Raw genomic sequence first — 115343 nt, 5'->3', positions numbered from 1 at the left:
GACAAGTTAACAAAAAATACGCAACCATTAGCTTCCGCTTCGCCTCACCTAAATCCTCTCCAAAGGAGAGGACTTAAGCTGCGCTATCGATTAATCTTGCGCCAAACCCTCTCCTTTGGAGAGCGGTTTGGCGCAAGGCGTCCCCAATATCTTATTTTACCAGCCCGGATTTTGTTTATACAATCCCTTGCTGAAATTGATCTGTGCCTGCGATATTGGTAAATATTCATCACGGTTTTTGGTAAAGTGTGCGCCAACCAAATGCGGCGTACGTTTCACCTCGGCCTGGAAATAGTTGTTCAAATAATCAGCCGCTATGCCCCAGCGTACCAGGTCAAAGAAACGGTAGCCTTCCATCGCAAACTCCAGGCGGCGTTCAAACATAAGGGCATTCCACGCATAATCATTCGTCCAGGTACAGTTAACGCCCGGCCTGTAAATATCCATTTTATAGTTTGATGTCGGTGTGCCATCAGCCTTTTTCAGCAGAGCCGTGCTGTTCATGGCGCGCTGCCGTACCTGGTTTATTAATGGCAGGGCGTCATTCTCGCGCCCAAGCTTTATCAGTGCTTCGGCTTTCATCAGCAGTACATCAGCATAGCGGATAATTTCCCAGTTCTTCGAGCTTGACATAAACGGCGGGAAACGGGTAAACGAAGGGTCGGTGTAAGCTACCACTTCTTTCAGGCTCAGCAAAGGGCCGTATGACTGCTGATCGCGTGCCCAGGCGGCCTGGTAAGGCAGATTAGTCTGATATTTATAGGGGTGACCGGGAATGGCAACAGTATGGTCAAGCCGTGGGTCGAACGTGTTGGTGTTAAAATCGTTCGACGGCACTACGTCGTTATCGTTAAAGGTATTGAACATTGGCAGGCCGGTAGCACCGGTTTTAAATGCATTCACCATGTTATCGCTCGGCACGTGGAAACCGCAGCAGCCATATTCGGCATCCATCGGGTAATCCAGGCAATGCCCGGCATCAACCCTTCCAAGCGGCGTCTGGTCATTTTTGGAATACTGAATAGAAAACACCGATTCGGGCGAGTTATTAAACTGCGGCAAAAAGTTGTCGGCAAAGTCCGCATCCAACTGGTATTTTCCTGAATTGATCACGGCATCGCAATTGGCAACAACAGCCTGCAACTTGGTGTTGTCGATACCCGTTACATTATTTTTGTCATCCTGGGTGTATGCCTGGTATAACAGGGTCTTTGCCAGGTAAGCTTCTGCTGCGCCTTTGGTTGCCCGGCCTGCGTCAGTTTGAGTTACTGGCAGATTGGCGGCTGCGAAAGTAAAATCGTCTGCGATCTTAGTCCAGAGTTGGTCGCTGGTGAGTGCGACATTGGATACTGCACCATAATTTGCGGCTGACTTTTGTATGGTTTCATCAATATACGGGATATGCTTAAACAAAATCTTCAGCAGGAAATAAAAGTGCCCGCGTAAAAATTTCAGCTCAGCCTCCCGCTGTGTTTTCAGGGGATAGTTAGCAACATCCTGACCCTCAACCAAAGTTAGTGCCGTGTTGCAACGGGCTATCCCCACATACAACTGGTAAAAAACATTATCGCCGGAGCCGTTGGTGATCGTGTTATTGGAGAATACCTCGAACTGGTTATACTCGGCAATGTCGCCCGGGCCACCGCCGCCTTTATAGGCATCGCCGCTCCGGATGCTGCCGTAAGCCCACATGCTGCTGAACGGATAGAAATAATAATCATTACCGAGGTACGAATAGGCTGCAATCACCATTGCATCCGTATTGGCCGGTGTTGTCAGGTCTTCTTTGGAGACAACACCCTGCGGCGTTTCGTCCAGGTATTTTTTACAGGATGCAGCGCTCATCGCTAAAACAATTGCTGCTATATATTTAAGCTTTTTCATTTTTTCCAGTTAATAGTTAGTATGACAGATTGAGACCGATGGTAGTAATTACCGGGATTGGATAACCATTGCCGGGGTTTTCAGGGTCAGGGCCCGTGTACGACGAATTTTTAACCCTGAACAGGTTGCTGGCCTGCACATAAAATGTGGCGCGCTGCAGCTTAACAGTCTTGAACAGGTTTTTGAAATCATACGCCAGTTGGATATTCCTGAGCTTGAGATACGAGCCGCTTTCAAGGAAGTAAGTTGAATACCGGCCTTCGTCGTTGTTGTTAACCAGCGTAAGGGCCGGAATGGTTGAGCCGGTGTTTTTTGGCGTCCATGCGGTGAGTGCTCTTGTGCCCCAGTTAGAGCCTGGCGCCAGCGAGCTGAAATCTGTCAGGTATTTGTAGGAATTGTAAACCGTTCCCCCCTTTACACCTTGCAGGAAGATGCTTAGCGAAAAGCCCTTATAGCCCAGCGAAGTATTTAAGCCGTAAGTAAAATCAGGGTCGGAGTTGCCGATATAGGTTTCGTCGGTTGGGTTAATCACATTATCACCATTAAGGTCTTTATAACGTAAACGCCCTACGCCTTTGCCGGGTTGTGCAGCGGCAGCGTCCACTTCAGCCTGGTTTTGGAAAATGCCCTGTACCACATAACCGAACTGCGAGTTTGGCGAACGGCCGATAATAGTTTGGGTTGTACCATTGCCGGGGTAGCCATTAATAGCAGCTGCCGGAAGTTTGGTAATTTTAGCACGGTATGCGGCGATATTCCCGGTAAGGCCCACGGTGAAATCGCTGCCTATTTTTCCCCGGTAGTTAAGCAGTGTTTCGAAGCCTTTCACATTTTCGGATGCCCCGTTGTACCACTCGTTACCGCCCTCGCCCAATACAGCCAGATATGGCGGGTTGATCAAAATGTCGGTGGTATTTTTGTTAAATACATCAAATGAACCTGTCAGGATGTTATTGAACAAGCCAAAGTCGACACCGATATTGGTTTGGGTGGTAGTTTCCCATTTCAGATCAGGATTGCCGGTTTGTGTTGAGGTAAAACCAGACGGCAAAGTGCCCGAACCTTTACCTGTGATATCATAAGCGCTGCCAGCGTCGCCATTAAAAGCGCCGCGATTTCCGTAAATGGACTGGTAAAGCGAATAAGTAGCATTGTTCGCGATATTCTGGTTGCCGGTTTGTCCCCAGCCAGCCCGCAGCTTTAAGTCAGAAATTATGCGGTTATCCTTCAGAAAATCTTCCTGACTTATTCTCCAACCGGCTGATACGGCCGGGAAATAGGCGTAGCGGTTATCAGCCCCAAATTTCGACGATCCATCACGGCGTAACGTTACCGATGCCAGGTATTTGTTGGCAAAGGAGTAATTAATCTTTCCAAAAAATGAGACCAATGCATCACCAGCGCCGCCGCCATTGGCTACAATATTACTGGTGCCTTCGCTCAGGTAGGCGTAATCGATGTTAGCCAGTGTAAGGCCCTGCACATTGCCGTTAAAATTTTGATACTTGTCCTTTATATTCTCCTCGCCCAGTAAAAAGTTGAACTGATGCTTTTTCCAGGTCAGATCATAGGTCAGCTGATTTTGCCAGGTTTCAGTAACGGCATAATCGGTTGACTGGCCTGCAATAGTCCTATTGTCTGATAAGAAGCCTGCAGTATAAGGTATTTGCAGCCAGCGGTAATAGTTACCGGCAAAGTCAGCCGCAAAGGTGGTCTTAAAATGCAGATTTTTAACTATCTCCAGGTCGGCGAAAACATTGCCGAACACACGGCCAAAGTTGTTAAAGTTCTGTTTATTATCTTCTATCAGCCTAACAGGGTTGTCCCTGTCGTCCATACCGGCGATGGGCCCGCCCCAGCCAATTCCATCAACCGTATGTATCGGGATGATCGGATTTTCAATCAGCGAAAGAATGGTGATGCTTCCAACCGGCAATTGAGGGTCCTTCATATATGTTGCCGACAGGGTCTCTCCTATCTTTAACTTGCCGCCAAACAGGTTGTACTGGCTGTTCAGCCTGATATTATACTTGGTATCGCCCGTTTCTTTGATGATGCCTTTATTATTATAATACCCAACGGAAAAAAGATAGCTGCCCTTGTCGCTACCGTTTGACAGAGAGAGATTATACGACTGCAATAACGACGGCTGGGATATTTCATCGAACCAGCTGGTATTGGCTGAGCGCATGGTCTTGTTATTTGGATCGATGTAGGGAGCAATATTTACCTGATTAAGTATGGGGTTATTATAATCGTGGTTCCAGTCGAACGTATAAACGCCACCAAATTCAACCGGGTCTACCAGTTGGTTATTAACATGGTTCACGCCAAACTGATCGTCGTTTACCTGCGCCTGCCAGTAAGCCTGCCCATGCTGTAAAGCACTTAAGGTGCTCAGCTTGCTATTGTAATATTGTACTGAAGTCGACGCGTCAAAATCTATGCGCTGTACGCCATTTTTACCGCGCTTGGTAGTTACGATAATAACACCTGCCGCAGCACGCGATCCATAAATACTTGCCGCCGATGCATCGCGCAATACCTGGATAGATTCGATGTCGTTCTGGTTAAGCTCTTGTAAACCGCGCTGAGTCGGGATGCCATCGATGATATACAATGGGTCGTTATCATTCAGCGTAGTTGTACCGCGCACCCTTACTGCCACCGCGCCGTTTGGCGAACCGTCGGAGTAGATGCTTAGTCCCGGGACGCGCCCTTGCAAAGCCCTCATCGGGTTACCTTCGGGAATGTCCTTAATTTCGTTTACATTAATTACAGATACCGCGCCGGTCAGGTCCTTTTTCTTTTCAGACGTATAGCCTGTTACCACCACTTCATTTAAATCCGTAGCGCCGGACTTAAAGGCTACCACAAGATTATCGGTAATTGTACTCAGCTTAATGTCGACAGGCTGATAGCCTACAAATGTGATGTGCAGGGTTTGCCCTACTGACGCCTGGATGCTGAACTTGCCGTTTACGTTGGTAATGGTAACCTGTTTTTCGCCTGCAACCTGAACCGTTGCCCCCGGCAAAGGCTGGCCCTGCGGATCGTTTACCGTGCCGGTCACCGTCCCGCTCTGGGCATACGCCCCGCTTGCCAGCAGGACAAGCAGGGAACAAAAAAGTAATAGTTTTCTCATCTGATAGTCGTTGTTAATTGGTTGTTGATTGTTATACTTGGTTTGATTTTTTTCGTTAATGACTCATCACAATATTATTTTCAATCTGCTCAAGCGATTTACCCTTGGTTTCGGGCATAAAGCGCCAAACAAACACCAGTTGCAGCACCATCATCACCCCAAAAAATGAAAAGGTAACCGCGCCGCCAAGATTCTCGGCGAGGTAAGGAAACCCGAATGCGATGATGGCTGCCATAATCCAATGTGTAGAGCTGCCCAGTGTCTGGCCTTTTGCGCGCACCTGGTTCGGAAATATTTCTGAGATAAACACCCAGATAACCGCCCCCTGCGAGAAGGCGAAAAAGGCGATGAATAACATCATGTAAACCGGTATGGCCACGCCGCTCATGTGGCCTGAATAAAAGGTGAAAGCCACCAGGAATAACGAACAGATAAGCCCCACGGAGCCTATCAGCATCAGTACTCTGCGGCCAACCTTATCGATAAAATTGATAGCGATGAGTGTGAACAGGAAGTTGATCAACCCGATGCCCACCGTTGACAAGAGCGATGAATGTGCTCCCAATCCGGCCATTTCAAAAATGCGCGGCGCATAATAAATGATGGCGTTGATGCCCGATACCTGGTTAAAAAACGCAAACAGCATAGCCAGCACAATCGGCGTTTTATATTTGCCGGAGAAGAGATCATCGCTATGGCTAATTTTATTGTGCAGATCTGATTCCTGTATGGCCCGGAGCTCCTTTTCGCAATTGAGCGGATTGATAATGCGCAGAATTTCCAGCGCCTTAGCCGATTCGCCCTTTTTAAGCACCAGCCAGCGGGGGCTTTCGGGAATAAAATAAATCAACACCAGGAACAGCAGTGATGGAAAGGCCTGCACGCCCAGCATCCATCGCCATGACGTGTCGCCGCCCTGGCTGAGCAGGTAGTTGCTCAGGTATGAAATAAGGATACCCAGCACCACGTTAAACTGGAACAAGCCAACCAGCCGGCCGCGTCGTTCTGCCGGCGATACTTCTGAGATGTAAATAGGCGCAGTAACCGATGATATGCCTACACCCAGCCCCCCCAAAAAGCGGAAGCCGAGAAACAAATACCAGTCGCCGGCCACCGCGGTACCAACCGAGGATAGCAGATAGGCTGCGGCCACAAAATACAGCGTATTTTTACGGCCGAAACGATCAGACGGGCGGGCGCCTAATAACGACCCAACCACGGTACCAATCAAAGCAATGGAAATAGTAAGCCCGTGTGCAAATACCGAAAGGCCCCAATATTGCTGAATAGACTTTTCGGCGCCCGAAATAACAGCAGTGTCGAACCCGAATAGGAAGCCGCCGAGGGCCACGACCATGGACCACGCCATGACGGAGTATTTGTTCATAATAAGCCTTGTGTTTTTAGATTATAATTAGCGGTGGCAAGGTAGGCCTGGCATGAGAGCGGCAGTTATCAATTTTGTTCCAAAAAAATTCAAAAAAATACTATTGAATCAACAATCTGATTTTCAATGCTATATTTTTTAATGGATGTAACTCATTTATATTAATGTTTGATTTTGTTACCTGCTACTTACAGTTTTGTTTCGGGTTAGTTCAATACACGAAGGCGTCGATTTGGACGCTTGGTTTTTTTATACATACATTTACCAATGAAAACCGTCGGGAAGACGGTTAACCAATAAAACCAACGCTATTAATATCTATTTAAGGTTCGGGAGATTAATGAAGGCTTTTTGCAAACTCATTATCCTTCTTATTTGCTGCTCTGCGTTTTTCGGCTGCAAAAAGAAAGACAAGACATCTTTATACAATATCGGCTTTTCGCAATGCGTAGGCTCCGATCTCTGGCGGCGCACTATGCTGGATGAGATGAAGATGGAGCTGTCGCTGCATCCCGGCGCGCGTTTTATTTATGCAGACGCCAATGGCAACAGTCAAAAGCAAATTCAACAGGTAAAAAATATGGTCGATCAGGGGATTGACCTGCTTATAATTTCTCCTAACGAAGCCCAACCCCTTACCGGCATAGTTGAACAAACCTATAATAAAGGCACACCTGTAATTGTAATCGACCGCAAGACATCATCATCACAATATACCGCCTATGTAGGCGCTGACAATTTCGAAATTGGCCGTATGGCAGGCGAATACATGGGCAACCTGCTGAAAAGGAAGGGAAACGTGATTGAGGTAATGGGCCTGCCGGGTTCCTCTCCGGCGATAGAACGTGAGCGGGGCTTCGCCGATGGATTAAGGAAATTCCCGAATGTGCACATTGTAACCCAGCTTTACGGCGACTGGCTGAAAGACCACGCTGAAAAACAGCTGTCGCAGATTGTGCCGCAATTAAATAGTGCCGATGCCATTTTTGCGCACAACGATGTGATGGCCTCTGGCGCGCGGGCGGTATTGAGAGCACAGCATATCCATAAGCCGATCAGGCTAATAGGCGTTGATGCCCTGCCTGTGCCGGGTGGCGGCCTGCAAATGATTGATTCAAAGGTAATAGACGCAAGCCTGCTGTACCCTACCGGCGGAAAGGAAGCAATTGTTACCGCATTTAAAATTTTAAACAAGGAATCGTTCCTGAAAGAAAACATTCTCCAATCGCAGGTTATCGATTCCACGAACGCGCAACTGATGAAGCTGCAATGGAATCGTATCGCCAGTCAGCATAACGATATTCTGCGCCAGCAAAATCTGCTTACCGAGCAGGAGAATGTTTACAACAGCCAGCAAACCGTATTGAACATCATCGTTATTACATTGGTATTGGCCGTGGTTTTCGGCGGTTTGGCTTTTTATTCGCTGATGGAGAACCGCAAAATCAACAAAGCGCTGGAGAAGAAGAACCTGGAAATACTGGAGCAGCGTAACCAGCTGGTGGAGATGTCGGCAAAGGCCGAGGCAGCGACCGAGGCTAAGCTGAACTTTTTCACGAACATGTCGCATGAGTTCCGTACGCCACTTACGCTCATCCTATCGCCGGTTGAGGATATGATGGCCAATGAAAAGCTGAACCTGGTGGCCGGAAAAAGCCTGAAAATTATCCAGAAAAATGCTTTCCGCCTGCTTAAGCTGGTAAACCAGCTGATAGACTATCGTAAAATTGAGTATGACCGCCAGCGGTTGAATGCATCGCCCAACAATATTGTTTCATTTACCAGGGAAATCACTGACAGTTTCAGGCAAAGCGCAGGAAAAAAAGGCATTGCCATAAAGTTTACTGCCAAAGAACCTAAAATTAACCTGTGGTTCGATAGCAACTTGCTGGATAAGGTATTTTTTAACCTCCTGTCGAACGCTATAAAATTTACGCCTGATAATGGAGTAATCAGCATTTCAATTTCGGCTATTGAAGATGACCTGGTGGAGATAACAGTAAAAGACACCGGCATTGGCATGGACGAAGATGAGTTGAAACATGTATTTGAGCAGTTTTACCAGGGCGATGCCGCATCGGGAAAAGGCTCAGGGCTGGGCTTATCGTTATCAAAAGAAATCGTGAACCTGCATAAAGGCGCCATGGAAGTAAGCAGCAAAAAATGGCAGGGCACCATGTTTACCATCAGGCTTAAAACCGGTAACGAACACCTGCTGCTGACTGAAGAGTCGTTTACAGACAAGCCGGCCGCCGTCAACACCGAAAAATTAAAACTATACATAGCTGACCTTGATAAAAACGAGCGCGAACCCGGCGGAGGACTTACCGGGATGCCCAAAGAACATTCGCTATTGATCATTGAAGACAATCCTGACCTGTTAGACTACCTGACAGAAAAACTAAACGGACATTATGATATTTACACAGCCGGTAATGGTAACACCGGTATCTCCATGGCTTTTGAGCAAGTGCCTGACCTTATCATTTCTGACGTGGTATTACCGGGTGCATCTGGCAAAGCCATCACTGAGCTACTAAAAACCGATATGCGTACATCGCACATCCCCATTATCCTGCTAACAGCCCAAAGCAGCGTAGAGCAACAGATTGATGGCATGCGCCGTATGGCCGACGCGTACATTACCAAGCCGTTTAATTACGATTACCTTTTGGCTACCGTCGAAAATTTGATTAAAAACCGGGTATTGCTAAAAGAACATTTCATCAGCGACGCTCCGGTAAGCGGCAAGCAAACCGTAGCTAAAAGCCTTGATAAAAAATTCCTGAACGACTTTGCAGGCATAGTAGAGCAAAACCTCGGCAACGAAAACTTCAGCGTGGATGACATCTGCCGGGCCATAGGCATATCGCGCGTGCAGCTTTACCGTAAAGTAAAAGCGCTGCTGGACTGCAGCATTACCGACTACATACTTGCCCGCAGGCTAAAAAAAGCCAAATACCTGCTTGGCAACGAAGGTTATTCCATAGCAGAAATTACTTATATGGTGGGTTTTTCTACGCCAAACTACTTTTCTACCGTTTTTAAGAATAAATACGGCTGTACGCCGAGCGAGTTTAAAAGAACAGTCAGCGCCGGCTAATGCCACTGTTAATTTCAGCTCAGGTAAAAGAGACGCCGCAGCAATCCTTACGCCCGTACTTTTTTATTACTAAGTAAGGCCGCTAATCCGAGCATAGGCCCTACGGCGAGCAAAGCATAAATGTTATTTTCGTTACCTGCTGTTCGTATGGCGTTAATTAATTGAATACTAACTATAGTAATGGCAAACCCGATACAATTGACAATGGTTAGTGAAGTTCCCCTCCATTCCTGCGGCGCATTTTGGGCTACCATGGTAGAGAACAGCGGCGAATCGGCAATTACAGCCATTCCCCAGATAAAAAGGAATACCGGCAAAACCACCATTGACGCATTACCCAAAATCAATGGCGAAAGCAGGCAGCATAAACAGGATAAAGCTAATGCGACGGCTGCCATCCTTTTAACACCAAATTTTTGTGACAGCAGCCCGCTTAAAACGCAGGCAAAGGAACCCGAGGCTATTACCAGGAAGGAAAGAAAAGGAATGTTTAGTGATATACCGGGATGATTGTTTTTATATGCTGCAAGCATAACCGGCACAAATACCCAAAAAGCGTATAACTCCCACATATGGCCAAAATACCCAAACGCCGCCGAACGGAATTTGCTGTCCCGAAAACTTTTAATAAATCCGCCAAGATTTAACTTTTGCCCGGCTTTGCGGTAGGGGCCATCGGGCACGAATAAAATCATTGCAACCCCTCCAAGTGCAGCCAGGACTGACGTAGAAAAGATAACATACCGCCAGGGAAGATTAGCCGTAAGGCTTTTTAACAAATGAGGGAATGCCGTACCGAGCACCAATGCGCCAACCAAAAACCCCAGTGATTTGCCAAGGCCCTGCTGATAATGGTCGGACGCTATCTTCATACCCACCGGATAAATTCCCGCCAGGAAAAAACCGGTTAAAAAGCGGACACTGATCAATAGGGACGTAGTCAGCCCGTCAAAGCTAATAGCGAGGTTAATCGCCGCTGCAATAATAGCGCAAGTAAAGAAAACGCGTGACGGCGAAAACCTGTCCGCTACACTCAGGACGGCAAAAATTAATGTTCCGGCAATAAACCCGGATTGTACCGCACTGGTTAAATAGGCTAAATAAGCCGGTTCGAGGTGGAGTTGTTTTGCCATATCGGCCATAATTGCATTACCAGCAAACCACAGTGAGGTACAAAAAAATTGAGAGATGACGATTACAGGAAGGATTCTTTTCACGTTACGGCAGCAAAGATTATCAGCAATAAATCTAATAGCAAATATTCACAATTGCATACACTTTTGCACCACATAGGGTACACCAGCTCACCATACCACAACTTTGCCTTTTTTGCCTGCCGCGATAATCAAATTTATAACTACCTGAAAGCCTTTAACTTTTATCTGCAACCGGCTTTTTGGCATATTCCTTATATACATAATAGCAATTAATTGATTTAATAAACCATAAAATTTAAAATCATGGCCACAAATCAAAAAAGCCAAATGAGCGACTCAAAGCGGTCAAATCAGCACAGCACCAATCGCTCACATAGCAACAGCGGTAACTTCGCCAATATGGACGAAGCCAAACACCGCGAAATTTCAGCAAAGGGTGGCAGAACTTCCCACTCTTCAAATTCATCAAGCAGGCATTAACATTTGCCTGGTAACAAACAGGATGCATTACGGCGTCCTGTTTGTTAATTGTTATTTCCAATTTTTCCACCGCATTGCTTAAGTGTTTATAACTATTCAAACACAAATAGCCATTTAACCCGTTGTCACCATATTAAATGAGCGACATGGAAAAGTTTGAGATTTCGATTACCAGCAATAACCAGACCTATCACCTCGAAGTTCGAGATTACATGCACCATAAAGATGACGAATGCAAGTTTGAAGTTTTTAAAGATGGCACATTTGCAGGCAGTTTCGAGCCTGATGGTCACCGCGGCTTGCATATCTGCAAAAATCCGGGCTTAATAGATGAGGAAGTGCTGCACCTGGTAGCGGCGCAGCTGCAATCGTATAATTTGTTGTAAATGCTATTTACTTCAGCGTATAGGATATAAGTATCCCTAAAAGTGCAGAAGCTGCGAAACTTAAAAGTGTACCTACCAATATATATTCCGTTTTCTTCTCGGCTTGTTTATCCTTATCGCCAAATCTAAGGATAGATTTTGCTGTGATCAGAAAACCAATCGCCGTAAATTGATTGGTCAGTACAAATGTCAATATCAGCACCCTTTCGCAAATGCCGATCCATTTTCCAGCGTTTTCAAGCCCGTCTTTGGCCTCTTTCGTCGCTGCCAGATCGTTCCTCCATCTGGCTGTGGCCATACCTATTATAATTCCCAATGGCCAGGTAACCACGATATAGCCCAATACCAATATCCAGAAACGCGTGCTTCCGGCTATCCCATTGAAATCAGAAATGATGGCCTGCCATTGGTTATTTATGATCAACCAAATTATAAAAATCACCGCCAGGTGCATCAGCTGGTCTGCCGCAAAATAGACAAATTTGTCAGGCAGGTACGATTTAGCAAGATCAATGAGGTAATGCGAAATTAATATGATCAGCGGCATCCACCAGCAAGTATAGATCCCGGAAAGAGCATAGGCAACCACTGCGGTGGCAATTGCGTGCCAAACCAATTTCACCGACCTGATTTTTTTCACCTTCCTGTCCGTTATCCATGACGATGGCTGAAAAACAAAGTCTGTAAGCAGATGTGAGATAATAAGGCGCAACAATAAATTGACAGCCATTAGTTATTGTGTTACTATTTGAATAATGTAATTAATACCTTTTTCAACTTCCTTCCACCTGGCAACCTTTAACCTGTTATTTACGGCGCCCTGGTTAATCTTTAATACCGCGGCCATGCTGGTTTGCGTGTAGCCTTCGCAAGCCAGGTAAATCGCTTCGGCCTGCTTTACATTCCATTGGCTTATGAAAAGATTTATAAAACTAAGAATTATTTCGATCTGCTGGTTTAACTCCTGGTTTGTTGTTGTTATCGCCAGTAGCTCCCCGCGCGTCATTTTGTCAAAATGCCGTCCGGAATGATGAAACGCTTCGCCATCTGAATCCAAAACAGATTTACCCTTATAAGCTATTTCTCCGATGCCCACAGATATGCGCGAACCCAGATCAATGCCCCCGGCGGAATGTTTCTTGAACCAGCAGATTAACTGAACACTCCTTTTTATGGCCGCAGCTATATCGCCCGTTAGGAACTGGTAGCTGTCACCCCTGAAAACTTCGGCATACTGAGGTTTATCGACCCAGGATTTTAAAAGTTTCTCAGTTTCAGCAATCAGGTGCTGCCTTTTTTCGGCAGCCAGGCCGGTAAAGTTAATAATGTCACCGGTAACAACAGCGTAACGTTTCATAAATATCAACTATTTTATTGATAATTCAAATATATCAATAATTTAATTGATAGTATATAATTATTAAATAAATGATTGATAATATCATCGTTTCAATTACAAATAGCATGGGCTTGAAACTTAATCTGACCAGAATGAGATTAATCGTTAGGAAAATAAAATAAATTCATAGGCAACCGCGTTTCATGTAACAAACGTATTACAATAAACAAAAACATTACACCGGCTATGAAAAAAACTAATCTAATTAAAGGCATTTCAATTATTGCCATTGCGCTCTTTTTCAGCGCATGTAAAAAGGACAATTCGCAGCGTTCTGCGTCAGGAACCCAGGTAAACTTTGCGCTAAGTGCAGATAATTCAGCAAATTCACTTTCCTCATCTGTAAACGGGGTAGTTACAGCCTCAACCGGCAGTGCTACGGTTAATTGGACCTCAGCCGTCGCCAACATCGCTTATTTTAAGCTTGAAGCCAAAACCAGGAATACGGAAATTGAAATTAAAACCAGGAGTTTGCTTAACATCGATCTTTTTGCAATTACGCCTTCCGACATTAGCGCCGCTATAGATACCGGTACTTACCGTGAAATAGAAATCAAAGCGATACTTGCCAAAACCAACACCTCAGCTATACCGCTTACTTTAAAAGGTACTTTTACCACACCAGGAGGCGCTACAGTACCTGTAGAATTTGATTTTAATGATAATGCGGAGATAAAGGCAGAAGCGGAGAATGTAACCGTGGATGGCAAGACAGATTTGGCGACAACGCTAAAGCTGCATCTTAACCGGTTGTTGTTTGGTGTGTCGCCTGTGGAACTTGATGCAGCTACACGCACAGGAGGAAGTACCATTATCAGCAATACCAGCAACGTAACAATCTATAATAAAATCAAAGACAACTTCGCGTCAAGTTGCGATGACGATGGGTTTCATCATCACAATAGAGACCATTAATTAACAATTGAGCCCCGAAAGGGGCTTTTTGTTAATTTAGCCGCCATGCAACAAAATCTACAGCAGCAATTTGGCAACATCGATATATATCTTTTCGACCAGCTATTAAAAGGCCGTTTTGATGATTGCCGCAAAATACTGGATGCAGGTTGCGGCGGCGGGCGCAACCTTATATATTTTCTGCAAAATGGCTTTGACGTTTATGGCATTGATCCGAATGCGGATGCCGTCGAAGCCGTCAGGGTGTTGGCCGGGCACCTGTCGCCTGGTCTACCTCCCGGAAATTTTAAAATAGCTGCAGCTGAAAGTTTGCCATTTGAAGACAACTATTTCGATTTGGTTATCAGCAGTGCCGTATTACATTTTGCGGCTAATGAACACCATTTTGAAGCAATGCTAACTTCTATGTGGCGGGTGTTAAAGCCAGGCGGTTATCTGTTTGCAAGGCTGGCGTCGGATATTGGCATCGAAGAGCTTGTTGAGCCACTCGGTAACGGGCGTTACCTGCTGCCTGATGGTTCTGAGCGGTTTCTGGTGAATGAAAAAATGCTGCTGGATTACACCGAAAAGCTAAACGGCAATTTATTTGAGCCGATAAAGACCACCAATGTACAGGATTTACGCTGCATGACTACCTGGTGCCTGCAAAAGATGTGAGTATGTTCATAATTTACAATAAGCCATATATAGCGTCGTTTTTATATTTACACGATTACATCTGTTAAATTATGAAAATAAAAACTTCGCTGCTCGCCGCTATAACAATGTTTGGCGTCGCTGTTTTGCCAGCCTGTAAAGCTAAAAAAGCCATTGTAGAACATCCTGCGGTTACCTATCCGTCCGACCCTGCACCTGAAAAGAAAGAAACGCCGCCTGTACAACAGCCGGCGCAGCAAGCGCCTCCTGCTACGGATCCTGCTCCGGTTGCCAAACCCAATTATAATTTTAAAAACATTCAGTTTGAATTTAATTCCGGAATATTAAAAACCGAATCATATCCTGTACTCGACCATGTTGCCGCCGAAATGAAAAAAGACCCGTCGGTAAAGTTTGTGCTGAACGGTAATTCATCCGCCGAAGGTACATACGACCATAATATGGCTTTATCACTGGAACGCGCGAATGCTGTAAAACTTTACCTGGTAAATACAGGGGTTCCGGGCGATAATCTTTCTATAAAAGGTTATGGTGAAAGCAAACCTATTGCAGATAATAGTACAGAAGAAGGCAGAAAGCTGAACAGAAGGGTAGAGATAAAGAAACTATAGTATTCAGACCCATTATTTCATTTAAAATGGCCAGCTTTTTCAAGGCGGCCATTTTTTATATCTTTTCAGTTAAATGTTTCCAATATCTTTTAGGAATATGCCGCAAGTGCAGTTTGGTATTTTTACGCGAAGCGATATTGACGCTTTTGAAATAGTTTTTCCATAGGTGCCGGTAAACTTCTTCGTCCCCGTTAAATGATGCGGCAACATTTACCGCAGAGTCCACGTCCGAAAACTCCATCGAAATAAATTCGGTATCGTGCAAATCATAGTAAAGGCCATAATTACGCTTTATGTCGTAGATCATCCACTTCTGATCAGCGTAGCGGTTCCTGAAGTGGCGAATGAGTAAGGGCAGCACGTTAAAATCAGGTTCGATAACAGCATAGTAGGTTTCATCCTGTAATTTTTGAAACCGGATAAATGCTTCCATGCGATGCTTTTCACGGCGCATCATTTTCACAATTTCCGACACGCGCTGCACATAGCGGTTACCATAGTTTTCTTCGATGTTTTGTTTAGCGTCAAATGCATAGCGTATAAATCCGATGATGTTGTTCTCTTCGTTTACTATACCTGCCAAATGTGCTATGTAAACCCGCTGCACGCCATTGGCTGATAACCTGTCGCGCAGCCCGTTCAGTACACGGGTTGCCCGGTACTCATCGGTAGTTACATTCAGTACCTCTTCAAACATGGCGATGTTTGTGTCGCCCGATTTTTGAATGTTTACCGCGCCAAGTTTCCGGTCATATATTTCAAATACCGCCGTCAACAGGCCTTCAAAAGTACCATCGTAAACCAGCCTGGTCATAATTAAAATATACTAAGCTGTGTTTGCGTATTCTTTAAGTATTTGCTGTGCGATTCGGCCAGGATGAATTGTTTGATCCGGGTGCCGGTAAGATCGCGTTTCTCAAATTCGCTGCTTTTGCAGACGATAAAATATTTAGCGCGGTTAACCGACACGCCGATAGCTTTAAGATTTTCCCAATTCAATTGCGCGAACTTACGCGCACTCACTATTTTTTGTGCTGATAACAAGCCAATACCGGGAACACGTAAGATCAATTTTAAATCCGCTTTATTGATATCTATGGGGAACACATGCATATTGCGGATAGCCCAACCCAGCTTGGGATCGATATCGAGGTCAAGCAGCGGCTGTTGCTGGTTTACAATCTCATTTACATTGAAGCCATAAAACCGCATGAGCCAGTCGGCCTGGTACAAGCGGTTTTCGCGAACCATGGGCACCTGTGTATTTAATCCCGGCAGCCGGGTATCGGCCAGTACGGGTACGTAGCCCGAATAATAAACCCGCTTAAGATTAAAATTTTTATAAAAATGGTTAGCTGTTTGTAATATCTGTTGGTCATTTTCAGGCGTGGCGCCAATAATCACCTGCGTGCTCTGACCTGCAGGCGCAAACATTGGTGCTTTTTTGAACAGCTTTTTTTCTTCCGTGCGCTGGATAATCTCTTTCTTCAAAAAATCCATCGGGTCTATCATATCCTGACGATTTTTATCGGGCGCCAATAATTTCAAACCCGCCTCAGTAGGCATTTCTAAATTTACGCTTAGCCTGTCAGCATATAAACCCGCTTCGCGCATTAATTCGTCACTTGCGCCTGGAATTGATTTTAAATGAATATAACCATTAAAGTTATGCTCCGTACGTAGCTTTTTGGCAACCTGCACCAGCCGCTCCATCGTATAATCGGCATCCTTAAAAATGCCGGAGCTTAAAAACAGGCCCTCGATATAATTGCGCCGGTAAAAATTGATGGTAAGATCGATTACCTCCTGAACGGTAAAGGCCGCGCGTTTAATATCGTTGCTCTTTCGCGATACGCAATAAGCGCAATCATAAATGCAGTGGTTGGTAAGCAGTATTTTGAGCAGCGAAACACATCTTCCGTCTTCGGTATAGCTGTGGCAAATGCCGTTGCTGGCATTACCGAGGCCTTTATTTTCGTTTTTACGCTTGCTTCCGCTCGATGCGCATGATACATCATATTTGGCGGCATCTGCCAATATATTCAATTTCTCCGTTATCCTGTCCACGTTCATACAGATCAAAATTACTAAAATTATTAGCAATTTTAATCCTGGAAAGGCAGAACTTTTAGGAATAATTTATTCCTGAAGGCAGGTAAGCGATCTGTAGATTAAATACAAGATTGTGCCTCAAAATATTCAGATTTTAAGGTCAGTGTTTTAGCCACTCTGCCGGAATCTCTTTGGGCTCTGAACCATTCACGCTGTATCTTAGTTTCAATGTAAAACCACCTCCGCCTTCAATAAAATCAAGCGCAAAGGGGTGTGTCCCCATTTTTAAAGCTATTTGCCCGCTGCGTTCCTGCGCAGAGTGGTTGCCATCGTTATTTACGGTAACCGAGTTGCCTATTTTTAAAACAGCGCCATCATCGGCATTAAGATAAAAGCTATAAATACCATCAGCCGGCACATCTATATACCCACGGTAGGCAATCCCAAAGGACGGTGCTTTTACGGTTGCCGGTACGGCTATTTTATCAGAAACAAATGTGCTGTCGATTTTGGCATCCTTCATAAAAGTGGTTGCTTTAAAATAGGCTTTGTAGTAGCTGCATACCAGTCCCGGTTTTGGCGGTGCGATTTTTACCGCGCCGAGCATGTGCTGCTGTGTATAATTGAGTGTATAAATATCGCCGCGTGTTCCGGATGATGTGAAAGCGGCAACTTTTATTTGCTGCGGTTTTGTTATAATTAATGGTGATGGTAACACGGGTGAATTCACCTCCGGAACAGAGCCGTCATTTGTATAACGAATGATTAGGCCGGGCAAAGGTTTGGAGATGCTTAATTTCCCTTCGTCAGTAAAAACATATTCATTTAGCAAACCGGGGAGATCTGGCAGGCGGTAGTGTATCTTCATGGCGTCCATCCTTGCATATTGCTTTACAAGACGTTTGGTGTACGAGTCGTATTTATCCGGGCTGCTTGTCCACAGGTTCTCGGCGAGAGCCGTCATGCGCGGCATATACATATAATCAGCACGCTTTTCGGAAGGGATCATCTCCGTCCATATCTCTGCCTGAGCGCCGATGATTGATTTTGCCTCCTCCTGGTTCAATGCTTTTGGTATGGGGTTAAAATGATAAACTTTCGAAATAGTGTATTGGTCGGGTTGATTGTCGAAATACAGCGGTTCACCCGGGGCCATAATTACCGTGTTACCATTTTTTACCGCCTTTACCGGCGCATCAGGCACCCAGGTGCGCCAGTACATTACAATTGCCGATTTGGTTACGCCGCCTTCAATAACTTCGTCCCAGCCGATCATTTTCCGGCCATTGGCAATAAAAAATTTCTCCATACGGTTAATGAAATAGCTTTGCAGCGCGGGTAAATCTTTTATTCCTTCCCTCTGCATCAATGCTTTACAGGCTTCGGATTTTGCCCAGTCGGATCTGTCGACCTCATCGCCTCCTATATGAATATATTTCGACGGGAAAATATCCATTATCTCCTTAAACACATTTTCAGCAAACTCAAACGTACTTTCGTTACATGGACAAATCGGTTTTGAAAACAGTTCGCCGAACTTATTTTCGCCGTTGCAAGTAAGGAATGGGTACGAATTAATAGCCGCCATCATGTGCCCTGGCATGTCTATTTCCGGGATGATATCAATATGTCTTGCAGCCGCATAAGCCACTACGCCCCGCATCTCGTCCTGTGTATAAAAACCGCCGTACAGCGTTTTGCCATCGCGCTGTATGATGTGTTCTTTATCAATAGTAAAATCAGGATTATCAGCCGCCTTTTTCATACAAGCTGTGTCCTGGTTATTAAAGGTTCGCCAGGCACCCTGTTCGGTAAGCAGCGGGTATTTTTTTATTTCTATGCGCCAGCCCTGGTCGTCGGTTAAATGCAGGTGAAGTTTATTCATTTTGTAAAGAGCCAGCCGGTCGATGAACTTCTTCAAATAGTCCACCGAAAAAAAATGACGGGAAACGTCCAAATGCATTCCGCGCCATTCGTAGGCAGGATGATCTTCGATTGTAACGGCCGGCAATGATAATTGCTTACGGACTATACCTTCTTCAATAGAAACAGGCAACAGTTGCCGGATGGTTTCTATAGCGTGAAATATGCCTGCCGGGTATTTGGCAGCAATGATAAGCTGTTGCCGGGTTATAATTAGTTTATATCCTTCAGGCTGGCTAATTTCTTCGCGATAAACCAGTTTTATCGGCGCTGCACCTTTACTGACCGCCAGCTTTGTTCCAAGCGCCTTGCTCATCAACTCGTTTAGTTGTTCAGCCTCGCCTTTAAATTGACTGGCGGCGGTAATTTTTGTCTTCGCCGTAATAATAAATGCACCTTTTCCGGCTTTTAATTTAGACGGATATGGAACAAGCGGATACCGGCTGACATCTTGCGCGTTTACGTTAAAAAAACTAAAGATTAAAAATGCGCAAAGCAGGTGTTTCAAATAAAAAAGTTTCATCCCGGGCAGTTAATAGAGGTCAGAAAGGTAACAATTTTATTCACCGCGTTTGCAAATTATTCGCCGCAAATTTGCGGCGAATAAAAAGATTAATCACCGCAAAATGTATTTTGGAAAAAAAATCCCCAGCCACAAAATGACTGAGGATTTCATTTGCCGTGTATAAGTTAATTAACTCAACACATTTATTACTACTTCTGTTGCTGCTGCCAGCGCCCAGAATGCCAGGGTAACTTGCCATTCTTTTATCGAACAATACAATAGTTTACTCCTGGTTATCAAAGTGTCTTCCATAGGTTTTATTTTTTTTATTTCCATCCGCCGCCCAGCGACCTGTACAACTCCGATACTGCACTTAGCTCATCCCTTTTTATCGACGCTAGCTCAAGCTCTCCCTGCAATACATTGCCCTGGGCGGTAATTACTTCAAGGTATGTTGCCATACCGTTTTTAAACAGCAGGTTTGCATTTTTGGTAGCCTGCTGCAGGGTGTTTACCCTGTTGGCTGCAATGGCCTGCTGCGATTTCAATTTTTCAATTTTAACCAGCGCATCAGATACTTCGCCAACTGCATTTAATACAGACTGGCGGAATTGCAATACAGTTTTCTCTCTGTCAACCTTGGCTACTTCATAATCAGTTTTCAGCCGTTTATGGTCTAATAACGGCTGTACAACACTGCCTGCAACCACACCAAATAATGATGCCGGTACATTAAACCAGTTACTGGCTTTAAACGAGTTTACACCGCCCTGGGCAGTTATGCGTAAGGCAGGATACATTTCGGCTTTAGTGATGCCTACCCTGCTATTAGCAATCTGCAGTTCCAGTTCGGCGCTTTTAACATCCGGCCTGCGGCTCACAACGGCTGATGGTACACCGGTTGCAACATTTGCCGGTATAACCATTGCGTCCAGATTCGAACTACGTTCGATTCTGTCGGGCAGCTGACCTGTCAAAATCCGCAGTGCATTTTCCTGTATGGCGATATTCTGCTCAAACTGTGGCACCAATTGTTCGGCCGCCTGCCGTTGTGCTTCGGCTTGCTGAACAGCCAGCGAGGTAACCTGGCCGGCATCATATTGTAATTTAATGATGCGAAGGGTACTGTCGTTAAGCTTTACATTTTTTTGTGCGATTTGCAGCTGTGCGTCCAGCATCAGCAGGTTATAATAACCCTGTGATACGGTAGCTACCAGGTTGGTTTGGATAGCTTTCCTGGCTTCTTCTGTTTGCAGGTAGGCTGCCAATGCGCTGCGCTGCTGGTTATGTATCTTGCCCCAAATATCGGCCTCCCATGATACCGCTAAGTTTGCCGAGTAATCCTCGATATGCTTGGTACCGATATCGGCCTGGCTTAATGTTAACCCGTTGATGCTGTTGTCAGACGGACGGCTCGAGCTGGCAGTAACATTCAAATCTACCTGCGGAACGTTGTTCCATTTTACCTGCTTAAACAACAGCTGCGATGCCTCGATATTTTTAACGGCGATCTGCATATCGTAATTCTTTGCGATTGCGCTGTCAATCAGTTTCTGCAGGGTCGCTTCGGTAAAAAACTGTCTCCACTGTATATCGGCAATGCTGCTGGTATCAGCGGTTGTGGCTGCATTCCTGAATGTTTCAGGCAAAGCAGGCTTGGGTGTTTCTACATCCTTTGATACTTTACAGGCGCTCAGCACCGACAATACGAGTATCAAAAAGGACATGTTTATATAGTTTTTCATTTTATTTTATGATTGAAGGCCCCACCCAGGTCCTGCCCTTTGGACAGGACCTAAACTTAGCTTTGAGCAGGGTTAACATTGCTTTATTTATACTATTAGTTCACCTTCCAATTCGGTAACGTGACGATCTTCGCCGTTCTCGCGATTTAACACTGCCATTGGAACGCCGCTGAATCTTTCCTGCAAGGCCTGGAAGATGACGAACAGCACCGGGATGATGAACAAGCCCAGCACAACGCCCGAAATCATACCCCCTGCCGCCGCAACACTTATGGAGTGGTTACCCTGAGCCGACGGACCGGTTGCTATACTCATCGGGAACAAGCCGAACACAAATGCAAGCGAGGTCATGATAATTGGCCTCAGCCTTAACTTGGCTGCCTCAATAGCTGCACTTATAAGCGATAAACCAGCCTTTCGCCGCTGCACCGCAAACTCCACGATAAGGATAGCGTTTTTGGCAAGCAGGCCGATAAGCATAATGAGTGCTACCTGTACATAAATGTTGTTCTCGATACCTTTCAGACCAATTGCTATAAACACACCTAGCACGCCGGTTGGGATAGAGAAGATTACCGCCAATGGCAGGATATAGCTCTCATATTGTGCCGATAACAGGAAGTAAACGAATATCAAACACAACAGGAATACCGCTGTTGATTGACCGTTTGAGGAAATCTCTTCGCGGGTTTGGCCGGTAAAATCATAAGTGTAGCCCAATGGCAATTGCTCCTTAGCGGTTTCTTCTATCGCTTTAATAGCCTCGCCTGAGCTAAATCCAGGTTTTGGGATTGCGTTTATCTCGATAGAGTTAAACAGGTTGTAACGCGATGCCGTTTCCGAACCATAAACACGAGTTAATTTCACCAGTGAATTGATGGGCACCATTTCCCCTGTCTTGTTTTTCACAAATACACGGTCGATAGATGAAGGGTCGGCACGGTCGGCAATATCAGCCTGAACCAGCACGCGGTAGTATTTACCGAAGCGGTTAAAGTCTGAAACCTGGGCACTGCCAAAATACACCTGCATAGTTTGCAGGATGTCTTTTACACTCACGCCGAGCTGGTTCGCCTTATCATCGTCAACATCCAGCTGCAACTGCGGATAATCAGCTTTAAATGAAGTAAATGCATAAGCCACAGCCGGTTTCTTCATCAGCTCGCCGATGAATTTGTTTGACACTTCGCTGAATTTATCCAGTTTACCGCTGGTTTTATCCTGCAATACAAAGTCGAGCGCCTCAACGTTACTGAAACCAGGTACGGTTGGGAAACTGAATACAAAGAAGCTGCCCCCGTGCACTGCACTCAAGTCGCCGCGGATCTGGTTCATAATATCATTGATATCTTTAACCTTGCCGCGTTCCTCGGGCTTCTTTAACAATACAAAGAAGATAGCCGACGATGGACTGTTTGACTTGGTCAGCAGGTTAAAACCCGGTACCGACGTTACAAACCTGGCAGCCGGATTTTTACCTACGGTGCTTTCAGCCTCGGCCATAACTTTTGAGGTACGGTCGAGCGAAGTACCCGATGGCGTATTTACCGCTATAGCGATGAAGCCCTGGTCTTCTGTCGGGATAAAACCGGTTTTGGTGTTGCGCACCATCAGCACTACAGCAAAAGTTATAATGGCGAGGCCCGTAATACCAACCCATTTGTTTTTGGTTAGAAATTTAAGGCCGCCCACATATTTGTTGGTAAGCGCATTAAAGTTGGTATTGAAGCCATTGAAGAAACGCTGCTTAAAGGTAGTTTTAACAGGTTCGCCATTGTTATCGTGGTGCAACGGTTTTAAAAACAATGCTGCCAACGCCGGGCTCAAAGTTAATGCATTGAGTGCAGAGATAACGATAGCAATCGCCATGGTAAAGGCAAACTGGCGATAGAACACACCGGTTGAGCCTTCAAGGAAACCTACCGGCAGGAACACCGCGGCCATTACCAGCGTGATAGATATCAGCGCACCTGTAATCTCATGCATCGCCTCCAATGTTGCTTCTTTAGGGCCAAGGCCTTTGTGCTCCATTTTGGCGTGAACGGCTTCCACTACCACTATCGCGTCGTCCACAACAATACCAATCGCTAATACCAATGCAAACAGGGTTAACAAGTTGATGGAGAAACCGAATATCGACATAAAGAAAAACGTGCCGACAATAGCTACCGGTACCGCAATGGCCGGTATCAGCGTCGATCTGAAATCCTGCAGGAAGATAAACACCACCAGGAACACCAGCACGAAAGCTTCAATAAGGGTATGTTTTACCTGGGTGATTGATTCATCCAGCGCAATTTTAGTACTGTAGAAGATATTATACTTAACGCCGTCAGGAAAGTCTTTTGCAGCCTTTGCCATCAGGTCGTTAATTTCTATCTGTATCTTATTGGCGTTTGAGCCTGATAACTGGATCACGCCGATACCGATACCTTTTTTACCATTTAAACGGGTGATGCTGGTATATGAATAAGCGCCGAGCTCAACACGGGCAACGTCTTTTAAACGCAACACCGAACCATCAGCGTTTGACCGGATAGGAATATTTTCATATTCTTCGGGTTTTGAGAGCTTACCTTTGTATTTAATTACATATTCAAAGGCCTCTTTGCTGCGTTCGCCAAAACGGCCGGGAGCAGCCTCCAAGCTTTTATCCTGTATAGCGGCAAAAACCTCGTTAGGCGTAACATGGTAGGTTTCCATCTGCGAGGGATTTAGCCAAACACGCATAGAATAGTCTTTTAAACCACCGAATATGCTCGCAGAACCCACGCCAGGGATACGCTTAATTTCTGGTATAATATTTATCTGTGCATAGTTGGCAATAAAGGTCTGGTCGTATTTTTTTTCATCCTCGGTATACATACCGATAGCCATAATGAAGCTATTCTCTTGTTTGGCTGTGGTAACGCCCTGTTGCACCACTTCAGCAGGCAACTGGCTGGTAGCTTGTGCCACACGGTTTTGAACGTTAACCGCAGCCTGATCGGCATCGGTACCCAATTTAAAATATACGGTGATAGCTAAAGTACCATCATTACTGGCAGTTGAGCTCATGTAGGTCATATTCTCAACACCGTTAATGGATTCTTCGAGCGATGGCGCTACCGAACGCAGCACCGTTTCGGCATTAGCACCCGGGTAAATGGCTGTTACCAGTACCGATGGCGGTGCAATATCCGGAAATTGCTGCAGAGGCAGCCTTGTTAAACCAAGCACGCCTAATATCACCAGTAAGGTAGATATTACTGTGGCAAGTACCGGCCTTTCTATAAATTTCTTTAACATGATTGTGATTTTTGAAGAATCAAGAGACAAAGAACTGGTAACCAGGACACCATCCAGGGCGTCTTGCAAATGTTCTTAATCCTTTTATCCCGATTCTTTATTCCTGATTCCTGACTCTGATAATTAATTTTTAGCAATTGCAGAGCCTTTGTCTGCAGTTTTTTGCTGAGGCTGGATAACTGTACCGTCCTGCAGGTGGTCAAAACCTGAGAGAACTATCTTATCTCCGGGTTTTACACCGTCTTTAACCAAATAATTGTCGCCGCTTTTACCCACAACGGTTATCGCCTGCTTTTTAACTTTGTTGTTGTCGGCCACGGCAAAAACAAACACTTTGTCCTGCATATCAATGGTAGCAGATTGGGGTACCATCAGCACATCCTTATGTTGTAAACCCAAACGAATTTTACCGGTATTGCCTGAGCGTAACAGGCCCTGCGGATTGGTAAAGCTTGCCCTTAGGGTGATAGCGCCGGTTGTTTTGTCGAACTGGCCGTCAATCATATCAACTTTGCCTTGTTTCGCGTAGATGCTGTTATCAGCCAATACCAATGACACGGTTGGCAATTGTTTCAGCTTGTCGGTTAATGTTGCTCCGGCGTACTGCTCCTTAAAGTTTACAAAGTCCTTTTCGCTCAATGAAAAGTAAACGTGTACGTCGTGAACGTCCGATAGCTGAGTTAGCGCTGCCGGGTCGGCCGGACCAACCAAACTGCCTTGTTTCTTTTCCAACCGGCCGATGTAGCCGCTAACCGGAGCTTTAATCAAAGTATACCCCAGGTTGATCTGAGCGGTCGCCACATTTGCCTTCGCCGATTCGATATTTGCTTTGGCAACCTGCAAGGCAGCTTTTGCAGTCTTCAGCTGGTAATCAGATACTACCTTATTTTCAACCAGCGGCGTTAACTTGTTAACCTCAAGTTCAGCATTGCCGGCTGCTGCTTCAGCAGCATGCTGGCTGGCCAGCGCGTTGTTCAATGCTGCGCGGAAAGGCTGTTCATTTATTTTAAATAAAGGCTGACCGGCGCTTACAAAAGAACCTTCGTCAACAAATACTTTATCTAAAGTGCCGCTTACCTGCGGGCGAACTTCTACATTCACGGTACCTTCTACCGATGCAGGATATTCCTGGTAAGTAGTGTCATTACCTGTTGCTATGGTGGCAACGGGCAATGACGGCGCCGGAGGCGCTGCAGCCGTTTGCGGCTTGGTAGAGCAACTGTATAGGGAGATTGCGAGTATCGCTAAAATTAAATTTTTCATGATTATTTTATTATCGTATTGATGCATTGTTGTGTTTTGTATTAATATCGGTAAGTGTTTAACGTCATTAAATAATTTAACATCGTTAATATGTTGGGGTGGAAGTGGTTTGTTGTTTTCATGGCTTGCTAAGTTTTAGTTGTTAATAATTAATTTATATTTAGTTAACGCCATTAAATAATTTAACAGCGTTTGAGAAAGTTGAAAAAAATTACGCGGTCATCGTCCGTATTATACCGCCTATCGCATCTTTCAATACCTGGCGGTTAATCTCGTCCGACCAGCCCCGACTTAAAAGGTTAATAGATACCAGCCCGTGCACTACCGACCAAAAGGTGTAATATTTGGTACAAATTACATCGCCTTCCAGGTCCTCAATATGCATTAACTCGCCGATCACCGCACTGAATAATTCGTAAGGTTTTCCTGCCTCAGGCAATTTATTTACCAGTTCGCAACTGCAGCTGGTAGCTACGCCAAACATCCCCTGGTAAAGCTCTTTATTTGCAAAAGCGAAATTCCAGTATGTCAGCCACATGTCTTCCAGCTGTTTAGCCGGCAACCGGTGCCTGTCGCGGGCCTCCACCAGTTCTCTTGATAGTTTCAAATAACCCTGGCGGGTAAGCTCCAATAAAATCGCGTCTTTGTTATCAAAGTATTCGTATATAATAGGGGCGGTATATTCAATTACGTCGGCTATCTTGCGCATGCTCAAAGCTTGCCATCCCTCTTCCTTAACAATCTGTAAGGCGGCCTCCAGTATATTACACCGGGTCTCTTCCTTCAGTCGTTGTATTCTGTCTTTACTTGCCATTTTACTACGGCATTAAATTATTTAACACCGTTAAGCAAATGTACAGCGATAAATTATTATGTGTGTTCATTTGATTGTCATTTAATTATCGGCGGAATGTCAGGAGGTTCAAAGTAACTTATCATGTATACCTAAGTTAATAGATAGTGTTACGGTTTATCTGTTTAATCTTCAAATGTAAAGAACAGCTAAACAGAAAGATGTTGACTGGCATCGTTATCTCAAATCCGGTATCTTTGCACTATAAACCTGCTTATAATGAAATATGCTAAGCGGTTTAACCACCGGTGACCAAACCTTCCAATATTTATATCATTTATAAAACCTGTAAATAAAATGAGAAAATCGATCGCCATCGATATGGACGGCGTCATTGCCGATGAGGAAACGCAGTTGTTAACCTGGTATGAGCGTCATTATGGATTGAAGATCCATCCGCATGAACTGATTGGCCGCACTGAATATGATGTTGTTCCCGAATTGGGTGCTTATGATAAATTTTCAGCAACACCGGGTTATTTCCGTACCACCCCGGTAATGCCGGGCGCTGTTGAAGCTGTAAAAAAACTATCAGAAGACTTTGATATTTACATCGTTTCGGCTGCTATGCAATATCCGTTGAGCCTGTCGCAAAAACTGGAATGGCTGGGAGAGCATTTCCCCTTCATCAGTTGGCGCAACATTATTTTTTGTGGCGATAAAAGTATCATCGGAACAGATTATATGATTGACGACCACATCAAAAACCTCGACAATTTTAAGGGAAAGACCGTTATGTTTAACGCCTTCCACAATGTTAACCACCATCACCACCAGCGGGTAAACAACTGGGACGAGGTTTTGGAGTTGATGAAGAAAGAAATTTGATTTATAAACTACGATTTAGGATAATGACATTCGCATTATCTCAAAATAGCTACTTTTAGCCATGAAAAAATCTATAGCCATAGATATGGACGGCGTAATTGCCGATACCGAAACACATTTTATTAACTGGTACGAGCGCGAGTATGGTGTAAGGGTTACCAAAGAGTCGATACAAGGACTGGAGGAAAACCAGATGTTTCCGAACAAGGAAGCTGCACGCAGGTATGCCTTTACGCCAGGATTTTTCCGCACCCTGCCTGTAATGGAAGGCGCCATTGAAGCGGTTAAGAAACTGATGGAAGAATACGAGGTTTACATTGTTTCGGCGGCAATGGAATTTCCGCAATGCTTACCTGAAAAGCTGGAATGGCTGAATGAACATTTCCCGTTTATCGACTGGCGGCATATTGTTTTCTGTGGCGATAAAAGCATAATCGGCACCGATTATATGATTGACGACCATATTAAAAACCTGGATTATTTTAAGGGAACGACCATCATGTTCCATGCTTTTCATAACGTTAATCATAATCATCACCAAAGGGCCAATAATTGGGAACATGTTCTGGAGCTTATGCAAGATTTAAGCAAAACCTAAGCGGTTTTACCATTAAATCATGACCTAAAGCAATCTCAACCAGGAAAAACATTGTAATAAACGGCGGCGTGATTTTGTTTAATTTTTGGCAACTGACATCAGCTCATCCAAAAGAGCAGGCAAATTCACGCTGGCGCAGGCGATCAATTCGTCGGCTGCACCATAATAAATATACAAGGTATCACCAAACTGTGCGGTGCCTGTAGGGAAACAAACATCGTCCACATCGCCGGTTAATTCATAATCCAGATCGGGTTTAAAAAGCGGGTAAGGCAAACGGGCGATCTCTTTCTGCGGGTTGTCTATATCCATTAGCGCCGCACAGCCGGCGTACTCATAATGCTTATTAATTACCCGTACGCCGTGGTAAATAATCAGCCAGCCCTTTTCTGTTTCTATCGGCGGGCAACCGGCGCCTATATAACATATCTCATGGTCATATTTTGGTTCAAGAAAAATATGGTCGCCAAAATTTGTAAAATAACATTTCCAGAAATCTTCGGTAAGTTCGTCGAGACTGCTTACCGATGCGATTTGTATATCAGGCTTTATACGATGCAGAAAGGTAAGCTTACCGTTTACCCTGCGTGGAAAAAAAACAAAGTCCTTATCAGCTAAAATGTTGGCGCCGGGGTTATAATCCAGGTATTTTTTGTTGAGCAGGGCATTATTCTGCGTTGCCAGGTCAAAGTCGGTATAGGTAATAATTGGTGCTATGATGCCTTTGCGGTCAAAGTTTACCAGGTCCGTTGACGTAGCCAGCGCGCCGAGCGCATTTTTGCCGTCGAAAGCCACATAGCTTAAATAATATAAGCCATCAATTTTTACCATCCGCGGGTCTTCCATGCCCTGTTGCTCGTAGGGGAATTTAGGGCTTAAAACAGGCCCGTTATGCTTCTCTACTATTTTCAGAGGGCCATCCAGCTTACAATAGCCTATGCACGATCTGTTTTGTTTATGTACAGCGCGATAAAAAAGATGTACGGTATTGCCTTCCTGAACTACTGCCGGGTTAAGCACCGCTTCATCTTCAAACGGAGTTTCCGAACAGTTCAGCACAACACCTTCTTTTTTAACGTCAACCATAAATTAAAACCCGTCTTTAAATTTTCCCTTATCCAAGCAGCCTATAATTCCTTCTATCACGCGTTTGGCTTCGTTAGAGTCCTTTACACAGACAGCATATGCGCCGGATTGTTTTGCCGGGTAGTCATTTCCGCCAGGAAATATGGCATCGCCTATAAAAATCATTTCGCTTATTTTAATATCCAGCACCTGGTGCAGCTTATGCATGCCATATTCTTTGTCGATGCCTTTTTTGGTAACGTCAATGGAGGTTGAGCCGCCAAGGTTCACATCAAATTCAGGTATCAGCTTATCCAGATGAGCCTTTATTTTCTTCCGTTTTTTAAAGTCAGGATCGTACTTCTTTTTTTCGTCAAGCGGAGCTGACTGCCCCAGGGCTGAATAAGTGATCTGGCTGCCACGGTCTTCTATAGCTTCGCCCCAAGTTTTTTTAACCCTGTAGCCCGAAGCATCAACCGATTTATTTATTGAATCTATTATCTTGTGTTTCTGGTCATCCGTAAAGTTCTCGGCATATAGCTGCTTCCAGCCCCGTTTGTATTGATAATACTTGGTTCCGCAGGTAGGTAAAATTGACAAGTTTCTCAGTTTTGCCCCTTTCGGCAAGTGGCCTAATACCTGTTTTTCGAATTGCGGCCAGTCGCCGCCAGACATTACGGCCACTTTGGCTACCGTCAACAACGCGGCTAAACGTTCAGCCATTTCCTTATCAATAGCTGCTTTGCTTTCAGCAAGTGTGCCGTCAAGATCGAAAACGATGAGTTTCTTCATTAGCTTATGGTTAATAATTGATGGTTCATAGCCGAATGTTCACAGTTGATAACGGGGAATAATTTGCGGTTTTACGCCATGATCCATCAACTATGCAAGCTTTTCCTCCATCTCTGGTTTATACTCTCCCCTTCGCGCTGCGTTGTTTAAACTTGCGCGTTTATAAAGGAGCTTTTGAGCGGCTTTAACATTTTTGTCGTCGCCCCTCCAAATGTCCATTGCAGGCTGTTGAATAGCGCGGGCAAACGAAAAGGTTAATGGCCATGGCAGCTTGCCTTTATATTTTACATGCATCTCGTTTAAATGAGCGCTGGCTTCTGCGGGCGATTGCCCGCCGGATAAAAATGCCACACCTGCCAATGTAGCAGGTACACTTTTGAGTAAAACCTCTACCGTTGCTTTGGATGCCTTTTGCACGCTAACTGGTTTGGAATTTCTTGTACCGGGCAGCACCATGTTAGGCTTAAGAATGGTAGCCTGAAGGTTCACCCTTTGTTTCTCCAGCTGTTTAAATAGTGTGGCAAGTACCTTCCCGGTAACTTTCGCGCATTTTTTCAGGCCGTGGTCGCCGTCCATCAATACTTCAGGCTCAACAATGGGCACCAGGTTATTTTCCTGGCATAGGGCAGCATAGCGGGCCAGCAGGTGCATATTGGCTTCAATATTCGCTTTGGTTGGTGTATCATCGCTGATGGTAATTACAGCACGCCATTTGGCAAAACGTGCACCCAGTTCATAATATTTTACTAACCGTTGGCGAAGGCCATCTATTCCTTCAGTGATTTTCTCGCCCGGAAAGTTTGCCATATCTGCCGTGCCCTCATCAACCTTAATACCGGGGATAATACCCGCTTTCTTCAAGATATCGATAAAAAGCACTCCTTCCTTAGTCGCCTGGTAAATGGTTTCATCAAATAAAATAGCGCCGCTTAAGCACCGGCCCAGGTTTGGGGTGGTTACAATCAGTTCGCGGTATGCACGGCGATATTCAATAGTTTGCGGAATACCTGCCTCTTCAAAACGCTTGTTGCAGGTACCAACGCTTTCGTCCATAGCCAGCAACCCCTTATCACCCGCCATAAGGGCAGTTGCTGTTGCTATTAGTTCTTCTGTTCTCATTGTGTAAATGTTTAATGTATCGGCTTATACAAGTTTAACACCTCAGTACTACAATTGTTGCTGGTAATAGGCATTGTTACAATTCTATGGTAAACGAGTTATCAGGTTACACCGATTTTGGGCCGGTTTCACCCATTAACAGAACTGAATAAATAGCCGGTAGCCCTACCCTCTCAATTTAGCGGTATCAGCAATGCACTTTTGGCATAAGCTATACAATATCAACTATGAACTAATTTTGTTGCTGCATCTTCATCGAGCATAACATAGCCGTGCGGCAATGTTTGGAAGATGGACGCAGGCACCTGGTTAGTTACTTCGCCCTGCAGCGCTTTGCCGATGATATCAGCTTTTTTTGCACCAGAGGCGAGGAGCATAGGAATGCCCGCCTCCTGCAGATGCCTCAGACCCAAGGTAATACCTTCCGTAAGTTTAGTTTCGCTTTGAAAATATTTTTGGCCTACCTCAACGGTGATGGGATCGAGCGGAGAGTGATGGGCATATGCGTTAAAATCGGCGCCAGGCTCGTTCAGGCCGATGTGACCATTCATGCCAACACCAACCAGCATAATGGCCAGCGGGCCATGTTCCTTAATAAAGTTATTCATTGCGGTACATGAGGCGTCTAAATCGGCGGTCTTGGCGTCAAACACCATCATCTGCGACGGGTGGATATTAGCCGGGGTAAAAAACGTTTCGTACAAAAAATTGGTGCAGCTGCCCGCATCGTTTTTATCCATCCCCACCCACTCATCCAGGCCCACAAACCATGTCCGACTAAAATCGACCTTGCCTTCCTTCGCATATTGCACCAACAACCTGTAAATGCCGGCTGGCGTGTCGCCCGAAGTGAGACAGATCAGGGAGTCCGGCTTTTGCTTTATTTGATTTACAATAATATCCGCTGCCGCGTGGCACATTTCGTCGTAGTTTTTATGTATGAACGTTTTCATTGATGTAGATTGAATTAATCAAGCAAAGTAAATTTATCCTGCAAACGGATATCGTCGGAAGCGCTGCCGATCATCAGCATAAAATCTCCGGGCTGGGTTATACGCTCCAGTTTGTCATTATAAAATGCCAGCTTGTCTTTGTTTATGATGAATGTTACGGTCTTCTTTTCCCCGGGCTGCAGCATTAGCTTTTTAAAGTCCTTCAGTTCTTTTACCGGCCTCACAGGCTGCGATACCAGGTCGCGCAGGTAAAGCTGGGCAACTTCCCCGCCTGCATACTTACCGGTGTTTTCAATATCGAATGAAACAGTTATGCTCCCGGTTTTCAACATCGATTTTTTGCTGAGTTTAATATTATCGTACTTAAATGTGGTATAGCTCAGGCCATGCCCGAAAGCAAATTTGGGGCTATTCAGCAAATCGATATAAGATGAAGTATAATTTACATCATTATCGGCATGTGGCGGGCGGCCGGTATTGTAATGATTGTAATAGATAGGGATCTGCCCCTCGGTACGCGGGAAAGTAACAGGCAACTTTGCAGATGGATTATAATTTCCGTAAAGTACGTCGGCTATGGCATTACCCGCCTGGTTGCCCAGCCACCAGGTATAAACAATCGCGGGTGCATGATCGGCGGTCCAGTCAAAAACCATGGGGCGACCGGCATAAAGCAACACCACTACTGGTTTGCCTGTTGCTATAACTGCCTTTATCAGTTCTTCCTGTATGCCCGGCAAATGAATATCCGAGCGGCTTTTAGCCTCGCCAGTCATGTCGAAACGTTCGCCCATAGCCATTACCACTACATCGGCCTGCATGGCAGTTTTAACGGCATCAGCGAAACCAATTTTACTGGTATCGGTTATGTCGCAACCCTGCGCATAAAGCAGTTTGGTAATTCCGGCCTGCTGCTGCATTCCCTCATAAAGCGATACTACCTGGCTTTCATCTCCTACATCCAGCGACCAGAAGCCTTTGTTCTCTTTTTTTAGCTTCACCATCGGACCAATCAAGGCTATCGAGCCGGTGTTTTTAGACAACGGCAACACCCGCTTGTCATTCTTCAGCAATACAATGCTTTTACGGGCTACATCTCTTGCGGCGGCAATAAACTCCGGCTTGTTCAGCACACGTTTTTCGCGCTCTTCGCTGCTGAAGCGATAGGGGTCGTCAAATAATCCAAGCTCAAATTTTTTTGTTAAGATCCTTCGCACCGCTTCATCAATTGTTCTTACAGATACCTTTTTATCGGCTACCAGCTTCGCCAGGTTATTAATATAGCTGCGGCTTTCCATATCCATATCGTTGCCTGCATTGATGGCAGCTTCAGCAGCTTCATAGTTATCCTTTACATAACCATGATTGATCATCTCACCTATAGAGCCCCAATCGCTCACTACGAATCCCTTAAAGCCCCATTTATCTTTCAGGATCTCACGCTGTAAATAGTGACTGGCGGATGCCGGCGTACCATTCAGATCATTAAACGAATTCATGAATGTGGCCACGCCAGCATCGAGCGCGGCCTTAAAGGGCGGCAGATAAACTTCCCAAAGTGTACGAAGGCTCATATCAACACTATTATAATCGCGCCCGCCGATTGCTGCACCATAAGCAGTAAAGTGTTTGGCACATGCCATTACAGCGTCAAGGTTACCAAGGCCCTTACCCTGGAAGCCTTTTACGCGGGCTGTTGCGATCAGCGAACCTAAGTACGGGTCTTCTCCGGCGCCTTCCATTACGCGGCCCCAGCGCGGGTCGCGGGCTATGTCAACCATGGGGGCAAACGTCCAGTGCACACCACCGGCGGCGGCCTCAGTAGCCGCAATACGGGCAGATTTTTCAATGGCATCCATATCCCAGCTTGCGGCCTCAGCTAATGGTATCGGGAAAGTAACGCTGTAACCATGGATAACATCCTGACCAAACAGCAGCGGAATTTTCAGCCGCGACTTCATAGCCGCTTCCTGGAAGACACGGGTATGCTGTACCCCCGTTATGTTAAGTATGGATCCTACCTCGCCCCGCTTTATAGCGTCCAGTTTATTGCCAACGTCGGTAGTTACCGGGCCGGTAGCGGCCCAGTCGCCATTATATTGGTTTAGCTGGCCAATTTTTTCGGCCAGGGTCATCTTTTTTAACAGGGCCTCTACTCTTTGCGGAATGCCTGCAGGCTGGGCATTGACTACTACAGCAGAGACACTAATAAAAAAGCAGGAAAGCAAAATACATTTAGCCTTGTTCATCCGGGAACGCTTGCGTGTTTAACGTATCAAGATTAGTGATTTAAATTTTAAAGCCGAAATTATGCCAGATGGGATAATGCTTAATTTCTATCCCGTTTACTTAAAAAACTTGCCCGATAGGCCGTTATCGAATAAAAAGCAGTCGTAAAATTAAAAAGCCGCTAAACAGGTTTGTCAGCGGCTGGTAGCGGATGCTATTTTACATCGCTTTTAATTTTGTCATGCCTTATCTCTTCTAAAAAGCCATGCTCATTTATGGCGTAGTTGGCTTCAGATGTGTCCGGGTAATCTTTAGGAAATCTAACAGCGTTAGTTTTTCTTTTATACGGAAAACAAACAGGCAAGACTAATACCGCAAGCAACGCGGCTATTTCAAGTAACTCGGTAAACATATAATTATTACTAAAATAAATAATGAGCAATTACACCTATAATTGGTTTGTGCAGAGGATTTTGCCCTCTTAAAATGAACTTAGGCGAAGTGCATATTGCTTAGCAAAGCTAAATCAATGCCAAATATTTTCATAGCGGTTTTGCATTACTTTCAAATTATCAAAAAAGCACAAATCAGGCTACATTGTTTAATGGCGAAACCCTGGTACACTATCATTTTGGTAATGTTTTTACCATTTTGATAGAATTTTTATTTGGACTTTTTTTTAAGAAAACAATTCCTCTAAACCTGACTGTACTATTTTCCGCCCTGTGTTAATTCATTATTTATACACTTTACAATTTCTTAACAATATCATAATGACAACGTTAACATTAAACGTTCTCTTTGTTTTTTGAAAACCAAACACATCAATATGAAATTATTGAAAATAAGTCAACTGGCCTTTGCAGCCATACTGCTGGCCGAAACAGCTTTAGTAAGCTGTGGTGGAAACAATAACAAATCGGGCGGTGATTCGTCATCTGCAACAAAGCCGGCAACGGCCGCTGCTGCACCTGCAGATGCCAATACCTTGCTTGGCGCAGGCAGCACTTTTGTATACCCGCTATTTTCAAAGCTGTTTGCTGAATATGACAAATCAGCCGGTGTGAAAGTAAACTATCAGTCTATTGGTTCAGGCGGCGGCATTTTACAGCTCACCAACAAAACCATCGATTTCGGCGACTCCGATGCGCCGTTGACCGACGAACAAGCAAAGAAAATCGGCGTTGACGTGCTGCATATCCCGATGTGCTCAGGCGCCGTAGTTATCGCATACAACCTGCCCGAATTAAAAAGCCCGTTAAAGCTTGATCCGGAAGTTTTAGCCGGTATATTCCTCGGTAAGATCACCAAATGGAACGATCCTGCAATTGCTAAAATCAACCCTGGTGTAACCCTACCATCCACGGGTGTATTTATTGCACACAGAAGCGACGGCAGCGGTACCACCAACATATTCACCACCTATCTTGCAAAAGTTAGTGCAGACTGGGCTAAGAGTCCGGGCAAGGGTTCAGCCATTAACTGGCCGGTTGGCCTGGGCGGCAAAGGTAACGAAGGTGTTGCCGGTTTAATCAAACAAACCCCTGGCGCAATCGGCTACATCGAGCTTGCTTATGCCATTCAAAATAAAATGACGTTTGCCGATCTAAAGAATAAAAGCGGCAATTATATTACCCCAACCGTTGCTTCAACAAGCGCTGCCGGTAATATCGATATCCCAGCCGATGCAAAGGTGTCATTAAGCAATACTGACGCTAAGGACGGTTACCCCATCAGCGGATTAACCTGGGCCCTTATATACAAAGAACAAAATTATAACGGCCGCGCAAAAGACCGTGCCGAAAAAGTGGTTAAACTGCTTTGGTGGAATACCCACGAAGGCCAGAAATACTGCAATGATTTAAATTACGCACCGCTGTCGCCGGCCGCTGTCAAAGTTGCAGAAAACCTGTTGAAATCGGCGACCTATGATGGTAAACCTGTGCTTCAATAATATTACTTATACGATTTAATTTACAGCCCGGCAAATTGTTATGCCGGGCTTTTTTATTGGATAAAATTGGATACAAATTGGATTTATCCATTAAATTTTATCAATTAGCATTTTTACCATTTACCGCATGACCTTTGCCGAAAAAGTTATTCAATTCAATAAACAGGTTGACTTTAGAGGAACGCTGCCCGCTGGCATCAGCATAATGAACCCATTTAAGGAGAGTCCGCAGGCGTTACGCATTACCGGGGAGTTTTACACCAAATATTACAGCGACAATAATCAGCGGCACCTGGTTTTAGGCATTAATCCCGGAAGATTTGGCGGCGGGGTAACCGGTGTGCCGTTTACAGATTCCAAGCGGTTAAAAACGGCCTGCGGAATTGATTATGATGGTAAGGAAACGCACGAGCCATCGTCTGTTTTTATATATGAGATGATTGATGCCTTCGGCGGCCCGGAAGAATTCTACAGTCATATCTATATAAATTCCATGTTTCCTCTTGGTTTTACGGCGACCAATTTGGCAGGCAAAGAAGTGAATTATAATTATTATGACAGCAAGGAACTGACCGCCACAGTTTACGATGCCATCATCGAAAACATTAAAAAGCAAATTGATATTGGATGCCATACTGATACCTGTTTTTGCTTCGGCACCGGCACTAATGAGAAATTTTTAAACAATATTAACCGGGAGCATGGCTTCTTTAAAAATATTATAGCGCTCGAACATCCGCGGTTTATTATGCAATATAAGGCGAAAACGAAGCAGCAATACATCGATAAGTATATTGCTGCGTTTAGGGGTGTTATTTGAGATTGCAGCAGGGCATGATGGGCTAGGTGCCGCACCTCCGGAGCGGAAAAACACGTATCGATTTTTTCTACCAATATTTGGCCCCCGATGGGGCTGGAATGCAAATTGCCATTGGCACTCTATGTATATTATGCATCCCTATCCAACAGGAATAAAAAATGCTCCGTTAGGAGAAAATATCGGCAGAGGTAAATGAGGAAAAACACGGATTGATTTTTTCTACCAATATTTGGCCCCGTCAGGGTCCGAAATGCAAATTGGTGTTACAGCACTGAATATATATTATGCATCCCTATCTAACAGGATAAAAAATGATCCGTTAGGAGAAAATATCGGCAGAGGTAAATTGAAAAACACATATCGATTTTTTCTACCAATATTTGGCCCCAATGGAGGCCGGAATGCAAATTGCCATTACGGCACTGTATTTATACTATACATTCCTATCTAACAGAATAAAAAATGATCCGTTGGGAGCAAATATTGGTAATAAACACATATTGCTTTTTTCTATCAATATTTGGCCCCCATGGGGCCGGAATGCAAATTGCCATTACGGTAGTGTATTTATGCTAATCATTCTTATCTGGCAGAATATAAAAAATGCTCCGTCAGGAGCAAAATATTGGTGGAAAAACACGCATTGATTGTTTCTACCAATATTTGCCACGATGGGGCTGAGATGCAAATTGGTGTTGCGGCATTGTATTGATACTGTACATCCCTATCCAACAGGAATAAAAAATGCTCCGTTAGGAGCAAAATATTGGTAGAAAAAACAATTAAGAAGCTAAGCGCTCCGTAGGTGCGCAACATAATAAGTTATGTATTGTAAGCAACCAGTGTTTGCCTTGCCACTCCCAATCCATCAACACCAAGCTCAACCACATCGCCGGGTTTTAAATATAAATTTGGTTTCATGCCCAGACCCACACCGGCTGGTGTTCCGGTTGATATAATATCACCGGGCAGCAGGGTCATAAATTGGCTGGTGTACGAAATTAAGTGTGGTATATTGAAAATAAAATTCGACGTATTGCCATCCTGCATTACCGTACCATTCAATTTCAGCCATAGACGCAGGTTATGCGGGTCGGCAATTTCATCTTTGGTAGCAAAAAAAGGACCTATCGGCGCAAAAGTATCGCAACCCTTGCCCTTGTCCCATGTGCCGCCGCGCTCAATCTGAAACTCACGCTCCGATACATCGTTATGCAGTACATAACCCGCCACATAGTCCATGGCATCAGCCTCGCTCACATAGCTTGCCTTTTTACCGATAACAACAGCCAGTTCAACCTCCCAATCGGTTTTTACCGAGTTTTTCGGGATAACAATGTTATCGTACGGACCAACAATCGCCGTTGTTGATTTCATAAAAATAACTGGCTCGCTCGGCGGCGTAGCATTGGTTTCTTTAGCATGGTCAATATAATTCAGACCGATGCACACAATTTTCGACGGGCGCATCAGCGGACAACCCAAACGCACGTCTTCTGTAATTTCGGGTAACAGGCTGTCTTCTAAAAAATGGCTTAAACGCGTTAAACCGTCATTTTCAAAAAAAACTTCACCATAATCTTCCCCAAAGGCTGAGGTATCATATTTTTTATCATTGATAATTACACCGGTTTTTTCTTTACCGGCTTCGCCAAATCGTATCAGCTTCATGTTATTTAGTTGGTAGTTTGCTATACCTGCAAACCTATCGATAATAAATGGCAAATTGATAGGCAACACACTAATCAACAGCGTTATTTCACCACCTCTGCCAGAAAATCATTCCCAAAACGATGGCTTGCGGGTGTTGCGGCGTACCATTATACCTCTTTCCAGGCTGGATGCCCGGGCGGGCGGAGAAGAAATATTTACCGGCTAACAGGAAAGTACTTCGATTTCAGGGTTATAAAAAACATGGTTGCAGAAGGTTTACACTTTTCTACTGTAAACCTCACTTAATTATTTGATAATAAGAATCTTAAATGGTTTCAGGACGGTTTCACCTGAAACCATGGTATACCTTGTCGCGGCTGTATAGTAATTTACACAACATGCTGACTATCAAATAATTATTTTATTGTTAATTATTCAGCGTGATAAATCCGCCATCAATCGGGTAATCAGTTCCTGTGATGAAACCCGCCTCGTCAGAACAAAGGTATAATGCCAGCGCTGCAATTTCATCCGGCTGGGCCATGCGTCCAATGGGCTGCGATTTGGATAGTTTCTCAAATATTTCTGCTTCTTTTCCAGCGTAATTTTTGGCAATAAAGCCATCAACAAATGGCGTATGCACCCGCGCAGGCGATATACTGTTACATCGGATATTATCGGACAGGTAGTCACGTGCCACCGATAAAGTCATAGCATGGATAGCACCCTTGCTGGTGGAATAAGCAAACCTGTCGGTTATACCCACATGAGCCGCTACCGACGAAGTATTAAGGATTACTCCGCCGCCGTTAGCTTTCATGACTGGGATGGCTGCAAACAGGCAGTTATAGGCCCCCTTAACATTCACGTTGTATACTCTGTCGAAATCTGCTTCGGGGGTATTGTCGGCGCGACCGATATGAGCAATACCTGCATTATTTATCAGGATGTCAATTTTACCTATAGCCCCAAAAACATCCAGCACTTGCTGCTGGTTGCTTACATCGCATTTATGAACAACAGCACTTCCGCCTGATGCTACTATTTCGTTAACAGTATCGTTTGCGGCATCCTCGTTTAGCTCGATGATATGCACGCTTGCGCCTTGCTTGGCAAACAATACAGATATTGCCTTACCAATGCCGCTGCCGCCACCTGTTATAATTACTGATTTATTGGTTAGTTTGAACATTATTTTTTATTTCGGAATTCGGGTTTACGTTTCGGAATTATTTTTTGATTTAGGATTTACGATTTCAGAGTTATTGAATTTGCAAAAATCCGAAATCATAAATCCGAAATCACAACGATATTCCCCTCTTCCACGGTATCCAGTCATCCTGACCCAGGCGTACAGAGGCCGGTTCGGCCTCGCCGCTGGCTACCTGGATCACATAGTCAAGTATTCGCTCCCCGGCCTGCTGAATGGTTTCCTCGCCTTCTATAATGGTGCCGCAATTAATGTCGATGATATCCGGCATCTTTTGCGCAGTTGCTGTATTGGTTGACAGCTTGATCACCGGCGTAACAGGATTGCCCGTGGGCGTACCGAGCCCGGTAGTGAACAATACAATATTAGCTCCCGCACCTACCTCAGCCGTGGTGCTTTCTACATCGCTGCCAGGGGTGCATAAAAGATTGAGACCGGATTTTGACACCTTGGCCGGGTAATCCAGCACATCGGCAACCGGCGATGTACCACCTTTTTTAGCGGCCCCGGCAGATTTTATGGCGTCGGTTATCAGCCCGTCACGAATGTTACCCGGCGAAGGGTTGGCGTAAAAACCGGATCCGTCAGCTTCAGCGCGCTGGTTGTAGCTCGTCATCAGCTTCATGAAATAGTTAGCCTTATCCTCATCAACACAGCGGTCGCTCAATTCCTGTTCTACGCCGCAAAGCTCAGGGAACTCCGACAGTATTACCGAACCGCCCATCGATACGAGTAAATCAGAAACATAACCTAACGCCGGATTAGCGGATATGCCCGAAAAACCGTCTGATCCGCCACACTCCAATCCGATACATAATTTCGATAGCGGAGCCGGTGTCCGGGCCGTTTGATTGGCCTGCATCAGGCCGGCAAAGGTTTGTTTAAGGGCCTCCTTCAATAAATCCCTTTCGGTACCCACTTTTTGTTGTTCCAGAATCACCAGCGGCTTACTGAAGTTAGCGTCGCGCACTTTTATTTCCTGCTCCAGTATACTCACCTGTGCGTTCTGGCACCCCAGGCTTAGCACGGTAGCGCCCGCCACATTAGGATGGGTGATATACCCGGCTATCAGCCCGCATAGCGTTTGCGCATCACTGCGTGTGCAGCCGCAGCCCATCTCATGCGTCAGGAATTTTATGCCGTCTATGTTTTTAAAAAACTTTTTTGAGCTGTTTTTATCTGCGGAGTCCTGTATATCGGTCCCCAGTATCTCTTCAACCGATTTACCGGCATTATACAGACTGATCAGCTGGTCCACATCCCCCTCATAATTTTTCGCTTTCTTATAACCAAGCTTGTCAACCAATGCTTCTTTCAGCACATCGATATTGCGGTTTTCGCAGAATACCAGCGGCACTACAATCCAGTAATTACCTGTACCCACAGACCCGTCAGCGCGATGGTAGCCATTGAAAGTCCGGCCGGCAAAACGGCTGGTATCAGGCTGGCGCCAGTCCAGCTTGCGTTTGCCTAGGTGAAACTCGCCAGAAGCATGGTGAACATTGCTTGTAGTTATTAGCCCCCCCTGCGGGATAATCTGCGTGGCTTTACCTACCAGCACGCCATACATAAATATTTCGTCCTGTGGCTGTAGCGCATTAAGAGTAAACTTGTGCTTCGCCGCTATTTTATCAGCCAGCTTGAATGTTTGGCCCTCAAAATTTATCTCCGTACCCTGTTCCAGGTTTTGCAAGGCCACCAGCACATTATCTTTCGGGTGAATGCGGATGTAGCTATGTTTTTGTGTCGGCATTATTTATCAAAATCGTTATTGCAGTGTAAGTTCTATTACCGGTATCTCGTACCCGGGCTTTTTGGCCGGCAGCGTAAGCACAAGGTCCTGCGGGTTTGTGTCCGACGGCTTGGAGATCAGCTCTGAAGCATCATTCAGCATGGCTGCATACCTTACCTTTCCGGCGTACCCCGGCAGCGTTAATGTGCCGCTGATTGGATAATAGTACAAATGTACATATAGCCGCCCGGTTTTCGGATTGTAGGTAAGCTTATCTCCTTCAGGTGCTTTAAACTTATCAGGCGCAAAGGTGCAGTCGTAAATAGATCGGCTATTGGCGTGCATCCAGGTAGCAAGGCTGTCCAGTGCGTTATTGGCGCGGTAATCAAATTCGCCGCGGGCTGTAGGGCCAACATTCAATATCAGGTTGCCTCCATTGCTTACCGAGGTAATCAGCAGATCGAGCAGCTGGCGATGGGTTTTCCAGGTATTTTCGTCGCGGTAATATCCCCAGGAGCCGGAAAACGTCTGGCAGGTTTCCCAGGTTTTGCCGCGGTACTTGGCTAACTCCGCAGTACTTACCTGCTCGGGTGTTTCAAAGTCGGCGCCGTCTTTATATTCTTCCAAATTAAGGCGGTTATCTACAATAATACCCGGCTGCAGCTTGCGTATCAGCTTCAATAGTTCAACAGAACCCCAGTCATCTTTGCCTTTGCCATGTCCATCCTTGCGGGGGAATGAAAAATCGAGCCAAAGAATATCTATTTTACCGTATTTAGTTAACAGTTCTGTTATCTGGTTGCGCATGTACTGGCGGTATTTCGCCATATCGCGGCCCTTGTTCAGCTTTGCATACGAGGCGTCACTCTTATCAGCAGGTGATTGCGGATGAATCTCGTCAATGGTGTAATCAGGATGATGCCAGTCAAGCAACGAGTAATAAAAACCCACCTTGAGCCCTTCGGCGCGAAAAGCGTTTACGTATTCGCGGATCAGGTCGCGGTGCGCTTTGGTATTGGTAGCTTTATAATCAGTATATTTCGAGTCGAACAGGCAAAAGCCTTCATGGTGTTTACTGGTAAGCACGGCATATTTCATGCCGGCCGCTTTGGCCGTCCTGGCCCATTTGTGGGGGTCGAACAGATCCGGGTTGAACTGGTCAAAATATTTCTGGTAGCCTGCATTATCTATTTTCTCATTGTGCTTTACCCACTCATGCCGTGCCGCGCCGCTATATAGTCCCCAGTGAATGAACATGCCGAAGCGGGCGTCGGTCCACCATTCCATGCGTTTCTTTTTTTGCGCGTCAGTCTCGTTTCCGATACGTTTTTGAGCCATAGCGTTGTAGCTGATAATAAGCAATAACAGTGGAAGGATTTTTTTCATGGTTAGTAGCGGTTTATAATTGAGTAAAACTTAAAAACTTTGTCATTGCGAGGAACGAAGCAACCTCGTCGTCAATCATCGCCGGACTATGTATAGCGACGAGGTTGCTTCGTCGTTCCTCCTCGCAATGACAAAAAAATTATAATTCAAATATCTTCTTCATCAGCACCCACTTTTCTCCCTTCATTGCGCCTTTAACAGGTTGCTGGTAATTCCACATCAGGTTTTCCCATTCCTGCACTTTTGGGTTCGATGCATCCATCGCCCCCTTGCGTTCAAAGCTAAAGCTGTCATCGGTTTCCATAATCATAAACAGCCGGGTATCAAACCGGTAAATTTCCATACCGGTAATACCAGAGTCTATAATGCTGGTCCGTATTTCGGGCCAAATCGATTCATGATAACGCTCATATTCAGCTATTAATGCAGGATCGTCCTTTAAATCAAGGGTTAAGCAATACTTAGGCATAATCGGCAGATTGTACAACTGTCAATTCTACAAAAATTATTTCGGTTTAAGAAGAGGCGAAAGGTTTTTGAGGTAGGGAAAGTCCGAAAAATCAGTAAAGCGCGGAAGGCGCAGCGCTATAAACCGAAAACTTATTGACCTAATCCCCTAAATGAATATATTTACTTTAACTAACCTCTTATTTAACAATGAAAACGATTAACTTTCTGTTAGCTGTACTGCTATGTACCGTCAGCGCCACGGCCCAAAACATGTTTAAGTATTTTACACCTGATGATTTTGCCGCCCGCCGCGCAAAATTGATGGAGCAAATTGGCGATGGTGTTGCCGTTTTGCAGGGCGCCGATTTAACTGAAGCCTACATTAAATTCAGGCAGGATAATAATTTTTATTATTTAACCGGCGTGGAAATGCCGTGGTGCGCACTAATCATCAATGGCAAAACCAAAACCACAACCTTGTTCGTTCCCGAAGGCCGCTTTGCCGATATTAAAGATGAAGCTCTTATCACCCCCGGCCCTGATGCGGCCAAAATGTACAAGGTAAACAACGTATTGCCAAAATCAGCCATGACCAATATGCTGGCGGGCCTGGCCGGCCGCGGACAGACATTTTATGTATTGACCTCGCCCGAAGAGACCGCCGAAATGAGCCGCGACCGCTGCACCGGCCTGCGGAACACCCGTTTAAGCGATCCATGGGATGGCCGTATATCCAAGGAACTAACTTTCATCAATAAATTGAAAGAGCGCTTCCCGATGATCACCATAAAAGATTTAACGCCGGTTATGGACGAAATGCGGTGGGTAAAAGACGCCAAAGAGATTGCCGTTATACGCGAGTGCGGAAAGATTGGTGCGCATGGTTTCGACGAGGCAATGCGGGTAACCCGTCCCGGTATTTATGAATACCAGGTTGCGGCAGCAGCAGATTTTGTGTTTGAAAACGAGGGCGCCATGGGGCCATCCTACTTCCCTATCGCCGCATCGGCGGAACGCGGTTTAAGCTGGCATTATAACGCCAACAACCACACCATAAAGGCTGGCGATGTAATGATGATGGACTATGCCCCCGAATTACAATATTACTCCACCGACATTACCCGTACATGGCCTGTCGAAGGTAAATTTACCGGCATTCAGTTAAAATATTATAACTGCGTTAAAGAGGCCTCTGAAGCAGTAATCGCAGCGATGAAACCGGGCATCACGGTAAAGCAGATGAATGACATTGCCAAAGGCGTTTATGCCAAATATGGGTACGAAAAAATGTATCCCGGCGGCATTGGCCACTATGTGGGCATGGCAGTGCATGATGTGGGCCCCTACGACAAACCTTTTGTACCGGGCGTGGTATTTAATGTGGAGCCGATCCTGGAAGATAAAAACATGAAGCTGCATATCCGGTTGGAAGATACCATCATCATTACTGCCGACGGCCATGAAAATGTAACCGCATCCACCACAACGGATCCGGAAGCTATGTATAAACTGGTAAAGGAAAAAGGAATTGGGGAGAAGTAGCGCAGGCGAAAGCTGAAAGGTTTTTATATGAAAGCCATGCGTAGCATACTGCGTATGGCTTTTTAAATGCCTGTTATTTAAGTGAATTGCTTACTCCGCCGCCAAGCAATAAACAACTCCTTCCGAACTGCTGAACACCAGCAAATTATCCTTTTTGGCAGGCTGCGAAAATATGCCGCCCACTTTGTGAAAAATTTGCACTTGTGCGCCGAGGTCCTTGCCAAGCAACGCGAAAGATGTATCATTAAACTGCTCATCTTTAGTGAAATATTGGTCAAAGAACTTCTGCCGGGCATCTGTTTGATAATTCCACAGTATATTGCCGCTATTCAAGTCTATTGCCAGCAGGTTGCCGTTAAGCGTGCCTGCATAGCCAGTTGAGTCGGACACAAGGCATGCTCCGAACATATCAAACTGAAGGGGTGTGCGCCAGGCGATTGCTCCATTTCCGGTATCTATCGCCGCCACTACGCGCTCATCCATCGTTGTATTTATAACCAGGTTTTTATAGAATTGTGGCTTAGCTACCGACCACCCGTGTGTAAAATAGTGATTCCAATTACAGGCGCCTGTTTTTATGTTGATAGCGTATAAATTAAAATCGCGGCTGCCAACATACACAGTGTTACCCCTCATGGCCGGCTGACCCGAAAATTCGCCTTTTGGAAAATACCGCTGCCCAACTGATTTAAATTTCCATATTAATTTACCGCTGTGTTTATCCAGGTTATAAAAATAACCGTCGAATGAACCAACCAGCAGGTTATTATTTTTAATAACGGGCGTAGCATGCACCACATCGCCCGTTTTAAACGACCATAACGCCTGCCCTGTTTTGGCATTCAATGCATAGATGTTGTTATCGCCCGAGCCAAAATACAGCACATCGCCATCCAGCACCGGCGAAGAATGGATATGATCGGCGAATGCAAAGAGCTCATATTTGCGTTCGCCACCGGTTTTAAATGTCCAGTTTACCTTAGCGGTATTTTTATCGAGACAATACACGTTGCCATCGCCACTTAAAAAATATAGTTGCTGCCCTGCTATCAGCGGCGCTGAACGGTTTTCACCCATGGTGGCAAATTTCCATAGCTGCTTACCGGTTTGCAGGTTTACAGCATACAGGTTTTTATCAAGCGAGCTGAAATAAACCACTTCGCCATCAATCACCGGCGATGCGATCACTGCGCCCGGCACCAGGAACTTCCATTTTAATACGGGAGCTTTGCGTTGTGCATCAGCGGTTATACTGACAATCAGGAATAGAACTAAAACTGATAATACTTTTTTCATGCGGCTATCTATTGGCTTACTTAGTAAAAATACACAATTAAGACCCGCAGCAAATAACCCTTTCCGGGTGATTTTGAGGTGAGATATTTCGGCTTAATTTACGCAATCCCCTACCTTTGCCGTATAAAATCCAGGTCTAATAATTGATAGATATAGCCGACATACAAGCCGACATCATAAAAATCGAAAATGCCCCGCACATTTTTGATAGCCTGGATTTTAGCCGCCGTGCAAACGCAATCGATTTTATTGACTTTCATATAGTCGGGCGACTCGACAGCTTACGGCAAAGCTCTTGTAATATTCCGCAACTCGGGCAGTTAGAGCGACGGGCACAAAAGCTAAAGCAGAAACTTGAAAATATCGATAACATTCTTTTTAAGGAACTCCGCGAAAATATCCTTCCGGGGATTGCTTTCAAAGATGTTGTTCAAAAATACGTGGGCCAAACCACGGCCGATAATCTACTGAACGAACCGGGTTATGATGTTCTGGACAATTTTATCAATTGCCTGCTGTGCTGCGATGCTTTACCCGAAGCAACGAAGAACCGGGAGAACGAAATGGTATTTTACCAGCAAACACCCGCCCGGATAATTTTCCAATTGGCTGAAATGACACAGCTAAAAGCAGACGATGTATTTTTTGATATTGGATCCGGCCTGGGCCAGGTGGGCATGCTGGTGAATTTGCTTACCGGCGCTAAAACCATCGGCATTGAATACGAGCCTGCCTATTGTGACTATGCAAAAAAATGTGCAGCACAATTCAACTTAACTGACGTTAAATTCCTTAATACAGACGCCCGTAGAGCAAATTATTCCGGCGGAACAGTATTTTTTATGTACACGCCTTTTGGAGGCGATATGCTGCAGCAAATGCTGGATATATTGCGCCACCAGGCGAAAAAAAAGGCTATCCGGATTTTCACTTATGGTCCATGCTCACCCGTTATAGCCAGACAATGCTGGCTTAAATGTACTAACGGTGATGGAAATGATATCTATAAGCTGTACGAGTTCAGAAGCACAATGCCTGCTATTTAAACTTCCATTCACTTTCGGGCTTTATTACTCGCCGTCACCTCAGGGGCTTAATATCAATCAGCGGCGTGCCATCCAACACCTCCAGATTTGTAATTTTTATCTTTCCGTCGCTGGTTATTTCCATTATTTCGGTTTCGTGAAGGCCAATTGGATTTGGCCTGTTAAGGCGAGCGGGTAGCAAATACGCCGCGTGTTGGCGCGTTGGGATTATTTCTTGGTTTGGTGGTCAACGTATCCCGGTCGCCCTTGTCGAGCCAGGTAAGCAGGACAATTTTTCCGCCCGCCACGAGCCCCGAAATCGCCGGTAAAAATTCCTTTTCAATATGTATAATAACCTCCGGTGCGCCTTCATCTTCCTGCAGCGGACAATCCTTTATTTCTTTTATCGGCGATTGTATGTAGCCAATGAACTTGATTGTTTCCATTAAAACGGTTAAATTTTGATAATAACGAACGGCATAAATTTAAATGGACAAAATTCAATCCTGCAAAACAGTGATCATTTAAACTCTTAAAAATCGCTTAATCCCGGTTCCCTTATTACATTCCCAAAACCATCTCCGCCCCTGCCTGTTACTATTATCACATCAACATTAACTGCAATGAAAAACAAAATCATCATAACCGCCCTCGCCTGCAGCGTTTGTATTTTAAGTGCATGCAGTGGCGATCGTTACCCCAAACACGGCGATACCGACAGCATAAACAGGCGGTATCCCGTAACTGTTGATTCCAGTAAGTTCGACAAGGACACCGGCAGAAACATACCCGGCATGCACGGTGATAGCATGCGGGCGAAAAAGGATTCTGTTAAGAAATAAATCATCCTGCAATTTTCTGTCATTTTGTTGGCCGGTAATCCGCCGGATGGCTTTTGGGGGCGCTAATATTCCCTTACATTTGTAATAAATTATTAATTTGCCGCCACACGCCTATTGCCCATGGAAAAGCCTATCATATTTACTATAGACGACGACCCGCAGGTGCTTCGTGCCATTAGCCGCGATCTAAAATCGATGTATGGCAAGGACTACCGGGTTATCAATACCACGTCGGCGAATGAAGCCCTCGAAGCGCTTATTGATTACAAAAACAGCTCGGAGGTAGTAGCCATGTTTGTATGCGACCAGCGCATGCCCGAAATGGAGGGCGTTGATTTCCTGGAAAAAGCCATAAAGATATTCCCGAAAGCAAAGCGGGTTTTACTTACCGCATATTCCGATACAGAAGCCGCTATAAAGGCTATTAACGATGTGCAGCTGGATTATTACCTGATGAAGCCGTGGGATCCGCCGTCAGAGAGGCTTTACCCCATCATCGATGATTTGCTGGACGACTGGCAAAGCGATTACGTACCAGATTTTAAGGGGATTAAGGTAGTTGGCTACCAGTTCTCGCCGCAGTCGCATACCGTTAAGGATTATCTGGCAAGTAATCTCATCCCGTATAAATGGCTTGACGTCGAGAAAAACCCTGATGCTAAACAGTTGCTGGAGCTGAATAAAGTTACCCTGGATCAACTGCCGGTTGTGGTGTTTGATGATGGTTCTTATTCCTGTCAGCCCTCTATAAGGTCGATTTCAGAAAAAATCGGCGCAAGCCCGCAAATAACGCATGACATTTATGACGTCGCAATTATAGGCGCCGGGCCGGCAGGATTGGCAGCCGCTGTTTACGGCGCGTCCGAAGGGTTAAAGACCTTATTGATTGAGCGTAAGGCCCCCGGCGGCCAGGCTGGCACCAGCTCGCGTATTGAAAACTATCTGGGTTTCCCGGCAGGCTTAAGCGGCGCCGATCTGACACGCAGGGCCATCAGCCAGGCGATGCGACTGGGCGCAGAATTTTTATCGCCGCAATCTGTAAATGATATCCGCCAGAAAGATGGCTACAAGACCATCATCCTCGACGACGGGCCAGAGATTGTGAGCCGTACCGTTGTAATTACTACCGGCGTTGATTACCGCAAACTGGATGTTAAAGGCGTAGAAAACTATACAGGCGCGGGCATATATTACGGTGCAGCAACTACCGAAGCCTCGGCATGCAAAGGCAAAGAGGTTTATGTTATAGGCGGCGGAAATTCGGCCGGGCAGGCAGCCGTATACCTGAGCAAATTTGCCGAGAATGTATATATCATCATCCGCAGGGATAGCTTGAGCTACACCATGTCGGCTTACCTGATACAGCAAATTGAAAACCTGCCCAACATACACGTGCTGCCCGATACGGAAGTTATTGAGGCTGCCGGCCATAACTGCCTCGAAAGGCTGACACTTATAAACGTAAAGACAAAAGAAACAGAAACCCGTCCGGCAGCTGCGCTGTATATTTTTATCGGCGCAAAACCTTATACCGACTGGTTAAAGCTCGATATTTTAAAGGATGAAAAGGGATTTATAGAAACCGGTCGTGAACTGCGGCGTTATGATGAGTTCCCAAAGATCTGGAAGCAAAAACGCGATCCCTTCTTGCTGGAAACCAGCTGCAGCGGCATTTTTGCCGCGGGCGATGTGCGTGCCGGAGCCATGAACCGCGTTGCATCTGCCGTAGGCGAAGGCTCCATGGCGATCAGCTTTGTGCATAAATATCTGGCAGAAGTGTAGGGTTTAGCAGCTTGAATATAATCAAGGTTGAGAGGCTACCCCACACCGCTGGCTGTGTCTCCACAGCCAATATTAGGTTACAAAAGTCATACTCCCCTGGCTGTGAAGACACAGCCGGCAGAAAAATAAAATATCATCACCATGGAAAACGAAGTTTGCCAGCACCTGGCCGCTATTAAAAGCTTAAAAAAACCGAAGGACTACGTTTGCGAGGAATGTATAAAAACGCATAGCTCCTGGATGCACCTGCGCACCTGTCAGACTTGCGGTGTTACGCTTTGCTGCGACAGCTCTCCGAATAAACATGCCAGTAAACACGCGGCTGAACACAATCACCCTGTGGTAATTTCTGCCGAGCCGGGCGAACGCTGGCTGTGGTGCTATGTGGATGAAGAAATGGCGGAGTATTAAGAAGCCGGCAGTTGACGGTTTACAGTTGGCACAGGTTTACATTTACAAGCTTGCTACTTCTGCAAACTGCCCACTGAGACGGCAAACTATTTAGAGGTTATTCCTCCTAAGTACCTATCCAGCGACCACGGTCCCGAACCCAGTATTAAAAATATAACCAGCGCAATTAATGCTGCAACGGACGGCCAAACCATATAATTAACTGCATCTTCAAAAATGCCGCTCAAAAATATAGCGCCTACTACAATCGGTATTTGTATGATACAGCCAAACCGGGTTAAAATTCCAACCCCGATTAAAACACCACCTACCATGTGTGCAAATGCTACATAGTAAACCAGCGCCATTAAAATACCGTTCGAAAGATTGATAACATTCTGGTCGACGATAATTGCCTTCAGATACTCGGTGTTTTGCATAAACGCTATGCCTTTCAAAAGCAAAAAAGCTCCGAGCGCTATACGCACTATATCAAGCACCCTGGGGTGGTGACTGTCGCCCCAGGTTTCAATACGATGAACCACGTTCATAATTACCTCCGGTTTTAAATAATTGGTTATTATAAATTTAGGCAATTATTTTACTAAGAAGCAATTATTCGTCCGAAAAGTCAGTAAAGAGCGGAAGAAGCTGCAAAACCACCTTATATTAAGCATACTCCCGACTTTACTGACTCCCGCCCTACCTTAACCCCTTCCCTTCCAAATATTTAATTAACCCCGGCGGATTATCTGTTTGCATGCCTTTTAACCCAACCCCGATTGCCTTATCCCAAACCTGCGGACCTTCAGCAGGGCCTTGCACATCAGGCCAGACCGGAATGCCCAGCGATGCGGCGTATTGAATCATTTCCTTTGTATACGTATTGTAATTACCGTCGAGGATATCAGGATGCCATTTGTTGATAAATTGCTTCATCCCTTCAATGGTCTTTACACTGTCGGGCATGCTTAGCATCAGCGGCATAGCCGGGTAGGCTGTACGCCAGTCGGTAATTTGTGATGGTTTGTTGATATATACTAACACCTGCTTTTCCATGTGGTATTGTTTAAGCAGGTTCAATGTCGCACTGGCATCGGCTTCTTTAAAATCTATATAGATATAAATTCTATCCCTGCAGAGCTTCAGTATCTGTTCAAACGTGGGGATGCGGTAAATCATCGTATCAGCGGCACTTTTTGCGTTTACTTTTAATCCGGATAACTGTTGCAGGGTAAAATCTTTTACCAGGCCTTTGGCCTCTGTCATCCGGTTAACAGTAGCATCGTGCATACTAACCAGTTTGCCATCGCTGGTGGTGCGCAGGTCTATTTCTATATAGTCTGCGCCGTCCTTTATGGCCATGGCATAACCTTCCAGCGTGTTTTCGGGGTAAATGGTGTGGTCGCCTCGGTGGGCGGCTACAATAAATTTATGCCGGGCCCGGGGCGCAGGGTTAGGCTGTGCAATGGCTGCCGCGTTCAATGTCAGCAAAAAAACTGCTGCTAAAAATGTGTGCTTCATTCGTAAATTAAACTTGTAAGTTAAAAATAGCCGGCTTAGTCTTTTTCCCCTTTATCCAGGCGGCGCCGTTCATTTCGTTCGTTTTCTTCATCATCCATATCGGGGCCTTTTTCAATCTTGCGCCAATCTATTGTTTTGTTATACCGTTTCATGGCGTTTTGCGGGTTGAATATCCGCGTATCACTTTTAACCAGCGTGTAAGGAGTAAAGTCTGGTTTAGCAGTAAAGAAGTCCTGCAATAAGGTACCGGTCGCATCGTACTGATTTACATAGGGAACATCCAGTATATTATAAATGGTTTTAAGTATCGCACCAAAGTTGGCGTGCGTGTGGCTTATATAGCCTTTCTTTACATACGGCCCGGCAAGCATCAATATGGAGCGGTGGGCGTCCACATGGTCAACGCCACCTTGAGGGTCATCCTCCGTAATGATCACCAGCATATTTTTCCAGTATTTTGTGCGCGACAGAAAATGCAGTATGCGGCCCACCGCGAGGTCATTATCAGCCACATACGAATTTCTATAAGGATAGCCATCCGCAGGCCTTGGGTCCGCCGTATGGTCATTAGGAACCTGCATGGTGATCAAACGTGGCATTGGTTTATTGCCCTTGATCCACATTTTGGTAAACTCACCCTCAAACTGGTCCATCCTGAACTGGTCGGGGATATTGGTATTAAAGCCTGCGTAATTATGACTGGTACGGCTAAACAACGCTTTTTGCATAGGCACCATCACCACGTGGCCAGATCCGGTTGCCGTATCCTGCCATTGTTCGCGGTTGTGGGCGGTTTCGTTACCCTCTCCGAAGTTATAGAACTCAATATGTTTCCGTTCCAGGGCTTCCCACAGGCCGCCGCGCTCAGCGTAATCTTCCGGGTCCATACTGCCGGTTGATCCGGGGAAACGCCGGCCTGGGGCTTTTGAGAATATCTTTGCCGTTTTGCTGACATTCGAATTCGCCTCAACCCACTCATTCGGAATTACACCCAGCATCCAATGGTGTCCGTGTATGGACGCATCGCTGTCGCAATAGTAATTATCAGAAAAAGCAAACTGCTGTGCCGCCTTTAAATGGTTAGGCGCTACTTTAAGGCCCGGGAACTGCGTCTTCAGCGCATCCGGGAGGGTGTACTCGCAGTTAACGCCGAACCTGGCCAGCGTGCTGTCGCCAACAGCGCCTTTTAGCTGCCCAAATACTTCGTCATAAGAGCGGTTCTCTTTAGTGATGTACACAATGTATTTTATTGGGGTAGGCGTCAGGCCGGGAAGGGCAGGCAGCGGATTAGCAGGGTCAACGGTTACCTCTTTACTTAAAAAAGTGTTTCCTATCACCTGCCTGGTATAACTTGCAAGCATATCGTGATCCGGAACACGGACCTTTTGGAATAAACCGAGCTGTATGTCGCCGATGTATGTTCCCTGGGGCGGCTTTACAAAGCCATTGCCGCCATTGGGGCCGGCGCCTAATCCGCGGCATGAGGTGATGTAAAGCTCCTTTTCATCTGCGGATAACTTAACCCTGGATGGCCCCCAGCCTGTTGGTATAAGCCCGCGTGTTGTTTTTGAAGGTACATCGATAACTGCCACAGCGTTAAATCCCAACAATGCTACATAAAGAGTTTTTTCGTCTTTACTAAGGCAGATGCCAAATGGCAGTAAGCCCCGGTACTTATTCAATCTTTCGTCAGTAGTAATTGGAATAGTTCCTGCCAGTTGATGATGTTTGTAATCGATAATGGAGATGTTGTCATTGGTGGCATTGGTAACATAGGCATACAGGGAACCAACCGCAATAGAATTAGGGCTGGCGCCGCCAACTACTTTCGCGTCTTCAATCATTTGCCCTACCTGGTAGCCGGTTTTAAATTTATTGATGATTTGATTTTTTCCCAGGTCAATGGTAAAAACGCTCATCGCTTCGGGCGAGTTAGGGCTGCCCACACCGGGTATCTGCCTGCCTTCCACAACTGTGCCGTCTATCGATTCTTTTGTATTGTTGCCATATGGATGATGGGTTATCATTATCGAATCAACATTTTTTGGCGTTGCGCCTTTTATAAGCGGGTATGAATACATGCCCACATTAGCAACAAAGGCCGTTTTTTTATCCGGGCTTATTGACAGGCCAAAAGGCTGCCTGCCCGAGGGCACAGACGCGGTGATTTTCCTGGTTTTCAGGTCCATCCTAACCACCCGGAAGTTGCCCCTGTCTAAAACCAGCAACTCGTTACCGGCATCGTTCAGCAGCAGGTCAGAGGTAAAGCTGTCTTCATAGTCTGTGCCGTTAACCTTGCCGTTTAATGAAAGCGAATCGATCATCCTTAGCTTTTCGGTATCATAAACTATAACCGCGCCGTTATCGCCGCCGCTCAGGTAAACCGTCTTCGAGTCCGGTGCAAAAGCAACCCCCAAAAATGATCCGTCTTTAATTGGAGATGCAATAGTCTTGTCGTACGAGGGTACCCGTAAAGCATCCATCGACGCCAGATCAATAAGCGTAATCACACCGTTGTGCAGCGTAACTGCCTTTTTGCCGTCGGGCGATATGGAAAGGCCGAAAGGATCGTGCGTAATTCGTATCGATTGTCCTGCAGGCGTAACCAACCGGCCACTGGGCAAAACAGATATTCCGCCTTCATTAATTTTGCAATACTGGTTAATACCCGGCACTTCTAATATGGTGGTGTGTTTTTGCGCAAAAGCAGCACATACAGCACTTAGCCATACTACTGCAAAAAAAATCCCCTTTTTGCTCATGCTATTTTTTTGATATACTACTTATTTATTTGTATCACTTGTTAAACTTTGAGTCAGCAAACTGCTGAACCACGCTCTTGATATAACCCCGCACCAAAACGCACATAATGTATCATAATATTTGGGCAGATCCGGCTTTACCTTGCTACTGCAAACAGCAATAAAAACACGCGAGGTATTTTCTAAAATGCAGCAAGTAGTTAAAAAAAAGAAGCCACCCGAAATTCGGATGGCTCCAGGCGTTCAGTTTTTATTATTTAAGTATCCACATTACACCGTTGATATCGTCATTGCCACCAAATTGGCTGGACAATGCCGCGTTGTAATTTGCGCTGTTTGCAGTACGCTCACTGGATGGGTATTGAAAGCGTAATGCGATACGCTGCCCATTGCTGGTGCCCGGGCCGGTTGTAAAGTTAGGCACGCCGGTACGGCGATAGGTAAAATACGATTCCAACCCTGAGTGACGGAACAACGCCAGGTATTTTTGCTGCAATATCTGGGTTAAGCCGGTTGCACCCGGGGTGTATTTTACAGCTGGCTGACCATAATATGTCGCCCAATCTGTTTTAATAGTATAGGTATCATAGTTTGATAAACTGCTTACACTTGATGAACCCGGACGATAAAAATAGGCTGTAAATGAACCTGTTGCAGGTATGCTGTATGAATCCATCGAAGCCTGTATGCCTTTAACATAAAAGCTTTCTGCATCGCCGGTTGCCCAGCCGCGGTTTATACCTTCGGCAATATTAAACTCCTGCTCGGCATAACCTATTTGTATACTTGGCTCGCCGGTATAAGTTGAATAAAAATGCTTACGGTTGATGAATGAATAATAACCTAAACCAGCGTTGTTATACATTGTGCCTAAGTCTAGCCCAGGGTCTGCACCAACAAATGATGCAAAATCTGTAGGGCTTTGCTTTTTCACATCAACCAGATCACGTGCAGGCTCTGCTGTTACAAATACGCGCGGATCATGAAATGTGGTTAACAGTTTAATATAGGTTTGTGACGAGTTTTGCCTTGAACCATTTTGACCAAAGTTATCCGGGTTTTGCGGATAATAGTTTGATGGCGCAACAAATATATATTGCAGGTTATCGGCAGCGCTTGTCATTAACGGGTATTTGGTTGGGTTACTTACTATGGCTGCAAACTGCGCAGGCACGTTAAGGTCTGCATCAGAAACCGCTTTCTTGCTTAGCTCGGTAAGCAGACGGATATGAAATGCGTTAACAACTTTTTGCCATTTTGCCAGGTCACCATTAAAAAATATATCGCCCTGTATAGAAGTTGTACCACCGGCTATCAAAGCTCCTAAATCGGTATTTGCGCTTTCCAGCCATGCCAAAGCCTGTTTCATAACATCTTTCTGGCTATCATACTTAGGAGTAAGGTTGGCTAAGCCTTGCAGCGCCTGGCTCATAGGGATATCACCTTCCTCCAGGCTCATCTTGCTGAAAAAATAAGCTCTGAAAAATTTGCCAAGCGCACTGTAACCGTTAACGGCGGGCAGGCCCTGTCCTATAGCCTGTTTTTCCATCACTGTCACGTTTTTTAATGTGTTGTAATAGTTGTCACCCGAGCCCAGATCATAAGTGTTGTTACCGTAATAGTTGTAGTTATAAATATAGTACTGATCATATATCTCTGCCGAGCCCTGCGGCAAGTCAACCATGCTGTTTACCACACCATTAAAGAGTAATGACGCCGGCACACTATTCGGAACGTTGTTATTAAGCGTCAAGTCCTCGAAGCTTTTTTTACAACTGCTCACTGTCAGCAGCATTATTGCCGGCAGTAAATAAATTTTAAATATCTTTTTCATATCACGTATCGTGTTTAATTAAAATGAAAGTTTTAAGTTAAGCCCGTAGCTGCGTACTGAAGGAGATTGCAGGCCGGTTAGCGAAGTAGCCGTGTTGGCATACTGGTCTAAGTCCACGTCCTTAAATTCAGGGTTCTTGTAAAAATACAGCAGGTTACGGCCGTAAATTGACGCAGAAGCCTTGCTGATAAACGTATGCTGAAGCCATGCTTTAGGGAAAGTAAAATCGATGGTTACCTCGCGTAGTTTTGCATACGTTTTGCTCATCAGGTTGGCTTCGGTTACGTTATAGTACTCGCTTGCATACTCCTGCACAAATGCGGTTGAAGTATTAGGAGCATATTGCAGTGCGCCGTAGTTTAATACCGCACCTGTTTTTGAATCGTAATTTGGTGCAACACCGTTTGATATTTGTACACCCTGGCCAACGTAGCTGCCGTTATAGCCTGCTTTGCCAAAGTTCTGCCAGTCTTTATAGCGGGCATCACCCAGTGCGCCTTCGGCTGTTAAAGCGTTGCTGCCGCCGCGTACTGTTTTGTTATGTACATAATCTGCGGTAACACCACCTACCGAACCGTCAAACTGGAAGCCCAGGCCTATGCTCTTATAATGTACGTGGTTGTAAACAGACCATGTGTAGTCAGCATTTAAGTGTCCCAGATATTGCGGTACCGGGTTTACCAGCGGTTCGCCGTTTGAACCATTGATGATTTGCCCTGTTGGAGTTCTTACGAATTTGGTACCGTAAAACTTGTCGGTACGGTCGCCTTTTTGAAAGAAGGTATTGTATGTAGTTTGACCCGGAGGCAACTCGTCATAAATCTCCTTAAATGTCGACCAGTTAACCAAAACATCCCAGCCAAAGCCGCCCATGTCTTTTACCGGCGTACCGCTTAATGAAAGTTCGTAGCCTGTCTTTTTAGTCTTCAAAGCATTCAAAAACTCAGTAGTATATCCTGTAGCAGTTGAGATTGAGTTTGCCAGGATCCTCGGACCGTCGATATACTGAAATGCAGTTGCACTTAACCCTAACCTGTTCTGGATGAACTTGATGTCAAGTCCTTCTTCGTAGTTAACGCGGGTTGAGGTTTTGATACCTGTTTGATACAAATAGTTTGAGGCATAGCCCGCTGTCTGGCTGTTGTATGGCTTCGCGGTTGAGAACGAGGTATTCAACGAATAGTCGGGACCGTTGTACGGAGAGTTATACGTTGTGCCGTAACCCAGCGGATTATCAAATAAAGATGGGCCTGTGCTACCGCCAAATGCTGTTATCGAGCTGTATGGCGCAGGGCCAATGCTGGGGCTGGTAGCATCTGAACGCACGTTTGAGTAAGAAGCACGAGCCTTTAAGAAAGTAATAAAGCTTGGTAAAGTAACATAGTCAGAAATTACTGTGGCAGCTGATATACTTGGATAATAATAAGTGGTTACATTTTGAAATGCTGAAGATTTGTCAACACGGCCGGTGCTTGATAAAGTTGCATAATGGCCGAAGGATAGATCGACTGAATAGAAGCCGCTTAACGTGCGAAGCTGCGAACTGAAGCTGGTTGCCTGGATAGGGTTTTTTGAGTTGCTGAAAGCGTACACTCCCGGTACGTTCAGATAATCGGTTGATACCCAGCTTGAATTATATTTAAAGTTACGTAAGTTACCGCCCACTAAGCCCGAAATGTTCAGGAACTTTTTAGCGGTGTAATCAAAGTTTAACTTTAACTCTGTATTATTCTCGAACAAATCGCGGCGGTCTTCACGATAATCGCCCTGGTTGCCTTCACGCCCGTATGGGTGAGCAGAATATGGCATATCTTCGGTATGCAGCAGGTTATAAGTATTCACCTGCGATTTTAAGCCCACATTCAGGTGGTTGTCAATTTTGAAGTTACCTGATAAATAGCCGTAGATATCATTTTTATAGTGCGAGCGTGTCCAGATTTTAGTCAGGAACCACGGGTTGTGATAGCGGGTGTATTCAGCAAATACCGATTGAGTACCTACCTTACCCGGCTGCCATATTCCTTTAATATCAGGGGCATTAACGTTCCAGTCGGCGCCGGTCCATATAGCCATGTTATAGATGATACTGTTCGGGCCGTACTGAACGTCCGGGTAATCATCTGTGCTCTGCCTGTTAAAATCAAAACTCGCTTCAAACTTTAACCTTGATGTTGGATTAAATGAAGCAAACATGTTAACGTTGGCAATATCAAGGTATTGCGAGGGGATATAACTGCTTTGGTGCTGCTGCGAAACCGAGAACCTGGTGGTATAGGTATCGCCGTTAGCTGTTAAGGCAATGTTATTATTGGTTTGATAGCCGGTACGCAGAAAGTTAGCCAGGTTATTAGCGCCCCGGGCAACCCATGGCGTACCCTGCCGAACGCCGTTAATAACGGGGCTATCATACTGAGGGATGAGCTGACCTGCAAAATAAGGTCCCCAAACGTCGTAGTCGCTGTCAACGCCACCCGGTGCACCGCCTTTACCGTCAACAAAAGTGTAGAAGGTGTTCTCGCCCGGTCCGAATTTACTTTGGATACGCGGAAAAGCAACAAAGCCTTTGTTTATAACCGTACTGCTGTTTATATCAACAGTAAGCCCTTTTTTGTTAGCATTACCTTTTTTGGTGGTTATTAAAATCGCACCGTTGGCAGCGCGGTTACCATAAAGTGCAGCCGCAGCAGGGCCTTTCAAAATAGTGTAGGTTTCAATATCATCCGGGCTCAAATCGAAAGTATCCGAGTTGATAGGCAAACCGTCAACCACATATAAGGTAACTGTGTTGCCACGAATGGTAACATTCGGTACGCCCAATACTTCGGAAGTAGCGCCTACCGATAAACCGGCCACTTTACCGATCAGGCCGTTCACCGGGTTAGCATCGCGTGCCGTAGTCAGCGCATCGCCATTAACCGTTTGAACCGAATAACCAAGGCGGCGGGTTTCTTTTTTTACGCCCAGCGCTGTTACTACAACCTCATTTAACGTTTTAGAATCATCCTTTAAAACTATATTATAGTTCGTCTGGTCGGTAACCGGTACTTCCGCAGGCTGAAAACCAAGGAAAGATACCTCGAGCACCTGGCCTTTTTGAACGGTAAGCAGAAAGCGGCCGTTAACGTCGGTTATGGTACCTTGTGTAGTACCTTTTACCTTTACGCTTACACCCGGCAAAGCCTGCTTTTGATTATCGGTTACGGTACCACCGATTTTTGATTGCCCGAACAAAAGTACCGGGGCCAGACAAAATAACAACGCTGTTATTAGCGTCCGGAAATGCATGTAAATCTGTTTCATCTGTTAATTTTTGAGAGTGAGAAGAAGGAATTTTTCATGCAGCAATACTAAACTTTGTTTATTATTAGTAAACTAAATTAGTATTAAGCAATGCTTAACAATAGATGTAGCAAATGTTAAATAGGGCCATTGATATAACAGCGGCGTTACTATTTGCTTACGTTATTTTAATGTGGATGCGGCAGCCGCTAAAGCCGGGAAAGGCGGAAAACTCAGCAATGGTGAAGTTGATTTGGCTGGATAAGTTGCACCAGGCTGATTAAGTGCATATCCGGCAAAGGCTGCAATACTGTTACCACTGTCACACTGTTTCGCTTAATAGTTTTGTGATGGTGTGACAACATCAACAAAGCCCAAACCGGCACCTACCGTAACGCTTGTAACGCAGTGTTATTTGCCGTTACCGTGTTACAAGCGTTACAGCCAATACGCTATCAATCAGTATAGCTACTGTAACACTTGTAACACCTGTTTCAACCTGTTACGGGCGTTACAGCGTTACAGCATGCTATTGGGCCGGCTTATCGATTCCGCGACAAAGGCGGAAAACGCTTCACTAATGCACAATCAATTTGATAACTTTGATTGACATGGAAAAAAAAGAACCAAAACAACGATTTGCCTCCTTCAAAAAAGCGAATTCAAAACACACGGCTCCTTTGACGATGTGATTAACGCCGCTTTTGTTAGAAGGCGAATAATATTGTACTGTTGGTTCATTACTGCTTTGAAACGCCCAAAATGAAACTTACGTTAACCGTATTGCTTGCGACGCTTTGCGTTGCAGCCAAGTCACAAACTGCCAATATCAAAATAGTAAAAGGCGGATACTATCAAACGGACACTTTGAAAGGTGAAAAAATACCGCTTGAGGATGATGCAAACCATACATTCAAAATATCCATTATCAATTACTATTCTAAATTTTTCGCGTCTGAGTATAGAGGCCAAAACATTTTTATTAATACCGAACAAATAAGGTATACCACTTCTTATAATGTGTTTCTAAAAAAAATTAGCGGGCAAACAAAATTCTTAGGGCAATCACCTGAATATATCGAAGATGTAAAGTTGTATGGTAAGTACTTAGGCGGTATGCTGTATGCTAAAATTCCTGTTGTTGGCATGTCAAAGGGTATGATTGAAAAATGCCTCGGAAGACCTGACAGCAGTAATTCGAGTGAGAGCAAATATTATGATTCTGATTTATGGACTTACAGTTTAGGAAATGGCTTATATAAGTACGTTTATTTTTATAACGGCTCTGTAAGTTCAATTGAAGATATAAGGTTGTAAATTTTTACCCTTCGGTAACCAATAAACTTAAAGCATGTATGAACCTTATTATAACACGTAATTTAAATACTTAGAACACGATATAGATAAAGGCGATACAAAGGTTACACAGGATAGCTTATGAAGAACAATATAACCTATTGTAACACCTGTAACGCTTGTATCACCCCGTTACATGTGTTACAAGCGTTACAGGCAGCAGCAACACCGGCAAAGCCTAAACAGCCTGATCTCTATCTGACTTCTAATTAACGCTCTCCAGATGCCTCAGTGCCATCTCTTTTAAATAATCGATATTGTTTACCGGCACATTCATTTCCTTAGCCTTATCATCCCAGTAACGCAGGCGTATAATTAAATCTGAATCGGGATTTTGCTCAAACTCCCCGGCTTCTTCTGCCGTCATCCGGCCACCCTGGAATTCAAGCGTAGCCTTGCTGGCGTCTGACAGTTTGTTGTAGTATTCGGGATATTTATAGGTAAGATACCGTTTAGCAATCACATGCCCCTGCACCAGGGCCGCTATCCGCGCAGAAAAACCCCGCTCCAGCAAATAATCAGCACCCAGCTCTTCATGGTTTACATTCCCCATGCCGTTCATGCTTTCGGCTTCACCCTCTTCGGCGCAAAGATGCCCAATGTCATGAAAGAAAGCAGCAAGCACTACTTCATCATCATAACCCTCCTCTTCGGCAAGCATGGCCGCCTGCGACATGTGCTCCAGCTGCGAAACCGGTTCACCTATATAGTCTTCATCGCCGTGTTTTTCATACAGCGAGAAGACCTCGTTTACTATAGCCTGGTGGTTGCGTACCGAAGATTCCATGAGTGTGCAGTTTTTCAGCAAATAAAGTTAGGCAATATTAGATTATTGTTAACGGCCGGTTAATTGATGTACGGATTTCTGATGTGCGGATAGAATGGAAACGAAATTATCTAAGCTGGCATATCGTCTGGGTCATCAGTTCATCTTCGGCCATTTTTCATCCGCACATCCAGAATCCGCACATCCGCACATCATCACCAAACATCTTCGATCATTTTTCATCCGCACATCCAAAATCCGCACATCCGCACATCATCACATCAATTCCCCTGTTTAACTTTAGTTAACAAAAAGGTTATTTTGCATCAATTGCTTTATTAATTACTTTGCGCCCGGCGTAAACCTTTATAAACCCATATTAACTATTAATGGAAGAAGATATCATCATCCAGATAAGCAACCGGATAAAAGAAAAAAGAAGAGAAAAGAACATAACCGTGCAGGAGCTTGCGCAACGGGCCAACGTAAGCAAGGGATTGATATCGCAAATTGAAAACAGCCGGACGATACCCTCGCTGGTTGTTTTGATAGAAATTGTAAAAGCGCTCGAGATAGACCTCAATGAGTTCTTTAAAGATATCCGCTCGAAAAGCGCAGAGCTGCCCATCCTCATAAAACGGAAAGAGGAATACGACCACTTCGAGAAAGAACATGCCATCGGCTTTCATTACCATCGCATTTTCACGCAGTCCATTAACCCCTCAACAGTCGACATTGTGATACTTGAGCTGGAGCCTGATGCTGCCCGCCCTTTGGTGGAAACCGATGCTTTTGAATACAAGTATATTTTATCCGGCGAGATAGAATATCAGTTTAATGAAGATAAAATCCTGCTGCGGCAAGGCGATTCCATGCTGTTTGACGGCCGCATACCGCATACGCCCCGCAATACTGGTACGCAAACTGCCAGCATGCTGGTAATTTATTTTTTTGAGGATAAGGGTGGAGGCAAGTGACCAGAGGTTAGAGATCAGGCAGAACTGGGTAGCAAATGTGATTAATGCAATTACATTTTTTTTCCTAATCTCTGATCGCTGGTCTCTAATCTCTATCTCTTAACCAAACATTAACACTAATTTAGTTTGATATTAATAAACTTAGTTTAGTATTGCTGAACAATCACACTATTACCATGTCTATAAAATTAGTTGTATTTGATATAGCCGGCACAACGGTTAAAGATGACCACGACGTAAGCAAGGCTTTCCAGGCTGCATTATTAAAATCAGGCTACCAGGTTCCGCTCGAGTTAATTAACCCCCTGATGGGTTATGAAAAAAACCAGGCCATCAGGCAGATCTTGCGCCTGCACGAGCATAATGATGCTAAAATTACAACCGAACTGGTAAGCCAGATACACAAAGAGTTTGTGCACCAGATGATACAGCATTATAAAACCGCGCCGGGTATTGGGCCATTGCCAAATGTGGAAGAGACTTTTGCCGCTTTGCACGATAAAGGTATTCAGGTGGGCATTAATACCGGTTTTTCCCGTGATATTGCCGATACTATTGTAGACCGCCTGCAATGGCGCGAAAAGGGTTTGATAGACCATGTTGTTGGTTCAGACGAGGTGGAGCTTGGCCGTCCGCATCCATACATGATTCAAAAAATGATGGTTGATGGAAAAATTGAGCGCGCCAAAGAGGTAGCAAAAGTAGGCGATACCGAAGTAGACGTTCGTGAGGGACAGAATGCCGGCTGCCGCTATGTTATAGGTGTTACCACCGGCATATTTACCCGCCAGGAGCTGGAACCTTATAACCCAACGCATATTATCGACGATATTGCAGATGTAATTGACATTATCAGCAAATAAGCATGGCATCAATGGATAAATTGCGCGCAAAGGTTGCCAAATGGCCGTACTCCGCTATTTCGGTATTGGCCGGAATATCAGCATTTTGTACCTACACGTCCATGTATGCCTTCCGCAAGGGTTTTGCCGCAGGCACTTTTTCGGGCGAGCAATATCTTCACGTCGATTACAAGGTATGGCTGGTTATAGCGCAGGTTATCGGCTACACATTAAGCAAATTTTATGGCATTAAATTTATAGCCGAACTTAAACCGGGGCAGCGCGCCAAAAGCATATTTGTGTTAATAGGCGTGGCATGGGCGGCGTTGCTGCTGTTCGCAGTCATACCGGCGCCTTTCAATATTATTTGCCTGTTCATCAATGGCTTTCCGCTTGGCATGATCTGGGGCCTGGTATTCAGTTACCTGGAAGGCCGCCGCTCTACCGAGTTTATGGCCGCGGTACTATCTATCAGCCTCATCTTTGCCTCGGGCTTTGTAAAAACTATAGCACGTTCGGTTCGCGATTCGCTCCACATCAGCGAATACAGTATGCCTTTTATTACGGGTGCTATATTTGTGCTCCCGCTGGTATTTTTTGTATTCTGCCTCGAGCTGATGCCGCCGCCAACTCCCGAAGATATAGCCCAGCGTACCAAACGCGCCCCAATGGACGCAGCGGAACGCCAGGCATTTTTAAAGCGGTTTTTACCAGGCATTATTCTTACCCTGGTGATCTATGTACTGCTAACCATTATGCGTGATGTGCGCGACAATTTTGAAGTAGAAATATGGGCCAGCCTGGGCAATAAGGATAACACCATTTACACTAAAATAGATACCATTATTTCGGTAATTGTACTGGTTGCCATCAGCTTGCTGATCCTGGTAAAAAAGAACCTCCGGGCATTCGGCCTCATCCATTTAATGATAATTGCAGGCTGCCTGCTGATCACCATAGCTACCGTACTTTTTGAGTTGAACATGATCACCCCTTTCAACTGGATGGTAATGGCAGGTTTGGGGCTCTATCTTGGCTATGTTCCTTATAATGCTATTTTCTTCGAAAGAATGATCGCATCGTTTCACTACCGCAGCAATGTAGGCTTCCTGATCTACGTATCCGATTCTATGGGTTATCTTGGCAGCGTTACCATACTGCTTGTTAAAGAACTGGGCCGTCCGAATATCAGCTGGGCTGCATTCTTTAAAGAAGGTGTTTTGGTAGTCGGTATCATCGGCGGCATCTGCGCCATATTATCCCTCATTTACTTTTTACAAAGCGCCCGCAAAAGCAATAAAAGCGATGAGCGTCAAAACGAATTAAACATACTGACTGTATGACACAAACTTCCCCGATATCCGCAAACGGACGCTCGGCCATCATTATCGGCGCAGGCATTGTCGGCCTGGCAACGGCACGTGCACTGGCATTGCGCGGCTACAAAGTAACTATATTCGAACGCAACGAACGCGCTGTTGGCGCATCTATCCGGAACTTTGGAATGATATGGCCCATCGGGCAGGCTACCGGGCCATTGTTTGAAAGAGCCATGCTGTCCCGCAGTATCTGGAAGGAAATTTGCGCGGAAGCCCGCATCTGGCATGATGAAGTCGGCTCTTTGCATCTGGCCTACCATGATTATGAGTTGCAGGTTATATCAGAATATGTGGAGGTTAATCAATCCTTCCGCGACTGTAAACTTTTAACTCCTGACCAGGCATTCCAAAAATCGCCGGCTATAAATCCTGACGGATTAAAAGGCGCTTTATGGAGCGGCGAGGAAATGATTGTTGAATCGCGCGTAGCTATCGGACAGGTTGCTGCATACCTCGCTGAAAAGTATGGGGTGGAGTTTCACTGGAATACGGCGATCAGTCAAATCGTGTATCCTAAAGTTATATCCGGCAACCGCACCTGGCAGGCCGATGAAATATTTGTTTGCAGCGGGGCTGATTTCGAGACGCTATACCCTGAACTGTTTTTAGAAACCAATATTACCAAATGTAAGCTGCAAATGATGCGCCTGGTTGCCCAGCCGGACGAATGGCGCATCGGCCCGTCGCTTTGCGGTGGTTTATCTATGATTCACTATCCAGGTTTCCAGGCAGCGGCTTCCTTGCCTGCCCTGCGTAAGCGGTATGAAGAACAATACGCCGAATACCTGAAATGGGGCATCCATGTTATGGTGTCGCAAAACGGCAGCGGCGAACTCACCATCGGCGATTCGCACGAGTACGGCGTCGTTCACGATCCGTTTGACAAGGAATTTATTAATGATATGATAATTTCTTATTTGCAAACTTTTGCGAGCTTTAAGGACTGGAAGCTGTTGCAGTCATGGCACGGCATTTACCCGAAAATGATGAACGGCGCAACCGAACTTATAGTGGACGCAGCCCCGGGTGTAACCATCATTAACGGCATCGGTGGTAACGGGATGACGTTATCATTCGGGCTTTGCGAAGAGTATATTTCAAAGCGCGTGGTTTAGTTAGCGGCAGTTGCACTGGGAAGCAGCAGTTTGTAAAATTCGCTAAAAATCGACTGCTACTGCTACCAGAACCTGCTACTAATTACTTTCTATATTTAGGAACTACACAACACACATGGATACCAGGAGAAATTTTATAAAGAAAGCAGCAATGCTTGCAGGCGCAACAAGTTTATCGGGTTTAATACCGGCGTCTATCCAAAAGGCAATGGCCATTAACCCTGCGCCGGGGACCACCTACCTGGATGCTGAACATATTGTTATCCTGATGCAGGAAAACCGATCGTTCGACCATGTGTACGGCACGCTGAAAGGCGTACGCGGTTATAACGACCCACGCGCTATTGATCTGCCTAATAAAAATAAAGTCTGGCTGCAATCCAACCCTAAAGGCGAAACCTATGCACCGTTCCGCCTCGACATAAAAAACACCAAAACTACCTGGATGAGTTCGCTGCCGCATTCGTGGCGCAACCAGGTAAATGCCCGTAATGACGGTAAATTTGATAAATGGCTCGAAAACAAGCGGAGCGGCAACAGGGAGTATGCCCACATGCCGCTTACCCTTGGTTATCATACCCGCGAGGATATCCCTTTTTATTATGCTTTGGCCGATGCTTTTACAGTTTGCGACCAGAACTTTTGCTCAGCACTTACAGGCACCAATCCAAACAGGCTCTACTTTTGGACCGGCACCATCCGCGAAACGCCTGACGAAAACTCGCTGGCCCACGTTTGGAATGACGATATGGACTATGGTACTTTAAAATGGAAGACCTTTCCCGAACGTTTGGAAGATGCCGGCATATCGTGGAACTGCTACCAGAACGAAGTAGCTATCGATACCGGTTTTGAAGGCGAAGAAGACCTTTGGCTGTCGAATTTCCAGGACAATCCTTTGGAATTTTTCGGCCAGTACAATATCCATTTATACCCGCCGCATGTTGCTGCGATGGAGAAGAGGTCGGCAGAGCTGCCCGCAAAAATAGATGCGTTGCAAAAACAAATTGACGCCCTGCCCGCCGGAGATGCCCATATTGACCACCTTAAAAAACAACTAAGGGAGATGAAGAATTATCTCGGCTCCGTAAACAAGGAGCGCGATAGTTATAAAGCAGGTATGTTCGACAAGCTATCCGAAAGGGAAAAAGCCCTGCACGCCAAAGCTTTCAGCAACAATAAAAACGACCCTGATTATCGTACACTGATTGATTTGAAATATGACGATAACGGCACAGCACGTGAGCTTAAAGTGCCGAAGGGCGATGTGCTGCACCAGTTCAGGGCTGATGTAAACAATGGCAAACTGCCAACCGTTTCGTGGTTAACCGCACCTGAAGCATTCTCAGACCACCCCAGCTCGGCCTGGTTTGGCGCATGGTATATTTCAGAAGTGATGGATATTTTAACCAGCAATCCCGAGGTTTGGAAAAAAACCATTTTTATTCTGGCGTATGATGAAAACGATGGTTACTTTGACCACGTTCCCCCTTTTACAGCCCCCCATTCGCACAAAGAAGGGACAGGGAAGGTATCAGCCGGTATAGATACCCGTGTTGAGTTTGTAACCCGGGAGCAGGAGCTTGCCCGTAACAATTTCCCTGAAAAATATGAAAGGGAAGCGCCAATCGGCCTCGGCTTCCGCGTGCCATTAGTAATTGCTTCGCCGTGGAGTAAAGGCGGTTACGTAAACTCCGAAGTTTTCGACCATACCTCTACCCTGCAATTCCTGGAGAAATTTCTGAGCCACAAAACCGGCAAAAAGATAACCGAACCGAACATCAGCGACTGGCGCCGTACCGTTTGCGGAGATTTAACATCTGTATTCAGGCCATATAACGGCGGGGAAATCCCGAAACCGGCTTCTCTTGGCAAGGATGCAACCATCGAGAGCATTCATAAGGCTAAATTTAAAAAGGTACCTGACGATTATAAGCTGCTTACCGCCGACGAAATTGCCGTGATCAACAAAGCCCCGCATACCTCGCCTTATATGCCGAAGCAGGAAAAAGGTATAAAGCCATCCTGCGCATTGCCTTACCAGCTATATGCTGATGGTAAACTAAGCGCTGATAAGAAGTCCTTCGGCTTGAAATTTACCGCAAGCGACAAGGCTTTCGGTAATGCTGCTATTGGTTCTCCGTTTAATGTTTATGCACCGGGTAAATACCTGAATGAAAACGTGCGCACCTGGGCATATACCGCCAAAGCCGGGGATACAGTCACAGATGAATGGCCGCTCACTGACTTTGAAAACAGCAATTACCACCTGCGCGTATATGGGCCGAATGGCTTTTACCGTGAATTTAAAGGAAATGCAAAAGACCCTGATTTTGAGATAAGCTGCGAATATCAAACCGCTAATGCAGGCAAGTCAGCCCTAACGGGGAACTTAGAGCTTACGTTACATAACAACAGCAAAACACCGCATCATGTAGTAATTACGGATGTTGGTTACAAAATGAATAATAAAACCCTGACCGTTCCGGCGGGGTCAAAATCAACAGTTATATTAAACCTCGCAAACCACCACAACTGGTACGATTTTACAGTAAAGATTAATAATTTTCCTGCATTTGAAAAGCGCTATGCCGGACGTGTTGAAACAGGCAAATCCACTTTCAGCGACCCGCAAATGGGGAATGTGTAAGTATGTGCTGAGACTCACGAAATTTCAAAAAGTAAGTCTGGCCTATGCCTCTGGATATTTTCTGTAAACGAACCCTTTCGTCTTTGCCCTTACAGGTTTCACCTTTCTTTAAACAAATTGCTGTATTACCTGCTGCAAAGGCCCGGCTTGCATTACGCCGCTTTGGCGCCACTTGGTTTCGCTGTTTTTAAATATCATCAGCGTAGGCACGCTCTGCACGCGATAAGCATTAGCGGCCTGCGGGTTTTTGTCGATATCTATTTTAATGATGGTTACCTTATCGCCAAGGGCCTCCTTTACCTGTTTTAAAATAGGCGGCATCATTTTACATGGTCCGCACCACTCTGCCGAAAAATCAACCAATACCGGTTTCTCCGATGCTATTATCTCCTGGAAATTTGCCATGATTCTTTTGATTTGATACAATATAACACTTGTTTGAAGAATATGATTTAGCTTTTAAGGAATATTACGTTGAGTTTACCGGGAATCTAAATTTACCATCAAAAGAAAGGTCATTATTCAACCGGCTTTCCAAATCCCTCAATGCATAACCTTAGGCCGATCCGGCTGCAGAATATGATTATCAGACAGCCAGTCGGCCAGTCGCTGCGGCCAGGTGTTGATTGACTTTAGTTTTGAGCGCTGGCCCATATTAAATCCGTGGCCTCCGCTGGTAAATAAATGCGCTTCAACGGGAACTTTCGCGTCGCGGTACCGCTGCAATAACTGTATTATGGGTACAGCGCAACACGGGTCGTCATTGGCAGCCAGCAGAAAGGCAGGCGGCGCATTTGCCGGTACTACCTCAGGAACATACAGGGGGCCTGGATAGATCTGGATAATGAATGATGGCCTGGCATTTTGACGATCTACCGGGTCGGCGGCTTTAGGGTCGCCCGGCCCTTTACCGAATGCCACCATATCCACTACCTCACCGCCTGCTGAAAAGCCCATCAGGCCGATACGGTTGGTATCCAGGGCAAATTCGGCAGCCCGGCTGCGTACAAGCCGCATGGCACGGAAACCATCCTGTTTGGCATGAACATCTATTTTGTAGGGCGATAAAGTATCCCGCCCCAAACGATATTTTAATACAAATACTGTAACGCCCAGGTTATTCAGAAATTTGGCGGGATCTACCCCTTCCGCGGTATAAACCAATAACCTATGCCCGCCACCCGGGCAAATAACTACTGCCGACCCGTTGGCTTTATCTTTTGGCGGCAGAAAAACTGTCAGCGAGGGATTGTGTATATTCCGTACCCAATAATCTTTAGCCAGTTCGGGCTCATTCCGGCGGCTTTCAAAACCGGGTGCGCCTTTTTCCCATAGCGGGATCACCGCCGGTTCAGTTTGCGCCCATAATAATGCGGGATAAAGGAAGAGTAAGGTTAACAGCTTTCGCATGGCGGATTTAGTTTTATAGGTTTTATAAAGATAACTAATCCAACCATTATAAGCAACGTGCCGTCGCCAAACCAAACTAATGCCCGGGATAATACACCTCCAGCGCAATGTCTCCCTGTTCGGATGGCGGCCCCGGCGGAGAGCCCTTTGGCGGCGGATTATTTCCGGTTTTAGTCGCCGCAGGCGGAGGCGGCGGGTTGGCGCCCTGCGCTAATGGCTTTGGCGGTGGCCCGCCCGGCCCGCTCGCACCGCCGGCAATATATATCTTATGGTTCAGCACTGCGCCACCGACCCCGTTACGCGCTCTGTTCAGATCAGCAACTTTCGTCCATTGTTTATCTTTCTGCGGGTCCAGGCAGTATACATCCTTTTGCGGGCCATTAGGTCTGGTAGCAGTTGCACGCTCCCCGCCGATATAGAATATCTTTCCGTCCAGGTTAACCGCGGTACCGCCGCCTGTGCCCATAGGTAATTTTGCAGCCAATGTGCTCCATTTCCCGGTTTTAAAATCATAACAATCCACGTCAAGCACCACCTTATCAAAAAACGACATAAAATTATTGGCATCGTGCAGGCTGGTATTCCTTCCGCCAACCGCATATAGTTTATCGCCCACAACCACTGCCATGCTATGATCGCGAATGTGTGGCGCGTCGGGCAGGGTTGTCCACTTGTCAGTAACCGGGTCATAGCAATCAAACATACCGTTAGTGCCGCTGCGGTGGCCATGTGTTATACCGCAAACAATATAAATCTTACCATTGTAAACAGCCTCACCCGCGCCTGCCCTGCGCCTGTCAGCAGGAATTTCGGCCAGCTTTTGCCAGCTGTCTTTTTTGGTATCATAGCTGTAAACGTTGGGCAAAGGTACCTGGTCTGGATACCCCCCTTCGTAAAAAGCATCAAGCACATAAACTTTATCGCCGAGGCCAACCGACTGAAAATGATGCATGGTGAATGGCGCAACGGCTTTTTTGGCCCAGGTGTTTGTTGCAGGATCATAAGCTTCCACCGGCCGGGCGCCGCCATCGCCGCCAATCAAGTACAATTTACCACCGGCAACCGCCAAACTGCATTCACCGCGGGATCCGGGTTGATCTTTACCTTTAAGCAATTGCCAGTGACCCTGGGAAAATGCCCCGGCCGTTACTGCCGAAAATATTAGCGTGATGAATAACTTTTTCATATTTATCTGATTGCTAAAAAAATCTTGTCATTGCGTGAAACGAAGCAACCTCGTGGCCATGAAAAACTAAAAATATACTATTCTTTCATCTTATACACCACCAGCCTGCTGTTATCAACACCATAAACCTTCGCAATGGCCTTTATTGTTGAACCCTTTTCGGCGATAAATGGTTTTGAGTATTCGTTTTCTTTGGTAAACGATGGCGTCGAGCCGTCTGTGGTGTAATAAACTTTAGCACCGTTCGTTGCGCTGCTGATGGTTACCCTGTTACCCTTAGCGCTGATAATTGGCTGTATAACGCGATTTACGTACCGCCGTGTACGTGCATCATTTATTACGCCTTTCCAGTTCATGCCGAAGCCAAAGTCGTAGGTATGTCCTGCTGCATCAGTATAGCAGATCATGTCATGCGGGATATCCTCATCCTGCAGTTCAACAGTCTTCATATCGGCGGGCATCTGGAATGGCAGCAGACCGGATGGCTCCGCAGCACCGGAAATAATGTCCAGTATCGCCTGGTTCTGCACACCGAAGCTGGCTACAATGGCATTGGCATCTTTTTCAAATTCGGCGAGAATTGCCGGTTTAGAAAGTGTTATTACCACAATAACCGGCTTGCCTTTCATCGCCGCTTTTGTTTCCTTGATGGTTTTCAGGTCGGTAATATTGGCGGCAGTTATGCTTTTGCCTTTGTAAGTTCTGTCGGTAACATTTGGCTCGGCGGGGTCACCAGCAGCAATGCTGTGCTCACGGGCATAAGTTGCCGTGTACGGGCCATATTGCAGGGTGATAGGAACATAGCCATTTCCTCCCGCTTTTACATCGTCCGCATCATAACCTGCGCCGCCACTCGGGCTGCTTACAAAAACTATTGCGCAATCAGCTTTAGCCGGGTCATCGGTAACGTTATAATATTTCTTCGTCAGCTCCTCGCTTACCGCGTCCTCAAATTTCTCCTTGGACGGCGGGCCAAAAAAGCCCTTCATTGATGGCGTATATTTTTTTGGCAGGTATACGGTCGTTCCTTTTTTTAGCGGCAATACGTTGGCGGCATTCTTCAGCATAACGATAGATTTCAGCTGTGCGTTATAACCTGCCGTCATAAACTCCGGCTTACCAACGGTCTTTTTCGATGTTTCTACATCCAGGTACGGATTTTCGAAAAGCCCTACCCTGAAAATGTTGCGTAACAGCCTGACTGCCGATTGTTCAAACCGTGCACGCATAAATGGCTCGCCATGTTCCTTCACACCCATTTGGTAGGCTTCAATTACGGGGCCGGCCACATTATTGCCTCCAAACTGGTCAACTCCCGCCATCAAAACTTTATAATGACGCTCGGCGACGGTTTTGTCCTCCATTCCCCACGATTTGCCTGCGAAAACATCAGGCGTTTTACCTTCGTCGGCTGTAACCAGCCAGTCGGTACAAACTACGCCATCGTAACCATATTTGGTGCGAAGCAAATCGGTAATCAGGTATTTGCTATAGCTGTTGCCCCGGTCTTCCTTATTTTTAATATCCCTGCCGTATGATATGGTATAATAAGGCATCACGGCCGAGGCCATCATTGTTTTACCCTGCAACTTCAACGCTCCGTCCACAAATGATACCAGGTGCTCATCGAAATTATTTCCGGGATAAACGGCAAACTTTCCATAAGCGAAATGCGCATCGCGCCCGCCCTCCTCCGGGCCGCCGCCGGGCCAGTGCTTCATCATAGCATTAACGCTGTTATATCCCCATCCGCCCCGGATCTCCTTATCGCCGGTTGATGTTTGAAACCCATCCACGTATGCACGGGCCATATCAGCATCCAATTGCGGGTCTTCCCCAAAAGTGCCGTTGATGCGTACCCACCTGGGCTCGGAGCCCAGGTCTATTTGTGGCGACAAGGCAGTTGCTATGCCCAATGCACGGTATTCTGTGGCCGCTATATTCCCAAACTGCTGCACCAAAGCAGGGTCGAATGTTGCTGCCAGGCCCAATTGGTCGGGCCATTGGGAGATCTTGCCGCCTGCACCGGCAGTATATTCCACGCCCGAGTTGGTGCCATGCCGCGGATCGGAGCTGTTGTTAGCCGGTATGCCAAAGCCGCTGCCCTCAACCAATGCCTGCACATTGTTGTTCCACTCGGCAGCCACCGCCGGGCTTTGTACCGATGTAACCAGTACGTGCCTCAGGTTATCATGAATTAAAAATGCTTTTTGCTGGTCAGTCAGATCAGATGCTTTTGCCCCGCTCTGCGGGAATGGCTTACCATTATAAGTGGCTGCACCCATCGGCCCCGGCATAGCAGGTATTGCCTGGTGCGCACTGTACAGCATTAAACCGGCAATCTGCTCAACGCTCATTTTCGATGCCAGGTCCTTAGCGCGCTCATCAACCGGCAAACGCCAATCCTCGTATTTATCCAGTTGGCCGTTCTTGTTTAAATCCTTAAACGAAAAACCATCAACCGTTAAAATCTTAACGCCTGACTTTGTGGAGTAACCAAGCGTTGGCCCGTTAACATTTTTTACCAATACAATTCCTGAACTGTCAGGCAAAAACTGTTGCGTATAGGAAGATGTTCCGGCAGACATTCCGGCGAATAGGATTACGGATGCCGCGGCGACACCGGTCAGCACAATAAACTGTAAGGATTTTTTCATACTTAGCGTGCGGTAATTGTTTTAGATAATTGGTTTATAAAAGAATTTTTGAAACAACCGGCAAGGCGTGTTCATTGTGTTTTTTTGACACAATTAAATGTAAATATAGCTAATAAAAAATAAAATTTTAATAGATGAACAGGAATAGAATATAGACGGAAAGGACTTTCGGGCAGATTGCTTACCTTTGGGCATTGATTAAAACCCTATGAGCCAGGTTAGAGAAATTAAATGTCCGCACTGCGGCCAATGGACAATGTGGGACGGCAAAATAGATGATCGCTGCCTGCATTGCAATGGCTTTTTAGAAACCCGGCAGTTCTCGCGCGAGGTTGAAAGAAAAATCCGCGGAGAGGCCGCAAGAGAAAGAAACATATTAATCATCAGGCCCGAAGACGGTCCGCTAAAACGCCTGGGCAAACGCTTGCTGAATGCCTTACGCTGGTGGACGATTATAATGCAGGTACTGTTCTTTGTGGTCGTTACGATCATCATCGTACTGATCAGTATCCTGCCGGGATAAATGAAAACCTTGCTTAACAAATGGTTTATTGCCGGTTGCCTGGTTTGGCTGCTTGTATTTATCACGCGTAAACTTGGCCATCCTTTGCCGCAATACATAAATGGCTACATCTCCGATTTTTTCGCCATCCCCGTAATAGCCAATCTTGCACTTTGCTTTCAGCGGATAGTTGTTATCAAAAGCGATTTTTACACGCTATCTATTGGGCACATTGCTTTTATTACCGCTTACGTATCCCTGGTATTCGAAGTGCTGCTCCCTGCCTATTCCAAAACTTATACAAAGGATTGGCTTGACATTGTACTTTACGTTATCGGGGCAATATTTTTTTATAAGGTAATGAATAAGCCGGTGCTGGAAATCAGGCGCTAGTTAACAGGTGTGTTGAGATTTGTCAAAAATCAACCGGTACGTATTAAGCGCCAATCAATCAGTATTTTTGCTTATTGACACTTGCACATGAAAACATTTTACGTTCAGATCATTCTAACCATTGCGTTGCTTCCTTTTACAGCGAAAGGCCAAGACCATGACAAGGATGCCACCGGCCATTACAAATTGGTATGGGCTGATGAATTTAATAAAGACGGAGCTCCGGACAGCGCTAACTGGAAGTTTGAGCGGGGCTTTGTGCGCAACCACGAAGCGCAATGGTACCAGCCGCAAAATGCTGTTTGCAAAAATGGCTTGCTGACAATAGAGGTCAGGAAAGAACACTTACCCAACCCCAATTACATTGCAGGCAGTAATGACTGGAGAACAAACCGCGAATTTATAGCATATACATCATCCAGCATGAACACCAGTGGGCGGCATAGCTGGCGATATGGCCGCTTTGTGATGCGTGCCCGTATTGAAACCGACCCGGGCTTATGGCCAGCGTTTTGGACATTAGGCGTGAGCAAGCCCTGGCCGTCAAACGGCGAGATTGATATAATGGAGTATTATCGCAACATGCTGCTGGCTAATATTGCCTGTGGTACCGCAAAACCTAATAATGCCAAATGGTATAGCAACCGCAAGCAACTGAACTCATTAGGAACCGGCTGGAGCAGGCATTTCCATATCTGGCGAATGGACTGGGACGAAAATTCCATCAGCTTATATGTTGACGACCAATTACTCAACCGTGTCGAATTGAAAGACCTTGTTAACCAGGACGGATCAGGATTTAACCCATTTAAACAGCCACATTATATTCTACTCAACCTGGCCCTCGGAGGCGACAACGGCGGAGAGCCAGGTGCAACAAAATTTCCACGCCGATTTGAGGTTGACTATGTAAGGGTTTATCAAAAGATGCTTTGATTAACAATATGTAACGAGACTATTTTTATATCCATTTTGCCAATAAGATTGCGCAGTAGCAGCTGTTATGTATTCATAAATGAAATACGTAATTTTGTTAAAAGCCGTAATACTATGCAAAGCCAAAAACTAAGCTCGTTACAGTTGGAATTATTGAAAGTATATTCCTTTCAGCCAAAGGAAGAAGACTTACTCGCCATAAAAAAAATGCTCGCAGACTATTTTTCTGATAAACTTTTAAATAATATCCGAAAATCGGTTGCAGACAAAAGCATTACTCAGGAAGACTTGGATAGTTGGATTAATGAATAACCTCCGCTTTGTCATAGATACCAATATCTTCCTTGTTTCCCTCGCTCAGGGCTTTAGTTATCACTGGATATATCAATCGATTTTATTAAATAAATTTGATATTGTAATTTCAAACGAAATCTTAACCGAGTATCAGGAACAAATAACCAAACGATACGGGCTTGAATTTGCAGACGCATCCTTAGACTATTTACTGTTGCTTCCTAATGTTATCCTTAAAAATCCTGACTTTTTATGGCAGTTAGTGGAGAATGATAAAGACGACAACAAATTTATTGACTGTTACATAGCTAGTCAGTCAGATTACATTATCAGTAATGACAAACATATCCATCAGATTAAAACAAATATTTTCCCCCAGGTTTCGGTATTGAAATACGATGAGTTTGAAGCTATGTTCAAAGAAAATTTTATCTTTTAATTATTAAAATAAACTGGTCACTACTCTTTCCCCATCCTCAACGCTCCCGTCGGGCATCTTCCCACCTGCGCCGCAATTTCCTCGCTGGTTGCGCCGCCCATATTTACCCATGGCTTATTAGCGGGATTAAAAACGCCCGGCAGTTGCGTAGCACAACGTGCTGCATGTTTGCAGAGCTCCGGTCGCCATTCAACAGTAACTTCGCCGTTGGTGTAGCGATGCGTCTGGGGCAAGTCCTCGTTAGTATAAGCGAAAGTACGTATTTGTATTTCACCCTCTAATATTTTCGATACAGGGCAAACTTTGGCGATGTGCGTCAGTTTTTCGCGCTGTTCACCAGTTACCGGCGAAATGAAATTCAGGTCGCGGTCGATCACAGTGACTTTCTTATCTCCGTCCTGCTTAAAAAATATGTTCACTGCAACAGCAATTTGCGGAATGTCCCAGCCTTTACGGTCGATGTACATGCGCAAGGTAGCCAGTGTACAGCATCCCAGCGAAGACAACAACAAAGTATAAGGGTCCGGCCCCGAATCTTTTCCGCCCGTAAATTCCGGCTCGTCCGAAACAAACTGCCCGTTGCGCCAGGTAACGGTACACTTATACTTCTCCGTACCTATGCTTGCTGCAACCGGCTCTGTTAATATGTATTCCATTTTAAGTTAGATTTTTCACAATGGACTATTCACTATGGTCTATGGCCCTCTTTAAAAAAGCACATCAGCATACGCTGGTGTTATCGAAAATATCTTTTTAGCATACGGGCAGTAAGGCAAAATTTTCATCTTGTGCTCACGCGCGAAATCTACGCCGGCTTTTACCAGTTTTTTACCAAGGCCTTTGCCGGCATACTCATCATTTACTTCCGTATGATCGATAATAAATTTGTCCGGGCCTGAAAATATGTAATGCATCAAAGCGATCTCCTTACCTTCGTCTTCAATAAAAAAGGCGCCCCGCTTGCCGTCATTTTTGTTTTGTACAGTGTAGCTCATATATAGTCGCGATAGCGTTATAATGTCATAAAATTACGATATTTCTGCAGGAGATTACCTGTAACAGCGCGGGCATTAGCTTTTTTAGCTGGAATATTTTACATTCGGGCTTTACAACTAAGCTCCGAGGGATATCTTCGGGCCCGTCTCAAACCGCTGATTAACTGAAATGGAAGCTGCTACCCTTACCACCTTAAAGACTTTTGAGAACCTGAAAGGCGTTCCCGACGAACAGCTGCGGTGGCTTATCAATATCTGCGAAGACCGCGTAATACCCGAAGGTACACTGATCAGTAAGCCGGGCGACACAATGACCGGCCCTAATTTCATCTTGTCCGGGCAGATTGCTGTTTACATAGTTTTAAACGGCGCCAAGCGGGAATTGGGCATCTTCGGGGAAGGTGTCATTACGGGGTACCTGCCTTATTCAAGAGGAAGAGTTTCTAATGTATATCTGAAGGCAAAAAGCGATACGCATGTACTGTCGTACCCTACGGAAAGAATCAGGGAAATGATAAGCAGCCAGTTTGAGCTTACCCAGGCGCTGGTGCATGTAATGAGCAACCGGGTGAGGGAATTCACGGCTTTTCAGCAGCAGAATGAGAAAATGATGGCCCTCGGTAAACTTTCGGCCGGGCTTACGCATGAGCTCAATAACCCTGCCTCGGCCATCGTGCGCGACTCAGTTTCACTGAGGGAACACCTGCGGCTTGAGCCCGAAACCTTTAAAAAGCTCACCGCGATACAAATGGACGCAGCCCAGGTGGACGCCGTTAATGATGCGCTTTTTAAAATATTGTCTGAAACCGAGCGACCAAAGCTTACCCTTAAGGAACGAACGAAACGCGAAGAAGAACTAAGCGACTGGCTGGATGACAATGATATAGAGGATGGTTATGATATGGTGGAAAGCTTTGTAGATTTTAACTTTACAGTGGCTGACCTTGAAAACTTTGCCGGCCATATCCCCAAACGTTTTTTGCCGCCGGTATTCGGCTGGATAAATACGGTACTGGTGACCGAAAAAATGGTGGAAGATATCCAGGAATCGGCCCGGAGGATTGCAGACCTGGTTAAATCTGTAAAAACATTCACCCACATGGACCGCGGCGCCGATAAGCAATATGCCGATATACATATCGGTATCCGTAACACCCTGACCATGCTGGGCTACCGCAAAAAGAAAGGGAATATTACTGTAATAGAGGACTTTGATCTTAATCTTCCGCCGGTAAAAGCCTTGATCGGCGAGCTTAACCAGGTTTGGACCAACCTTATTGATAATGCTTTTGATGCGATGGAGGCTAACGGCAAGGGTACGTTAACCATCAAAACCGAAAGAGACAAAGATTTTGTGCAGGTTAGCGTTATTGACGACGGCCCCGGCATCCCCGACGATATCAAATCAAGGGTATTCGACCCGTTTTTTACCACCAAAGAAATGGGAAAAGGTACGGGCATGGGGCTTGAGGTGACCCAACGGATCGTAAACCAGCACAGAGGGTCCATCAAAATAAAATCAGAACCGGGGCATACGGAATTTATAGTCTGCTTCCCGATAAACGGATAACCGAAGAATTTAAAGTTGCTTATTTTCGCTTTCCCATCTACCAGCTATATACTATAGGGTGGGTATATCTATTGCCGGGTTTACATGATGCTTAAACACGTAGGATACCGACAGTTCCAGTCCGCCCTGGCTGTTAGTAGCCGTCCGTAGAGCCGAGGTATTAACGTCGTAACTAAGGCCTACTACCATTCCTTTTATGCGGAAACCCACATCGCCCACCACGGCATCACCGGCACGCAACATACCGCCGAGTATCAAACTGTTGTTATCTTCAAATTTCATTTCGGTATAAAGGCCGAGCGCCTTTACTGTATTGCTTTGCTGTTGTATGTACAGCAGGTGTGGCGTCATGTAAAAATTGAAGCCGGCTTTGAACCTGACACCTCCATGCAGGGTAAAACGCATCGGTAGCTTGCTGGTGAAAGCGCCTGCGGTGAAAGGGTCCTGCGGCGATGTAAGATGCGACACACTCACGCCGCCAAAGAATTTGGTATCGTTAAACGGATTGCCGTCGAAATAAAAAATTCCGGCGCTGGCATCGAATACAGTGGCACTGGTTGTCGAAAAATTTTCGAACGATGGCGCTGTGGGATCGAAACCGATCATGGAGTTAAACTGGTCGTCAAATTGCAGTTTATTCGGATCAAAACTCCGGTTGATCAATCCCGCCTGAACGCCAAAATGCAACTCGCTCAGGCCATCGGCCGAAACCGGAATACCATATCCGTATGATGCATACGCTGTAAAATAGTTATACCCGGCTGTCCCTGCAGCCTGGTTAAGTATATTGATGCCCAGGCCCATCCTTTCGCTTGCCCGAAAATCAGCCGACAGGGCTGTGGTTTTATATCCACCGGGAATACCCGTCCATTGGTTTTTGGCATTTGCATTCAGGCGGGAGTCGCCATCAATAACGCCGGTGAGAGCCGGGTTAAGCCAGAGCGGATTAGCATAATACTGCGAAAAATGGGGATCGATTTGCGCATGGGCTGCGCTTATTATCGCCAGGTTTAATATAACCGATATATAGATGATTATCTTTTTCAACGTAATAATGTAATCGTTCCTTTTTTGGTTACCGGTTGCCCGTCATTCATAATTGCTTCTAAATAATATACGTAAACGCCAACGGGCTGCAATTTTCCTTTATAAGTGCCGTCCCATCCTTTTTGAGGGCTCAGCGATTGGAAAAGCATATTCCCCCATTGATCATACACAGAAAACTTAAGGCTTTTTATATTATCGTTATGCACATATACTATATCATTCTTTCCATCGCCATTAGGGGTAAAGGCATTGGCAACGAAAATTTTATCCAAGTTCGGCTCGGCGGCAACACCGGTTAACGGGTTGGAGCCGGCACTGGTCTCGCAGGATGTATTGCCCAAAGCACGTACAACAACTGTAACTTTTTGTCCAACCTGTAAGCCGGTAACCGTATGGCTTGTGCCATCAGCGCCGGTACTTGGATCGGTAAACGTAACCCCGTTATCAATACTTACCTGGTAAGCTATTGCGCCATCTACCGGTACCCAGGTGAAGGTAAGATCGGGTGCAGCAGCAGCAGTTACGTGAACTACCGGGGCAGGCAATGGTGTTAGCATTTGTACTTTGGCCTCAGCGCGCGTTGCCGAAATACAGCCGCTTACGGTATTCACAGCTTCGGCATAGTAAGAGGTGCCAATATTTAAAACAGGCGTTGTAAATGTGCTGCCGGTACCTATTGGCGTCCCTCCCGTTGATACATTATACCAGTTAATAACTTCGTCAGGATCAGGGTTATTAGCCGTTAATACTGCTACTGTGCCGGGGCAAATGCCTGCGCCCTGTGCTGTTGCCACCGGCAGCGGATAAACCGTTATCACCGCGCTGGCCCGGCTTGCGGAAATACAGCCCGAACTGTTAGTTGCCTCAACATAATAAATAGCCTTACCGGTTAACGCGGGTGTGGTAAACTCCGGCCCGGTGGAAAGTGAAGTGCCGCCGGTTAGTGCCGTGTACCATTTATAAGTGATGCCGTTTTGCGGGTTATCTACTTTTAAGCTTACAGGCGACCCTTTACAACCCGTGGGGGCAGCATCCGCCAAAACAGGCACCTGCGGCAACGGATTTACAGTTACATCCACAGTAGCGAGCTGCGGGCTTGTGCAAGTGCCATTTGAAGCCTCTGCATAAAAAGTTTGATTCCCGGTTAATGGCGCAGTTTTAAAAACAGGCCCCTGGAACAGTAAATTATCCCTTGTTGGGGTATCGTACCAATTGTAAGTAAGCGAAGCGTCAGGCGAGGCTATAGTTAATGTCGCCTGTTCACCAGCGCAAATTGGCGTAGCGGGATTTATGGCTATGTTCGGCGGGCTATCAATAATGGTGAGCTTGACAACCTGCATGCTGGGTATTTGAGTTGTACATGGCCCGGAAGTTACTACCCGGCGATATTCGGTGGTTTCAGTGATAGGATCCGGATCATAGTCGGGCTGGGTTCCATTTCCCGGAACATTCGACCATGTTACGCCATTATCGGTGGACAATTGCCACTGGTATTGGATAGATGAAGGACCATCTCCTCCCTGCACCAGGCTGCCAATAATGGTAGCGGGATCAACGCTGGTACAAAATGTGGTGATCAGCGGTGCGTTAATCGTATTGCTGCCGGCAACTACCGGAGGGGTAATATGTATCTCAACCGGCGTACTGATGAGCGGAGTTGTACAGATTAATCCCTTCACTACACGGCGATAAAAGGTTGTAGTCGTTAAGTTTGGAGGGTCAAAGTCCCTTCCGGTTTCCCCGTTTATATCAGTAAAATGTGCATCAACGTTGTCAGGCGACTGCTGCCATTGGTATTGAGGCGAGCCATCGCCGCCGGCAGGCACGCTTCCTGTTATAGTTGTTGCATCGCCGGTCTGGCAAAATGATGTAGTGCCTGTGGTAGTTATATTATTTTCAGCCCACGCTTTATATACGGTAATCTTCACAGCTGTGCTCACCGAAGTGCCGTTACATGCGCCGGATGAAACCACCCGTTGGAACCATATATCTTCGGTAAGAGAAGGCGAATCGTAGTTGGGTGATGTTGCGCCATTGATGGGCTGATAATTTACGCCATCGGTTGAGCTTTGCCAGGTATAAGTGAACGTGCCATTACCCCCATCAGGCGGATCGCCGGCAATGGTGAATGCGCCGGTAGATACACAAAACACGGTGTTAGCAGCGTGAATATTATTTGCAGTTATGGCAGGCGTAACAGTAATCATTACCGGAGCGCTTGGCGTTGGCGGCGAGCAGCTGCCCGAAGAAACCCAGCGACGGAAATAAGTAGTGAGGCTTACAGGCGGCGGATCGTAATTTTGCTGGTTGGCACCGCTTATGGATAGATAAGTATTACCATCGGTAGAAGACTCCCAAAAATAAACCGGCGTACCATCCCCGCCTGTAACCGGGCTGCCCTTTATTACGGTTGGATCGCCGGTAGCGCAAAAAGATGTTGTACCAGTTGGCGTGATGGTATTGGAAGAGAGCGGTGGCTGTACAGTAAACTTAACCGGGCTGCTTATTAGCGGAGTTGTACAACTGCCTGATTTAACTGTACGGCGATAGTAAATGTTTGATGTAATTTGCGGCGGATCAAAGTTTTGACCATTTTCTCCGCCTATTGGCTGATATGTGCCTCCATCGGGTGATGATTCCCACTGATATACCGGCGTACCATCCCCGCCAGTAGTTGCGTCGCCTGTAATTCTGGCCGGCGTGCCCGGACCGCAAAAAACAGTTGGGCCTGTTGTCATTATGTTGTTGCCAGACAAGCCCGTTTGTATGGTAATCGTAATAACATTATCACTTGGTACAGGCGTTGTGCATTTACCCGATGCCGCCATACGCCGGAAATAAGTAGTTTGACTGACAGATGGGCTAAAATAGTCTTGATGTTGGGCTGCGGTGCCAGCAATATCAGTAAAGTTTACGCCATCGGTGCAGCTTTGCCACTGGTATGAAAAAGAAGCGGCGGTACCAGCGCCTCCCGACGGAATATTTCCTTGCAGACTCAGGGCACCCGACTGACTGCAAAAAGTAACGGTTCCAGGCTGAAATAAGTGATTGTTAGTTATGGCGCTTTGAATAGTTATGGTAACTGTATTGCTTGTTTTAGGTGCAGTACATGTGCCGGAGGTGGTGATCCTTCTAAAGCTCGTAGTAGTATTAATATCCCCTGGTGTATAATCCGGCCCTGTCGCGGAGTTTATATCAGTAAAAGGACCGCCGTTTATCGAGCTTTGCCATTGAAACGTATAAGTACCAATCCCGCCAGTCGGAGTATCGCCTGTAATAGTTCCGGGATTGCCGCTTACGCAAAAAGTGGAATTAGCCGGGGAAGGTTGTGTAATGCTATAATTGGAAATGCCTGTTGAAGGGTTTACGGTTATATCATAATAAGAGTCATACGTAGTACCCACCGTCGTTATCGAGCGCCTGAATGTATATACTTTGGGTAGAGTTGTTGTATTCGAAAGGTTCGCCGTTTGGTAATCGGGAGCTGAGTTATTTCCCGGCGCGGTAACCCAGATACCAGCGCTATTCAGCATTTGCCATAGTAACGTAGCTCCCGGCGTAGGGCCATCGCTCGGAATATGAATGGATGTCCCGGGGCAAATAGCCGGGAGCGTATGCGCAGGATATATATTTACTGTATAATACGTAACTCCGTCAACTACGTAATGCACTGGCACAGGCCCTGAAAAATCCTGAGGCAAACTGGGGTCGGGTGATGCTGTTGAACCAATTTGATCAAAACCAATAGCAGGTACTGTTGACGTAACAACTACATTGGCGTGTACGTTTATTGAGATAGAATGATCTGTTTCATTAATTATTTCGGCAGCTATTTGCTGTGGTATTTTAAAAGATATGATATGCCCTGGAGCTGACTTTTGTGAAAGTTGTTTAGAAATATGCCTTACACCCTTTACCGGTTTTAGCGAAATAACACCAGCATAAACCCATATCGACAAAAAAAGGAGCGGCAGTAATAAATAGCGGGTACCTTTTTTAATCATTCTAATACGGGCGGTTTCGGGTATATTTGTTCAATAGTTATTAAATTATTCACTTAAAATAGTACGGGGCGGACAATGAATTTGTTACATATTTTCGTAGTCCGATACTTTTTTAAAAGAGAATAAATAAAGATATATATTTTCACCAAAGAAGAGGAAAATTGCTTAAGGATAGTGATTTATCTATAACCGGGAACGGGCGTTGCTTAAATATCCAGGCAGTTATCCGCCCTGTAAAAAACCGATGTCGATTTGCGGTAGAATAATCCGGGCGAAATGCCGCTGAATGATAACTCTTTATAACCCGCTTTCTTTAAAAAAGTGATGCCTTCCTGGTAAAACTCCCGTTCAGAATCGTCTAACACAATAACACCATTGTCAGACACGGCGTTTACCGCTTGTTTGCAGCAGTTTACCCGGTCGCGTCCGTCCACTATCAGTATATCAAATTTTTCTTCCAGCTTTACCGGCATCCGGCAATAATCGCCATCGCGCACCAGCTCGCAAAAAATCATTTCGGCGTTTTCCGGTTTTTTGCTCACGATCATATCATACCAGTTCTTGTCATGCTCTACCGAAACCACCAAACCCGCATATTTTGCATAAAAGAAGGTTGAATTACCGGATCCGAACTCAAATACCGAATGACTTTTCTTGATGCGTTCCTTTATAAAATCGATAAACGGGTAAGTAACCCAGGGAATAGGATTGCCATCAGCGTCCACAGGAGTTTTATTGTCGTAGGCGTTAAACCAGCCTATTTCATCCAGGTAGCCCTTATCATTAAATGAAAGCAATGTTTTCAGCCTTTTTGGGCTTGCGAATACTTTATACAGTAATTTGAGTTTACTCATTTCTTAATGATTTTCTGAATCAGCGAAATTAGGAATAATGATTTTAACATCATTACACCCTGTTTGCTTACTTTGGGTATTAATAATATTACAAATGTCGCACTGGCATACGCGACCAGGGTAGAAACTGCGGCGCCCATCATCCCCATGCCGGGTATTAATAATAAGTTGAGGCCGATGTTTACTACAGCCCCGAAACCAGTTCGGATGAAGGTTAATTTGCTGTAGTTTTCAGCGATAAGGTACTGACTGCTGGCAGCGCCCAAAAACACAAATACCCCTGACCAGATATGCACCGATAACGCAGGCGCCGAGTAATAATACTCCGGCTTGAAAGGTAATATACGATAAATAAGGGGCGATGTAAATGTCACTATCACAGCGATCGGCAAGCTGATGTACACCATTAAATCGTACAGGTTTTGAATACGTTTATTGTACCGCCCGATATCATCACGCCTGGCATTCAGTATAGCCGGAAATAGCGTAGTAACGATAACCGAAGGGATAAAATTCCAAACCTCGCTCAAATTAGCAACTGTCGCATAAGCGCCTGCTTCTTTAGGGCCCGAAATATTTTGTACCATAAGGGCATCTATCTTCATGTAAAGCGATACCATGATGCCCGAAATAATGAGCGGCCACGAATACTTTAATAGTTTTGCCGCAAGTTTGCCGTTAAAAGACCAATTGAAAACACTCCGTTGTTTGCGCTGGTATGTATAAAAGTATCCGATTGAAAGCAGGGCAAAGTCGGCGGTGTAAGCATATACAAACCAAACAAGCGGCATTTTTAAATATATCAGCAACATTTTAATAGCAGCGGATACAAGATTGCCTGCTATTTGTACTTGCATGATGTATTTTGATTGTACCTGGCTTTGAAAGTAGGAATCGATAACGTTAAACGCTTGAATTACGCCGATGGTGGACAATATCAGCACGAAGTGATAAGGCGTAGCCTTTGCGGGATACACAAGATATGCCAGGTATATTAAAGGGATACATGAAAACCCGGCAAAAACCTTCATCCAAAATGAGGTTCCTAAAATCTCGTCCCGGTTCTCAGGAAACTGGTGGAGTTCTTTAACGATAAATTGGTCGAGACCCAGCGTGGCAATTGCAGAAAAAAAATAAATATAAACAGTGCCTCCGTTTAAGATACCGTTATTCTCGCGGTGCAGGTAGTTCGCTACTGCAATACCCACAAACATTTTTATCGCCAGGCTGCCGATCCGGCCGACAAACATCATCCCAGTATTTTTAAAATACTTTTCGAGTGCCTGCTGATCAAAACCTGGAATGGTGGGGAAACGCATAGTTGAGAAACAAAGGTATTGTTTTGTTGACTAAGTTGAATAGGGATTTAGTACATTGAGCTAAAACACCATACAACTAAAAAGCACCCGGAGAAACCCAGATGCTTTATATTGTCAGTTAATTTTCTAACACAATCAACCACTCACTTAATCAACCCAATCAACTTACCAATTACTGATTCACAAACCTCTTCGCGTTTATCTTACGCTCATTTTCGGTAAGATATATTTTACGCAAACGAATGTTTTGCGGTGTCACCTCGATGTACTCATCAGCCTGGATATACTCCATCGATTCTTCCAGCGAAAATTTGATAGCCGGTGCAATGCGTACGTTATCATCACTGCCTGATGCACGCATGTTGGTCAGCTGCTTGCCTTTTACCACGTTAATCACCAAATCGTTATCGCGGATATGCTCGCCTAATACCTGGCCTTCATAAATATCAACACCAGGGTCGACAAAGAAACGTCCCCTGTCCTGCAGTTTGTCGATAGAGTAGGCCGTAGTCTGACCTTTTTCCATTGATACTAACACTCCGCTTGAGCGGCCGGGGATAGTACCCTTCCATGGCTCATAAGCTTTAAAGCGGTGCGCCATAATTGCCTCACCGGCAGTTGCAGTCAGCACATTGTTACGCAGGCCAATGATACCGCGCGACGGGATTTCAAACTCCAGGTGTTGGAGGTCGCCTTTAGGTTCCATTACCAGCAGGTCGCCTTTACGTTGGGTAACCAGCTCGATAACCTTACCGGCCACATCGCCAGGTACATCAACAATCAGGGTCTCAACCGGCTCACATTTTACGCCGTCAATTTCTTTTATAATTACCTGCGGCTGACCGACCTGCAGCTCATAACCTTCGCGGCGCATGGTCTCAATCAACACTGATAAGTGAAGGATACCGCGGCCATATACCAGGTATGAATCAGGCGACTCGGTTTCAACAACTTTCAGCGCCAGGTTTTTCTCCATCTCTTTGTAAAGACGGTCGCGCAGGTGGCGCGAGGTTACAAATTTGCCTTCCTTACCAAAGAACGGTGATGTGTTAATGGTGAACAGCATGTTCATGGTAGGCTCATCAATTTTGATGACTTCCAGCTGTTCCGGATTTTCAAAATCGGCAATGGTATCGCCAATGTCAAAACCTTCAATGCCCACAACCGCACAAATATCACCCGAACGTACTTCGGTAGCTTTTACCTTACCAAGGCCTTCGAATGTATAAAGTTCTTTTATTCTTGATTTTTGAATTTTGCCATCACGCTTAACCAGCGATACCGGCTGATTTTCCCTGATCACCCCACGTGCCACACGGCCGATAGCGATACGTCCTACAAACGAAGAATAATCAAGCGAAGTGATCTGCATCTGCAATGTACCCTCGTTTTCAGGCGCCGCAGGAATATTTTCCAGGATAGCGTCCATCAATGGGAAAATGTTATCGGTAGGAACTTTCCAGTCGGTGCTCATCCAGCCTTGTTTTGATGAGCCGTAGATAACCGGGAAGTCCAGCTGCTCTTCGGTAGCTTCAAGGTTAAAGAACAACTCGAATATCTGCTCGTAAACTTCTTCCGGGCGGCAGTTTTCTTTGTCAACCTTGTTTACAACCACAATAGGCTTTAAACCGAGGGCTAATGCTTTTTGGGTTACAAAGCGGGTTTGGGGCATAGCGCCTTCAAATGCATCGCAAAGCAATAAAACGCCGTCAGCCATTTTAAGAACGCGCTCCACCTCACCGCCAAAGTCGGCGTGACCGGGGGTATCGATGATGTTGATCTTAACATCTTTGTAACGTACCGAAACGTTCTTTGAAACGATGGTGATGCCACGCTCACGTTCCAGGTCATTATTGTCCAATATCAACTCGCCGGTTATTTCGTTGTCGCGAAAAATGGAACAACTGTGTAATATCTTGTCAACCAGTGTAGTTTTACCGTGGTCTACGTGAGCGATAATCGCTATATTTCTTATTTTTTGCATGAAAATGCGCCTCTGAATTTTGCGCAAAGGTACGGTTATTTAATCAATTTTTCAATAGGTAACAAGTTGTTGAAAGAATGATGATTCAGAGTTAACATGGGTAGGTAATGATCTTCTAATCGTGGTGACCTACAGGTAAAAAAAGAACCCCGGCTTACGCCAGGGTCCAATCTAACACACACACGCACCTATCTAAAAACTATTGTTAATAATGATCGTAATGATTATAACGGTAGTGATGATAATGATGGGGATGGCCGTATCCCTCGCGTACCACACATCCTGAACCTATAGTTGCTATAGCGCTTAACAGCAGCGCAAATGCTAATATTTTCTTCTTCATGCCTTTGGTTTTGTTATTCCGCCTTAATTGGCTCGTATAATTATTTGACGGCCGCCGAGGCAAAAGGATTAACCGCACGGGGATATTTCTTCCAAAGCGAAATGTGTTGATATCACCAAAGGTTAAAAACACGCCCAAAGGGGCTGTTAATGTTTATATTTGATAAACAAACCAACCCGGCATGAAAAAAACGTCTGCTACCATCCTCGCTATATTTTTTGCAATGTTAGGCTTCAATGCGTCTGCACAGATTACTACCAAATACGGAGATAACGTATCAACTCTCGACGGCATTATCAAAGCTTTTTATGATGTAGTAAGCGTTAAAAAGGGCGGCAAAGTCTACTTTGAGCGCGACAGCCTGCTGCATTGGAAAGATGTAAGGGTAGGTGGTGTGAGCGTTAACAAGAACGGTAAACCGGCAATCGGGTTCGTGACGCTCAAAAGGTTCCACGAACTGTCAGACCCGTATGCTGAAAAGGATGGCTTTGATGAGAAGGAAATAGCACGCAAGGTTGAAAAATTTGGTGCGATATATCATGTATGGAGTACTTATGAATCACGAAACGAACCAGGAGGACCTGTAATAGAGCGGGGCATTAACAGCATCCAGCTTTTTAATGATGGCACGCGGTTCTGGATATTGGGCTGGTTTTATGATGGCGAACGTAAAGATAATCCTATACCGGCGGAGTACCTGGGGCATTAAACGCGGTGTTATCCTTTAACATGCAAATCTGTTATCTTAGCATTATTATACCTGTGATTAATTATGAAGAAGTTATTATTATTTATACCCCTCGTACTGTTTTTTAGCTGCGAACAAAAAACAAAAACTACCGCCACTGCCGTTTCTGGCGATGAAGCTTTTGAAAAACTGGCAGACAATTACATTAGCGGCTACCTGACCTGGCGTCCTGCTACCGGAGTAGCCCTGGGTTATCACCAGTATGATGGAAAGGTGACTAACCTCGGCAAGGAGTCGTTAGGAAAAGAGCTTGGACGCTTAAAAGATTTCGACCAGCAATTAGCTGCCACGGATACTACTTCGCTCAGCCCGAAGGAGTTTTATGATTACCGTATACTGCGCTCGGCCATAAAGCTGGAGATATTTAACTTTGAGGATATGGGCACCTATGACCGCAATCCGATGACTTATGCGGGCGCGGTCGACGTAAGTATCTACATCAAGCGCGATTTCGCCCCGCTTCAGGACAGGCTGAAATCGATCATCGCTATTGAGAAAAACGCCCCTAATGTTTTTGCGGCGGCAAAAGAGAACCTGAAAGACACGCTGGCTAAACCTTATGTGGAAACTGCCATTGAAATTGCCCATGGCTCAGCTGATTTCCTGGGTGGCGATTTAAAGCTTGCTCTTAAGGATATTAAGAACGATTCGCTGATGAAGGAATTTAACGTGGTTAACAAATCGGCGATTGCTGCCATAAATGACTACGCAACCTGGCTTCAGAAACAAAAACTGCCAAAAGCGGGCAACAAATATGCTATCGGCAAAGCCAGCTACCAAAAAATGCTGCTTTACAACGAGGATATAACCCTTGCCCCCGAAAAAATACTGGAGATTGGTTTAAATGAGCTCAAAAAGGAACAGGCTGTGTTCAATGCCGCTGCAAAAACCATCAACCCGAACAAAAAACCGATTGATGTTTACCACGACCTGCAAGAAGAGCATCCAACCGCAGAAAACCTGATACCCGAAGTCCGTAAAAACGTAGATGCTATCCGTAAATTCCTTACAGATAAAAGCATTTTATCGATGCCGGGTACAGTAAATTTAAAAGTTACCGAAACACCACAGTTCGCCCGGGCCACCAGCACCGCATCAAACGACGACCCCGGACCATTTGAAACCAAAGCAACTGAAGCCTTTTATTATATTACTCCGGTCGACCAAAAATGGACGGCCAAACAGAAGGAAGACTGGCTTCGGCAGTTTGATTATTATACTACCGATAATATTACTATCCACGAAGCTTATCCGGGCCATTACGCGCAATTCCTGCATCTGAACGAATCGGCCGCAACACGTATCGAAAAAATGTTCGGCAGCTATGCTTTTGTGGAGGGATGGGCGCATTATTGCGAAAAGATGATGGCCGATGCCGGTTATGGACACAATGGCGATACGGTAAGAGCGGCTAAATACAGGCTTGCCCAGTCTGGCGATGCGCTGTTGCGTTTGTGCAGGCTGTGCGTGTCTATAAAAACGCATTGCCAGGGGATGAACTTAAAAGATGCTACAAAATTCTTCATGGATAACTGGTACCAGGGCGAGAAGCCATCATACCAGGAAGCCCTGCGTGGCACCTTCGATCCGGGCTACCTGTTTTATACCCTTGGTAAACTTGAAATCCTGAAGCTACGCACAGATTATGAAAAACAGGAAGGAGCCAATTTCTCTCTTCGCAAATTTCATGACGAAATGCTAAGCCACGGTATGCCGCAAATCAGGTTGCTGCGCGAAGTGATGCTGAAGGATAAAAAGATTTGGACCGATGTGTTATGATGATTTCACCGATTTTGACCAATGATCGGTGAAATCCTCAATAAATTAGTGTGCCGGTGCACCCGGAGGGGCTGGCGGTGGTTTTAAATGGCGCGGCGGCGCGCAACTTGTACTTAACGCGGCATACATAGCCGTAAGCAGCATAATGGTTATAACTTTCTTTTTCATGGTAGTGATTTTTTATAATAAACTACCTGCCTGCTGTAATTGTTTTATTCGGGTGATTTCACATACCTATAAACGCCGGATTCTTTCAATCACCAACTAACCAGTTACTAATTAACTGCTGGCGTTACCAACTTCTGCGGTTTACGCTTTTCAGGCGGTAAGGCTTCAAACTTTTTATAGCTGTCATTTATATAAACCGCCAGCGAAACGTTATTGTTCCCTTTAATAAACTCATAGGTTGGCCGGTACATCAGCATAAAATCGTCCAGGTCCTCGCCTTTTAATGGTACTATGCTGCCAACGTATGCCCTGGTAAATACGGCATCGACTTTGCGCTCTTCTTCCTCCCGCCTAAAGAATTTCTTAAGCCGGCGGGCGCGCCTCGCCTCTTTGCCGAACCAGGTAGTTGGCGACAGGATATAAAGCTTACTTTTTGTATAAACCTCGGGGTATTCCTTATGCGGATCGAAAGCCTTGCGGGTCGAGCTGATCTTCACCTCACGTAAAGCTATCGTTTGTGTCACCAATCGAATTTTTTTGGGGTTCATGTCAATCAGGTATAACGTATCCGAAACATATCCCGGCGCTTCAAATATCAGCGTATTGCCGGTTTCAGCCTTAATAGAAAAATTACCTTGTTTATCGCTGAGACCTAATTGCTTGTTATTAATATTGCGTACAAAAACATCAGGAAGCCTGGTACCGCCGGAACTTTCATAAACTGTACCCTTTAAAAGCTCCTGGGCATTCGCTGTTCCAGCCATCAGCAGCAACAGCAAAATCAAAATAGTTCTCATTTTCATGGCAGATGAATTACAGCGTTAAAATAAATCTATTTTACCGGATAAAACCTATTGTATAAACTTTTTACACAGGCTTGCAAAAACCTACCAAATATTGCTCCAAAAGCTTTTAAAATGCATATAGCCCGACAAAAGCCGGGCTATATTTCTAATGTTATCAAAGAAGTCCATCAACCGGTCTCTAACCTCCGGTCTCTGATTAACAATCTCTAACTACTGTTTTTTCCAAACGTTGTTTGATTCGTTAATGTCAGGGAAAACGTGATCGGGGTCGTAAGTAACAGATTCAAGAGGCTCAGTTGAGTTATATCTCAATCTCCATGATTTATTACGCTCCCAAATTTCTACAGGCAGCTTTACGCGGTCGGTTTTGCCACTAACGGTTTTAATTTCAAGTATCACCGGCATCACCTGTTTTTCAAGGTTGTCGATAGTGATAATCGCGCCTTTGGCTGGGTCGTTATCCACGTAGTCGACACTGCGGATGCCTACGTCCAGCTTCCAGTTATTCTGGAACCAGCCTTTCCAGAACCATTGCAGGCTTTCGCCCGATACATTTTCCATGGTACGGAAGAAATCATCAGGTGTCGGATGCTTAAATGCCCAGCGCTCAACATAAGTTCTGAAGGCACGGTCGAAACGCTCCGGGCCGAGCACCTGCTCACGCAGCAATACCAAACCAGCACTTGGTTTAAAATATTCATTTAATCCCTTCAGGTTTTCTGCAAAGTTATCGGCCTGGCTCATTATCGGCTCAAATCCGTCGTGAGTTAATGCGTTTGCCATTTTATGCAGGTCAGTGGGCTTTTTGGAAGCATATTCGCCTTTATTAAAATCTTCTGTAGAAAGCGTATTGATGAAAGTGTTAAAGCCTTCGTCCATCCAGCCATGCAATCTTTCATTCGAGCCAACTATCATCGGAAACCAGGTATGGCCAAATTCGTGGTCGTTAACTCCCCAAAGGCTTCCTTTTTTAGCCTTATACCCGCAGAACACTATACCCGGATATTCCATGCCGCCAACTATACCGGCAACGGCGGTGGCAGCAGGATAAGGGAATTCAAACCATTTTTTCGAGTTATATTCAAGGGATTTCTTTACGTACTCGGTTGAGCGGCCCCAGGCATCCTGGCCATCGCTTTCAACAGGGTAAGCTGATATAGCTATAGATTTTTTTCCGCTTGGCAAATCCATTTTAGCAGCATCGATAATAAATGCCGCCGATGACGCCCACGATGCGTCACGTGCATTCTTTATCTTAAAGTGCCAGGTCAGCATTTTTTTACCGGCCGGGCGCGATGCAGGGTCGGTAACTTCGCTTGCCGAGCGGATCACTACAGTTTTCTCGCTTTTAGCCGCCTCGGCCCAACGTTTCAACTGGGTTGGGGTATACACTTCCTGCGGGTTAACCAGTTCGCCCGATCCCACTACAATATGGTTTGCAGGCGCAGTGATGCTAAAGTCAAAATCACCGTACTCCAGGTAGAACTCGCCTGCGCCAAGGTAAGGCAAAGTGTTCCAGCCCATAACATCGTCATATACACACATACGTGGGTACCATTGCGCTATCTGGAATATCTTGCCATTTTTTGTTTCCTGTATACCCGTACGGTCTGAACCATAATCAGGCTCAATAAAGCTATATTCAATTTTCAACTTTACCTTGCCCCCTGCCGCAGCAACCGCGGTAGGTAAAAATACCTGCATACGCGTGTCAGTCACTTCGTATTTAAGGTCAGTTGCTGCACCTTTTTCACCGATAAGTTTTATCGATTTTATTTTAAAGCCTGCATCAAATATTTGTCCGCGGCCCCAGTCGCGGCTGCTTTTAACATTTCCGCGTAAAGGCACTACGGCAAAGCCCCTTGATTCTTGCTTAAACATGTTTTGCTCCATGTTCATCCACAGGAAGCCCAGCTTTTGCGGGCTGTTGTTGGTGTAAGTCAGCACTTCAGAGCCGGTGATCTCGTTTGTCTGATCATTCAGTGTTGCCGCTAACTGGTAGTCGGCGCGGTTTTGCCAATACTTAGGGCCCGGCTCACCATCGGCCGCGCGGTACTCGTTACCATTTTTAGTGTAAAAAGCAAAGCCAAAAGTCTCGTGGTTATCATAATTGGTAGCCGGCGCTGCAGATGCGGTTGCCGGAGCGGTCTGCTGCGCCTGGCTAATGCCGGAAACAGCCATTAAAGCCAGTGTAAAACCGGCTAATAGTTTTAATTTCATTTTGGGTCAGTTTATTAAAGCAAGTATACTACAAATTGGGGAATGCTTAATAAAGTAAATTGATTGTTACCTAAGCATTAACGTATTGCGGCTAAAAATCACCCTTTTAGGGGGAGAGATTGGCGTGAGCGCCCGCGTCCTGGTGCAGCAAGCAAAGGTTTACAGGTACTTTACAGATTTTAGCTGTAACCTTCATATAAAACATTGATAATAAACCAATTAAAGGGTTACAGGCGCTTAAAACTGTAAAGGGGCGTCAATTCGCGCTATCTCCTTCATTTTGTGATAGTTAACTAAAAAAGACTAATCTCGGATATCGAACGAAGATTGCCGGATACCGAAGTAAATGCTTCGGTGTCCGGCATTAAAATGCATTTATTTGGTATTAAAATCCCGCCTATCCCTCACTTAATCAGTTCCTGCTCATACACACCCTCGTCAAAACCAAAATAAAGGAAATCGCCATCTTCTATCACGGGGCGCTTAATCATGCTGGTTTTCTGCTGCAGCAGGTTCAGGGCGTCGGCTTTAGATTTAATGCTGTCTTTTACCGCCGGGTCAAGCTGCTTCCAGGTAAGGCCCTGCTTGTTCAGGAACTTTTCATAGCCCGCCTTAGCGTCCCATTCATTCAATTTCTCAGGGCTTACGCCCAGCTTTTTAAAATCGTGAAACTCGTAATCAACATGATGAGCTTTCAGCCAGTCGAGCGCTTTCTTTACCGTATTGCAATTAGTTATTCCGTAAACTTTCATACGCAAATATATTACTTTCCGGTTGCCGGTTTTTCAGCGCCATTGGTATCGTCGTTATTAATACCATGTCGATTCTTCTTTATCTCAGAACTTAACTTACCAAAACGGTAGCTAAAGCCGAAGTTGAACGATCTTGTAGGACTTTCTGAAATGCTATGCTGGTGAAATGCAGGGTCGTTTGTTTCACTTTTAAAAGTACGGTAATGCATGGTCGGGTTACTTACATTCAAAAAGATGGTACCTTTTTTCTTGAGGATGTCTTTTGAGGTGCTGACACCAGTCCAGACAAACGAACTTGACTGCCCTTGTAATGAGATATACGCGCTGTTAAACCCTGCGTTTACGCCGGCCCGCCAGGTATCGTTAAATTTATATCCCGCATAGGCAAATACATTGCCTTGCAAACCTTTATTACTGTAAAACTGGCTGCCTATAACGCCATGCAGCCAGATGTTTGATAGCTGCGCGTTCAGGTTAAAATTCAATTTTTTAGTAACAGGATAATTAATACCGGCATTCAATCCCAATACCCTGTTGCTTCCTACATTTTGATAAGTAGTGAACGATGTGTCAGAGCCGCGCAGGGTCGTAACGTTTTGAATCGTATTGTCTGAGAATCCGTAAGATAAACCAAGATTAACGGAACCTTTTGAAAAGTGGCTGTAATTTAGTTCGAAGTTGTGGTTAAGCACCGGCCTTAAAGCAGGGTTACCCGACGAAATAAAGTTGGGGTTTGATGTATTGACAAACGGGTTTAGCTGGTAAACATTGGGGCGCTGTATCCTGTTGGTAAAGCCGAAGGTAAAGCTCGTTCCGTTTTTAAGCTTGCGCTGTAAGGATACCGACGGTATCAGATTCGTATAATTCTGGTCTAAATCAGTAGCTCCCGGAACGTTAATGTCCGTATTTTCTAAACGTATACCCCCCTTAATGCCCCAGCCATTCAAATTATACTGGTAAGTATTGTACAAACTATAAACATCCTGGTTATAAATAAACAGGTCAGAGTTTCTTGGATCTGTTACATATACACCGGTTGAATCGACAAAACTGCTTGTCTCAAAATCACTGGAGCCGTGTCTTAAAATAGCTTTAACCCCGCCTTCAATGGTCAGGTTTTTTAGCGGATGCACATAATCGGCCTGAATCGTTTGTTCGCGTACACCGGCGTCATTCACCTGCATATAGCTTGGGCGGGTATAATTAAACCGTTCTGTTATATCGCTCATGTTAAGCGAATTGTTTGGGGAGTTTGAGTATTTATAGCTAAAGGTCAGCAAACGGTCTTTGTTGCCCTTAAATCCTAACTGATAGTTAATGCCAAAATCCATGCCTCTCCATCTCGAATTGTTGCTGTTGCTGATACGATAGCTTTGTATTGGCGTTGTTGTACCGCCGGCAAATTCATTGGCTACCTGGCTGCCATCGGTGTAAAAATGGCCATTATTAAAATCGATGCTGCCGGTTATGAGGTTTAAGCTGTCAATCTCATAGCTTAACTCGGTGCTGCTGTATAAAAAATGACCGTGATTTCTGCTGCTTGAATTTTGATCAAGGTCTGTCGGGTTATCGCCAAATGTTTGCAGCTGGTACGACGATGTGCTTGCCTGGCCGATACGTTTATTGTACCCTGTGTAGTTGGATATCCCCAGTTTGCCGCGTTTTACGTTAAGCGATATGCCGCCGCCCGGTCCGTATAATGTATTGTCGCGCAGGTTGATGCTGCCATTATAACCCTGATCTATCTTTTTATTGGTTATAATATTAATAATGCCCGTTAACCCTTCGGCATCATACTTCGCCGGAGGAGTTGTGATCACCTCGATTTTCTGAATGCTGCTGGCCGGCATCGATTTAAATACATCCGACGGATTATTGGCCACCAGTGATGATGGTTTGCCGTTGATCAGTATTTTATAACTGCTACCGCCTTTTAACTGGATATTATCGCTTGCATCAACCGTTACCAGCGGTACTTTGCGCAGCATATCCAGCACATTTTGGGTTTTAGTTTCAGGGTCGGCCTGTACATCATAGCTAATTCGGTCGATTTCTTGCTTTACGATTGGCTTTACGGCAGTTACTGAAACCTCTTTTAATGCATTTCTTGCAGGCGAAAGCAATACTTTACCAACATTCACTACGGCAATATCACCAGAAATCGCCACCGTTTTAGGCATATACCCCACCGATGCAATTGTTAACAGGTACGATTTACCTCTCGCCACCTCCAGCTCAAGGGTGCCATCATCTTTGGTAAGCCCACCCATCACCGATTTTTTTGTAGATGCATCCAGCAAAGCAACTGTGGCCCAGCCAACCGGCTGGTTGGTGGCAGAGTCTATAGCTGTACCTTTAACAGTTAATAATTGCGACGCAGTTTGGGCCGATACCATGGCCGACAGGCAACAGCACATGGCCATCAGTAAAAGTCGTTTCATCCGGGGATTATAGTCAGTTTGAGGCGCGAAAATAGGCAGCGTAAATTCATTAAAAAAATGCTTTCACTGAAATTGTATAGCATTTTAGTTACGTAACGCTAATGTTACCTTATCGCGATAAAGATCAAGGAAAAACAGTCCTTAAAACCAAAGAAACGCCCTTTTGGAATGAATACGGGTTTGGTCATAAGTTTTCTATCCTGCTGTGGGGCCATGTTATTTGTTGTTATACCTGGTCATAGTAAGCTCGGCGCCAACTGCTGCGAAGCTTTTTATCATCTCTATCGAGCGGTCGATGAGTTCAGGAAGCGCAGGCTGCTCATCTTTATTAAAGGCGTCGAGTACATAATTCACCTGCTTGCCTTTAGGAAAGTCGTCGCCTACCCCGAAACGCAGCCGCGCATAATTACTGTGGCCTAAAGTAGCCTCTATGTGCCGCAAGCCGTTATGCCCGGCAGCGCTGCCCTTGGGTTTAAGGCGTAGCGTGCCAAATGGCAATGCAATATCATCAACAATCACCAAAACATTTTCTACCGGCACTTTAAGCTGCTGCATCCAGTAGCTAACGGCCTTGCCGCTCAGGTTCATGTAGGTGGTAGGCTTGATCAGGTACAGCGCACGGGCTTTATGCGTCATTTCGGCATAATACGCCAGCCGCATATTGTAGAATTTTGCGTTTTCCTGCTTCGCCATTTCATCCAGCACCATAAAGCCAATGTTATGCCGGGTGTCGGCATACTCCGGTCCTATATTTCCTAATCCTACTATCAGATATTTCATATCAAGTCCATAGTCCATAGTCCATAGCCCATAGTCTTTCAGATTATGGATTACGCCTGGATCCAAATAAAATGCGAAGATAATAAATGCAAAACAGCGATAAGCATAAACCTATCGCTGTTGTCTAATCAGTGAAACCACTCTTCAAAAATCGATGAAATCAATTTTATCCGGTGAAATTCCAAAATTACTTCTTGCCTGCTTCCTGCTCTGCCTGGCGCAATGCACGCGAAGTAGTTACCGAAACAATGGTATCTTCCTTAGCATTCAGGATAGTCAGGTTATCGAATTTTATTTCGCCAACTTTTACCGATTTACCAACTTCCAGGCTTTCGATGCTTACTTCAATGCTGTCCAGGTGGTCTTTTGGTAAAGCTTTAACGCGCAGTTTCCTTAATTTCTGAACCAGTTTACCACCCACTTTAACACCTGGAGAAGTACCGGTTAATTTAACAGGGATCTCGATAGTGATCGGCTTTTTCTCGTCCAGCAACAAGAAGTCGATGTGGATAATTTGTTCGGTCAGCGGATGAAACTGAATGTCTTTAATAATAGCCTGTGATTTTGTACCGGCAATATCTAAGTCGATGAAATGAACAACCGGTGTGTAAACTACGGCTTTCAAATCAGCTGCGGACACAAAAAAGTGGGTTTGTGTAGCACCACCATACAGAACTGCAGGCACTTTGCCTTCATAACGCAGCTCCTTTGCGTCTCTTTTCCCTACGTTCTCCCTTGGAGAACCGCTAATAGCAAATGATTTCATTTTTTATTTATTTGTTTTGTTTAAAAGACCATAGTCAATTGTACATCGACCATAGTTTTATCTTGCTCCAATTTCAAATTCGTCTAATGGACTACCGGCCATGGACTATGGACTTCTCTATTCTACTTTAAACAACTGGCTGATCGAGCCATGTTCGTTTACATTCATTATGGCCCTTGCAAACAGTTCAGCAGTGCTTAACACACGTATTTTGCTGCTTTGCTGTTTAAGGGGGATTGTATCCGTAACGATCAACTCCGTTAATACCGAATTTTCAATAGTTTCGTATGCCTTGCCCGATAGTATCGGGTGGGTACATACCGCGCGTACCGTATTGGCGCCGCGCTCCATAATCAAAGCTGCAGCTTTAGCCAGTGTACCGGCAGTATCACACATATCATCAATCAGCACTATATCCTGGTCTGTTACATCGCCAATCAGCGTCATCGATTCAATTTCGTTGGCACGTTTACGGCGTTTATCGCAAATTACTACCTCTGCATTAAAAAACTTGGCAAAGGTACGCGCCCTGTATGAGCCACCCATATCCGGCGATGCAATTGTCAGCGCTTTCAGATTCAGGCTTTTTATATAAGGTACAAATATTATCGATGCGTCGAGGTGGTCAACCGGGATATCAAAAAAGCCCTGTATCTGCGCAGCGTGCAGATCCATGGTCATAATGCGGTTGATGCCTGCGGCAACCAGCAGGTTAGCCACAAGCTTAGCGCCTATGGGTACACGCGGTTTATCTTTCCTGTCCTGGCGCGCCAGTCCGAAATAAGGGATAACAGCCGTTACATAATGTGCTGAAGCACGGCGGGCCGCATCGATCATCATCAGCAGCTCCATCAGGTTATCGGTCGGCGGGTTGGTGCTTTGTATTAGAAATACGTCGCAGCCGCGTACCGATTCGTTAAAATGGGGCTGAAATTCGCCGTCGCTGAAACGCGAAACCTCAACCTCTCCCAACTCGCGGCCATAAGATGCCGCAACCTTTTCAGCCAGCTCGGTTGTAGCTGAACCTGCAAATAACTTAACGGGGTTAAATTGTAAGGGCATTTTTCTCTATTTCGGAATTCGGAACTGCTTTACAACACACTAATAAAAAATTCGGATTTCGATATCCTTCAGACAATAAATCCGAAATTGAACATCCGAAATCCGAAATCTCTACTTGTTGCCCGACCAGGATTCGAACCTAGACAAACGGTACCAAAAACCGTCGTACTACCATTATACTATCAGGCAATCTCCTTTGGTTTGTTATCCATCCCGAAAAGGAATGCAAATATAGGACGTTTTTTTTGTTCTCAAAAAGGTTTTTGAAAAAAGTGTACGGGGCGCTTTATTGGCTAATCTGCGGCCTCCGGTCTCTGATCACCAGCTTTAAATGCTGATCTCCATTTGGTAAAAAACACCAGGGTCGCTTTTTACCACCAGTGTTGAATTTAATTGCCGGGCCATCAGGTTGACAAGTTTCAGGCCGAACGAAGGCGCTTTGTCTTTATTCCCCGGCTTAAGGCCTACGCCGTTATCGCCGAGCGTCAGCAATATTTTCGATTTTTCAATCAATTGCAGCGCCAGGTGTATTTCGCCGCCCCCTTTGCCGTTAAAAGCATACTTAAACGAATTGGTGGTCAACTCGTTTGCTATCAAACCAATCGCGACCGCTTTATCGGCCTCCAGCATAATATTGCTTACCTCTATTCTCAAATTAATTTCCGTTTGCCCGTAGCCGCCAAAGGAATCTTTAATGTGATTCAGCAATTTGGTGAGGTAATCGTTCATCTCAATTTTCGTAGTCGTATTATCTAGGTAAAGCCTGGAGTGGATCAGGTTCATCGAAGTAAGGCGGGCCTCGTTTTCGCGCAGGGCAGCCTTGGTATTTTCGTCGCTCAGGTTATCAATCTGCATGCTGAAGAGCCCCTGCAATATCTGCAGGTTGTTTTTAACCCGGTGGTGCAAATCGCGCATCAGTGTTTGTATGCGCTCGTTGGCCTTATTCTTCTTGCGGAAGTTATTATAAGCGATAACGAACAGTATGGCCAGTAAAATTGCAGCAAAAGCCAGTACTATAATGTATTTGGTTTGCTGGGTGACGATACGGCGCTGGAGCTCGCTTTTTACTTTAAAAGCGTCCCGGTCTTTTTCCGCCTGGACAGTTTTATATTTTGTCTCCATCTCAGTGATGGATTTATCGCGTGCGGAGTTAAAGATAGTATCCTTTAAATCGTTCTTGATGTCTGCGTACAGCAAAGCGTTTTTGTAATCACCGGTCTGTTTATATATCTTATATTTAATAGTGTATGCATGTAACAATAACTCCGGGACCTTTTCCTTTTTTGCAGTATCAATGGTGACGTTAATAGCAGATAAAGCCTGTGCGTATTTTTTTTGAGCAAGATAAATTTCCGCCAGATCAGCATTGCCGCGTGCCAATTCATCCCCCATTTTGTAGTTTGCGGCAATATGCTGTGCACGTGAAATATATTTTTCAGCCTTTTTAATTTCACCTTTCATCCGCCAAGCTGAACCAAGATTCTGTAATGTAAGCACAAGTTCACTCGAATCTTTGTCGTCTTGAATAATGGCTAAACTTTTTGAGAGGTAGTATATAGACGAATCAATTTTTTTATGCTTGTAAAAAAGGTAGCCGATATTGTTCAATGATGTCGATATCTCACTTTTTTTCCCAACGCTGATCGTTAATGCCAGCGCTTTTTTGTTGTATTCTAATGCCTTATCAAAGTTATTTAATTCATTAAAACAAACAGCGATTGACTGGAAGGCATAGGACAAATATTCTGTGTTTTTTAATCTATCAAAAATATCTATCGCACGCATATAATAACCGACAGCGTCAGAGTATCGCGACAACTTTCTCTTACTTACACCAATACTTAAATATGCGTTCCCCAAGGCGAGTTGCTTGTTTGCTTTTTTGTACTCATTCGCCGCTTTATTATATTTTTCAATAGCGCTTGCAAATGCACCCACTCCATAATCCGCATTACCCATGTAAAGCCAGGAATTGCCTTTAAAAGAATCGATGTTATATTTTTCGGCAGCCAGCAAAGCATTTTTTGCATAAACCTTAGTGCTGTCGTAATCTCTTTTATCCCCATACAATTCAGCAATAAAATTCAGACTTTTAATGACCGCAGTATGGTCGCCAGTTTTAGTGGCAGTGGCAAATGCCTGTTTTGCCAAATTAATCGCTATATGATAATCAGTTTTTGATGCCGCTCTTTTTAATAAAGTATCGGCGTTCTGGCTAAAAGAGGGCAAAGTGTTAATTAGCAGCAAACAAAAACTGGTAAACAACAACGGTCCTTTTTTTAGTGACGGCATGTGGATTAATTAGATTTAGGGCGCGATAATTATTCCTCTAATTTCTAATTTTTAAAATTAATAAAAAAGGCCGCAAAATTGCGGCCCGATATTTATTTTAATCGATCAGGGAGTAGGCGGATTATGAGGACCATTTTTATCACCATTCAACATCGTTGAATCAATAGGTGCAACTTTAATAAGTTGATGAGTAGCAGGAACTACAGAAATGTCTTTTTTACAACCTGCCATTAATACAGCAGCAAATAATATAGCTGCAAAGCATAAAATTATACGCACTTTAGATACCTCCTTTCTGGTTAAGGAGGGCAGGTGGCATTGCGGTAGGGCAGGTTCTGCCCTCTAAATTACCTGCTTGTCCGACAATGTCTTTTCAAAATCTTTGTTAATCACATATCAGTTCATGACGCCGATATTATTTGTTTGAATTTATTACGGCGGCATAAACTGCGGCGGGCAGTTATGCGGGGCACGTACATATCAAAATATGTGATAAGGTTTAGGTGATTTGTTGAGACATTTGAAGTAGCATCAGCTGGACTGTGAAACTTCAATGCTTGGCCTGTCAAACTGATTTGAATATAGGAGCAATATTTGATTCTGACGCTATAAAGTTTACGAATGAGCCATTTTACCTTGTGAATGCGCCATTTTACCTTGTGAATATTTTTGCAGTGGTTGGGCCGACTGGTTAAGCTGGTGCTTATCCCCCATAAGGCTCCGGGTTAAACCCGGAGCCGGACAGGCGTTTATTTGTACTGTTTAAACAGTTTTCAATATTTTTACTTTAAACTAAATAAAACTTATCAACCACCATTAGTTATCATAACTTTGGCTGTATGCTAAGCAGGGTTAAAATTTTAATTGTAGAAGATAATATAATTATTGCCGAGCAGCTAAGAATGATGCTCGAAGGCCTCGGCTATGAAGTACCTGGCATGTTTAGTTCAGGGCTGGATGCTGTAAGGAATTTTACTCCGGGTTATGCCGATATTGTTATTATGGACATTGAATTGGCTGATAACACCAATGGCATCGACACTGCCATCGAACTAAAAAAAATAAGCGACCCGCCGATAATTTTTATAACCAACAATACCGATGAGCGCATCCGCAAAAAAGCCATTTATGAAACCAACGCTATACATTACGTAACAAAACCTTTCACCCGTACAGATATCAGCATAGCCATTGACCTTACCCTTAAACTGGCCGGCGAAAAAGAAACCGCCCTTAAAAAAGAAAATGAGCAACCGTCCTATCTGATGAATGATTCTATATTTATCAAGGAGGGCGCCGGCTTCAAAAAAATAATGACCAGCGACATCCGCTTTCTTCAAGCCGACGGCAGTTACTGCTATCTGCACGTAAGGGACGGGAAAATAATGTTCACAGAAAATTTAAGCTTTCTGGAAGGTAAGCTGGCCTTTGCAAAAAACCTGGTGCGTGTTCACCGCTCTTACATCGTCAACATAAACTACATCACTAAGATCCAGGATAGCCGCCTGTGGATAGACGATGAAGAAATACCTGTTGGCGTTACTTATAAAAAGGACCTGGATAATTTACTGAGGTTTATTTAAACGGTAAAAACCACCTTTCTGAAAAACATCCCGGGGTTGCACTGTTTTGACAGAGATCAACATCCTTATTACAATAAATTACCTCAACGCTACAATCATTATAAAACATTGAGGACTGCATTTTTCCGGATTATTTAATTAGTTTTATTAACACAATTATAATACCGGTCCTCAATAGTAATATTTAGCAATCCCGAATGCAAACCAACTCCGTCTCCAACCGGCTTCTGTCCCTCGATTTCCTTCGCGGCTTTATTATGGTACTGCTGGCTATCGAATCGACCGGCCTGTACGACTACTTATATGAGCACACCCATAACGGTTTTATCAGGCAGTTTACCCATCACCCATGGCACGGGCTGCATTTTTGGGACCTGGTACAACCGGCATTCATGTTTATGGCCGGCGTTGCCATGGCTTTCTCGTTAAATAAGCAATGGAAAAATGGCGTTACCTGGCATCAATCCTTTATAAAAATATTAAAGCGTTGCGGCTGGCTCTTTTTCTGGGGTGTGCTGGATTATGCTGTCCGCCCGAAAGGCTTGTCGTTCGAGCTTTGGGATGTTCTCACACAGTTATCATTTACTACCCTGGTGGCATTTCTTATTTTTAGATGGAGCTCATTAGCACAAATAGGCATTTGCATCGCCTTATTGCTGTTAACCGAAATACTATACCGTTTCACACATATTCCGGGCTTCGACCAGCCGTTTACCGACCAGCACAATTTTGGCAACTATATCGACCTGATATTGATGAACAAAATAAACCAGGGCGGCTGGGTAGCCATTAATTGCATCCCGACTGCGGTGCATACCATTGCCGGGGCGCTGGTAGGCAAGCTGCTATTAAGCAAAAGTAAAAACAAGTTGGGGCGGATGTTGCTTTGGGGCGGCATCTGCCTTATTATTGGCTTCGGGTTGGATTGGCTTAACATTACGCCGGTCATCAAACGCATTGCCACCACCTCATTCACCATAGCGTCACTGGGCTGGTGCCTTTTGTTTTTATCATTAAGCTATTGGTGGATAGACGTCAAATCGCACCGTAAAAACCTGGAGTTTTTTACCATCGTGGGGATGAACTCCTTATTTATTTATCTGTTCTTCGAAATCGTAGGCAGCAGGTGGTTCAATGGGTATGTAACCGCCATATCGAACGGCGTACTGAGCTGGTTTAATGCAGGGGATTTGGTTAAGATGATTATCGGCGCTGCCTGTATTTTCGGGTTGGAGTGGTCGCTTTGTTACTTTTTGTATAAAAAAAGGGTGTTCATCAGGCTGTGAGCGAAAGCAGCGTCAATAAAAAATGCCTTATGCTCCATCAGGCCAGTCTTTCACTAATCGCAACTTTCTCAATAAAATACCGGAAGTTCTGCTTAACTTAGCGCCCCCTATTCAAATGCAAAACAATTGCGTGTTTTTTAACACAATTTGGGTTGAGTTTGACTTATATAAAAGGTTCATCTAACTAATTAATTGTTGAATGAAAATTACTTTTGACTTTGAAAAACCGCTTGCCGAACTGCAGCAGCAGATTGAAAAGGTAAAGCAGGTTGAAGATAAAAACAAGCTCGACATGTCGGCAACTATAGCCGAACTGGAAGGCAAACTCGAAGCCGCAAAAAAAGAGATTTACTCGAATCTCACAGGCTGGCAAAAGGTACAAATTTCCCGTCACCCCGAAAGGCCATATACGTTACAATACCTCGAGCTGATGTGCGACGAGTTTATCGAACTGCATGGCGACCGCACGGTTGGCGACGACAAAGCCATTGTGGGCGGATTTGGTACTATGGGCGGGCAAACAGCCATGTTTATCGGTCATCAAAAAGGCCGCAACACCAAAGAACGGCAGATGCGTAACTTCGGTATGGCCAATCCCGAAGGTTACCGCAAGGCTTTAAGGCTGATGAAGCTTGCCGAAAAATTCAACAAGCCGGTTATTACCTTGATCGATACGCCCGGAGCTTACCCTGGTCTTGAAGCCGAGGAGCGCGGCCAGGGCGAAGCCATTGCACGCAACCTGCTGGAAATGTCTGTCCTGAAAGTGCCTGTTATCTGTGTTATAATCGGCGAAGGCGCATCGGGCGGGGCCTTAGGTATAGGAATTGGCGATAAAGTGCTGATGCTGGATAACTCGTGGTATTCAGTTATCTCTCCGGAGAATTGCTCCACTATCCTTTTCAAAACGTGGGAACAAAAAGAGCGTGCCGCAGAAATGCTGAAGCTTACCAGCACCGAAATGCTGAAAAACAAGCTGATTGACGGTGTAATAAAAGAACCCCTGGGCGGCGCCCACCAGGATCCGGTCGCCATGGCTGCCATATTAAAAAAACAACTACTGAAAGATTTAAAGGCCCTTAACGAACGTAACATCGATGAGCTTGTTGCCGAGCGGATCGATAAATTCTGCAACATGGGTGTAGTGGTTGAAAACTAAGTCATGTTTTAATATAACAAAAAAAGCGGCTGATCGCCGCTTTTTTTGTTTACAGTATTTATAAAAAATTTGTCATTGTGCGAAACGGAATCGCCTCATCGCTCCTCCCCGCAAGGAAAAAATTGGAATACCTGATTAATCCACCACCAGCGTGGCAATGGAATGCGCCAGTGCTTTTGTTTTAGCTGCTTTACCTTTTATCCATAACGAGTACTCGATGTCCTCATCGCCCTTATTCATTACCACAACGGCGAGCTTACCATCAGGGTTGATATAAGCAGTGGTTAACAGTTTGTCCCTGCTGGCTGCGCTTATGATACGTTTTGCGCCGGGGTGAATAAATTTGCTGAAATGCCCCAGGTAATAGTAGGAATTAGTATAAATTAATGTGCCGTTACGCGTATCAGCATGAATCGGCGCAAAACAGAAATTGCCTACATGGTTCGGGCCTCCCTTTTCGTCAAGCAATATGTTCCAGTCCGTCCAACCCACAGTACCGGCGTTAAAGTCATTTATCATCGATAGGCCATAACGTTCACCAAGCGACCAGTCATTCAACCTGTTAAAATCGAATTTCTCTACGCAGCCTTCCGTAAAGATCAGGTTCTTATCTGGAAAGGCTTTGTTTACCAGGCGCGTATTTTCGAAGTTCATCCCTGCCCCGGTCCACGTTTCGTACCAATGGAAGCCGATCCCCCATACGTATTTTGCCGCTTTCGGATCTTCTAAAACGGTGCTGGCCCGCTGGTATAGCAGGTCGCGGTTATGATCCCAAATGATGAGTTTTTTGTTTTGCATACCCGCTTTATATAGCGTAGGGCCCAGGAAATTCTTGATGAAATCGCGCTCTTCTTCGGCTGTGTACAGGCATGATTCCCAGGTTTGCGTAGCCATTGGCTCATTTTGTACCGAAAGACCCCAGATCGGGATGCCTAGCTTCTCGTAGGTTTGAATAAATTTAATATAAAAGTTTGCCCATGGCTGATCGTATTTGGCCAGTAATTTGCCGCCGTGTAAAACATCATTATTGCTCTTCATCCATCCCGGCGGGCTCCATGGCGTAGCAAACAAAGTAAGTTTACCACCAGCCGCTTTGGTAACTTCTTTTATAAATGGTATACGGTATCTTTTATCATGACTAACGTCGAACGATTTCAGGCTTACATCGCCTTCCTTAATATAACTATAGGTATCGCTCGAGAAATCGCTGCTTTGAATTGTTGTTCGGCCAATGGTGTAGCCGATGCCCTTATCCTTGTCATAATAGGCAGTAAGTAACTCTTGCTGTTTATCTTTCGGAAGCTTATAAAACACTTCGGCAGATGCGTCGGTTAAGGCTCCGCCGATACCCAGCATTGTCTGGAACGTTTTTGACGGATCGACAAACACAGCAACTTCAGTCTCAACCGGCTGCGGACTGTCCTTAAAGGTAAGTGTTTCGGTGTGCTGCATCCGGTGATTGGTGCCTTTAGCTGTCAGGTAAACTTTCACCGTTTTCTTAGCAGCCGAATAAACTGCTGATTTTTTTTGAGCTTCCGTCCGTTGAACAGTTAGCAAAATAAGAGCAGCAAAGACATAGCTCAACCTTATGGATTTTCTTTTCATAGTTATTATATCGATAATGGTGATTGGTGCGATGGAATATAATTCCCAAATGTATTAAAGTTAATCGGATATTTACACAAAAAAACCTCATTAATCGGTTGATTTATAGAATATTAAATCAATACCGATACGCTTTAATACCAATCAAAAACATATAAAAACCATTCATAATCAAATATTTCTATGTCTGATCTTTGATTTTGAAGTGAGCGTTTGAACGATTAAAAAATTTGTGAAATTCAAATCAGACTACGCTGACTAAACTACGTCAAAACACTTATCATCAGCATGATACATTGTAACATAACCGGACACTTACCGTTCGGTAACGCGACATGGAAACGTCATAGTAAAATGGCATAATAATTTAATTATCAATAATTTAAATTATCGGCATGATATTAATACAGAAAACTAACAACCGGGAAAGACACTATTTTTGGCCTTAACCGCCGATGACCAATAACACAATGATTAATGCCCAGAAAACATGATAAGAAATTACATAAAAATAGCCTGGAGAAACCTGCAAAAGCACCGTTTGTTTTCACTGATAAATATTTGCGGGCTGGCGGTGGGTATTGCTGCGTTCTGGATGATTGCGCTTTACGTAACGGACGAGTGGAGTTATGACCGCTATAACGAGAAAGCCGATAGAATATTCCGTGTAGCACAGCATGGCAAGTGGCAAAATGGCGGTTTTAACCTTGCAATAACCTCTATTCCCTACGCCCCCGCTTTAAAAAATGATTATCCCGAAGTTGAGGAAGCTGTCCGTATCGACCAGGAAGGCGGCGGTAAAATTACTTATGACAATAAGCAATTTGATGTTGGTGACATATCGTTTACTGATGCTAATATATTTAAAGTTTTTACCTATCACTTTTTATCTGGCGATCCTGAAACCGCTTTGACTAAACCACATTCCATCGTCCTGACAAAATCTCTTGCCGAAAAAATATTTGGCGATGCAGCTAATGCGGTTGACAGGACAATATATTTTGATAAAACCGACGGCCAAACCGTTACTGCCGTAATTGAAGATGTACCGGCAAACTCAACTTTCAAATTCAGCGCGCTCCGCTCTCACGATGATAATTATACCGGTAAATGGGGCGCAGCGGGCATATTCACCTTTGTGTTGCTGAAGAATCACGACGATTATAAAAAAATTGAAGCACAATCTGATGCTTTCTTTAATAAATACCTGAAATCGGATTTTGCCGGTGTGCAATATAAAATGGAACTGCAGCCGCTTACTTCCATACACCTGCATTCCAGGTTAGATTATGAAATGAGCAATAATGGTAATATTACCTATGTGTATATCTTCAGCATTATTGGCCTGCTGATATTGGCGATAGCGATCATCAACTATGTCAATCTTACTACGGCCCGCTCATCAGTAAGGATCAGGGAAATTGGTATCCGTAAAGTAATAGGTTCCGGCAAATCGCAGCTCATCTATATGTTTTTTTCTGAATCTGTATTACTTGCAGTATTATCGACTATAGCCGGGGTATTCTTAATTCAACTGGCGCTGCCTTATCTTAACAAGCTTTCGGGCAAATCATTGGATATCTGGTACTTCGGGATAACCAAATCGCTTGTAATTTTCGGCCTGTTCGCTATTATAACCGGCATCATCAGCGGCATCTATCCTGCATTATTTCTTTCGGGATTTAAAACCATCCCGGCAATGAAGGGGCAGTTGGGCAGCCAGTCGTCTACTATACTTTTCCGCAAAGGCCTGGTTGTCTTTCAGTTTGTAATAACAATCGTGATGATAGCCGGATCATGCGTTATTTACCAGCAGCTGAATTATGTATTGAATAAAGACTTGGGCTTCAACAAGTCACAAATGCTCACCTTCCATATCCACAGCAGGGATGCGCGCACAAAAACAGAGCAGATAAAATCCGAACTGTTACAAAGCCCGGCTATAGAAAGTGCAGCGGTAGCCGGTAATCCTATCGGAAATAATGATATAGGCTCCAACGAATTTAATCTTGCGCCGGATGGCAGCAACGGACCAGACACCAAACTGGTAGAGTCGCTGATTGTTGATGAGGATTTTATCCCTGCCATGCAGATAAAAATGGCAGCAGGCCGCAATTTCATCAAAGGGCCTGCCGACAGTGCTAATAAAGCCGTCATCGTAAACGAAACTTTAATAAAAGACCTTGGCTGGAAAAACCCGGTGGGCCGGCGCGTGGCTACTGACGTAGACCATGGCGTTGTTATTTATTCCACCATCATCGGCGTAGCGAAGGACTTCAACACCTATTCGTTGCAACACAAAATTGCGCCGATGGTGCTGCGCCTGCCTCCCGTTGCGACAGAAAAAGACAATATATATGTGCGTTTACGTAAAGGCAACACACAGGCGGCACTCAGCCAACTGCAACAGGTTTACCACAGGTTTGATCCCGAAAATAAAGTTGATTATCACTTCCTCGACCAAAACTTTGCAAATCAATACCAGGCGGAAGAAAAGCAGGGAAGCCTACTGTTAACATTCACTGCGCTCGCTATCGGTATTGCTTGCTTAGGCTTGTTCGGGCTGGTTACCTTCACAGCTCAGCAACGTGTTAAGGAGATTGGCATCCGCAAAGTATTGGGCGCTAAAATATATCATATAGTAAACCTGTTGGCTGCTGACCTGGTGCAGCTGGTGATTGTGGCGGCATTGGTAGCCACTCCGCTTGCCTGGCTCGCTGCAAAAAAATGGCTGCAGGGGTTCGAGTACAGGATAAATATACAGTGGTGGATTTTTGTAATTGCCGGGCTGACCGCCATGATCCTGGCGCTGGCTACAATAAGCATACGCTCTGTAAAAGCCGCGATGGCTAACCCGGCGAAGAGCCTAAAAAGTGAGTGAGGAGTAGCTGTGGTTAGTAGTGGTGAGAAAAGCGTTAACAATCACTATGAACCATGAACTAATAACTATGAACCAAAATGATAAAGTACTATCTAAAAACCGCATTCCGGTCGTTCTGGAAAAACAAATGGTTTACGCTGATCAATACTATCGGTTTGTCCATCGGTATTTGCGCTGCATTGGTAATTTACCTGGTAGCTCATTTCGATCTGACCTTCGATAAATTTGAGGCTGATAGCGGCCGTATCTATCGCGTTGTTACCAACTTCACATTCTCCGGCACCCCCTCATACAACCCCGGTGTTAGCGACCCGCTTGCTATGGCCGTGAAGGCATCTGTAACCGGGCCGGAGCTGGTAGTACCGCTTAATCAGCCGTTATTTCCTGACGTGCAACCAGGAGAAAATCTCTCCCCGGAAATAAAACAGAAATTCCGTCAGCAAAAAGATATTACTTATACAACACCCGACTACTTTAAGTTGATCAGCTACAAATGGCTGGCCGGTAATCCCGCGTCGCTAAATGAGCCATTTCATACGGTTCTCACCGCTGACCGCGCGCAGGCGTATTTCCCCGGACAACCACTCGAAGAAGTAATAGGCAAAACGGTTGTTTATGAATCCGTTAAAACCACTGTAACCGGCATAGTAGCGCCCCTTACCGAAAACACTGGCTTTACTTTCCACGATTTTATATCCTACAATACGTTACAAGTTAGCCACCAGCTTAATCTAAATAACTGGGGACGCGGCAACGTAAAAACACAGCTGTTTGTTAAGCTCGCCCCTGGCGCTAACGCCGGAATAGTAACTAAACAACTCAACGTATTACTGGCCCTCAACCTAAATAACAATAATAATAAGCACAAAACTCAGGCGCTCGCATTGCAGCCGCTTGATGATATTCATTTTAGTAGTCTGTACGGCGGCATCGCCAGCTATGATGCTAAAGCCAGTAAATCCGTGTTTTACGGGCTGGTAGCTATTGCTATTTTTCTGCTGTTGCTGGCTTGCATCAATTTCATCAACTTAAGCACTGCACAAGGCAGCCGTCGTGCAAAAGAGATCGGTATTCGCAAAACATTGGGTAGCAGTCGTACATTATTGGTTTACCAGTTCTTGACCGAGATATTTCTGATCACGGTTGTTGCCTTTGGCGTATCGTTAGTAATGGCTCCTTACTTGCTTAAGCTATTTGCGGGCTTTGTCCCGCAAGGGGTCCGCCTCGACCTGGCTCACCAAACCTTTATATGGGAGTTCGGTATATTGCTGATTATCGGTGTTGGACTAGCGGCAGGCACTTACCCTGCATTGGTATTATCGGGCTATAAACCCATACTGGTATTAAAAAATCAGGCACAAGCCCAGGGCGCTACACGCAGATCTTTGCTTCGTAAAACGCTTACTGTTTCCCAATTTGCTATTGCACAATTCTTCGTAATAGCTACTGTTATGGTCGGTAAGCAGATCTACTACGCCGTACATAAAGACCTCGGCTTTACAAAAGATGGTGTGGTTGCAATGAACGCACCGTTTAAAAATGCGACGGCCCGCCAAAATGCCGAATTATTTGCGCAGTTAAGAAGTACTCCTGGTGTGGCCATGGTAAGCATGGGGCATGATGCTCCCACATCCGATAATACCAGCAGTACCGAAGGTGAATACCGTAACGGCAAAACTACCATCCACATGGATGATCTCGCGATGAAATTTGGAGATGAGAATTATATAAAGCTATACCACATCCCATTATTGGCCGGGCGCGACCTGCTGCCGGGGGATACTAACCGCGCACTTTTAGTGAACGAGACCTTTCTGCGCCGGGCAAATATTAAACGCCCCCAGGATGCCATTGGCCGGTTTGTAGATAATTTTAATGGTGACCGCCGGATGGAAATAGTAGGCGTTGTTGCAGACTTTGACCAGGGCTCAGTTCACGAAACCATTTCGCCGATGGTTTTGATGACCAGTGCAGATCCGGGCTTTAGCGGTACTTTCCATATCCTGCTCAATTCAAACAGCGAGAAGTGGGCAAGTACTCTGGCGGCCATCCGCAGCGAGTGGCATAAGGTTTACCCGGACGATCCTGATGATTTACAATTTGTGGATGAAAGCATCGCGCGCCTTTACGAGAAGGAACAACACACGGCCACCCTGCTGCAATGGGCTACCGGCCTGTCCATACTGATAAGCTGCATGGGCCTTTTAGGGTTGACCATTTACAGCACCACCCAACGCACCAAGGAAATTGGCGTGCGTAAAGTATTAGGCGCATCGGCTGCGCGCATTACCTTTTTATTATCGAAAGAAATTATGCTGCTGATCGCGCTGGCATCGGTGTTTGCCATACCGGCGGCAGTGTATGCATTAAATTTATGGATGCAGGATTTTGCCAAACGCACCGAAATGAGCTGGTGGGTATTCGCCGTTTGTGCAAGCGGCTTGCTGATAATTGCTTTGGCTACCTCTGCATACCAGACTATCCGGGCAGCTTTGGCGAACCCAGTGAAGAGCCTGAGAAGTGAGTAGCAATAAATCAGTGGCGGTAGCAGCGTTTAGCCGCAGTCAGGATAACTCGTATTAACAATTATCTAACTGCCACTGCTGCTTACTCCCCTCTGCTACCCAACTTCGGCCATACACGATAAATATGAACCAATATGATAAAGAATTATTTAAAAATCGCTTACCGCAACCTGGTTAAAAACAAGGCGCATTCGCTTATTAATATTGCGGGATTATCCGTGGGTATGGCGGTGGCTATGCTTATCGGCCTTTGGATCTGGGACGAATTATCGTTCGATAAAAATTTTAGCAATTATGCAACGCTGGCGCAGGTGCGGCAAAAGTTCACCATAAATGGCGAAGTGGGCACCGGTGAAACAGTGCCATGGCCTATCGGTGCAGAAATACGAAAGAACTTCGGCAGCGATTTCAAAAACATCACCATGGCGTCGTTCAACGGCGACCATATCCTGAGCATCGGCGACAAGAAGATATCCAAAGCAGGCACCTTTTTTGAGCCACAGGCACTTGACATGCTGTCGGTAAAGATGCTACGCGGCGGCAGGTCGGCACTGAACGAACCGTCGTCCATTATTCTTTCGCAAAGCGCGTCCGAAGCTTTCTTCGGCAACGCTGATCCGGTGAATAAACTAATGAAAATCGATAACCAGCTTACGGTTAAAGTCACCGGTGTTTATCAGGATTTCCCATACAGTTCAACCTTTGCCGATGTAAAATTTATTTCGCCCTGGCAGCTGCTATCCGATGTATCGGGCATGACGAAACAGAAAGATACCTGGCGCTGCAACTGCTACCTGTCCTACGCACAGGTGGCCGATAATGTTGATTTTCAAAAGGAGTCTGTCAAAATTAAAGACCTGAAACTGGCCCGGGTCGACCCAAGCGAGTTGAAGCAGAAGCCGGAAATATTCCTGCACCCGATGAAAAACTGGCACCTGTATTCGGAGTTCAAAAATGGGGTTAACGCTGGCGGACGCATCCAATATCTGTGGCTGTTCGGAATTATTGGCGTATTTGTCCTGTTACTTGCCTGCATCAACTTCATGAACCTGAGCACCGCCCGATCCGAAAAAAGGGCAAAAGAAGTGGGTATCCGTAAAGCCGTGGGTTCGTTACGAGGTCAGCTTATTTATCAATTTTTCAGCGAATCGCTGCTGGTAGCCTTTCTGGCTTTCCTGGCGTCGATAATTTTTGTTGAACTAGCGCTTCAGTTCTTTAACGATGTGGCTGGCAAAAAAATAGCGGTTCCATGGAGAAGTTCGTTGTTTTGGCTGACCGGGATAAGCTTTAGCTTAATAACCGGACTTATCTCCGGCAGTTACCCGGCTTTGTACCTATCCTCTTTCAATCCTGTAAAGGTATTAAAGGGCACATTTAAAGTTGGCCGATTGGCTGCCATTCCGCGCAAGGTTTTGGTAGTGGTACAATTTACTGTTTCCGTGGTGCTTATTATCGGAACAATAATAGTTTACCGGCAGATACAGTTTGCCAAAAACCGTCCCGTGGGCTACAGCCGCAATGGATTACTTGCTCTGCCAATGTCAACAGGCGATATTCATAAACAATTTGCCGCAGTTAAAAACGAGCTGCAAAAAAGCGGCGCCATTGCCTATATATCCGAAGCAGGCAGCCCCACAACCGGCGTTTACTCTACCAA

At 45.2% G+C, this 115343-nt stretch carries 91 protein-coding genes and 1 tRNA gene (1 of these 92 only partly in view); 35 read left to right on the top strand and 57 right to left on the bottom strand.

Features of this window, described 5'->3' with window-relative positions; genetic code table 11:
- Positions 1 to 156: 156 nt before the first annotated feature.
- Genes Q3W13_RS09230 through Q3W13_RS09220 form a run of 3 tightly spaced genes read right to left on the bottom strand, consistent with a single transcriptional unit; the run spans position 157 to position 6416 of the window.
- The gene (locus Q3W13_RS09230) at positions 157 to 1884 is read right to left on the bottom strand and encodes a RagB/SusD family nutrient uptake outer membrane protein (RefSeq protein ID WP_302863152.1); all 1728 of its coding nucleotides are present in this window, start codon (positions 1882 to 1884) and stop codon (positions 157 to 159) included.
- A gap of 16 nt (positions 1885 to 1900) precedes the next feature.
- Positions 1901 to 5029 (bottom strand): TonB-dependent receptor, encoded by a 3129-nt coding sequence (locus tag Q3W13_RS09225; RefSeq protein ID WP_302863151.1) that lies wholly within the window; start codon positions 5027 to 5029, stop codon positions 1901 to 1903.
- 55 nt (positions 5030 to 5084) lie between these two features.
- The gene (locus Q3W13_RS09220; RefSeq protein ID WP_302863150.1) at positions 5085 to 6416 is read right to left on the bottom strand and encodes a sugar porter family MFS transporter; all 1332 of its coding nucleotides are present in this window, start codon (positions 6414 to 6416) and stop codon (positions 5085 to 5087) included.
- Positions 6417 to 6756: 340 nt separating this feature from the next.
- On the opposite strand from Q3W13_RS09220, the gene Q3W13_RS09215 reads away from it, so the two are divergent.
- Positions 6757 to 9519, top strand: coding sequence for a substrate-binding domain-containing protein (locus Q3W13_RS09215; RefSeq protein WP_302863147.1), 2763 nt, complete (start codon positions 6757 to 6759; stop codon positions 9517 to 9519).
- A 47-nt stretch (positions 9520 to 9566) separates the two neighbouring features.
- On the opposite strand, the gene Q3W13_RS09210 is transcribed toward Q3W13_RS09215, so the two are convergent.
- Positions 9567 to 10736: a nitrate/nitrite transporter gene (locus Q3W13_RS09210; protein WP_302863146.1), complete on the bottom strand. Its 1170-nt coding sequence runs from the start codon at positions 10734 to 10736 to the stop codon at positions 9567 to 9569.
- Between the two features lie 243 nt (positions 10737 to 10979).
- Between Q3W13_RS09210 and Q3W13_RS09205 the strand changes: the two genes are divergently transcribed.
- On the top strand, positions 10980 to 11156 hold the full coding sequence (locus Q3W13_RS09205; protein WP_302863145.1) for a KGG domain-containing protein: 177 nt from the start codon (positions 10980 to 10982) through the stop codon (positions 11154 to 11156).
- A gap of 146 nt (positions 11157 to 11302) precedes the next feature.
- Entirely contained in the window at positions 11303 to 11542 is a 240-nt protein-coding gene (locus Q3W13_RS09200; protein ID WP_302863144.1) for a hypothetical protein, read from the top strand.
- A gap of 7 nt (positions 11543 to 11549) precedes the next feature.
- Here the strand turns inward: Q3W13_RS09200 and Q3W13_RS09195 are convergent, their stop codons facing one another.
- Positions 11550 to 12272: a DUF3307 domain-containing protein gene (locus Q3W13_RS09195; protein ID WP_302863143.1), complete on the bottom strand. Its 723-nt coding sequence runs from the start codon at positions 12270 to 12272 to the stop codon at positions 11550 to 11552.
- Positions 12273 to 12275: 3 nt separating this feature from the next.
- A complete protein-coding gene (locus Q3W13_RS09190; RefSeq protein WP_302863142.1) occupies positions 12276 to 12899 on the bottom strand; it encodes a hypothetical protein in 624 nt (207 codons plus the stop codon).
- Positions 12900 to 13127: 228 nt separating this feature from the next.
- Between Q3W13_RS09190 and Q3W13_RS09185 the strand changes: the two genes are divergently transcribed.
- The 3 genes from Q3W13_RS09185 (at position 13128) to Q3W13_RS09175 (ending at position 15124) form a co-directional block, all read left to right on the top strand.
- A complete protein-coding gene (locus Q3W13_RS09185) occupies positions 13128 to 13856 on the top strand; it encodes a hypothetical protein (RefSeq protein ID WP_302863141.1) in 729 nt (242 codons plus the stop codon).
- 45 nt (positions 13857 to 13901) lie between these two features.
- Entirely contained in the window at positions 13902 to 14513 is a 612-nt protein-coding gene (locus tag Q3W13_RS09180; RefSeq protein ID WP_302863140.1) for a bifunctional 2-polyprenyl-6-hydroxyphenol methylase/3-demethylubiquinol 3-O-methyltransferase UbiG, read from the top strand.
- Positions 14514 to 14584: 71 nt separating this feature from the next.
- A complete protein-coding gene (locus Q3W13_RS09175; RefSeq protein ID WP_302863139.1) occupies positions 14585 to 15124 on the top strand; it encodes an OmpA family protein in 540 nt (179 codons plus the stop codon).
- A 55-nt stretch (positions 15125 to 15179) separates the two neighbouring features.
- Here Q3W13_RS09175 and Q3W13_RS09170 read toward each other — a convergent pair whose 3' ends face one another.
- From Q3W13_RS09170 to Q3W13_RS09135, 8 genes are all read right to left on the bottom strand, one after another.
- Positions 15180 to 15938: a TIGR03915 family putative DNA repair protein gene (locus Q3W13_RS09170; RefSeq protein WP_302863138.1), complete on the bottom strand. Its 759-nt coding sequence runs from the start codon at positions 15936 to 15938 to the stop codon at positions 15180 to 15182.
- 2 nt (positions 15939 to 15940) lie between these two features.
- Positions 15941 to 17197, bottom strand: coding sequence for a putative DNA modification/repair radical SAM protein (locus tag Q3W13_RS09165; protein WP_302863136.1), 1257 nt, complete (start codon positions 17195 to 17197; stop codon positions 15941 to 15943).
- A gap of 139 nt (positions 17198 to 17336) precedes the next feature.
- Positions 17337 to 19622: a family 20 glycosylhydrolase gene (locus Q3W13_RS09160; RefSeq protein WP_302863135.1), complete on the bottom strand. Its 2286-nt coding sequence runs from the start codon at positions 19620 to 19622 to the stop codon at positions 17337 to 17339.
- 171 nt (positions 19623 to 19793) lie between these two features.
- The gene (locus tag Q3W13_RS09155; RefSeq protein ID WP_302863133.1) at positions 19794 to 19916 is read right to left on the bottom strand and encodes a hypothetical protein; all 123 of its coding nucleotides are present in this window, start codon (positions 19914 to 19916) and stop codon (positions 19794 to 19796) included.
- A 14-nt stretch (positions 19917 to 19930) separates the two neighbouring features.
- Complete coding sequence (locus Q3W13_RS09150; protein WP_302863132.1) at positions 19931 to 21349, bottom strand: efflux transporter outer membrane subunit; 1419 nt, start codon at positions 21347 to 21349, stop codon at positions 19931 to 19933.
- An 87-nt stretch (positions 21350 to 21436) separates the two neighbouring features.
- Complete coding sequence (locus Q3W13_RS09145) at positions 21437 to 24637, bottom strand: efflux RND transporter permease subunit (protein ID WP_302863130.1); 3201 nt, start codon at positions 24635 to 24637, stop codon at positions 21437 to 21439.
- Between the two features lie 123 nt (positions 24638 to 24760).
- The gene (locus tag Q3W13_RS09140) at positions 24761 to 25900 is read right to left on the bottom strand and encodes an efflux RND transporter periplasmic adaptor subunit (protein WP_302863128.1); all 1140 of its coding nucleotides are present in this window, start codon (positions 25898 to 25900) and stop codon (positions 24761 to 24763) included.
- 211 nt (positions 25901 to 26111) lie between these two features.
- On the bottom strand, positions 26112 to 26714 hold the full coding sequence (locus tag Q3W13_RS09135) for a TetR/AcrR family transcriptional regulator (protein WP_302863126.1): 603 nt from the start codon (positions 26712 to 26714) through the stop codon (positions 26112 to 26114).
- A 336-nt stretch (positions 26715 to 27050) separates the two neighbouring features.
- Between Q3W13_RS09135 and Q3W13_RS09130 the strand changes: the two genes are divergently transcribed.
- On the top strand, positions 27051 to 27581 hold the full coding sequence (locus Q3W13_RS09130) for a 5'(3')-deoxyribonucleotidase (protein ID WP_302863124.1): 531 nt from the start codon (positions 27051 to 27053) through the stop codon (positions 27579 to 27581).
- A gap of 61 nt (positions 27582 to 27642) precedes the next feature.
- Positions 27643 to 28179 carry a 5'(3')-deoxyribonucleotidase gene (locus Q3W13_RS09125; protein ID WP_302863121.1) on the top strand — a complete coding sequence of 179 codons (537 nt, stop codon included), beginning with the start codon at positions 27643 to 27645 and terminating at the stop codon, positions 28177 to 28179.
- A gap of 78 nt (positions 28180 to 28257) precedes the next feature.
- Here Q3W13_RS09125 and Q3W13_RS09120 read toward each other — a convergent pair whose 3' ends face one another.
- The 6 genes from Q3W13_RS09120 to Q3W13_RS09095 form a co-directional block, all read right to left on the bottom strand.
- Positions 28258 to 29265 carry a hypothetical protein gene (locus Q3W13_RS09120; protein WP_302863119.1) on the bottom strand — a complete coding sequence of 336 codons (1008 nt, stop codon included), beginning with the start codon at positions 29263 to 29265 and terminating at the stop codon, positions 28258 to 28260.
- A 3-nt stretch (positions 29266 to 29268) separates the two neighbouring features.
- A complete protein-coding gene (locus Q3W13_RS09115) occupies positions 29269 to 30036 on the bottom strand; it encodes an HAD-IIB family hydrolase (protein ID WP_302863117.1) in 768 nt (255 codons plus the stop codon).
- 90 nt (positions 30037 to 30126) lie between these two features.
- Positions 30127 to 31155, bottom strand: a complete 1029-nt coding sequence (locus Q3W13_RS09110) for a class I fructose-bisphosphate aldolase (protein WP_302863116.1) — start codon at positions 31153 to 31155, stop codon at positions 30127 to 30129.
- 221 nt (positions 31156 to 31376) lie between these two features.
- The gene (locus tag Q3W13_RS09105; RefSeq protein ID WP_302863114.1) at positions 31377 to 32108 is read right to left on the bottom strand and encodes a 6-phosphogluconolactonase; all 732 of its coding nucleotides are present in this window, start codon (positions 32106 to 32108) and stop codon (positions 31377 to 31379) included.
- A gap of 14 nt (positions 32109 to 32122) precedes the next feature.
- Positions 32123 to 34357, bottom strand: coding sequence for a beta-glucosidase BglX (bglX, locus tag Q3W13_RS09100; RefSeq protein WP_302863113.1), 2235 nt, complete (start codon positions 34355 to 34357; stop codon positions 32123 to 32125).
- A gap of 194 nt (positions 34358 to 34551) precedes the next feature.
- A complete protein-coding gene (locus tag Q3W13_RS09095) occupies positions 34552 to 34749 on the bottom strand; it encodes a hypothetical protein (RefSeq protein ID WP_302863110.1) in 198 nt (65 codons plus the stop codon).
- Positions 34750 to 35166: 417 nt separating this feature from the next.
- Between Q3W13_RS09095 and pstS the strand changes: the two genes are divergently transcribed.
- Both pstS and Q3W13_RS09085 read left to right on the top strand, forming a co-directional pair.
- Positions 35167 to 36291, top strand: coding sequence for a phosphate ABC transporter substrate-binding protein PstS (gene pstS, locus Q3W13_RS09090; RefSeq protein ID WP_302863107.1), 1125 nt, complete (start codon positions 35167 to 35169; stop codon positions 36289 to 36291).
- Between the two features lie 127 nt (positions 36292 to 36418).
- Positions 36419 to 37111 (top strand): uracil-DNA glycosylase family protein, encoded by a 693-nt coding sequence (locus Q3W13_RS09085; RefSeq protein WP_302863105.1) that lies wholly within the window; start codon positions 36419 to 36421, stop codon positions 37109 to 37111.
- Between the two features lie 822 nt (positions 37112 to 37933).
- On the opposite strand, the gene Q3W13_RS09080 is transcribed toward Q3W13_RS09085, so the two are convergent.
- The 5 genes from Q3W13_RS09080 to Q3W13_RS09060 all read right to left on the bottom strand — a co-directional run bounded on the left by Q3W13_RS09080 (position 37934) and on the right by Q3W13_RS09060 (position 43561).
- Positions 37934 to 38782, bottom strand: coding sequence for a fumarylacetoacetate hydrolase family protein (locus Q3W13_RS09080; protein ID WP_302863103.1), 849 nt, complete (start codon positions 38780 to 38782; stop codon positions 37934 to 37936).
- Positions 38783 to 39191: 409 nt separating this feature from the next.
- Positions 39192 to 39956 (bottom strand): SDR family NAD(P)-dependent oxidoreductase, encoded by a 765-nt coding sequence (locus Q3W13_RS09075; protein WP_302863101.1) that lies wholly within the window; start codon positions 39954 to 39956, stop codon positions 39192 to 39194.
- Positions 39957 to 40065: 109 nt separating this feature from the next.
- Entirely contained in the window at positions 40066 to 41727 is a 1662-nt protein-coding gene (locus Q3W13_RS09070) for a UxaA family hydrolase (RefSeq protein WP_302863099.1), read from the bottom strand.
- Positions 41728 to 41742: 15 nt separating this feature from the next.
- Positions 41743 to 43092, bottom strand: coding sequence for an alpha-L-fucosidase (locus Q3W13_RS09065; RefSeq protein WP_302863097.1), 1350 nt, complete (start codon positions 43090 to 43092; stop codon positions 41743 to 41745).
- A gap of 139 nt (positions 43093 to 43231) precedes the next feature.
- The gene (locus tag Q3W13_RS09060; RefSeq protein ID WP_302863096.1) at positions 43232 to 43561 is read right to left on the bottom strand and encodes an L-rhamnose mutarotase; all 330 of its coding nucleotides are present in this window, start codon (positions 43559 to 43561) and stop codon (positions 43232 to 43234) included.
- A 188-nt stretch (positions 43562 to 43749) separates the two neighbouring features.
- On the opposite strand from Q3W13_RS09060, the gene Q3W13_RS09055 reads away from it, so the two are divergent.
- Entirely contained in the window at positions 43750 to 45084 is a 1335-nt protein-coding gene (locus Q3W13_RS09055; protein ID WP_302863094.1) for a Xaa-Pro peptidase family protein, read from the top strand.
- Between the two features lie 90 nt (positions 45085 to 45174).
- Here the strand turns inward: Q3W13_RS09055 and Q3W13_RS09050 are convergent, their stop codons facing one another.
- Positions 45175 to 46380, bottom strand: a complete 1206-nt coding sequence (locus Q3W13_RS09050; RefSeq protein ID WP_302863091.1) for a PQQ-binding-like beta-propeller repeat protein — start codon at positions 46378 to 46380, stop codon at positions 45175 to 45177.
- 143 nt (positions 46381 to 46523) lie between these two features.
- Between Q3W13_RS09050 and Q3W13_RS09045 the strand changes: the two genes are divergently transcribed.
- On the top strand, positions 46524 to 47426 hold the full coding sequence (locus Q3W13_RS09045) for a hypothetical protein (RefSeq protein WP_302863089.1): 903 nt from the start codon (positions 46524 to 46526) through the stop codon (positions 47424 to 47426).
- Between the two features lie 34 nt (positions 47427 to 47460).
- On the opposite strand, the gene Q3W13_RS25220 is transcribed toward Q3W13_RS09045, so the two are convergent.
- A complete protein-coding gene (locus Q3W13_RS25220) occupies positions 47461 to 47607 on the bottom strand; it encodes a TrmO family methyltransferase (protein ID WP_368077627.1) in 147 nt (48 codons plus the stop codon).
- Positions 47588 to 47851: a hypothetical protein gene (locus Q3W13_RS09040; protein ID WP_302863087.1), complete on the bottom strand. Its 264-nt coding sequence runs from the start codon at positions 47849 to 47851 to the stop codon at positions 47588 to 47590. The genes Q3W13_RS25220 and Q3W13_RS09040 overlap by 20 nt, the downstream gene beginning before the upstream one ends.
- A gap of 177 nt (positions 47852 to 48028) precedes the next feature.
- Here Q3W13_RS09040 and Q3W13_RS09035 point away from each other — a divergent pair, with 177 nt between their 5' ends.
- From Q3W13_RS09035 to Q3W13_RS09025, 3 genes are all read left to right on the top strand, one after another.
- Positions 48029 to 48247 carry a hypothetical protein gene (locus tag Q3W13_RS09035; protein WP_302863085.1) on the top strand — a complete coding sequence of 73 codons (219 nt, stop codon included), beginning with the start codon at positions 48029 to 48031 and terminating at the stop codon, positions 48245 to 48247.
- A 120-nt stretch (positions 48248 to 48367) separates the two neighbouring features.
- Positions 48368 to 50029 carry an FAD-dependent oxidoreductase gene (locus tag Q3W13_RS09030; RefSeq protein WP_302863084.1) on the top strand — a complete coding sequence of 554 codons (1662 nt, stop codon included), beginning with the start codon at positions 48368 to 48370 and terminating at the stop codon, positions 50027 to 50029.
- Between the two features lie 141 nt (positions 50030 to 50170).
- Complete coding sequence (locus Q3W13_RS09025) at positions 50171 to 50440, top strand: UBP-type zinc finger domain-containing protein (protein WP_302863083.1); 270 nt, start codon at positions 50171 to 50173, stop codon at positions 50438 to 50440.
- An 86-nt stretch (positions 50441 to 50526) separates the two neighbouring features.
- Here Q3W13_RS09025 and Q3W13_RS09020 read toward each other — a convergent pair whose 3' ends face one another.
- From Q3W13_RS09020 to Q3W13_RS09000, 5 genes are all read right to left on the bottom strand, one after another.
- Entirely contained in the window at positions 50527 to 50970 is a 444-nt protein-coding gene (locus tag Q3W13_RS09020; RefSeq protein ID WP_302863082.1) for a DoxX family protein, read from the bottom strand.
- A 151-nt stretch (positions 50971 to 51121) separates the two neighbouring features.
- The gene (locus Q3W13_RS09015) at positions 51122 to 51943 is read right to left on the bottom strand and encodes a glycerophosphodiester phosphodiesterase family protein (RefSeq protein WP_302863079.1); all 822 of its coding nucleotides are present in this window, start codon (positions 51941 to 51943) and stop codon (positions 51122 to 51124) included.
- Between the two features lie 35 nt (positions 51944 to 51978).
- Positions 51979 to 54705, bottom strand: coding sequence for a hypothetical protein (locus tag Q3W13_RS09010; protein WP_302863078.1), 2727 nt, complete (start codon positions 54703 to 54705; stop codon positions 51979 to 51981).
- Between the two features lie 253 nt (positions 54706 to 54958).
- The gene (locus Q3W13_RS09005; protein ID WP_302863077.1) at positions 54959 to 56539 is read right to left on the bottom strand and encodes a SusD/RagB family nutrient-binding outer membrane lipoprotein; all 1581 of its coding nucleotides are present in this window, start codon (positions 56537 to 56539) and stop codon (positions 54959 to 54961) included.
- Between the two features lie 18 nt (positions 56540 to 56557).
- Positions 56558 to 59839 (bottom strand): SusC/RagA family TonB-linked outer membrane protein, encoded by a 3282-nt coding sequence (locus Q3W13_RS09000; RefSeq protein WP_302863076.1) that lies wholly within the window; start codon positions 59837 to 59839, stop codon positions 56558 to 56560.
- Positions 59840 to 60580: 741 nt separating this feature from the next.
- On the opposite strand from Q3W13_RS09000, the gene Q3W13_RS08995 reads away from it, so the two are divergent.
- Entirely contained in the window at positions 60581 to 61135 is a 555-nt protein-coding gene (locus Q3W13_RS08995; protein WP_302863075.1) for a hypothetical protein, read from the top strand.
- 244 nt (positions 61136 to 61379) lie between these two features.
- Here the strand turns inward: Q3W13_RS08995 and Q3W13_RS08990 are convergent, their stop codons facing one another.
- On the bottom strand, positions 61380 to 61961 hold the full coding sequence (locus Q3W13_RS08990; RefSeq protein WP_302863074.1) for a phosphonate degradation HD-domain oxygenase: 582 nt from the start codon (positions 61959 to 61961) through the stop codon (positions 61380 to 61382).
- A 368-nt stretch (positions 61962 to 62329) separates the two neighbouring features.
- Here Q3W13_RS08990 and Q3W13_RS08985 point away from each other — a divergent pair, with 368 nt between their 5' ends.
- From Q3W13_RS08985 to Q3W13_RS08965, 5 genes are all read left to right on the top strand, one after another.
- Positions 62330 to 62917: a helix-turn-helix domain-containing protein gene (locus Q3W13_RS08985; protein ID WP_302863072.1), complete on the top strand. Its 588-nt coding sequence runs from the start codon at positions 62330 to 62332 to the stop codon at positions 62915 to 62917.
- A 176-nt stretch (positions 62918 to 63093) separates the two neighbouring features.
- On the top strand, positions 63094 to 63780 hold the full coding sequence (locus tag Q3W13_RS08980; RefSeq protein WP_302863070.1) for an HAD hydrolase-like protein: 687 nt from the start codon (positions 63094 to 63096) through the stop codon (positions 63778 to 63780).
- 11 nt (positions 63781 to 63791) lie between these two features.
- Complete coding sequence (locus Q3W13_RS08975; protein WP_302863069.1) at positions 63792 to 65102, top strand: DUF5690 family protein; 1311 nt, start codon at positions 63792 to 63794, stop codon at positions 65100 to 65102.
- A complete protein-coding gene (locus Q3W13_RS08970; protein ID WP_302863067.1) occupies positions 65099 to 66253 on the top strand; it encodes a TIGR03364 family FAD-dependent oxidoreductase in 1155 nt (384 codons plus the stop codon). The genes Q3W13_RS08975 and Q3W13_RS08970 overlap by 4 nt, the downstream gene beginning before the upstream one ends.
- 115 nt (positions 66254 to 66368) lie before the next feature.
- Positions 66369 to 68903: a phosphocholine-specific phospholipase C gene (locus Q3W13_RS08965; protein ID WP_302863065.1), complete on the top strand. Its 2535-nt coding sequence runs from the start codon at positions 66369 to 66371 to the stop codon at positions 68901 to 68903.
- 108 nt (positions 68904 to 69011) lie between these two features.
- Here the strand turns inward: Q3W13_RS08965 and trxA are convergent, their stop codons facing one another.
- The 4 genes from trxA to Q3W13_RS08945 form a co-directional block, all read right to left on the bottom strand.
- Entirely contained in the window at positions 69012 to 69308 is a 297-nt protein-coding gene (gene trxA / locus Q3W13_RS08960) for a thioredoxin (protein WP_302863063.1), read from the bottom strand.
- A gap of 138 nt (positions 69309 to 69446) precedes the next feature.
- Positions 69447 to 70313 carry an alpha/beta hydrolase gene (locus tag Q3W13_RS08955; RefSeq protein ID WP_302863060.1) on the bottom strand — a complete coding sequence of 289 codons (867 nt, stop codon included), beginning with the start codon at positions 70311 to 70313 and terminating at the stop codon, positions 69447 to 69449.
- Between the two features lie 76 nt (positions 70314 to 70389).
- A complete protein-coding gene (locus tag Q3W13_RS08950) occupies positions 70390 to 71499 on the bottom strand; it encodes a kelch motif-containing protein (protein ID WP_302863058.1) in 1110 nt (369 codons plus the stop codon).
- A 77-nt stretch (positions 71500 to 71576) separates the two neighbouring features.
- A complete protein-coding gene (locus tag Q3W13_RS08945) occupies positions 71577 to 74156 on the bottom strand; it encodes a glycoside hydrolase family 3 N-terminal domain-containing protein (protein WP_302863056.1) in 2580 nt (859 codons plus the stop codon).
- A gap of 208 nt (positions 74157 to 74364) precedes the next feature.
- On the opposite strand from Q3W13_RS08945, the gene Q3W13_RS08940 reads away from it, so the two are divergent.
- From Q3W13_RS08940 to Q3W13_RS08920, 5 genes are all read left to right on the top strand, one after another.
- Entirely contained in the window at positions 74365 to 74679 is a 315-nt protein-coding gene (locus tag Q3W13_RS08940; protein WP_302863054.1) for a hypothetical protein, read from the top strand.
- Positions 74680 to 75051, top strand: a complete 372-nt coding sequence (locus Q3W13_RS08935; RefSeq protein ID WP_302863053.1) for a hypothetical protein — start codon at positions 74680 to 74682, stop codon at positions 75049 to 75051. It abuts the gene before it with no gap.
- Between the two features lie 87 nt (positions 75052 to 75138).
- Positions 75139 to 75987 carry a glycoside hydrolase family 16 protein gene (locus tag Q3W13_RS08930; RefSeq protein WP_302863051.1) on the top strand — a complete coding sequence of 283 codons (849 nt, stop codon included), beginning with the start codon at positions 75139 to 75141 and terminating at the stop codon, positions 75985 to 75987.
- Positions 75988 to 76101: 114 nt separating this feature from the next.
- Positions 76102 to 76299 carry a hypothetical protein gene (locus tag Q3W13_RS08925; RefSeq protein WP_302863049.1) on the top strand — a complete coding sequence of 66 codons (198 nt, stop codon included), beginning with the start codon at positions 76102 to 76104 and terminating at the stop codon, positions 76297 to 76299.
- The gene (locus Q3W13_RS08920; RefSeq protein WP_302863047.1) at positions 76292 to 76720 is read left to right on the top strand and encodes a putative toxin-antitoxin system toxin component, PIN family; all 429 of its coding nucleotides are present in this window, start codon (positions 76292 to 76294) and stop codon (positions 76718 to 76720) included. Before Q3W13_RS08925 ends, Q3W13_RS08920 begins: the two co-directional genes overlap by 8 nt.
- A gap of 20 nt (positions 76721 to 76740) precedes the next feature.
- On the opposite strand, the gene Q3W13_RS08915 is transcribed toward Q3W13_RS08920, so the two are convergent.
- On the bottom strand, positions 76741 to 77376 hold the full coding sequence (locus tag Q3W13_RS08915) for a (4Fe-4S)-binding protein (RefSeq protein WP_302863045.1): 636 nt from the start codon (positions 77374 to 77376) through the stop codon (positions 76741 to 76743).
- 51 nt (positions 77377 to 77427) lie between these two features.
- Positions 77428 to 77715, bottom strand: coding sequence for a GNAT family N-acetyltransferase (locus Q3W13_RS08910; protein ID WP_302863043.1), 288 nt, complete (start codon positions 77713 to 77715; stop codon positions 77428 to 77430).
- A gap of 169 nt (positions 77716 to 77884) precedes the next feature.
- Here Q3W13_RS08910 and Q3W13_RS08905 point away from each other — a divergent pair, with 169 nt between their 5' ends.
- The gene (locus Q3W13_RS08905) at positions 77885 to 79285 is read left to right on the top strand and encodes an ATP-binding protein (RefSeq protein WP_302863042.1); all 1401 of its coding nucleotides are present in this window, start codon (positions 77885 to 77887) and stop codon (positions 79283 to 79285) included.
- 51 nt (positions 79286 to 79336) lie between these two features.
- Here the strand turns inward: Q3W13_RS08905 and Q3W13_RS08900 are convergent, their stop codons facing one another.
- The 6 genes from Q3W13_RS08900 to Q3W13_RS08875 form a co-directional block, all read right to left on the bottom strand.
- On the bottom strand, positions 79337 to 80332 hold the full coding sequence (locus Q3W13_RS08900; protein ID WP_302863040.1) for a PorP/SprF family type IX secretion system membrane protein: 996 nt from the start codon (positions 80330 to 80332) through the stop codon (positions 79337 to 79339).
- Positions 80329 to 84336 carry a gliding motility-associated C-terminal domain-containing protein gene (locus tag Q3W13_RS08895; protein ID WP_302863038.1) on the bottom strand — a complete coding sequence of 1336 codons (4008 nt, stop codon included), beginning with the start codon at positions 84334 to 84336 and terminating at the stop codon, positions 80329 to 80331. Before Q3W13_RS08895 ends, Q3W13_RS08900 begins: the two co-directional genes overlap by 4 nt.
- 206 nt (positions 84337 to 84542) lie before the next feature.
- Complete coding sequence (locus Q3W13_RS08890) at positions 84543 to 85190, bottom strand: FkbM family methyltransferase (protein WP_302863037.1); 648 nt, start codon at positions 85188 to 85190, stop codon at positions 84543 to 84545.
- Positions 85187 to 86509, bottom strand: a complete 1323-nt coding sequence (locus Q3W13_RS08885; protein WP_302863034.1) for a flippase — start codon at positions 86507 to 86509, stop codon at positions 85187 to 85189. Before Q3W13_RS08885 ends, Q3W13_RS08890 begins: the two co-directional genes overlap by 4 nt.
- Positions 86510 to 86681: 172 nt before the next feature.
- Positions 86682 to 88493, bottom strand: a complete 1812-nt coding sequence (typA, locus tag Q3W13_RS08880; RefSeq protein WP_302863032.1) for a translational GTPase TypA — start codon at positions 88491 to 88493, stop codon at positions 86682 to 86684.
- 205 nt (positions 88494 to 88698) lie between these two features.
- Entirely contained in the window at positions 88699 to 88836 is a 138-nt protein-coding gene (locus Q3W13_RS08875; protein WP_302863030.1) for a hypothetical protein, read from the bottom strand.
- Positions 88837 to 89017: 181 nt separating this feature from the next.
- Between Q3W13_RS08875 and Q3W13_RS08870 the strand changes: the two genes are divergently transcribed.
- Complete coding sequence (locus tag Q3W13_RS08870; RefSeq protein ID WP_302863028.1) at positions 89018 to 89545, top strand: hypothetical protein; 528 nt, start codon at positions 89018 to 89020, stop codon at positions 89543 to 89545.
- 63 nt (positions 89546 to 89608) lie between these two features.
- Entirely contained in the window at positions 89609 to 91363 is a 1755-nt protein-coding gene (locus Q3W13_RS08865; protein WP_302863026.1) for a DUF885 domain-containing protein, read from the top strand.
- 45 nt (positions 91364 to 91408) lie between these two features.
- On the opposite strand, the gene Q3W13_RS08860 is transcribed toward Q3W13_RS08865, so the two are convergent.
- From Q3W13_RS08860 to Q3W13_RS08815, 10 genes are all read right to left on the bottom strand, one after another.
- Positions 91409 to 91531: a hypothetical protein gene (locus tag Q3W13_RS08860; protein ID WP_302863025.1), complete on the bottom strand. Its 123-nt coding sequence runs from the start codon at positions 91529 to 91531 to the stop codon at positions 91409 to 91411.
- 107 nt (positions 91532 to 91638) lie between these two features.
- Positions 91639 to 92328, bottom strand: coding sequence for a hypothetical protein (locus tag Q3W13_RS08855; RefSeq protein ID WP_302863022.1), 690 nt, complete (start codon positions 92326 to 92328; stop codon positions 91639 to 91641).
- 219 nt (positions 92329 to 92547) lie between these two features.
- Positions 92548 to 94557, bottom strand: coding sequence for a M1 family metallopeptidase (locus Q3W13_RS08850; RefSeq protein WP_302863020.1), 2010 nt, complete (start codon positions 94555 to 94557; stop codon positions 92548 to 92550).
- A 404-nt stretch (positions 94558 to 94961) separates the two neighbouring features.
- A complete protein-coding gene (locus Q3W13_RS08845; protein ID WP_302863018.1) occupies positions 94962 to 95309 on the bottom strand; it encodes a Spx/MgsR family RNA polymerase-binding regulatory protein in 348 nt (115 codons plus the stop codon).
- 11 nt (positions 95310 to 95320) lie between these two features.
- The gene (locus Q3W13_RS08840) at positions 95321 to 97750 is read right to left on the bottom strand and encodes a TonB-dependent receptor (protein WP_302863015.1); all 2430 of its coding nucleotides are present in this window, start codon (positions 97748 to 97750) and stop codon (positions 95321 to 95323) included.
- Between the two features lie 216 nt (positions 97751 to 97966).
- On the bottom strand, positions 97967 to 98530 hold the full coding sequence (gene pth / locus Q3W13_RS08835; RefSeq protein ID WP_302863279.1) for an aminoacyl-tRNA hydrolase: 564 nt from the start codon (positions 98528 to 98530) through the stop codon (positions 97967 to 97969).
- Between the two features lie 187 nt (positions 98531 to 98717).
- On the bottom strand, positions 98718 to 99296 hold the full coding sequence (locus tag Q3W13_RS08830) for a 50S ribosomal protein L25/general stress protein Ctc (RefSeq protein ID WP_302863013.1): 579 nt from the start codon (positions 99294 to 99296) through the stop codon (positions 98718 to 98720).
- Between the two features lie 117 nt (positions 99297 to 99413).
- Positions 99414 to 100358: a ribose-phosphate pyrophosphokinase gene (locus tag Q3W13_RS08825; protein ID WP_302863012.1), complete on the bottom strand. Its 945-nt coding sequence runs from the start codon at positions 100356 to 100358 to the stop codon at positions 99414 to 99416.
- Between the two features lie 118 nt (positions 100359 to 100476).
- A tRNA-Gln gene (locus Q3W13_RS08820) sits at positions 100477 to 100547 on the bottom strand.
- 138 nt (positions 100548 to 100685) lie between these two features.
- Complete coding sequence (locus Q3W13_RS08815; RefSeq protein ID WP_302863010.1) at positions 100686 to 102650, bottom strand: histidine kinase dimerization/phosphoacceptor domain -containing protein; 1965 nt, start codon at positions 102648 to 102650, stop codon at positions 100686 to 100688.
- Between the two features lie 839 nt (positions 102651 to 103489).
- On the opposite strand from Q3W13_RS08815, the gene Q3W13_RS08810 reads away from it, so the two are divergent.
- The 3 genes from Q3W13_RS08810 to Q3W13_RS08800 all read left to right on the top strand — a co-directional run bounded on the left by Q3W13_RS08810 (position 103490) and on the right by Q3W13_RS08800 (position 106675).
- A complete protein-coding gene (locus Q3W13_RS08810; RefSeq protein ID WP_302863008.1) occupies positions 103490 to 104233 on the top strand; it encodes a LytTR family DNA-binding domain-containing protein in 744 nt (247 codons plus the stop codon).
- A 197-nt stretch (positions 104234 to 104430) separates the two neighbouring features.
- Positions 104431 to 105519, top strand: a complete 1089-nt coding sequence (locus Q3W13_RS08805; RefSeq protein WP_302863005.1) for an acyltransferase family protein — start codon at positions 104431 to 104433, stop codon at positions 105517 to 105519.
- A gap of 199 nt (positions 105520 to 105718) precedes the next feature.
- Positions 105719 to 106675, top strand: a complete 957-nt coding sequence (locus tag Q3W13_RS08800) for an acetyl-CoA carboxylase carboxyltransferase subunit alpha (RefSeq protein ID WP_302863003.1) — start codon at positions 105719 to 105721, stop codon at positions 106673 to 106675.
- Positions 106676 to 106810: 135 nt separating this feature from the next.
- On the opposite strand, the gene Q3W13_RS08795 is transcribed toward Q3W13_RS08800, so the two are convergent.
- Positions 106811 to 108280: a glycoside hydrolase family 30 protein gene (locus Q3W13_RS08795; protein ID WP_302863002.1), complete on the bottom strand. Its 1470-nt coding sequence runs from the start codon at positions 108278 to 108280 to the stop codon at positions 106811 to 106813.
- Positions 108281 to 108770: 490 nt separating this feature from the next.
- Between Q3W13_RS08795 and Q3W13_RS08790 the strand changes: the two genes are divergently transcribed.
- The 3 genes from Q3W13_RS08790 to Q3W13_RS08780 form a co-directional block, all read left to right on the top strand.
- A complete protein-coding gene (locus tag Q3W13_RS08790; protein WP_302862999.1) occupies positions 108771 to 111161 on the top strand; it encodes an ABC transporter permease in 2391 nt (796 codons plus the stop codon).
- Positions 111162 to 111238: 77 nt separating this feature from the next.
- Positions 111239 to 113689, top strand: a complete 2451-nt coding sequence (locus Q3W13_RS08785) for an ABC transporter permease (protein ID WP_302862996.1) — start codon at positions 111239 to 111241, stop codon at positions 113687 to 113689.
- Between the two features lie 131 nt (positions 113690 to 113820).
- Positions 113821 to 115343, top strand: the 5' portion of a protein-coding gene (locus tag Q3W13_RS08780) for an ABC transporter permease (protein ID WP_302862994.1). The gene runs 859 nt beyond the window's last position; the window shows 1523 of its 2382 coding nt (coding positions 1-1523); it begins with the start codon at positions 113821 to 113823; the stop codon falls past the right edge of the window.

It is taken from the genome of Mucilaginibacter sp. L3T2-6 (assembly GCF_030519355.1).
Taxonomy (GTDB): domain Bacteria; phylum Bacteroidota; class Bacteroidia; order Sphingobacteriales; family Sphingobacteriaceae; genus Mucilaginibacter.
The sequence above is the reverse complement of the archived record's forward strand: the minus strand, read 5'-3'. Positions and strand labels throughout refer to the sequence as shown.

Coding starts and splice junctions, on each gene's coding strand:
- Q3W13_RS09230 (WP_302863152.1), bottom strand. CDS start 1,884: ATGAAAAAGCTTAAATATATAGCAGCAATTGTTTTAGCGATGAGCGCT.
- Q3W13_RS09225 (WP_302863151.1), bottom strand. CDS start 5,029: ATGAGAAAACTATTACTTTTTTGTTCCCTGCTTGTCCTGCTGGCAAGC.
- Q3W13_RS09220 (WP_302863150.1), bottom strand. CDS start 6,416: ATGAACAAATACTCCGTCATGGCGTGGTCCATGGTCGTGGCCCTCGGC.
- Q3W13_RS09215 (WP_302863147.1), top strand. CDS start 6,757: ATGAAGGCTTTTTGCAAACTCATTATCCTTCTTATTTGCTGCTCTGCG.
- Q3W13_RS09205 (WP_302863145.1), top strand. CDS start 10,980: ATGGCCACAAATCAAAAAAGCCAAATGAGCGACTCAAAGCGGTCAAAT.
- Q3W13_RS09200 (WP_302863144.1), top strand. CDS start 11,303: ATGGAAAAGTTTGAGATTTCGATTACCAGCAATAACCAGACCTATCAC.
- Q3W13_RS09195 (WP_302863143.1), bottom strand. CDS start 12,272: ATGGCTGTCAATTTATTGTTGCGCCTTATTATCTCACATCTGCTTACA.
- Q3W13_RS09190 (WP_302863142.1), bottom strand. CDS start 12,899: ATGAAACGTTACGCTGTTGTTACCGGTGACATTATTAACTTTACCGGC.
- Q3W13_RS09185 (WP_302863141.1), top strand. CDS start 13,128: ATGAAAAAAACTAATCTAATTAAAGGCATTTCAATTATTGCCATTGCG.
- Q3W13_RS09180 (WP_302863140.1), top strand. CDS start 13,902: ATGCAACAAAATCTACAGCAGCAATTTGGCAACATCGATATATATCTT.
- Q3W13_RS09175 (WP_302863139.1), top strand. CDS start 14,585: ATGAAAATAAAAACTTCGCTGCTCGCCGCTATAACAATGTTTGGCGTC.
- Q3W13_RS09170 (WP_302863138.1), bottom strand. CDS start 15,938: ATGACCAGGCTGGTTTACGATGGTACTTTTGAAGGCCTGTTGACGGCG.
- Q3W13_RS09165 (WP_302863136.1), bottom strand. CDS start 17,197: ATGAACGTGGACAGGATAACGGAGAAATTGAATATATTGGCAGATGCC.
- Q3W13_RS09160 (WP_302863135.1), bottom strand. CDS start 19,622: ATGAAACTTTTTTATTTGAAACACCTGCTTTGCGCATTTTTAATCTTT.
- Q3W13_RS09155 (WP_302863133.1), bottom strand. CDS start 19,916: ATGGAAGACACTTTGATAACCAGGAGTAAACTATTGTATTGTTCGATA.
- Q3W13_RS09150 (WP_302863132.1), bottom strand. CDS start 21,349: ATGAAAAACTATATAAACATGTCCTTTTTGATACTCGTATTGTCGGTG.
- Q3W13_RS09145 (WP_302863130.1), bottom strand. CDS start 24,637: ATGTTAAAGAAATTTATAGAAAGGCCGGTACTTGCCACAGTAATATCT.
- Q3W13_RS09140 (WP_302863128.1), bottom strand. CDS start 25,900: ATGAAAAATTTAATTTTAGCGATACTCGCAATCTCCCTATACAGTTGC.
- Q3W13_RS09135 (WP_302863126.1), bottom strand. CDS start 26,714: ATGGCAAGTAAAGACAGAATACAACGACTGAAGGAAGAGACCCGGTGT.
- Q3W13_RS09130 (WP_302863124.1), top strand. CDS start 27,051: ATGAGAAAATCGATCGCCATCGATATGGACGGCGTCATTGCCGATGAG.
- Q3W13_RS09125 (WP_302863121.1), top strand. CDS start 27,643: ATGAAAAAATCTATAGCCATAGATATGGACGGCGTAATTGCCGATACC.
- Q3W13_RS09120 (WP_302863119.1), bottom strand. CDS start 29,265: ATGGTTGACGTTAAAAAAGAAGGTGTTGTGCTGAACTGTTCGGAAACT.
- Q3W13_RS09115 (WP_302863117.1), bottom strand. CDS start 30,036: ATGAAGAAACTCATCGTTTTCGATCTTGACGGCACACTTGCTGAAAGC.
- Q3W13_RS09110 (WP_302863116.1), bottom strand. CDS start 31,155: ATGAGAACAGAAGAACTAATAGCAACAGCAACTGCCCTTATGGCGGGT.
- Q3W13_RS09105 (WP_302863114.1), bottom strand. CDS start 32,108: ATGAAAACGTTCATACATAAAAACTACGACGAAATGTGCCACGCGGCA.
- bglX (WP_302863113.1), bottom strand. CDS start 34,357: ATGAACAAGGCTAAATGTATTTTGCTTTCCTGCTTTTTTATTAGTGTC.
- Q3W13_RS09095 (WP_302863110.1), bottom strand. CDS start 34,749: ATGTTTACCGAGTTACTTGAAATAGCCGCGTTGCTTGCGGTATTAGTC.
- pstS (WP_302863107.1), top strand. CDS start 35,167: ATGAAATTATTGAAAATAAGTCAACTGGCCTTTGCAGCCATACTGCTG.
- Q3W13_RS09085 (WP_302863105.1), top strand. CDS start 36,419: ATGACCTTTGCCGAAAAAGTTATTCAATTCAATAAACAGGTTGACTTT.
- Q3W13_RS09080 (WP_302863103.1), bottom strand. CDS start 38,782: ATGAAGCTGATACGATTTGGCGAAGCCGGTAAAGAAAAAACCGGTGTA.
- Q3W13_RS09075 (WP_302863101.1), bottom strand. CDS start 39,956: ATGTTCAAACTAACCAATAAATCAGTAATTATAACAGGTGGCGGCAGC.
- Q3W13_RS09070 (WP_302863099.1), bottom strand. CDS start 41,727: ATGCCGACACAAAAACATAGCTACATCCGCATTCACCCGAAAGATAAT.
- Q3W13_RS09065 (WP_302863097.1), bottom strand. CDS start 43,092: ATGAAAAAAATCCTTCCACTGTTATTGCTTATTATCAGCTACAACGCT.
- Q3W13_RS09060 (WP_302863096.1), bottom strand. CDS start 43,561: ATGCCTAAGTATTGCTTAACCCTTGATTTAAAGGACGATCCTGCATTA.
- Q3W13_RS09055 (WP_302863094.1), top strand. CDS start 43,750: ATGAAAACGATTAACTTTCTGTTAGCTGTACTGCTATGTACCGTCAGC.
- Q3W13_RS09050 (WP_302863091.1), bottom strand. CDS start 46,380: ATGAAAAAAGTATTATCAGTTTTAGTTCTATTCCTGATTGTCAGTATA.
- Q3W13_RS09040 (WP_302863087.1), bottom strand. CDS start 47,851: ATGGAAACAATCAAGTTCATTGGCTACATACAATCGCCGATAAAAGAA.
- Q3W13_RS09035 (WP_302863085.1), top strand. CDS start 48,029: ATGAAAAACAAAATCATCATAACCGCCCTCGCCTGCAGCGTTTGTATT.
- Q3W13_RS09030 (WP_302863084.1), top strand. CDS start 48,368: ATGGAAAAGCCTATCATATTTACTATAGACGACGACCCGCAGGTGCTT.
- Q3W13_RS09025 (WP_302863083.1), top strand. CDS start 50,171: ATGGAAAACGAAGTTTGCCAGCACCTGGCCGCTATTAAAAGCTTAAAA.
- Q3W13_RS09020 (WP_302863082.1), bottom strand. CDS start 50,970: ATGAACGTGGTTCATCGTATTGAAACCTGGGGCGACAGTCACCACCCC.
- Q3W13_RS09015 (WP_302863079.1), bottom strand. CDS start 51,943: ATGAAGCACACATTTTTAGCAGCAGTTTTTTTGCTGACATTGAACGCG.
- Q3W13_RS09010 (WP_302863078.1), bottom strand. CDS start 54,705: ATGAGCAAAAAGGGGATTTTTTTTGCAGTAGTATGGCTAAGTGCTGTA.
- Q3W13_RS09005 (WP_302863077.1), bottom strand. CDS start 56,539: ATGAAAAAGATATTTAAAATTTATTTACTGCCGGCAATAATGCTGCTG.
- Q3W13_RS09000 (WP_302863076.1), bottom strand. CDS start 59,839: ATGAAACAGATTTACATGCATTTCCGGACGCTAATAACAGCGTTGTTA.
- Q3W13_RS08995 (WP_302863075.1), top strand. CDS start 60,581: ATGAAACTTACGTTAACCGTATTGCTTGCGACGCTTTGCGTTGCAGCC.
- Q3W13_RS08990 (WP_302863074.1), bottom strand. CDS start 61,961: ATGGAATCTTCGGTACGCAACCACCAGGCTATAGTAAACGAGGTCTTC.
- Q3W13_RS08985 (WP_302863072.1), top strand. CDS start 62,330: ATGGAAGAAGATATCATCATCCAGATAAGCAACCGGATAAAAGAAAAA.
- Q3W13_RS08980 (WP_302863070.1), top strand. CDS start 63,094: ATGTCTATAAAATTAGTTGTATTTGATATAGCCGGCACAACGGTTAAA.
- Q3W13_RS08975 (WP_302863069.1), top strand. CDS start 63,792: ATGGATAAATTGCGCGCAAAGGTTGCCAAATGGCCGTACTCCGCTATT.
- Q3W13_RS08970 (WP_302863067.1), top strand. CDS start 65,099: ATGACACAAACTTCCCCGATATCCGCAAACGGACGCTCGGCCATCATT.
- Q3W13_RS08965 (WP_302863065.1), top strand. CDS start 66,369: ATGGATACCAGGAGAAATTTTATAAAGAAAGCAGCAATGCTTGCAGGC.
- trxA (WP_302863063.1), bottom strand. CDS start 69,308: ATGGCAAATTTCCAGGAGATAATAGCATCGGAGAAACCGGTATTGGTT.
- Q3W13_RS08955 (WP_302863060.1), bottom strand. CDS start 70,313: ATGCGAAAGCTGTTAACCTTACTCTTCCTTTATCCCGCATTATTATGG.
- Q3W13_RS08950 (WP_302863058.1), bottom strand. CDS start 71,499: ATGAAAAAGTTATTCATCACGCTAATATTTTCGGCAGTAACGGCCGGG.
- Q3W13_RS08945 (WP_302863056.1), bottom strand. CDS start 74,156: ATGAAAAAATCCTTACAGTTTATTGTGCTGACCGGTGTCGCCGCGGCA.
- Q3W13_RS08940 (WP_302863054.1), top strand. CDS start 74,365: ATGAGCCAGGTTAGAGAAATTAAATGTCCGCACTGCGGCCAATGGACA.
- Q3W13_RS08935 (WP_302863053.1), top strand. CDS start 74,680: ATGAAAACCTTGCTTAACAAATGGTTTATTGCCGGTTGCCTGGTTTGG.
- Q3W13_RS08930 (WP_302863051.1), top strand. CDS start 75,139: ATGAAAACATTTTACGTTCAGATCATTCTAACCATTGCGTTGCTTCCT.
- Q3W13_RS08925 (WP_302863049.1), top strand. CDS start 76,102: ATGCAAAGCCAAAAACTAAGCTCGTTACAGTTGGAATTATTGAAAGTA.
- Q3W13_RS08920 (WP_302863047.1), top strand. CDS start 76,292: ATGAATAACCTCCGCTTTGTCATAGATACCAATATCTTCCTTGTTTCC.
- Q3W13_RS08915 (WP_302863045.1), bottom strand. CDS start 77,376: ATGGAATACATATTAACAGAGCCGGTTGCAGCAAGCATAGGTACGGAG.
- Q3W13_RS08910 (WP_302863043.1), bottom strand. CDS start 77,715: ATGAGCTACACTGTACAAAACAAAAATGACGGCAAGCGGGGCGCCTTT.
- Q3W13_RS08905 (WP_302863042.1), top strand. CDS start 77,885: ATGGAAGCTGCTACCCTTACCACCTTAAAGACTTTTGAGAACCTGAAA.
- Q3W13_RS08895 (WP_302863038.1), bottom strand. CDS start 84,336: ATGATTAAAAAAGGTACCCGCTATTTATTACTGCCGCTCCTTTTTTTG.
- Q3W13_RS08890 (WP_302863037.1), bottom strand. CDS start 85,190: ATGAGTAAACTCAAATTACTGTATAAAGTATTCGCAAGCCCAAAAAGG.
- Q3W13_RS08885 (WP_302863034.1), bottom strand. CDS start 86,509: ATGCGTTTCCCCACCATTCCAGGTTTTGATCAGCAGGCACTCGAAAAG.
- typA (WP_302863032.1), bottom strand. CDS start 88,493: ATGCAAAAAATAAGAAATATAGCGATTATCGCTCACGTAGACCACGGT.
- Q3W13_RS08875 (WP_302863030.1), bottom strand. CDS start 88,836: ATGAAGAAGAAAATATTAGCATTTGCGCTGCTGTTAAGCGCTATAGCA.
- Q3W13_RS08870 (WP_302863028.1), top strand. CDS start 89,018: ATGAAAAAAACGTCTGCTACCATCCTCGCTATATTTTTTGCAATGTTA.
- Q3W13_RS08865 (WP_302863026.1), top strand. CDS start 89,609: ATGAAGAAGTTATTATTATTTATACCCCTCGTACTGTTTTTTAGCTGC.
- Q3W13_RS08860 (WP_302863025.1), bottom strand. CDS start 91,531: ATGAAAAAGAAAGTTATAACCATTATGCTGCTTACGGCTATGTATGCC.
- Q3W13_RS08855 (WP_302863022.1), bottom strand. CDS start 92,328: ATGAGAACTATTTTGATTTTGCTGTTGCTGCTGATGGCTGGAACAGCG.
- Q3W13_RS08850 (WP_302863020.1), bottom strand. CDS start 94,557: ATGAAATTAAAACTATTAGCCGGTTTTACACTGGCTTTAATGGCTGTT.
- Q3W13_RS08845 (WP_302863018.1), bottom strand. CDS start 95,309: ATGAAAGTTTACGGAATAACTAATTGCAATACGGTAAAGAAAGCGCTC.
- Q3W13_RS08840 (WP_302863015.1), bottom strand. CDS start 97,750: ATGAAACGACTTTTACTGATGGCCATGTGCTGTTGCCTGTCGGCCATG.
- pth (WP_302863279.1), bottom strand. CDS start 98,530: ATGAAATATCTGATAGTAGGATTAGGAAATATAGGACCGGAGTATGCC.
- Q3W13_RS08830 (WP_302863013.1), bottom strand. CDS start 99,296: ATGAAATCATTTGCTATTAGCGGTTCTCCAAGGGAGAACGTAGGGAAA.
- Q3W13_RS08825 (WP_302863012.1), bottom strand. CDS start 100,358: ATGCCCTTACAATTTAACCCCGTTAAGTTATTTGCAGGTTCAGCTACA.
- Q3W13_RS08815 (WP_302863010.1), bottom strand. CDS start 102,650: ATGCCGTCACTAAAAAAAGGACCGTTGTTGTTTACCAGTTTTTGTTTG.
- Q3W13_RS08810 (WP_302863008.1), top strand. CDS start 103,490: ATGCTAAGCAGGGTTAAAATTTTAATTGTAGAAGATAATATAATTATT.
- Q3W13_RS08805 (WP_302863005.1), top strand. CDS start 104,431: ATGCAAACCAACTCCGTCTCCAACCGGCTTCTGTCCCTCGATTTCCTT.
- Q3W13_RS08800 (WP_302863003.1), top strand. CDS start 105,719: ATGAAAATTACTTTTGACTTTGAAAAACCGCTTGCCGAACTGCAGCAG.
- Q3W13_RS08795 (WP_302863002.1), bottom strand. CDS start 108,280: ATGAAAAGAAAATCCATAAGGTTGAGCTATGTCTTTGCTGCTCTTATT.
- Q3W13_RS08790 (WP_302862999.1), top strand. CDS start 108,771: ATGATAAGAAATTACATAAAAATAGCCTGGAGAAACCTGCAAAAGCAC.
- Q3W13_RS08785 (WP_302862996.1), top strand. CDS start 111,239: ATGATAAAGTACTATCTAAAAACCGCATTCCGGTCGTTCTGGAAAAAC.